The sequence below is a fragment of the Methylophilus sp. 'Pure River' genome, from assembly GCF_046765995.1.
In the GTDB taxonomy this organism is placed as follows: Bacteria; Pseudomonadota; Gammaproteobacteria; order Burkholderiales; family Methylophilaceae; genus Methylophilus.
The window spans coordinates 54,698-162,900 of record NZ_JBKOUE010000009.1 but is presented as its reverse complement, the minus strand read 5'-3'; the positions used below and the strand labels follow the sequence as shown (position 1 = coordinate 162,900).

Here is a 108,203-nt window from a genome sequence, read left to right as displayed (position 1 = left end):
CGTATGCGAAAGTAGGTCATCCCCAAGCTCCTATTCTAAAAAGGCCTCAGCACCATGTGTTGAGGCCTTTTTTATTGGCTGTCTCCACCATTCTCAATTCTTTATTTCTTTATCGCTGAGCAGAAAAAAACCCGGTGCAAGCACCGGGTTGTCAATGTCTATTAAGATAGAATCAAAATAGACTGCCATGAAATCTGTACTGCGACTGCTCATTATTTGCACCGCTAGAGCGGTTGTTGATTGGTGTCTTCTCCCTCGTTTTATGCATAGTAAAAGAGTCACATGCTGCTGTCATTGACCCAAGTGGGCTATTAAGAAATGCGGCTGAATGGCTGCTAATTTGCAGATGGTTTGCTGTGCTATGTTGACTGCGGGGTATCGTATCTGCAGCTTTGAATTTAAACGGAAATTTGGTATAATCGAAATGATAGATGGGCGTTACGCCCATTTTTTGTTTTCGGACGTAACGTTTTGAATTAAGGGTGCGTATGCAAAATTTGCATTCGGTGGTTGAAAAGACGGTTACCCAGTTGGGGTATGAGTTGGTTGATTTTGAAACCTCCAATCGTGGTAAGTTGCTGCGCGTGTTTATCGACAAGCTCACGCCGAAAGACAATAAAGACAGCGTGACGATTGATGATTGTGTGTTGGTGAGCAATCAGCTTGGCAATGTGCTCACGGTTGAGCTGGACATTGATTATGACCGTCTTGAAGTATCGTCTGCCGGTTTGGATCGTGTGCTGAGTAAAGAAGCAGATTTTGTGCGCTTTGCCGGTGAGCGTGCGCAAATTAAATTGCGCGTCGGCATTCAGGATGATGGCCCTAAAGCGACTAAAACCAGCCTGCCAAGGAAGACTTTCTTGGGGCTGTTGCAAGGGGTTGAAGCAGGTAAAGTAGTAGTTGAGTGCGATGGCTGGGTTTATAGATTGTCGCTGGATAATATTGATAAGGCTCGTTTGAGCCCTGTCTTTGATTAATTTGTTATAGCTAATCCGTACGGTGAGTTGGAGATTACGATGAGTCGTGAATTATTGTTGTTGGTTGATGCCCTGGCCCACGAAAAAAATGTGGATAAAGAGGTGATTTTTACTGCCTTGGAACTGGCATTGGCTTCTGCAACGAAAAAGAACCATGAAGAAGGTGCCGATATTCGCGTGGAGATTGACCGCGAAACAGGTGACTATAAAACCTTCAGACGTTGGCAATATGTGGAATACGACCTGCTGGAAAGCTCTGCTTACCAATTCGATGAAGAAGACGAGCGTGCTGCTAGCAGACAAATTGGTGATTATGCCGAAGAGCCTTTAGAGTCTATCTCCTTTGGCCGTATCGGCGCACAGGCTGCCAAACAAGTCATTTTGCAAAAAGTGCGCGAAGCTGAGCGTGAGCAAATGATTCAGGATTTCCTGGCCCGCGGCGAGAGCCTGGTCACTGGCGTGATCAAGCGTATGGAAAAAGGCAACGCGATTATTGAAGTCGGTCGTATCGAGTGTCTGTTGCCACGCGAAGCCATGATCCAGAAGGAAAACCTGCGCGTGGGTGACCGCGTGCGTGCATACCTATCCCGTGTTGACCGTGGTGGCCGTGGCCCACAGCTGATTCTGTCACGTGTGGCGCCAGACTTCCTCAAACGTTTGTTTGAGTTGGAAGTGCCCGAAATTGAAGAAGGTTTATTAGAGATTCGCTCTGCGGCGCGTGATCCAGGTTTGCGTTCTAAAATTGCAGTGAAAACCAATGACCAGCGCCTAGACCCAGTGGGTACTTGCGTGGGTATGCGTGGTTCACGTGTACAGGCGGTAACGTCTGAACTCGGTGGCGAGCGTGTGGACATCGTTTTGTGGAGCATGGATCCAGCACAGTTTGTGATTAATGCGCTGGCGCCTGCTGAAGTAAGCTCTATCGTTGTCGATGAAGATGCGCACAGCATGGACGTGGTGGTGAGCGAAGAGCAATTGGCAGTCGCGATTGGCCGTAACGGTCAAAACGTGCGCCTGGCATCGGAGCTGACTGGTTGGAACTTGAATATTCTGACCGAAGAAGCCGCTGCACAGAAGAGCCAGGACGAATACGCCAAAATCAGCCAGCTGTTTATTGAGAAGCTGGATGTGGATGAAGAAGTGGCAGACATCCTGGTGCAAGAAGGCTTTAGCACCCTGGAAGAAATCGCTTATGTACCTTTGGCTGAAATGGCTGAAATCGAAGCCTTTGATGAAGACACCATCAATGAGCTGCGCTCACGTGCGCGTGCTGCGTTGCTGACAGAGGCGATTGCCAAAGAAGAGAAGGTCGAAGAAGACACCAACGATTTGATGACACTGGAAGGCATGGACGCAGATACGGCGCATAAGCTGGCTGCGAGCGAAATCCATACCAGTGAAGATCTGGCTGAGCTGGCCGTCGATGAGTTGGTCGAATTGACAGGAATAGATGAAGAGCGTGCCAAGTCGTTAATTATGACCGCGCGTGCACCTTGGTTTAAGTAACCTATGCGGTTAAGACATCATGCATACATCTTAATTAAAAAATAAAGTAATTGAACTGGAGCAGTACATGGCACTTTCAACCGTCGCACAATTTGCCGCAGAGCTGGGTCTTCCAACGACTCTGCTCATCGAGCAACTGAAAAGCGCAGGCGTTAACAAAACGTCTGTGGATGATTTTTTGGAAGAAGGTGACAAAGCTGCCTTGCTGGATTACTTGCGTAAAGAGCATGGTGCGGCAAATGCCCCCAAGAACAAAATCACCTTAACTCGCAAACAAAACACCGAGATCAAAAAACTCGATAGTTCAGGTAAAGCACGTACAATTCAGGTAGAGGTGCGCAAAAAACGCGTGCTGGAGCGCCCGGAAATTGGCTATGAGCAGCCAGCCGATGCGGCCTACGATGAAGCTGAAAGTGCCTTGCCTGAGGTGTTGGAAGAGTTGCCCGTAGAGGTTGAAGAAGTCATTGCTGAAGCACCTGTGGTTGAAGAGGTGGCTGAAGTATTGCCTGAGCCAGAACCTGAACCCGTTGAGGCACCGGCTGCAGAGCCTGCGCCTGCCCCTGTGGTTGAGGCCCCTGTTGTCGCGAAAAAAGCGGCTGTGCTTTCTGCACAGGAAATTGCTTTGCGTGAGCATGAAGCAGTACGCGCAGCTAAATTGGCAGCTCTGCAGGCTGAAGATGTGAAACGTAAGCAGGCATTAACTCAGCGTCGTGCTGAGGAAGAGGCAAAACGCCAGGCTGAGGCCGAAGCGGCTAAAAACAAGCCGGCTGCGACCAAGTTGTCTGAAGGTACATTGCACAAACCAGCCAACAAAGTGGCTGACAAACCTGAAAGCAAAGACAAAAAAGCCAAGACCGATAACCGTGACTGGACAGATAACGAAAACAAAAAACGCGGTATTAAAACTCGCGGTGATGCCCCTGCTGGTGGCGCCCAAGGCTGGCGTACACCGAAAGGTAAACACCACAAATCAAGCAAAGATGAGCAACATGCATTCAATGCGCCGACTGAGCCCTTGATCAAAGAAGTCATGGTGCCTGAAACCATTTCTGTGGCTGACCTGGCACATAAGATGTCAGTCAAGGCGGCGGAAGTGATTAAGGCCTTGATGAAAATGGGCATGATGGTGACCATCAACCAGGTTCTGGATCAAGATACAGCGATCATTCTGGTCGAAGAAATGGGCCATAAAGCGCAAGCTGCCGCGGCTAACGACCCGGAAAGCTTCCTGGAAGAGACCGAAACGGTTGAAGCCGTGATGGAAGCACGTCCACCAGTGGTGACGGTGATGGGTCACGTTGACCATGGTAAAACATCCTTGCTGGATTACATCCGCCGCAGCCGTGTGGCTTCAGGCGAAGCCGGTGGCATTACGCAGCATATCGGTGCTTACCACGTAGAAACACCGCGCGGTATGGTGACTTTCCTCGACACCCCTGGCCACGAGGCGTTTACCGCCATGCGTGCACGCGGTGCCAAGGCTACGGATATTGTTATTCTGGTGGTGTCTGCTGATGACGGCGTGATGCCACAAACCATTGAAGCGATTCACCACGCCAAGGCCGGTAACGTGCCTATCGTGGTGGCGATCAACAAGATTGATAAGCCGGAAGCACAGCCAGAGCGCGTTAAAAACGAATTGATTACACATGAAGTGGTGCCGGAAGAGTACGGCGGTGACACCATGTTCCGTGAAGTGTCTGCCAAAACTGGTAAAGGCATTGACGAACTGCTGGAAGCCGTGCTGTTGCAGGCGGAAGTGCTGGAGCTGACTTCTCCACAAAATACCCCGGCCAAAGGCCTGGTGATTGAAGGTCGCCTGGATAAAGGCCGTGGCCCGGTGTCTACCGTGTTGGTGCAATCCGGTGTACTGCGCCGTGGTGACATGTTGCTGGCAGGCACTGCTTATGGCCGTGTACGTGCCATGCTGGACGAAAACGGTAATGACATTAAAGAAGCCGGTCCTTCGATTCCGGTAGAAGTCTTGGGCTTGTCTGACGTGCCTAGCGCCGGTGAAGAAACCATTGTGCTGAATGATGAGCGCAAGGCACGTGAAATCGCCCTGTTCCGTCAAGGCAAGTTCCGTGATGTGAAACTGGCTAAACAACAAGCCGCTAAACTGGAAAACATGTTTGAGCAAATGGCTGAAGGCGAAGTGCAGACACTGAACCTGATTATCAAGTCAGATGTTCAGGGTTCTTTCGAAGCCTTGACCACCAGCTTGCAGAAACTGTCTACCAGCGAAGTGCGCGTCAATATCATTCACACGGCAGTGGGTGCGATCAGCGAGTCTGATGTCAACCTGGCTGCGGCGTCTAAAGCGGTGTTGATCGGCTTTAACGTGCGTGCTGACGCCGGTGCCCGTAAACTAGTCGAAAACCTGGATGTAGACTTGCGCTACTACAACATCATTTACGAAGCGGTTGATGAAATCAAGGCGGCTTTGGGTGGCATGTTGGCACCAGAGCAAAAAGAACAAATGATTGGTACCGTTGAGATTCGCGAAGTTTACCGTATCTCTAAAGTCGGCGCTGTGGCTGGTTGTTACGTACAGGATGGTGTGGTTAAACGCAACTCCAAAGTACGCGTACTGCGCAACAATGTGATTATTCACACCGGCGAACTGGACTCCTTGAAGCGCTTCAAAGATGACGTTAAAGAAGTTAAAAATAACTTCGAATGCGGCCTGTCACTCAAGAACTACAATGAGATTGAAGTGGGCGATATCCTGGAAGTCTATGAAGTCGTGGAAGTGGCACGTACACTCTAATGGCTAAAGCATTTTCAAGAAACGACCGTGTCTCAGAGCAAATGCGCCGTGAACTGGCGGATTTGCTCATGTTCGAGGTCAAAGACCCGCGTGTGCAGATGGTGACCTTGACTGGTGTTGAGGTCGCTGGTGATATGGCACACGCCAAGGTGTTTTATACGGCGCAAAAAAACAGCAAGGGCTTGCAGGCCGGGCTGGAAAAAGCGGCTGGTTTTCTGCGTTCGCAATTGGGCAAGCGCATGATGATCCGTACTGTGCCACAATTGCATTTCGTCTATGATGAATCCATAGACCGCGGCATGCATATGGACAGGCTGATCAATCAGGCTTTGTCCGATACCCCTCCGCAAGACTAATTTTTATCTTCTTTCGCCATGCAAACCAAACGCATTAAACGCGCTGTGAGCGGCGTGTTATTGCTCGATAAGCCGTATGGCTTCTCCTCCAACCAGGCCCTGCAAAAGGTTAAATGGTTATATCAGGCGCAAAAGGCCGGGCATACCGGCACGCTGGACCCATTGGCGACAGGCGTGTTGCCAATCTGTTTGGGCGAAGCCACCAAGTTTGCCCAGCATCTCACCGACGAAAATAAAACTTATGTCGCCACAGTTAAGTTTGGTGTCACGACGACGACTGGCGATAAAGAAGGCGATGTGATCAGCCAGGTCGATTGCCATATTACGCGTGAAAGTATTGAAGCCGTGTTGCCGCAGTTTATGGGTGAAATTACGCAGGTGCCGCCCATGTATTCTGCGCTCAAGGTCAATGGCAAGCCTTTGTATGAATACGCACGCGATGGCGTAGAACTGGAGCGTCAGCCACGCCAGGTGACTATTTATGCGTTGCGAGTGTTGGGCTGTACGGATAACAGTGCAGAGATTGAAGTCACCTGTAGCAAAGGCACTTACATCCGCACCCTGGGCGAGGATATCGGTAAAGCCTTGCAGGCTGGCGCGCATTTAACCGCGTTACGCCGCACGGCGACTGCCACTTACCAGATTGCGCATACGGTGACTATTGAAGCACTGGAGCAGATGACCATCGAACAGCGTGATGCCTTGTTGCTGCCAGTCGATACCGCGATCACCGCATTACCTAAAATCTTGTTGCAAGAAGATGCTGCCTATTATTTCAAACAGGGCAATCCGGTATGGGTGTCAGGCAGTATTCCGGCAGGCGAACTGCGTATTTATAGTGAGGTCGGCCTGTTTCTGGGCGTCGGTTTTCAGCAGCGTGATGGCCGCATCGCGCCCAAACGCGTCGTCAACCTGTAAGCTGGCTATTCAGCCGCTTGACTTGCCACTGCAAGTTTCTACAATCCTTGGATCATCCTATTTAATAGGGTATCCATGAAACGATACTTTTCTCCCATTGTGTTGAGTCTGTTACTGCCATGCATGCCTGAGGCTGCTGCGCAGGATGGCGCTACCGCCATCTCTGGCAAGACACCAATCACTATGCTCTACGACACACGCTTTGAAGCGCACGATCCCGGGCCTGAGCATCCGGAGCAAGCGCGTCGCGTCAGTGCGATTGTGGAGCGATTGCAGCATCATGAGTCCTTGCAGCCGTTTTTACGGTGGCCGACTTTTGCTGCGGCTACGCGCGCAGATTTATTGCGCGTACACAGCGCCGCCTATCTGGATTTGCTGAATGCCGAGCAAGCACGCGTGCCTGCTGGCACACACAGACCACTCAGTACCGGCGACACCGTGATTTCGCAGCACTCGCTGGCCGTGGCGACACTGGCTTCCGGCGCCGGGATGGCGGGCATCGATGCGGTGATGTCTCAGCCATCACCGCTGGCATTTGCCTTGGTGCGCCCACCCGGCCATCACGCCACCCGCGATCGCGGGATGGGGTTTTGCCTGACCAACCATATCGCCGTTGCTGCGCGTTATGCCCAGCAGCGTTATGCCATTCAACGCATTTTAATTGTCGATATCGACGTGCATCATGGCAATGGCACGCAAGAGATTTTTGAGGCAGATAACAGCGTCTTTTATTTTAGTGCGCATCAGCACCCGCTATATCCCGGCAGTGGCCGTCCTTCTGAGCAGGGTGTTGGTGCCGGGCTCGGCTACACGATGAATGTGGACGTACCCCCAGGCAGCAACGAGCAGGTGCTTTTGCACGCATTAGACCAGCAGCTGGTGCCTGCCATGCAGCAATTCCGTCCGCAACTTATCCTGGTATCGGCTGGGCTGGATGCACATGCAGGTGATCGTTTGGGGGCATTACAATATTCTGATGCGGGCTATGGCAACATCGCTATCCGCATAAAGCAGCTGGCGGATGCTTATGCGCAAGGACGTATGCTGTGGATGCTGGAAGGGGGCTATGTGCCCGTGCAAAATGCCAATGCCGTGGAAGCGATTCTTACGGCTTTGTTGCGTTAGCGGTGGCAATTCATTCGATTGTCATAAATATATGTTAATATATTCAATATGTTAAAGCGTTTTTATGTCTATTTCCTGTTGTCGGTGCTGTTTGCCATTGCGCAAACTGGCATTGCCACGCACGAAATCAGCCATATCAAAGAGCTGACGCAGCAGTCCCAACCCGACAAAAAACAAGGCAATGAACCTTGTACCTTGTGTATCAGCCTGGCGCATGCCGCAGGTGCGCTGACACAAGCGCCGAAGTGGAGTTTGCCTCCGCTTAACGCATTTACTCCTCCAATCGCCGCAGTGTTCGCGGTTATTACCAGTTGCGTCGCCGTTTATTCTGCGCGCGCCCCGCCTTTCATTATTTCCGCCTGATATTAATCGCGCTCCTGGATTGGCATTAGCCATCTCTGGCGCTTATTTATTCTGAGTACAGTGCAACGCGCACTGTCTCTATCGTATCTGGAAATAACAATGAATATGATCAAAAGCATGGCGCCACATTCCTGGCGTCACAAACCGCTATGGCTGGCGATGATGGCTGCATTAACTAACCCTGTATTCGCTGCGGATAACGCTGCCAACATCGACCTTGATCAAGTGCCGGTAACGGGTAATCCTTTGGGGGTAGCCTCGGATGATATGGTCGTTCCGGTGTCCGTGCTTGGTGGCCGCGAATTAAGCCTGCGCCGCCAGGGCACGCTGGGTGAAACACTGAATGGTATTCCTGGGGTCACTGCGACGCAGTTCGGCCCCAATGCCTCGCGCCCGATTATCCGCGGCATGGATGGTGAGCGTGTACGCATCATGCAAAACGGCGTCGGTGTGCTGGATGCGTCTTCCCTCAGTTTTGACCATGCCGTTGGCATAGACCCACTGATTATTGAACAAATTGATGTGGTGCGTGGACCTGCGGCCTTGCTATATGGCGGCAGTGCCATGGGTGGCGTAGTGAATGCGATTGACCACCGTATCCCCAAAGAGTCTTTGGATGGTTATACCGGCCGGGCAGAAGCGCGTTTTGGCGGACCGGATAATACGCGTAACGGCGCAGCGGTGATGGATGTCGGTAACGGCACATTTGCATTACATGCCGATGTCTATAGCCGTGAAACCAGCAACCTGGAGATTCCAGGCTATGCTGTGTCCAAGCGTAAAAGCAGGGCTGATGGTACGCCGCGCGACAGCAAGGGCAATGGTAAGTTGAATAATAGCGATGCGCTGGCGAATGGCGGTGCGTTGGGCGCTGCCTGGACCTTTGATACCGGATACCTGGGTGTGTCTTATGCGGACTCCAATAATAACTATGGCACAGTGGCCGAAGACAGTGTGCGCATCGACATGCAAAACAAACGCCTGGAGCTGGCGGGTGAAGTGCGCGATTTAAAGGGGCCGTTGCAAAAACTCAAATTGCGCATGGCCCATACGGATTATCAGCACGTTGAGCTGGAAGATGGTGTGGTTGGAACGACATTTAAAAATCGCGGTGTTCAGGGGAGCCTGGAAGCGACGCACGCGCCGATTGCCGGTATTAATGGGGTGTTAGGTTACCAGTTCCAGAATACGCGTTTCCAGGCCTTGGGCGAAGAGGCCTTTGTGCCGAGTGTGACCACGCAAGATCAGTCCGTGTATGTGTATGAAGAGTATGCGATTAACCAGCACAAGCTCACGTTTGGTGGCCGCACGGGTCAAACCACGGTTAATTCCGCCGACAGTACCAATTTCGGTGCCGGGCAAAACAACAGCTTTAACCCGAATAGCTTCGCCCTGGGTGGGTTGTATGCGATCAATGACAACTGGAACGCGACATTTAACTTGTCACACAATGAGCGTGCGCCAAGTTATTTTGAGTTATATGCCAACGGTGCGCACATTGCGACAGGTCAATATGAGGTCGGCAGTACACAGCTGAAAAAAGAGCGTTCGAATGGTATCGATGCGCAATTGAAGTGGAAGTCCGGTGGCAATAGCGTCACTTTGGGGGCTTATGCTACCAGGTTTAAAAACTTTATTGGCTTGTTCAACACGGGCAACGATGTGCTGGTCGATGGCGAGTTGTTGCCTGAAGCTGAGTTCAGAGCTGTCCCTGCCCTATTTAAAGGCGTGGAGCTGGAAGGTAAGTTTGCCTTGAATGATGAGTGGGCGCTGAAGTTACGTGGGGACTATGTACATGCCAAAGACACGCGCAATAATGACTATCTTCCGCGTATCTCACCTTTGCGCCTAGGCGGTGGCCTGGATTACCATCTGGGCGGCTGGAATGCACGTGTAGATGTGTTGCATGCCTTTAAGCAAAACGATGTGGCTGAGAACGAGTTGAAAACCAACGGTTACACCAACCTGAGTGCCCTGGTTGCGTACAAGTTGCCTGTGAAATATCACGTCGAGTTATTTGCCAAGGCCAATAACCTGCTTAATGATGAAATTCGCGAACACGCGTCTTTCCTCAAGGATATTTCGCCAGCAGGGGCGCGGTCTATTTTGGTCGGTGCACGGGCTGATTTCTAAAGATGTTTGAGTAATAAAAAAGGTTGGCATTGCCAACCTTTTTTATTGGTGCAACTGGTGATATTAACCCAGCAGGATCAAGCCCCAAACGACTGCTAGGTTAATCAATGCTAGCAACACGGCGGCGCTACCAATATCTTTCGCGCGTTTGGCTAATGCGTGGCGCTCAATAGACACGCGGTCAACCACGGCCTCTACGGCTGAGTTCAGTAACTCGACAATCATCACCAACAGCACGCTGCCGACCATCAGGATGCGGTGCAAGGCTTCTGCTTCGAGATAAAACGCCAATGGAATCAATACCAGCGACAGCCAGACCTCCTGGCGGAAGGCATCTTCATGTTGGTAGGCGGCTTTAAAGCCATCCATGGAGTAGCCAAAAGCATTGATTAAGCGACGAAGACCAGTTTTGCCTTTAAACGGGCTTTCCTGGTGGCTGGATGATTGATTGTTTTGCATGGATTATCTCTAAAATGCGACATCAGATTTTAACATGCGCTATGATAGCGCTTTTAGCAGTGTAGTGAGGAACGAACATGGCAAGATTGGTGCAATGTGTGAAACTGGGCAAAGAGCTTGAGGGCATGGATTTCCCGCCTTACCCGGGCGAGTTGGGCAAAAAGATTTATATGCACGTGTCCAAAGAGGCCTGGGCAGGCTGGTTGAAGCAGCAAACCATGCTGGTTAACGAAAACCGTTTGAGCCTGGCTGATGCCAGTGCCAGAAAATATCTGGCCGAGCAGACTGAAAAATATTTCTTTGGCGATGGTGCTGATGTCGCAAGTGGTTACGTGCCGCCCAGCGCTTAATGCATCAGCTTGATGGCCGCGATTAAAAAAAGCACTCCTGGGAGTGCTTTTTTGTTTTACAACCATCTTAAGATTGCGTTTCGCGCTGAATGTCTTCCAAGCTGGTGTGGCGCACATCTTTGCCTTTCACCATATAGACGACGTATTCAGAAATATTTTTGGCATGGTCGCCGATACGCTCAATCGCTTTCGCCACAAACAGCACTTCCAGTGACATGGAAATGGTGCGTGGATCTTCCAGCATAAATGTAATCAGTTGACGCATGGCGGCGCGGAACTGCTCGTCCACTTGCTCATCTTGCTTGGCTACTTCTACTGTCTGGCTCACGTCCAGGCGGGCGAAAGAGTCTAATGAGGTACGTAGCATTTCACGCACAATCCCAACCATGGTTTTAATCTCGTTAAAACGGGGTTTGTACATGCGGTCTTGTTCATAGATGCGCTGTGCTGTACGGGCAATTTTGGTGGCCTCGTCGCCAATACGCTCAAGGTCGGTGATGGTTTTTACCATCATCATGATCATGCGCAAATCACGTGCAGCAGGTTGTCTGCGGGCGATGATGTGGCTGCAATCTTCGTCGACTTGTACTTCGAGTGCATTGACGCGTGTGTCACGCTCCATCACATCCTTGGCCAGATTCACGTCGGCACTGGTGAGTGCCTCCAGCGCATTCACAATCTGCTGCTCAACCAGTCCCCCCATTTCCAGAACCTTGGCACGTACTGATTCCAGTTCAACATCATATTGCTTAGAGGTATGTTCAAATTGCATGACAAATTTTCCTAATTATTGTGCCGGTGCAGGTTACCAGCACAATATGACAACTTCGTGATAATTTTGCAATTACTTTGTCAGGGTTTTGACGCCGTTTGGTGTAGCTAGCAATAAGACGTTAGCCGGACGCGCCGCAAACAGGCCGTTGGTGACGACGCCAACGATGGCGTTGATTTTGGCTTCCAGTGTGATCGGGTCGCTAATGGTCAGGCCGTGTACGTCCAGGATCAGGTTGCCGTTATCGGTGGTGAAATCACGCAGTTTTGGCTGGCCACCCAGTTTCACCAGTTCACGTGCGACATGGCTACGTGCCATTGGCAACACTTCTACCGGCAGCGGGAATTTGCCCAATACTGGTACGAATTTGCTTTCGTCACAGATACAGATAAAGGATTTGGCCACGGCTGCCACGATTTTTTCACGCGTTAATGCACCGCCACCGCCTTTAAGCATGTGCATGTGCTCTGTGATTTCGTCTGCGCCATCCACATAAATATCCAGGCTGTCGACACTGTTCAAGTCAAACACTTCAATGCCGTGACCACGCAGGCGTTCTGCTGTGGCTTCTGAGCTGGCCACCGCGCCGGTGATTTTGTGTTTTACTTTGGCCAGTTCATCAATAAAAAAGTTGGCGGTTGAGCCGGTGCCCACGCCGATAATGCCGTCTTTAACATAGGTGACCGCGGCCTTCGCAACTTCCAGTTTCAGTGCGTCTTGTTGTGCTTTATCCATTGCCATTTGCTTCAATCCTTGATTAATTCTTTATAATACAAACAATTCTCTATCATACACTGCAACCCTGCGGTTTTAAAATCTTAACGCCTTTCATGACCATCAATTACCGCGAAAAAATCGAACACTCCCAAGTCTATGCTGTAGCCAGACACACACCTTTGGATGAGATGCCTAACCTGTCTGCGCGCTTTAAAAATCGTGTGTTATTGAAGCGTGAAGATATGCAGCCGGTGTTTTCATTCAAGCTGCGTGGTGCTTATAACAAAATGGCCAATTTACCGCCCGATGCACTGGCACGTGGTGTGATTTGTGCCAGTGCCGGCAACCATGCGCAAGGTGTGGCGCTCAGTGCGCAAAAAATGGGCTGCCGAGCCGTGATTGTGATGCCCACAACAACACCTGCGATCAAGGTCAATGCCGTGCGCTCGCGCGGGGCCGAGGTGGTGCTGTTTGGCGATAGCTATTCCGACGCCTATGCGCATGCCCTTAAAGTCGAGCAAACTGAAGGCCTGACCTTTGTGCACCCTTATGATGACCCGGACGTGATTGCCGGCCAGGGCACGATTGCGCTGGAAATTGTGCAGGATCATCCAGAGCCGATAGAGGCGATTTTCTGCTGCGTTGGCGGCGGCGGCTTGCTGGCAGGCATTGCCGCGTACATCAAAGCCGTGCGCCCAGAAATCAAAGTGATTGGTGTCGAGGCGCAAGATGCCGAAGCCATGACGGAGTCAGTGAAGCTTGGTCAGCGCGTGATGCTGGAGCAAGTGGGCTTGTTCGCAGATGGTGCTGCGGTGAAGCAGGTGGGCGAGCATACCTTTGCTTTGGTGCAGCAGTATGTGGATGAAATGATTGTCGTCGATAACGATGAAGTGTGTGCCGCGATTAAAGATGTATTTGAAGACACGCGCAGCATTCTCGAACCTGCAGGCGCCCTGGCGTTAGCCGGCTTGAAAGCCTACAGTGAAAAACACCAGTTGCAAGGCAAAACCATGATTGCGGTTGCCTCTGGCGCCAATATGAACTTTGACCGCCTGCGCTTTATTGCCGAACGGGCCGAGTTGGGTGAACACCGCGAAGCCGTGTTTGCGGTGACGATTCCGGAAACGCCGGGCGCTTTCAAAGCCTTTTGCCGTCAATTGGGTAACCGGAATATCACGGAATTTAATTACCGTTTTTCTGATGCCAAGCAGGCGCATATTTTTGTCGGCCTGGCCGTGCACAATCCGGCTGAAGCGGCGGAGATTGCCAACACGCTTGAAGCTGCAGGCTTGCCAACCTTGAATCTCAGCGATAATGAAATGGCCAAATTGCACCTACGCCATCTGGTGGGTGGTCACGCGCCACAAGCGCAAAACGAGGTGGTTTATCGCTTTGAGTTCCCGGAAAAACCTGGCGCTTTAATGAACTTTCTCGAATCCATGGGTCACAACTGGAACATCAGCTTGTTTCACTACCGTAATCATGGCGCCGATTTTGGCCGTGTGCTGGTGGGGATGCAGGTGCCGCCAGAGGATAAAGTGGCATTTGAGCAGTTTCTGCAGCAACTGGGTTACCCTTGCTGGGATGAAAGCCAGAACCCTGCCTATCGCTTGTTTTTAGGGTAGTTGGTTATAAATAGCCAATATGGTGGCTGTTTGCAGCCTACATTGGCGGTGATGATGTGAAAAGTAGTCGTGGGCCGCGGTTTGTCGGCGAGTATGATTCTTGCTGCAACCATAAGCTTTAATAAAAAAATCAGGAGATAAATGCAATGTTGAATTCATCATTCGCGCGTCGTACGCGCATGAGCTTGCTGTTGTTGGCTTTGGTTGCCAGCGTGGCGGCCTGTAACAAGCAGGAAGAGCCAGCCGCCGAAGCAGCTGCGCCCGCCACTGAGGCGGCAGGTGGTGTCGCTTATGTGTCTACGCAAGATGCTGGCGTGAACGTGATTGACCTGGCAACCATGCAAGTCACCAAGCAGTTGGATGTCAAAGCACAAGGCCCGCGTGGCCTGGCAGTGACCGATGATGGTAAGCAATTGGTAGTAGCTACACGTGAAAACGGCAGTGTTTCCGTCATTGATACCGCCACGGGTGAGGTCGTTAAGCAAATTGAGGTCGGTAAAAATCCTGAGTTTGTGCGTGTGAGTGGCAACTTTGCGTTTGTGTCGTCTGAGCCTAGCGCCAAGGCTGGCCCACCACCCAAGCCAGGTGAGAAACCTGCGGAAGATGACGATGACGACGATGAGGAAAAAATTCCGGCCAAAATCGCAGTGATTGATTTGACCAAGGGTGAGAAGATTCGTGAAATTACCGGTGGCCCGGAAACTGAAGGCCTGGAGTTCTCTGCGGATGGCAAGCAATTGGTGATCACCAATGAAGCGGATAACACGGTCACTGTGCATAACATTGAGACCGGTGAGCTGGTGAAAACCATCCCTACGCACGAATATGGCGATAGACCGCGCGGCATTAAAGTGTCACCTGATGGTAATACTTATTTGGCGACATTGGAGTTTGGTAACAAGATCCTGGTGCTGGATAAAGACTTTAATGTAGTACGCACGGTGGATACGGCTGAAACGCCGTATGGCGTTGCTTATGACAGCAAAGGCGAGCGCATCTTTGTGGCAACCAACAAAGCTAAATTGCTGCAAGTGTTTGATGCCAAATCCTTTGAAAAGCTGAAAGAAGTGCCGACGGCTAACCGTTGCTGGCATTTCAGCTTTACCCCGGACAACAAGAATATCTTGCTGGCCTGTGGTAAGTCTGATGCTGTGCTGGTGATTGATGCCGACAAGCTGGAAGTGACCAGCCAGGTGGAAGTGAAAAACATGCCTTGGGGCGTGGTCACCTTCCCGAAAGCCATGGGTAGTCTGGAACGTGCCAAATAAGCTATTCTTAGCAAATAAAAAAGCCCGCAGTTGCGGGCTTTTTTATTTGAATGTGTGCAATTTATGCGCTGCGTTTGCGGATCCAGAAGGTGAACACGCCTTCGGCTTCCTGCATGTCCAGTAAAGTGTGGCCGGTTTGGCGGCAAAAGGCGTCAAAGTCCTTTTTTGAGCCGGGGTCTGTGGCGCTGATTTTCAGTACTTGCTCGGCCGTCAGCTCATTCAGTGCTTTTTTGCAGCGCAGGATAGGCAGTGGGCAGTTCAAGTTGCGGGCATCAAGGTCTTTATCACTGTGCATGAGCGTTTCCTGAATTAAGGGTTCAAGCGGCGTTGATAGGCAGTCCGGCACTTGCCCAGGCCAGGATGCCGCCTGCCAGATGCGAGACGTCTGTGCGGCCTTGTGACAGTGCAAATTCACCTGCCGCCACCGAGCGCACGCCGCTACGGCAATAAAACACAATTTTTTTGTCTTGTGGAAACTGGTCAAAGACGGCGGTCAGATTGCCTAAGGGCACATGCAGTGCGCCGGGTAAAATGCCGGAAACAAGTTCGTGATCATTGCGGATATCAACAAGCAGCAATGATGGATCATTCAGTAATGGGTGTAATTCATCCGGTGTTAAGTGTTTTAATGACATCAACAAACCCAGAAAAAGAAGTGTGCCGAAAGGCAGGTAAGGAAGTGGTGGCCAGAGGCAGAATCGAACTGCCGACACGAGGATTTTCAATCCTCTGCTCTACCGACTGAGCTATCTGGCCATCAGCAATTTGGGCATGTCCCGAATTGCAAGACGCGCATTATAGCAAAGAACGCAAAGAATGCACACAAAAGATAAAAAAAATCCTGATATGCTGCACATGCGTTATTTTATAACGGTTGAGGAGTGGTCATTTGCGGGTGCGTGAGGCCGGTTTGCCGGGACGCGGAAACAATCTGCGTTTGGGTGAGTCACAAAAGTGAGAGGTTTTTAATGGTGTGGGATGGTGTGGAAAATAGGATGAAGCGTATGTCGAATACCATCATGATTCTGGGTGAGGTGCTGGGGGATGTGTTTCCCGAGCGTACCATCATAGGCGGTGCGCCTTATAATGTGGCCAGGCATTGCCATGCCTTTGGGCTGGATGTGCACTTGCTCACGGCGGTGGGCAATGATGCGCTCGGTGAGCGTATTGTCGCCGAGATGCAGTCATGCGGCCTGTCGATTGCAGGTGTACAGCGGTCTGATACCTTGCCCAGCGGGCAGGTTATGGTGCATTTGGAGGCGCACGGCCACCGTTTTGAAATCCTGGATCAGCAAGCCTACGACGATATGCGATGGCCGCCAGTAGAGGCTTTAACGGCTCAGCATCCGCCGCGCCTGGTGTATCTCGGTTCGCTGGCACTGCGGCATGCGCCCATGCAAGCGCTGGCCGGGCAGTGGTTGAAAATGTGTACGGCGACGGTGTTTTGCGATATTAATCTGCGTGCACCGTGGTATGACGCGCATAGCTTGCGCCAGGTGTTGCAGGCGGCGGATATCCTGAAGATCAACCATGAAGAGTTGCCCGAAGTGTGCAAGTTGCTGGGCCTGCCGGGCTCGCCTGACATCAATGAATTGGCGCGGCAGCTGTTGATGGTGTTTGGGCTGAGTGAAATGTTTGTTACTTGTGGCGAGCAAGGCAGCTTTTGGCTGGATGCCTATGGCAACGGTTTTCGTGCGCCGCCAATGAAGTTGCAGGCGCCTTTTGTGGATAGTGTGGGCGCGGGTGATGCTTATACGGCGGTGGTGATTCGCGGCTTGCTGGCCGGGTGGTCGCGGCAGGCCATGCTGACGCGCGCCGCCTGGTTTGCCGCTTCTATTTGCGGTATTCGTGGTGCGGTGCCTGCACAAGCAGATTTTTATGATGATTTTTTATAATGCGCTGTAAATTAATTCATAAAAACAGAAACTTAATGGCATAAAAGTCTATGCAAGGTATGGACTTGCCGATATAATGCGCGGTTCGTGTAAATTGAATGTCGGCGTGGTAAGGCAAATAAGTTGTCTGGCTGCCGCGACATTGACGCTAACTCAAAGGAAAAAAGATGGCTGTTACCGCAGAACAATCCGCAAAAATCATTAAAGAATACCAACGCAGTGAAGGTGATACAGCAAGCCCAGAAGTACAAGTGGCTTTGTTGACTAACCGTATCACTTACCTGACTGAGCACTTCAAATCCAACAAAAAAGACAACCACTCACGCCGTGGTCTGTTGGCTCTGGTTAGCCAACGTCGTCGTTTGCTGGACTACCTGAAGGGTAAAGATGTTAGCCGCTATCAAACGCTGATCGAGCGCTTGAACCTGCGTAAATAATTTGGTTTAAAGTGTGACACTTAATCCTGTTCACTTTTAACGAAATAAAAGCCGATGGCATGGTGATTGCCTCGGCTTTTTTGCTTTAAAAAATCGCCAAAAACGCGGTGGCTTCTGTGAGTGCGTTGCAACTGGATAAACAGGCGCAGCGTGTTGATGGAAGTCACCACAAATCGGGAAATACAGCCGTCGCGCGTCGGGCAACCCAATGCGTAGCGCCCAAACGCAGTAAGCGAATGCTGTATTTTCATTATTGAGATTGGCTATTAGGTAGTGAATAGCCATGGTAGAGAAAAGGAAAAATATGTTTGAAATTACTAAAAGAAGCATCCCGTTTGGTGCGCATACCCTGACATTGGAAACAGGTGAAATTGCACGCCAATCTGATGCCGCAGTGATCGTCAGCTACGGGGATACCGTTGTGCTGGTGGCTGTGACTGCCAAGCGTGAAGTCAAAGAAGGCCAGGATTTCTTCCCATTAACCGTGGATTACCAAGAAAAAACCTATGCTGCTGGCCGTATTCCAGGTGGTTTCTTCAAGCGTGAAGGCCGTCCTAGCGAAAAAGAAACACTGACTGCCCGTTTGATCGATCGTCCATTGCGCCCGCTGTTCCCAGATGCGTTCTACAACGAAGTGCAGGTCGTGGCCACTGTATTGTCACTGGATCCGGAAATTGATTCCGATATCCCAGCGGTGATTGGTGCCTCTGCTGCATTGGCATTGTCTGGTATTCCATTCTACGGCCCATTAGGTGCGGCACGCGTGGGTTATATCAATGGCGAATACGTATTGAACCCAGATGTTTCATTGCTGAAAGACTCCGCACTCGACTTGGTGGTTGGTGCAACTGAATCTGCGGTGATGATGGTTGAATCTGAAGCCAAAGAGCTGTCTGAAGAAGTGATGCTGGGTGCCGTAGTGTTTGGTCACGAGCAAATGCAACCAGTGATCAAGGCCATTAACGAAATGGCTGCCGAAGCCGGTAAAGATGCCTGGGACTGGACACCACCAGAGCCAGACACTGCTTTGATCGACAAAGTCGCTGCGATTGCGGCAGATGACATCAATGCTGCGTTTAAAATCAAATCTAAAGGTGAGCGCTCTTCCAAGCTGGACGAAATTAAGTCCCGCGTGATGAGCACATTGATCACTGAAGAAACGTCTACGCTGGAAGCCAACAAGATTAAAGACGAGTTCTTTAAACTGGAAGCTAAAACCGTGCGTAGCCAGATTTTGAACGGTGAGCCACGTATCGATGGCCGCGACACACGCACTGTGCGCCCGATCACCATCCGCTCAGGCGTATTGCCACGTACACACGGCTCTGCCCTGTTTACACGCGGTGAAACGCAAGCGTTGGTAGTTGCGACATTGGGCACTGGCCGTGATGAGCAAATCATTGACGCACTGTCTGGTGAATACACAGACCGCTTTATGTTGCACTACAACATGCCTCCGTATGCAACTGGTGAAACTGGCCGTGTGGGTACGCCTAAGCGCCGCGAAATCGGCCACGGTAACCTGGCAAAACGTGCTTTGAAAGCAGTGCTGCCTAAAAAAGAAGACTTTGACTACACCATGCGTGTGGTGTCAGAGATCACTGAGTCTAACGGTTCTAGCTCCATGGCGTCTGTCTGTGGCGGTTGCTTGTCACTGCTGGATGCTGGTGTGCCATTGACTGCACACGTTGCTGGCGTGGCGATGGGCCTGATCAAAGAAGGTAACCGCGTGGCTGTACTGACCGACATTCTGGGTGACGAAGACCACCTGGGTGATATGGACTTTAAAGTGGCGGGTACCGACAAAGGTGTGACCGCTCTGCAAATGGACATCAAAATCACCGGTATCACAGCACAAATCATGCAAGTGGCACTGGCACAAGCCAAAGAGGGCCGCGCGCACATCCTGGGCTTGATGAAACAAGCCGTGTCTGGTGTGAACACTGAAATGTCACAGTTTGCCCCACGTATCATCACCATGAAGATCAATCCGGACAAGATCCGTGACGTGATTGGTAAAGGTGGCGCAGTGATTCAGGCACTGACTAAAGAAACCAACACCAGCATCGACATCGAAGATGACGGTACCGTGAAAATTGCATGTACCAATGCGGATGAAGGTGCTGAAGCCCAACGTCGTATTGCACAGATCACGGCTGAAGTTGAAGTCGGCCAGATCTACGAAGGCCCAGTGGTCAAGATTCTGGACTTCGGTGCTGTCGTGACTTTATTGCCAGGTAAAGATGGCCTGGTACACATTTCACAAATCGCCCACGAACGCGTCAAAGCGGTGAGCGATTACCTCAAAGAAGGTGATATCGTGAAAGTGAAAGTGGTTGAGTTGGATGACAAAGGTAAAGTGCGTTTGAGCATGAAAGCCTTGATCGATCCACCTGCAAAAGAAGAAGCACCAGCGGCTGAGTAAGTCGTATGTTGTAAAAAAAGCCCGCGTCAGCGGGCTTTTTTGTGCCTGTCTGACATGCCATCGCGGATAAAAATATGTTTGCGTCAATATACGTATAGGTGAACACTTCTCATTCCGTCATAATGCCATCGTATGAACAATTATAAAAAAATCATACATAGTGCCGCTTCGGTTTATGTACAGACGGCTGTATTGGTCACACTCTCTGCACAAGCCAGTGAGTCCATAGACCTGGAAGAAATCCAGGTGCGCGCACATTATGACAATGCGATAGGTACCTCAGATGCGGTCAGTGAAGGTAAGGTCAATGCCAGCCTGATTAAAAACCGTCCTATTGCGCGCATCGGCGAGATACTTGAGTTCGTGCCTGGCATGATCGTGACCCAGCACAGCGGTAGCGGCAAAGCCAACCAGTTTTACCTGCGCGGCTTTAACCTCGACCATGGCACTGACTTTGCCACTTATGTGGACGGGATGCCGGTCAATATGCGCACCCACGCGCATGGCCAGGGCTACACTGATTTAAATTTTTTGATCCCGGAGCTGGTAAGTCATATCCACTACAAAAAAGGGCCCTATTCGGCCGAAGAGGGGGATTTCTCCTCTGCGGGTGCGGCAAGATTACATCTGTTGAATCAGTTGCCACAAGGCATCGTCAGCCTGACCGTGGGGAGCTACGATTACCAGCGCATGCTGCTGGCTAACTCGGTGGCTTTGCAGCAAGGCCATTTACTCTATGCGCTGGATGTCAATCACTATGATGGCCCCTGGCAGGTGGCAGAAGGCGTCAGGAAATACAATGGTTTGCTGCGTTACAGCGAAGGTGATGCACGCGATGGCATGACGCTGACTGCAATGGCGTATCAAAATCGCTGGAATTCGACCGACCAGATTCCATTGCGTGCTGTACGCAGCGGTCAAATCGGGCGTTTTGATGCGATTGACCCGAGTGATGGCGGCGACTCGTCACGTTACAGCCTGTCGTTTGCCAAGCACCACCGTGATCAGCATGGTGGCTGGCAAATCAATGCGTATGCCGTCCGCTCCAAGCTCGACTTATTCGGTAACTTTACCTATTTTCTAAATGATCCCGTCAATGGTGACCAGACTGACCAAAGTGAACAGCGTACCATGCTGGGCCTCAACCTCAGCAAGTCGTGGCTAGGTGAAATTGCCGGCATGGCGATGGACAATAAACTGGGCTTGCAAACACGGTATGACAAGTTGTCACCAGTGGCGCTCTACAAGACGGTGCAAACGCAGCGTTTGTCACAAATACGGTCAGATAAGGTAGAGGAAAGCAGCGCCGGTGTTTATGCTGAAAACACGCTATGGTGGCATGAGAAGTTACGCACGGTGGCAGGCTTACGTTATGATCGCTACCAGTTCGATGTCAAAAGTAGCCTGGCAGGTAACGCCGGTCATGTCGACGATGGCATTACCTCACCCAAGTTTTCGGTCATTTTCGGGCCGTGGGCGAATACAGAATTTTTCTACAATCTTGGCAAAGGCTTTCATAGCAACGATGCACGCGCTGCCACGCAAACCCGCCTGCTAGATGGTTCTGCTGCCTTGCCTGTTACCCCTTTGGTGAGCACTCGCGGCAGCGAGATCGGTGTCAGAAGCGAGTGGGTGCCTGGCCTGCAAAGCTCGTTGGCCATCTGGCAATTGGATATGGACTCTGAGCTGTTATTTGTTGGCGATGCCGGAGAAACTGAACCCAGCCGCGCCAGCCGCCGTTATGGTGTGGAGTGGAATAACCACTACGTCGTCAACGACTGGCTATTGCTTGATATGGATATTGCACTCTCCAAAGCCCGCTTTAGAGACCACGACCTGGCAGGACAATACATCCCTGGCGCAATCAACAAAGTGGCCTCTCTGGGGGCAACGGTGACAAACTGGGGCAACTGGTTTGGCAGCATGCAATTACGCTACTTTGGCCCCAGGGCGCTGGTAGAAGATAATTCTGTGCGTTCAAATGGCACATTCCTTACCTATGCCCGCATCGGCTACCGGTATAATCAACGCACCAGCCTGACGCTGGATGTGTTTAACCTGTTTGACCGCAAGGCCAGCGATATCGACTATTACTATGAGTCGCAACTCAAAGGCGAGGCTGCACCGGTCAACGATATTCACTTTCACCCGGTAGAACCCAGAGCTGCACGACTCACATTGACCTATCAGTTTTAGCGAGGACTTAGCCCATGCGACGCATCACGATTTCTGTTGAGGACGACCTGGCCGACGCCTTTGACCAGCTGGTGGCCGTCAAAGCCTACGTGAATCGCTCAGAAGCCTTTCGTGACCTCGTGCGAAAGGCGCTTGATGAGGCAGTTATGGAAAATGCCGATCACGCACAGGCCGAGTGCGTTGCCTCGCTCAGTTATGTTTATGATCATCACGAACGCCAGCTCGCCAGCCGGGTAAATCAACTACAACACGACCATCATGACGTGATTATCACTGCCCAACATGTGCATTTGGATCATGATAATTGTATGGAAACGGTGATATTGAAAGGCAAAATTGCCGAGGTAGAAGCGTGTGTGAATGCAATCTCGTCACAGACGGGCGTTATGCATGCGAAGGTGCATATTATTCCTAGATAGTTGAGATCGTCACTTATTGAATTAATCGAGTCTCATCCCCTATCGACTCCTGTATAGCTGGGTTGTTTAGGAGGTTGAATATAGTTTGCAGTTAGAATAGTAAAAGATGATCTATACAGGGTTTAAATAATGAATGAGCTCAATTTAGAGCAGGCTGAAGCTAGGGTGGCAAACTTACTAAGAGCGAGTGAGAGTAAAACCCTGGAATTCAAGCGCGTGTCTGGTCAAATGGTCAACAAAACATTAATTGCAATCAGCGCCTTTGCAAACACAGATGGCGGGATTCTCGTTTTGGGAGTCGCGGATGCACGTCAAGAGGTTGGTCAAAAAAGGCTATATGGTGTTGAAGAAAATCCAGAGTCAGTAGATGACTTAAGAAGAAAACTGAGCACACAAATTACACCAGTTATTGGGCATTTAAAGTTTTTTAGATGGGCTTGTAAACTTCGTGATCAGTCAATTGGGCATATTGTGCTGATTCAAGTTGGCAAAAGCGATAAAGTACACTCTGTCGCGGACAACGGCACGTTTAAACGCATGGACGCAAGCAGTAGGCAAATGAATGCTGAAGAAATTACTGAGTTGTCGTATCAGCGCGGCATCCGATCTGCTGAAACTGAGATAATCGATGTTGAGTTTGATTTGCTGGAAACAGATACTTGGCGGGCCTTTTTAGCGGGGCGTGGGCTTAAATCGGGTACTTTTCCTGAGCAGCTTAATCGCATAGGTTTGGCGTCGAAAGTTGGGAATAAACTTATGCCCACCCGAGCGACTGTGTTACTTTTTGCAGATGAGCCAGGGAGTTTGCTTGCCTCTTTCGGTACTCGAGCTGACGTTCGAATTATGGTCTATGATGGCAAGCAGGCTGTCGCAGGGGCTACACCAAACTTAAGAAAAGCGCCTAAAACAATACGTGGTCCACTGGTGGAGTTAATTGATAAAGCAGTCGCTGAAGTATTAGATGAGCTTGCAAAAGGTTTGACGCTTAGTGGTAGCGGCTTTAAAACAAAACATTTGTATCCTGAGCGTGTTGTTAAAGAGGCTATAGTTAATGCAGTCATACACCGTGACTATCCTTTAAATCGCGATATTTTTATAAAAATTTTTGATGACCGCATTGAAGTGGAAAGTCCTGGCATTTTCCCTGGCAATATTACGCCATCAAATATTGATAAAGCGGGTTCAAAAGCTAGGAATCCACTTATTGCACAAAACTTAAGAGAGTTTCCTATACCCCCTAATATTGATGCAGGGGAAGGTGTGAAAATGATGTTTGCAGAAATGGCCAGCGCTAAGCTTTTTCCACCGCAATACTCTCAAAACACGACAGCAGCAGTTGAAAGCGTTACTGTGACACTCAGAAACTTGGAGCGCCCAACAATATGGGACGAGGTCAGTCATTGGATTGACACCAAGGGTGAAATTGCTAATGCCGATTTATGCAAGATTGCAAAAATAGAAACTTTGGCATCGTCGCGAATGCTAAAAAATTGGGTTGAACAAGGTGTTTTAATTCAATTGCCAGATAGGGGTAAGCGTAACATGGCTTATACAAAGCCAACACTTCCAGAAGAACAAACTTTATTATCTGAAGATGAAGATAACAAAATAAGTAATCACTATTAATCTTTATTTATCAATTGCTTAGGTTGTTGTTCATTTTCAAAAAGTATAACAATTAAAGTAGCTCCAATTTCTTAATATGAGCCTAATTTAAATGCACGAAATCATCTGCCCCCATTGCAGCAAAGCCTTCAAGATTGATGAGGCGGGCTATGCTGACATCCTCAAACAAGTCCGCGATAGCGACTTTGAGCATCAACTTCATGAACGTCTTGAGTTGGCTGAAAAAGAAAAGCAAAGTGCAATTGAGTTAGCCACCACCAAAGTGGCCAGTGATTTACAGCAAGCTGCCGCGGCCAAAGATAGTGAGATTAAAGAGCTTAAGTCTAAGCTAGAGTCTGAGGCCGTGGCTAGGCAGTTGGCTGTAACTCAGGCGTTGAGTCAGGTTGAAAAAGAACGCGATGCTTTGGTGAACCAACTTGCTCAAGCAAAACAAGAGGTTGCTAATGTGGCTAATTTGGCAGAAGCAAAGCTCTCGCATGAGATTCAAAAAACAGCTTCGACGAAAGACAGTGAAATCCAAGGCTTAAAAGCAAAGTTGGACGCCATTGAAACCGAAAAGAAACTGGCGATTAATCAAGCGGTGGGCCAGGTGGAAAAAGAGCGTGATGAACTCAAGGGTAACTTGGTACGCGCGGCTCTCGAGAAAGAGTTGGCTGAGAAGTCGCTTAAAGATAAATACGAAACGCAGATTAAAGACCGCGATGATGCTATTGAGCGTTTGAAGGACTTGAAGGCCAAGCTTTCGACAAAGATGATCGGCGAAACGCTAGAGCAGCATTGCGAAACCGAGTTTAACCGTATTCGTGCCACTGCATTCCCTAAAGCATATTTTGAGAAAGACAACGATGCACGCTCGGGCAGTAAAGGCGACTATATCTTTAAAGACCAGGATGACGGTGGCACTGAAATCGTCTCAATTATGTTTGAGATGAAAAACGAAAATGACACTACTGCTACTAAAAGCAAAAATGAGGACTTTTTAAAAGAGCTGGATAAAGACCGCAATGAAAAGGGTTGCGAGTATGCGGTGCTGGTTTCACTATTAGAGCCTGAGAGTGAGCTTTATAACACTGGCATCGTCGATGTGTTCCACCGCTACCCCAAAATGTATGTGGTACGCCCGCAGTTTTTTATCCCTATGATTACGCTGCTGCGTAATGCAGCTTTAAACTCGATGAAATATAAAACTGAGTTGGCTACCGTAAGAGCACAAAATATAGATATTACGAATTTTGAGAGCGAGCTAGATGCCTTTAAAAACGCGTTTTCACGTAACTATGAACTCGCCTCGAATCACTTTCAAAAAGCAATTGATGAGATTGATAAGTCTATCGATCATCTGCAAAAAACCAAAGATGCATTGCTCAGTACCAGCCGCAACCTTCGTTTAGCCAATGACAAGGCACAAGATGTGACTATTAAGAAGCTGACTAAGGGTAATCCGACGATGGCTGATAAGTTTGAAGAGCTAAAGCGATAATGAACAGTCGTTTTAACTCGATGGATTATATTAATTTCTAATCGGTGAGTATTTAGAGTAGTTTTGTACCAAGTGGTACTTCATGCTCGGGTACACACAGGGTGACGCGCCCTTCTGCATCGTGAAACCCAGTGACCAGGCACTCTGACATAAACGGCCCGATTTGTTTAGGCGGAAAATTCACCACGGCGACCACTTGTTTGCCGATTAAACTTTCCGGACTGTAAAGCGCTGTGATTTGAGCACTGGATTTGCGTACGCCAATCTCTGGGCCAAAGTCGATCTGCAGTTTGTAAGCGGGTTTGCGAGCCTCGGCAAATACTTCGGCCGCAATCACTCGCCCAACGCGCAACTCCACTTTGGTGAAGTCGTTCCATTCGATTTGAGTCATATCACCATATTCTTAAAGATCATCTGGCGATGATCTCCGAAGTTTTAAATCAACGTTAATGATCATACTCTGCAAGTATTTATCAAAGGTCAGGGCAATAGCGCGCAGAGTGCTAAAAGAGGTGTCTATCATTACCGCATTTTTTGCGGTGATTGAAAGGGCTTATTACCGCACGTTGAAGCATTTAGTAATCAATGGCGCGCATTAACGAATCAGCGCAGAGAGCGCTTTGAATTGTGCATGTGTGGCGGCCTGCATGGGTTCAAACAGCATGGATTCGGTATTGGTGATGATGCAACCGGCCGCGCGCAGGCGTTCGATGGCATTGTGGCGATTGGCAATATCGCGCGAAATAACGGCGTCTTCAACAATAAAGACTTGTTTGCCCGCAGCCAGGGCATCGAGTGCGGTTTGTAATACACAGATGTGCGCCTCCAGCCCAAATAGCACTACTTGCGGCGCAACGCTGATGGAAGAAGCTTGTAGTGTCGGCTCTTGCCAGGCGGAAAAGGCGAGTTTAGCTGTGCGCGGGGTGTATTCAGGCAGTAATGATTGCAGCTCTGGCAAGGTCTCGCCCAGTTTTTCCGGGTATTGCTCGGTGACCCACAGCGGAATATTGAGTAATTGCGCTGCTTGCAGCAAGCGTTGAATATTCTTGATCACCGTTGCCATGGCAGCTTCTGGCATCACGGGGCATAGTCGCGTTTGTACATCAATCAACATCCAAACAGCATCTGTGCTGGCTATGGCAGATTTCATGGCTATCTCTTGGTGAGTTGCTGGTCTATGTCCTGCAGGTCGGCTTCGTTGATAATGCCGCTGGCCGTTTTGAGGCGGATGATGCTGACCAGGTAGTTGTAGCGGGCCTGTAGTAAATCGCGTTTGGCGCTAAAGTGTTGTTGTCTGGCATTAAGCAGGTCTACGCTGGTGCGGATGCCGACTTCATAGCCGAGCTTGGTGGCGTCTAGCTGGCTTTGGCTGCTTTGCAAGGCCTGTTCCAGTGCCTTGATTTGTGCAATGCTGCTACTCAATCCCAGGTAAGCACGTTGTGTTTCCAACATGGTCTGTCGGTGGACGTTTTCGAGATCATCTTGTGCCTTCTGCTTGTTATACGACGCCTGTCTGATGCGAGAGTCTACCGCGCCACCCAGATAAATCGGCACGTTGAGTTCTACGCCTATCACCGCATTTTGCAGGTCTGTCCCAAAGCGGTTCTGGCTACCGTTGTAGTGGCTATCGGTGTAGCTGGCGACCGCATCCAGGGTCGGATAGTGTCCGGATTGGGCGATGCTGATATTGCGGTCACTGATTTCAATCTGTGCCTGCTGGATCTGGATATTCAGGTTGCTGGCGGCAGTCACAGTTTGCCAGTCTTGCATGGGTTTGAGGGCAGGTGCGATTTGCAGGTCGTCACGCACTTTTGCCAGCGTTTGTGGCGGGTTGCCTATGATGGCTTGCAGGCTATGCTGCGCCACGGCTTGCTCATTTTCTGCCGCAATTTCCTGGGCCACGATCAGGTCGTAGCGCGCCTGCGCTTCGTGTAGGTCAGTGACGGTCGTGATCCCGGCCTCAAAGCTGGCTTTGGCCTGTTGCAGCTGTTGCTGGATGGCCTGTTTTTGCGCGGCCAGCAATTCGATGCGATCTTGTGCCTGCAGCACATCAAAATAGGCCTGTGTGGTGCGCAGCATCAGTTGTTGCTGGGTCAGGTGTAGCTGCTTGTCGGTGACGCTGACCTGCACCTTGCTTAAGTCTATGCGCTCAAGATTTTCTTTGCGGTAGATGGGCTGTCGCGCTTCCACTTTGGCGGCATAGCCTTCAAAGCGGTTGACGCCTGCTGGCAGCGGTACATTGGCGGTGTTGTACTTAAGGTCGGTGTGATTGGCCGTGGTGCTGGCACTGAGCGCCACGTTGGGGCGGTAGCCTGCCTTGGCTTGCTCAATCAGCTCTTGTGCCGCCAGGTTGCCATGACCAGCCGCAGCCAGTTGCGGGTCGTTTTGCTTGGCTTGCAGATAAACATCAAACAGGCTTTGCGGCGCGGCTTCTGCCCATGGCCCCAGCCAAAGGCTGCTTAGGAGCAATATCCAGTGAGTAGGGCGGCTGAAGGTCATCGGCGTCTTGGGTGTAATGGCTGAGAGGTTTAAAAGCTGAATGCCTGTGCCTGAGGGGCATTTTGCATTTCTACCAGGCTGGTTTCAAACAGCACATCCTGTTTGTAACTATGCTCTGCCAGGCGCTGAATCAGGGTGGCTTGCATCACTGGTGCCTGGCCCAGCACGATCAGCAGGCGTCCGCCGATGCTGAGCTGGTAGCGCACCCCTTCTGGCTCTACTGGGCTGGAAGCAGTAAACACAATCGCGTCATAAGGGGCTTGTGATTCGTAGCCGTTGTGGCCGTCTAACTCAATCACCTGCACGTTTTGAATGCCTTGTTTGGTCAGCGATTGCGTCGCTTGTGCGCATAACTCGGGGAAGATTTCCAATGCAGTCACTTGTGCGCAATGCTGCGCCATCAGGGCTGCCAGGTAGCCACTGCCGGCGCCTACCAGCAACACTTTATCTTTGGCTTGCAGTTGCAGCGCCTGCAAAAAGCGGCCTTCCACTTTAGGGCTGAGCATTTGCTGACCATGTGCCAATGGGATCTCGATATCGGCAAACGCCAGTCCGCGATAGGCTTCCGGGACAAAGGCTTCGCGTGGCATATTGTTTAACGTCGCCAGTACTTGCGGGTCCAGCACCTCCCAGGTGCGAATCTGTTGCTCAATCATGTTAAAACGTGCGGTTGCCTGATCTGTCATGTCTTGAATCCCAATGTCGATTATTGATGCTCGTATTATAGTTTATTGCGCCGTGATTGCATGGTTCTTGCCGTGAATCCGGCCCAGAATGTATACAGCGCGGGCACAAACAAAATGGTCAGGATGGTTGCTGCTGCCAGCCCGCCCATAATCGCTACCGCCATCGGGCCAAAAAATACGCTGCGTGTGAGCGGAATCATGGCCAGGATGGCCGCGGCGGCCGTGAGTACAATCGGCCGGAAGCGACGCACGGTGGATTGCACCACCGCTTGCTCCAGCGAGGCGCCTTCGGCGATATCCTGCTTGATCTGGTCGACCAGGATCACCGAGTTACGCATGATCATGCCGGATAGCGCAATGCTGCCCAGCATGGCGACAAAGCCGAATGGCATGTTAAAAATGAGCAGGGCAAAGGTAATGCCTATCATGCCTAGCGGCGCAGTGAGCACTACCAGAATGACGTTGGAAATACTGCGTAACTGCAACATGAGCAGGGTAAACACCACGGCCAAAAACAGCGGTGCGCCTTTGGCCACCGATGTGGCGCCCTTGGCCGCCTCTTCAATGGCACCACCAGTTTCAACCGTGACCCCGGGAGGAAGCTTTTCCAAAATGGGCGCAATCGCTTGTTGAATTTGAGTAGACACCACCGGCGCCTGCATATTGCCGCGTAAATGCGCGCGTACGGTGAGCGAGGGCACACGGTTGCGTCGCCAGATCACGCCCTCTTCAAAACCGTGGTGGATATTGGCCACTTGCGCCAGCGGTACGCGCTCGCCACGCTGGCTTAACACCGTTAATTGCGCCAGTTGTGATAGCTGGGCATGCTGTTCATTGCTGCTGCGCATGACCAGGTCTATGCGCTCGTTGCCTTCCCTGAATTCGCTGACCACTTGCTCGAAGTATTGCGTATTCAGCAATTGCGCAATGTCTGTCGAATTCACACCTAGCAACCTGGCTTTGTGCTGGTCGATATCGACATGAATCACTTTGCTAGGTTCTTCCCAGCCCAGCTGCACGTTGCGCAAATGAGGGTTGGCGCGCATGGCATCGGCAATTTTGTGTGCAACCTCACGAATCGCTGGCAGGTTTTGCCCATCCACCCGGAACTGTACCGGGAAGCCCACTGGTGGACCGTTTTCCAGGCGCAGCACAGAGCCGCGTAATTGCGGGAAATCGTGTTCAAACAGTGCCAGCAGGTCGTTGCGCAGGGCTTCGCGCTGTGCCAGGTTATTGGTCAGAATCACCAGCTGAGCAAAGGCGCGATGTGGCAATTGCACATCCAGCGGCAGGTAGTAGCGTGGCGCACCCGAGCCGACATAAGACACCACGTTTTGCAGTGCGCCATGCTGTTTCTGCCAGTTTTGCAGCCATTGTTCCAGTTGGCTGACGGCAGCATCAGTAGACTGGTCGCTGGCGTTTTCGGCCAGGCGTAAATCAACCACAACCTCAAGCCGGGTGGAGTCCGGGAAGAACTGTTGCTGCACCTTGCCGAAACTCAACATGGCCACTACAAACAGGGCGATGGTCGCCAGGATAACGCTGCCCTTGTGCTGCACGCACCAGGTGACAATGCTTTGTAGTCGCAGGTAGAACCTTGTTTCATAGAGTGATGCCGGATGGTGAGCACTTGGTTCGCTGGTGGCATGCTTGGCTTTAGGGAGTAAGTGATAGCCTAAAAATGGGATCACAATCACCGCGGCGATCCACGAAAGTGTCAGTGAAATAGCCGAAACCTGGAAAATAGAACGCGTGTATTCGCCCGTTGACGATACGGCGGTGGCAATCGGCAAGAAGCCCGCCACCGTGACCAGTGTGCCGGTCAGCATGGGCATGGCCGTGGACGTGTAGGCAAACGATGCCGCTTGCATGCGGTCCCAGCCTTGCTCCATTTTGGCGGCCATCATTTCAACCGCAATAATCGCGTCATCCACCAGCAGGCCCAGCGCCAGAATCAGCGCGCCCAGCGAGATTTTGTGCAAGCCTATGTCCAGCCAATCCATGAGCAGGAAAGTGCCTGCCAGCACAATGGGAATCGCCACTGCGACCACAATGCCGGTACGCCATCCCAGTGAGAGCAGGCTGACAGTCAGCACGATAATCAGCGCTTCGCTGAGCGAGCGTACAAAGTCATGTACCGAGTGTTGCACGATATCTGGCTGCGAGGTGACCAGTTGCAATTGCACGCCGACAGGCAATTGCTTTTGTACGCTGGTGATGGTTTGCTGCATGGCTTTGCCCAGGGCGATGACGTCGCCGCCCTGTTGCATGCTGACGCCAATCAGTAAAGCAGCGGTGCCGTTAAAGTGGATGCGTTGTGCGGGCGGATTGGCATAACCATGCTTGATGGTGGCGATATCGCCCAGGGTTAGGTTCTGGTTGCCTGCCCGGATCGGGAATTTTCGCAGGTCTTCCAGGCTTTGTAAGCGGCCACTCACATCCAGCCGGATTCTTTCCGGGCCTGTATCGAAGGTGCCTGCGCCTGTGACTGCGTTTTGCTGTTGCAGCAGTTGCGCTAATTGCGCCGGGCTGATGCCGAGCGAAGTGAGTTTTTGGTTGGAAATTTCAATGATGATTTTTTGCTGTTGCTCGCCAAATAAATCCACTTTTTCCACATCGGGCAATTTGAGTAAACGGGCGCGCACCCACTCAGCCTGTCTTTTTAATTGTTGCGGCGTCAGGCCGTCCGCGGTGATGGCATACATGGTGCCGTAGACATCACTGAATTCGTCATTAAAGGTCAGGCTTTGCAGGTCGCTGGGAAAGGTATGGCGGATGTCGCCGATTTTCTTGCGTACCTGGTACCACAAGTCCGGAATTTTCTCCGAAAACGTATTGTCGCGAATAACGATAAACACCACTGATTCGCCGGGCCGGGAATAGCTACTTGTATAGTCGATAGACGGGATTTCTTGCAGCTTTTTCTCAATTTTGTCCGTGACTTGCTGCTCGACTTCCTGGGCTGATGCGCCAGGCCAGCTGCTGCGGATCAGCATCACTTTAAAGGTAAACGGCGGGTCTTCGGACTGGCCCAGATGTGTGTAGGCAAAGATGCCACCTAGCAATGTCAGCACAATAAAATACAGCACCAGTGCCTGGTTTTTGAGCGCCCAGGTCGACAGGTTGAAGCCTGGAGAGGCCTGTGCTTCTTCGCTGTGGTGTGGCGTGCTCATTAGCGCAATACCTCTTGGCCGGGCGTGACAGGTTGCACCAGCATGCCTTCGGTCAGCGTGTGTATGCCGATGGTGGCGATGGTCTCACCTGCCTGTAGGCCGCTGGTAATCTCGATGCCGTTTTCAGTGAGAGCGCCTGTGGTTACGGTGCGTGCGTGGGCTTGGTGTGTGTTGTCAATTACCCACACGCTGGCTTGTTCGCCGTGGCGGGTCACGGCTGTGCTTGGCACTATCAGTGTTTGTGCCGTTGTCGATGGCTCAAAGCTGACTTGTGCGGTCATGCCCAGTTTGATGCGCTGGTCGGCATTGAGTAGCTGGATGCGCAAATCAAAGGCGTGGGTTTGGCTATTGGCGGCCGGTGCGATTTCACGAATGCGCCCCTGGTAGGCTTGGCTGACATCGTTCAGGCTCACGCGTGCGGAGTCGCCTGTATGCAGGCTATCTATCAGTGCTTCTGGCACCGAGATTAAAATTTCCAGGGTTTGCAGGTCATAAATCTGGGCGATGGTTTGCCCAGCGGCCACGACCTGGCCTGGCTCGGCCTGTATCATGCCGATGACGCCCGCGCGGTCAGCCACCAGTTGCGTATAGCCCGTCTGGTGCTGGCTGACGGCGGCTTGTGATTTTGTTTGTGCCAGCCGTGCCTGGGCGGTTTTTACCTGAGTGTCGTAACTGTCTAGCGCCGATTTTGAAATAAATTTCTGGCTATATAACTGCTGGCGACGCGCCAGTTCTGCCTGCGCCAATGCCAGGTTGGCCTGTGCGGTTTGTACTTCGGCATCCGCCGCTTGTGCATTGAGACGGCTGTCGTTGGGGTCTAGCTGTGCGATCAACTGGCCTTTTTTTACCAACTCGCCTACATTCACGGCGCGGGAAATGATTTTGCCTGCAATGCGAAAGCCGATGTTTGACTCGTAGCGCGATTTGACTTCACCTGTGTAACTGGCGGTGCTATGCGCAGGGCTGTTACCGACTGACATCACCCATACTGGGCGCGGGGCAGCAGCCTCTTCGGTTTGCTGGTGGCAGCCGCTGGCGAGTAAAGCCAGGCATAGGCTGCTGATCATGATGAACGGCTTATTCATGTGGCGTTTCTTTCATTAATCCATACATGCACATTTCTACCATCGCCTGCACGCGGGCTTCGAGCGGGCGCCAGTTAATCCAGGCATCGTCTGCCAGGTTGATTTGCAGTGCGCACAGGCCGTGCATGGCTGCCCAGATGGTTTGTGCGATGAGTGCCGGGTCAGTCAGGGTGGGTTTGAACACGCCTGCATGCCAGGCGCTGGTGACCACGCCTATCAGTTGTGAATAGGCATCCTGCTCCGGGTTGTTTTGCTCAATGCTCGAAAACGCCGGGTCGCAGGGCGGATGCTGGGTCATAAACATCATGCGGTAATGGTTCGGGTTAGTGAGTGCGAATTGCACATAATGTTGCCCGAATTGTAAAAAACGCTGTAAGGGATCGCTGATATTTAAGGTGGATTTCAAGGCTTGCGCCAGTTTGATCACATCGGCATCCACCACGGCTCTGAGTAATTGTTCTTTGTCGCCAAAGTAAAGGTAGAGGCTGGTGGCCGAATAACCGACACGTTGCGCCACCGCGCGCATGGTCACGGCTTCTACGCCCTGGTGAATAAACAGCTCGCGCGCCGCATCCATGATGGCAGTGCGTACGGCCTGTTTTTCAGCGCTGGTTTTAACCTTGGGTGGCATGCAAATAAATGATTTATTAAATATAACGTCGTTAACTTAACATTGTTATTTTTAAATGTCAAATGTGCTGGTGTTTCTGCTTGGAATGGTGCAGAGTAACAAATGTGATAAATATTCGGGTGGCGTTAGCGCTAAACCGACATGCATCAACCGATGCCTGATTCGCTGACCGGGCGATGAGGCACGCGTTCAATAACGACAAGGAGCGATCAGTATGAATGTACGGCAGCGTTGGGTCAGTTTTTTGGGGCGTGTGTTGTTATCTTTAATTTTTATTATTAGCGGCATCGCCAAAATCATGGACCCGGCAGGGACCATTGCCTATATTGAAAGTGCCCACTTGCCTTTGGCGCAGGTGGCTTATGTGGTGGCGCTGGTGATTGAGCTAGGCCTTGGCATCGCCTTATTGGTCGGCTTTAAGGCGCAGTTGGCTGCTGCGGGCATCGCCGTGTTTACTTTTGTCACCGCCTTAATGTTTCACAGCAATATGGCCGACCCGATGCAGGTCATCATGTTTCTCAAAAATATCACCATCATAGGTGGCCTCTTGGTGATCATTGCCTTTGGCCCTGGCGGCTATAGCGTAGATCGCGGCAAGCGCGTCACGGTAATGGAATAGCGTGTGCATCAGGCGGCTGAGGGCTGAAACCATTGCCGCAAGTGCTCGATCAAGGCGAGTGCATTGGCCGACACCTGCTTGTGGTAAGGATACATGGCATAAATGCCCGCCTGCTGCATGCGATATTCAGCCAGCACTTCTACCAGACGGCCACGTTGCAAATCTTCCAGCACATAAAAAGCCGGTAGGCCGGTAATGCCCAATCCGGCCACGGCGGCATCGCGCAAGACCTCGCCGTGGTTAGATTTTAAGTGTGCGTGAATCGGGATGCGGTGTATCTGGTCATTCTCGGTAAATTGCCATTCGCTAGCCCTGTGGGTTAAGCAGGCATGCTTGGAGAGCGCTTGTGGCGAGGTGGGCACGCCGTAGCGGGCAATATAATCCGGGCTGCAACAATAGCGCATTGCTGCATCTTCCAGTTTGCGAGCCACCATGCCTTCTTCGGGGTGGTCGGTCACACGAATCACCATGTCATAGCCTTCGCTAATCATATCTACATGGCGGTTATCCGCATCTAGCCACACATCCACCAAGGGGTGTTGTTGCATAAAAACCGTGAGCGCAGGTGCCAGCCGCAGGTTGGCGTAAGACAATGGCACTGAAACTTTGAGCAGGCCACGCAACTCATCCGAACGGTTGCTGATCTCTAATTCAGCATCATGGATGGCTTGCAGGATTTGTTGCGCGCGCTGAAAAAACACTTTGCCGGTTTCTGTCGGCGACAGTTTGCGTGTGGTACGCAGCAATAGTCGCACGCCTAGCCGGGCCTCCAGCGCGATAATGCGGCGGCTGACCAGTTGCTTGGAGATACCCAGTGCATGGGCTGCGCTGGTGAAGTTGCCGTGTTTTACCACTTCGACAAAAAAATGCATTTCTTCTAATGAGGCCATAGATTGTCAACCTATATGAGACAGTTTTACTAATTTTAGTGGGATTATCATTTTTTTGTTTCAGGAATACAATGCCATTCATCAGCTAAACCAACGCAGTCACTATTTTCTCAGGGAAGTGTGTGATGTCCGGCTGATGATCACATCGCACAAACAACACAAAGGAGCACAACATGAACGCAATCCAATCCGCAGCCAGTGTGGCTGGCCGTATTTTGTTATCACAGATTTTTATTATCAGCGGCTTGAGTAAGGCGGCTAATCCTGCGGGCACCATCGGTTATATCCAGAGTGTGGGGGCGCCGTTGCCTGAAGTGGCTTATGCCATTGCCTTGTTTGTTGAGTTGGTGTTGGGTGTTGCTTTGCTGGTGGGCTACAAAACCCGTCTGGCCGCTACCGGGATTGCTATCTTTACCGTTGCAACTGCCTTTATGTTCCACAACAACCTGGCCGATCAGATGCAGCAGATCATGTTCCTGAAAAACCTGACCATTGTTGGTGGCTTGCTGATGGTGGTGGCGTTTGGCGCGGGCGCATTCAGTGTGGACAACCGTCGCCGCTAATCTAAACGGAGTAAATTGGTATGACGACGCTGTTTGTCTCGCATGGTGCGCCTACGCTGGCGATTGAGCCGGGTAAAACCGGCCAGTTGCTGGCAGAGATTGCCGCTGACCTACCGAGGCCGGAGGCCATTCTGGTGGTGTCTGCGCATTGGGATACGCGGGTACCCACCGTGAGCCTGGCCACGCAGCCGGAAACCATCCACGATTTTGCCGGGTTTCCACCTGCTTTGTATGCAAAGCAATACCCGGCACCAGGGGCAGCTGCGCTGGCGCAACAAGTGGCTACCTTATTGCAATCGCACGACATCGCTGTGCAAGCGCATCCCCAACGCGGGTTGGATCATGGCGCCTGGGTGCCGTTGATGCTGATGTATCCTGAAGCAGATATACCGGTCACCCAGTTGTCGATTCAGAGCCGCAGCACCCCCGCCCAGCAGTTTGCGTTGGGGCGTGTGTTACAAGCGCTGCATGCGCAAAATGTGTTGATACTGGCTTCTGGCGCCATCACACATAATTTATCGGATTTTTTTACCGGTGACAGGGAGGCGGCGCCTTTGCCCTACGTTGCACCGTTTGCCGACTGGATGGCTGAACGCATCGCGCAGCAGCAATGGCCAAGCATGCTCAATTACCGAGCCGAGTGCCCACAGGGCGTGGGTGCGCATCCGAGTGAGGATCATTTAATGCCTTTGTTTGTGGCAGCGGGCAGTGCAATAGGAGTTGCAAAACGGTTTACGCCAGAAAACACCTACGGCATTTTAGCGATGGATGCTTACCTCTGGGCTGAATCACGAGGGACGCAGTCAATGGGTCATTAACGCAAACCGTATTGGTTGAGTTTGTTCCACAGTGAGCGCTCACTAATTTCAAGCAGTTTGGCTGCCTTGGTTTTGTTACCTTGGCAGGCATCCAGCGCTTGCAAAATCAGGCGGCGCTCTATGGTCTCGGTTGCGCGCGGGATAGACAGGTCGCTGCCTTCATTGTTTGCCGTGCTGGGTTCGCTGCTGGCTGGTGCAAGTGATTGTGCAATATCGGCGGGCAGATGTTGCGGTTGTATGGTCTGGCCCCCGGCCAGAATGGCGGCGCGTTCCAGAATGTTCTCCAGTTCGCGCACATTGCCTGGCCAGCGATATTGCTGCAAGCATGCGCGGGCGCTTTCACTCAGCTTGCCCTGGCGTTTATGCAGAAAATAGTCTGCCAGCAAACCGACATCTTCGCCGCGCTCCCGCAATGGTGGCACTTGCAGTTGGATCACGTTCAGGCGGTAATACACATCCTCACGCAACTTGCCTTCTTTCACCGCTTGCAGCGGATCACGGTTAGTGGCTGCCACCACGCGCACATCCAGCGCAATCTGCCGGTTGCCGCCCAGCTTTTCCACCACGTTTTCCTGTAGCACGCGCAGCAGTTTTGATTGTAACTGGATAGGCATTTCGGTGATTTCATCCAGAAACAGCGTGCCACCATTGGCCAGTTCAAACTTGCCGACACGCTCTTTCACCGCGCCGGTAAAGGCGCCTTTTTCGTGTCCAAATAATTCGGATTCCAGAATATCGACCGGAATGGCGGCACAGTTGACGGCCACGAAGAGTTGCGATTTACGTGGCGAGGCATCGTGCAGTGCTTTTGCCACCAGCTCTTTGCCGGTGCCGGTTTCGCCCACAATAAACGCCGTTGCACGTTCTGGGGCCACTTGCTGGATCATTTGCTTGAGTGATTGCATGGGTGCGCTGTTGCCTATGAGTCCTGTCACCGCTGGCTGGCTGGATTCCTTGAAAAAAGCATTTTCCAGTTGGATACGGTTTACGGCCAGGGCTTTCTGAATGGCAATTTCCAGGGTCTCAAGTTCAAACGGGCGCAGAATATAATCGCTGGCACCCAGTTTCATGGCTTCGACAGCGGTTTTAATTTCGCCTTGCGCCGTCACCATGATAAATGGCAGTCGCTCATATTGTTTGCGTATGGCTTCCAGCAATTGCAAGCCATTCATGCCTGGCATGTGCAGATCACTCACCACCAGGTCAATTTGCTGCTGCTGTATCAGTTCTAGCGCTTCGCGGCCATTACCCGCAGACAAGGCGCGGTAGCCCGCCTGGCGCAAGCTGATTTCCAGCAGCCTGCGCATGTGCGGTTCATCATCGACAGCCAAAATAGTGTGTTGCGGGGTGGACATGGTTATGCGGTCGTTAATGGAAGTGATAAGTTAAATTGGGCGCCTTGCCAAGGGCTGGTGCTATAGCTGATTGTACCATCGTGCGCCTCAATGATTTGCTTGACGACGGCTAGCCCCAAGCCAACCCCGCCAGCACGCTGGGTGAAAAAGGCTTCAAATAAATGGTCTTGCTGTGCTGGCGGGACACCGGGGCCATCATCTGCCACCGTAATATGGGCACACTCTGCGTCCGCTGATAGTTGCAGCTGAATGTGCCCGTCCTCCGGCAAAATCTGAATCGCATTCATAAGTAAGTTGACCAGCACTTGTGTCATCTGGTCCTGGTCTGCCTCAATGATGACCGGCTGAGTGGCTTGTAGTGTGAGGGTAATTTGCTTTGCCTGCGCCGGTTTTTGCAGCATGGCGACGACATGCTGCAAGTGCGCTTGCAGGTCCAGCGGGATTTTATTCGGCAGCCGCGGGCGGGCAGCGTCAATCAGCGCACTGACCAGTTTATTCAGGCGTTCGGTTTCAGAAATAATAAACCCGAGTACTTCACGGCCGTCTTCACTGAGCTGCGGCTCCCTGAGTAAGACATCGGCCGAGGAGCGCATAATGCCCAGCGGTGTCCTCACCTCGTGGCTCATGGCGGCAGCCATTTCTCCCACCACGGCTAATTTGGCAGCACGGGTCAGTTGCTGTTCTGATTCAGCCAGGTCGGTGGCCATTTGGGTGAACGCCTGATGCAGTGATTGTACTTCGGCCGGACCGCTGGATGCGGGCGCAGTCACACCTGGCTGGCGAAAGCGTTGCACATAGCGCGTGAGCGCTTCGAGCGGGCGGCTGATGTTTTGGGCGAGGGGGCGCACCAGTAATAACGAGAACACCAGGATGGCGCTGAGCAAGGCAATAAAAATCATGCCTAGGCGGTGTACGGGCGCAACGGCTACATCGTGGTCTTTATTCAGGTGTATCTGCCAGCCATGGAGTGGCAAGCGGCTGGTTATCGCCGCTTTGGCATGCAGGCTGTGTTTCTGGTCTGACCACAGGCTGGATTGTGCGAGCATGTGTTGTTTATTGTCCAGCAGCGCCAGCGCTGTGCTGTGTCGCGCGGCATGGTTTAGCAAGTTTTCAATCACTTGCCAGTTAAAGGTGGCGATCAATTGACCCATGGGTTGCAGTGTATTTTGCGAAAAGATCGGCGCCGAAATCATGAGCTGGTGATTGCTGAGATGATAGATGGTAATGGTTTGGCGATTGTCACGAAACGTCATCCAGACCGGCGGCGTATGTAACACCTGACCTATGTTGGCGGGTCGGCTGGAAGCGACAATGTGTGCCTGTAAATCTGCGACATCCAGGTTGACATATTGCTCTGCGTAACTACGCCGGGTCTCGGCCAAAAAGATGGATAGCCGTTTATCAATGTCGCCAATCAACATGTCCTGCATGATGGCGAGCTGGCTCCAGCTACGCACATTCTGTACGCGTTCGTTCATGACACGGTCAACGTGCTCTGCCACCGCGTTACCCGTGGTTTGCAGGTCGTGCTGAATTTCAATCCGCAATGCCTGCCTGGCTTGGTAAAAGCTCAGCAGGCTCACTAAAAGCGCGGGCAACAGGCCAGCCAGCAAAAATGCAATTAAAAGCATTTTGCGGATAGTGAGGGGTGAATGAAAGCGCATGAGATGTGAGAAAATACGGGTTAAATGTTTTTTGCCGAAACGGTCATCCATTAGCCATGTCATCAATTAGCCATGTATAGATCAGCTATATTAAGCCGTCTGCTCAGGGTCACGCTCAGTGTAATCAGCCTGTGTATGCTATGCAAGTCAGTTGTGGCTGAAGAGGATAACTCCTTCTGGCGTGGTTTTCACGTCGGTGGTTACACCAGCATCGATGCACGTTTGCCGCGGACTGAAGCCGCACAACTCAAGCTGAATGAAGTGAGTATGATCGTGACCTGGGACCAAGGTACCCGCGTCAAGTTTTTCAGTGAGCTGGAACTTGAAAATCCGGTTGTTTATGACCACCATGAGGGCGTTAATACCAAGCAAAGCTATGTCGACCTGGAGCGATTTTACTTTGACTATAACCTCAATGAAAAAGCCAATGTTCGCCTGGGCCGCTTTCTGACCCCGGCCGGACGCTGGAATCAATTGCATGCGCCACCACTGGTGTGGACCGCCAGTCGGCCATTGGTCACTACCCGTCTATTTCCATCGAGTATTAATGGCGCCATGCTGTTTGGCAGTTTGCCGATCAGCCATATGGATATGGAGTATCAGGTATATGCTGAAGCACTGAAAGACCAGCGCCAGGATGGGGATGAAATATTGCATCGTGAGGTGAGAGGCGCGCGACTGGCATTCAATAATATTCTTGGCTTAAGCGGTAGCAATGCCGGGTTGAATACGCTGGGGCTGAATGTGATGAGCTACCAAAAAGATATTCATGGCTCACCAACCTACCACTTATATGGCCTCGACTTTTTGCTGGAGTTCAATCGCTGGGAGTTCAGCGGTGAGGTGTATGAGCGCAAAACCACGGGCGGTGATGATGGCGGCAGTGGCGCCTACTTGCAAAGTGCCTATTCGCTAGGGAGTGAATGGTACTGGATCACACGGCTGGAAACACTGCATGAAGTGGATAGCAAGAATGCAGACCGTTGGGTGCTGGGGATGACCAAGCGGGTGAAGCCAAACCAGTTGCTGAAGTTTGAGTTTATTGGCGGTAGTGGCGAATACGAAGATGTGCCGCGTGGTTTTGTCACCTCTTTTGCGGTGATGTTTTAATGCAGCGCAGTACGACATTTACTATGCGTCGCTGGCTGTATGCTGCCTGTGCAATCGGTCTGTTACTGGCGAAGCCAGTGGTGGCAGTTGAGGATAATCGCATTATTGCGGTGATTGTGCCTGCGCAAGCTGGGTTGGCGCCTGATATCCATGCCGATGAACTGGGGTTGATTTTTTGGCGGAAGAAACTCTATGCCTCACATGGACAGGCCTTGCACCCAGTGAATTTGCATAGTGAGCACCCGCTGCGCTTAAAGTTTTCACAGCAAGTATTGCACAGCACGCCGAGGTCGCAGGTGAGCTATTGGAACGGCTTGTATTTCCACGGTGTACAGCCCCCTTACACCGTGCAGTCAGAAGAAGCCATGATCCGCTACGTCGCTGAAACCGATGGCGCCATCGGCTATATTGATGCGTGCCATGTGGATGAACGCATCAAGCCATTGTTCTGGCTCATGCCAAGCAAACTGACCGCAGAAATGCCAACCCTGCGTTGCGACAGTGGCAATCAGTGAGTACCTACTTACCTTGGGAGTAAGTGTTTTCTCTGCTCTTCTTGTAGTTCTCTATTTTGTGCCAACCAGCCGAATTCGGCATGGCAGACTTCAGACTTTAATTCATAGGCTGTCAGCAGCGTGCAAAACACATCGTCATGGCTAAGCGGATAATTCGCGTACTGGGAAATTTGCGGCAGTTGATAGTCAAAGTGTTGACCTACCCACACAATTGCTGGCACGTGTGTCTGCTCTTGTGGGGCGATCATATATGGTGCTGCATGTAAGTATATGCCATGCTCACCGAGTGACTCACCATGGTCAGAGACATACAGCATCGCGGTTTCGCGGTGGTTGTCATACTTTTTCAGGAACTGAATCACCTCTGACAAGAAGTAGTCGGTATACAAAATAGCGTTGTCATAGGCGTTGTCAATTTCCTGTTGCGAGCATTCTGACAAGCGGCCGGTTTTGCAAATCGGCGTGAATTTTTTGAATTCGTCCGGATAGCGACGATAGTATTCCGGGCCATGATTGCCCATCTGGTGCAAGACGATCAGGATGTCATGGTCTTTGTTTTTTTCAACAAACTTGTCCAATCCGCTCAGCATGCCAATATCGCGGCATTCATTGTCGTCACACACCGGATTGTGCGCCGGGGATTTAAAATCCTCATAAGGGACACGTAAGGCGACCCCCTTGGAATCAGAGTTGTTATCTCGCCACAACACTTTGACGCCTTCGCGGTTGAGTACATCCAGTGCGTTCTCCATATGTAGGGCTTTTTCTTCATCGTAATGCTTTCTGCTCAGCATTGAAAACATGCATGGGACAGACACGCCGGTCGATGTGCCACAAGATGTTACTTGTTTGAAACTCACCACATTTTCTTTCGCCAATCTTGGATTGGTGAGGCGGGGATAACCATTCAATGAAAAGCGATCAAAACGTGCGGTTTCGCCAACCACCATAATAATCAGTTCATGATGCTGCTCTTTTTCAACATTGCGCACATCTAATGCTGTTTTTTGTAAGCCGGTGATGTGATGCGTGAATAGTTTTTGAGACGTCCATTTAATCAGCGAATAGTGAAAAAAGGTTGGATTTGCATACATACGCACCATTTTATGCTCGCGAATAAAGGTCGCGTAATCTGCAGAAAATGGCATGATCACCAGTAGCATGCTCAGCATGAGTAGGCCAATTTGTTTCAGTCTGACGCTGATGGCATCACGCTGAAAAAAGCGGTCCGGTGTTTTTTTGATTAAAATTAATGCAGGCATCACACCCAGCAACACCATTTTGATCACGAAGCCCCATGACAGCAGCCCCATCACTTCGCGCGTGTCAGTCTTGGCCGCGTTGTCCAGCATGATATGGTCAATAATCACGCCAAACTCATCCATATAGAAGGCCGCCCATGCCGCAGAAACCAGGATGGCAGTTAACACCCATCGTGCCGATTTTCCGTGACTTAACAGCATCAGCCATAGCGTAATGCTAAAAGTAAAAAACAGGCTAATGCTGACGATAAACCCTGCGTTATGCGCGTTCCATGGGTAAATGTTGAACAGATGTTCAAATAAGGCATGGTTGCTGGTGAGCATCAGCCAGAGACTGACCCCCCAAATCAGGCAGATTTGCGGAGTGAACATTGCGCGTAGCATGCGGGTGAGCATTGCGAAAATCTTCATTAAATACGACTCTTAGAGAAAGTGAATACCATTAATAACCAGCCGCACATAAGCCACAGCGAGGTCAGGGTGTGCGATAAAAAGTGGGCGCCGCGGATTTGCTGCGCCCAGCCCAGCGCGAAGCCGACCGCAAGTCCGGCAATGGCGACCAATAATGCCTTGCGTGGGGCCTGTGGCAACCACAGCAAGCAGAGGGCTGATAACCATACGCCACTGGTGGCATGCCCGGCCGGAAAGCAATGGCCTGCCTGCGTGGCAGGGTGGCTACTGAATGTTGGTACCCAAGTGGAGGCACCACCGTAGCGTGCGATGTCCCATGGGCATGCATGCGGCATTTGGTGCTTGAGGCACGAAATCACGACGGCATTCACTAAGGCGAGCACGGTGATCCAGCGCAACGCGTATATCGTGGATGCTGAAAAATGCACAGGTAATTTTTCAGATGGCACAACAGCAATCAGCAATAGCAATACCCAAAGGATAGTGAGTATGGTTTTTGCATAGGTATGCATGACCGTTTCCAGCAAGACATTGTGTTTGAGTGTAAATGCATGCTGATTGACATCGAAGGCGCTGTCCGCAAGCCGGATATCCAGTGATGTGCCATTTGCCAGCCACACAATGATGACTGCTGCACATAACCATAGCCACCACAGCCTGATTAATGTTCTGCCAGAGATCCAGGGTTCCATAAAGCTAACTTGTTTGCGTTAAATTGTTGTGTGCCTGGCAAAGGTTTCAATTTGCCAATAAATGGATCACCGACCAGAATGTTGTCTTGCAAGAAGGCCGTATTGACCAGGCTTTCATCGGCCTTGAAACCATCGAATGAAAGGCCAACCATGTCGGCAAACGTGTAAATAAAATCTGCGTTGTCATACTGGCGATGGCCTTGTATTTCGGCAAATACCGTATTGCGGTTAAACCAGTCGGTGGAGTGCCAGACCATGAAGGGAATGCTGTACATGGGCAGTGTAGGCGTGGCCTCATTTCTACCTTGAAAATTGTAGGGCGCACTGTCATACACATCTTCCCCGTGATCCGAGAAGTAGACTAGCAGGCTATGCTGACGCTTGGCTTTCAGGGTCGAAATTAACTGCGACAATATCCAGTCGTTGTAGCGGATTGCATTGTCATAACTGTTAATCTGATCCACCTGCTTGTCATCCATATGAGGGTTAGGCAGGCCCTGGTTAGACTTGAATATTGCAAAGGTTTTTGGGTAGCGATGGTCATACTTCATATGCGTACCTAGCAGATGCACCACGATCAATTTCTTCTGATGCGGATCCTCCAGGCTTTTGGCAAATGGGGTGAGCACCTTTTCATCAAAGCTGAACGCATTTTGCTGGCGTTCATTATTGAGGAAATATTGCCGATCTGCCTGCTTGGCGAAGGTTGTCAACATGGTGTTGCGACCGGTTAAACTTTGCTGGTTGGTGATCCAGATCGTGAAATAACCCGCCTGCTTCATCATGGCAATCAATGACGGTTTATTTTTATAGTCTTCAGGATGTAACTGATCTGCGAATGTCAGCACCTGCTGCAAACTTTCAATGGTGTTCGGCCGAGGTGAATAAACGTTGTCAAACAACGTCAGCTCATCTTTGATTTTGCTAAGCTCGGGATTGGTATTTCTCGGATAGCCATAAAGGCTCATATGCAAGCGAGAGGTCGATTCGCCTATGACCAGTACCAAGGTGGTCTGCTCTGGTTTGGCCTGTTCGCTAAGGTTTTTTAAGGGCGGTATCTTACGCATGCTCAGGAGAATATTCTCAACTTCAGCCAGTTGCTTTTGATAGTTGACGTAACCTAATATCAGCTGAAATGGCGCGGTTGCACCAAGGTGCCTGTCTATGCTTTTCGAGGCGAGATGCCAATGCCCATGGAGCGCGTGCTTTACCGGGGACGTCATTGCCAGCATGATGGCAATGATTGAATAGCTCAGTGCCTTGGTGCGACTAAGCTGGGCTGGTTGCAAGGTGCGCCAGATTTGGTAAGGCACCAACAGATACAACAGAAAAACAGCAGCAAACCACCACACAAAGTAGTTCTTGAGGTACTCCTGTGATTCTGTCTGGTTAGACTCAAACAAAATCATCATCAAGCTTTGTGTTAGTTCTTGGCGATAAACTAGAAAGTAGGCCAGCCCAGGTAAGGCCAGGCAGGCAATGCCGATGCCAATAAACGCGCTGAGTGAGCGCATTCGCGTCGGGTTCCACCATAAAGGGATCAGCCACAAGGTGGTGATCAGCGCCGCATCTTTAAACCCCTCGCCGGTCACGGCTCCGGATATCCACAGTAGCAACGGCGTGAGGCCGCTCAATATGAGGAACAGGCCGTAGGCTTTTAAAAATTGGTACATAACTTTCTGGACTCTTAGTTTATAAAACGGCTACGTTTTGAAAATATGGACGGACCAATGCAATTCATATGCCGTTTCTATAGTGAGCGAGAATGGTGATGACTAACTATCTGAATGTAATGGTGAAATTATTTTTGTGATGGGTTGGGCGGGCATTGTGAAGCGCTTCTCCGCTAACACATTATGCAAAAAATGCAGGCTTCATCATGTTGATAGCGTAAAGTCTCTGCAAAAAATGCAGGGGCGCACTGTGACTTTTTATGTAAGCATATGATTTTAATGTGAAATGTATTTGGCATGCTGTTTGCAATTAGCTGAGTAATATTGTTGTCAGCGAGAGAAATGACATGCTGCATTCAGAGTCAAATACATCGTTCTATCATGCGTCATCTGCTTATGAATTGAGAAACTTTGCCCAGGCGAAAAGGTATCAAGTGAATGAGATTACGGGTCATTTGGTTGAGCGAGGCGCGCCATGCCGCCAGGAGGTGGAGGCGTTTATTGCCGCGGTGTTCAAGCAGGTTTATGGCGCAGAGGTGAATCACTTTATGCCGCAATTAGTCGCGTTGCGGGATGCCAGCGGCATTTTGATGGCCGCGTTTGGCTTGCGTAATGCGGCGCAAGAGACATTGTTTCTTGAGCAATACCTGGATGAACCGATTGAGCAATTGATGTCGCGCCAACTCGATAGAAAGATAGGCCGTGAAGAAATTACCTGTATAGGCAATCTGGCGGTGGCAAATCCACGGAATGCCGGTGTGCTGATTGCGCATGTGATACAACACAGTTTGAGCATGAACTTGCCGTGGGGCGTGGCGACCGCGCATCACAGCCTGCAAAATGGCCTGATTAAAGGCGGTGTCGATCTGTTTCCGCTGGCCATGGCCCACCCTGAGCGATTAAGTGCTGAGGAGCGTGCAAAATGGGGCGGTTATTACAAGCATACGCCGCAGATTGTGGCGATTCGCGGTGTGGCTGATCCTTTATAACTGCCAATCACCATCATGCTATTACAACAGATTCAGGCGCAGGCAATACAAGCACCAACACGTGTCGCCCTCGAGGGACAATCTACACAACTGACTTATAGTGAGTTGGCGGCTGAAATTGCACGGGTGTCTGGCGCTTTGAAGGCGCTGACAAATCAGGCCAGTGTGGCATTGGCGCTGGATAATAGCCCAGCATGGATTGTGCTGGACCTGGCAGTCGTGGCGGCGGGTTGGAGCAACGTGCCAGTCCCGGCATTTTTTACTGCGGCGCAAAAACAGCATGCGATTGCGGACGCCGGTGTCAGCCTGGTATTAACAGAGATGCCCGCGGCCTGGCAACAGCTTTACCCAGACAGTACGCTGCTTGCTGAGTGGATAGTGGCGGGTCAAGCCGTGGCAGTCTTGCGTGTTCATACCCATGATCGCGTGGCGGCAGCCGATAAAATTACCTATACCTCTGGCACGACGGGCGCGCCCAAAGGCGTGTGTTTGTCAGCGCACACCATGTGGCAGGTCGCGAACTCTATTGCCACCCTGATACAGCCAGGCGCCGCTGATCGCCATTTTTGCGTGTTGCCGCTGGCCACGTTACTGGAAAACGTGGCGGGTGTTTATGCCAGCCTGATTTCAGGGGCGACGGTGGTTGTGTATCCATGTCAGGCGGTGGGTTTTACTGGTAGCCAGTTTGATATCAGCCGCTTGTATCAGGGCTTGCAAGGCAGCCGTGCGAGCACTGCGATTCTGATTCCTGAATTGCTACGTGCGCTGGTGATGTATGTGCAAGCCGGACAGGCCGCGCTGACGCAGTTGCGCTTTGTGGCCGTCGGTGGCGCCAAGGTGGTGCCAGAGTTGATCCTGCAGGCCCATGCGCTAGGATTACCTGTGTTTGAAGGCTATGGATTGTCAGAGTGTGCGTCTGTTGTGGCCCTCAATACACCACAGTCACACAAGCCGGGCAGCATAGGCAAGCCCTTGCCCCATGTGCAATTACGCGTGGATATGACCGGTGAGCTTTGGGTAAAGGGCGCTTTGTATCACGGCTACACCCAACCCGAAGGCGGTATTGTCGCGCCGGTGCTGGACGAAGAGGGCTATCTGGCCACGGGTGACCTGGCTTATCAGGATGAAGATGGGTACGTTTATCTGTCGGGCCGCAAGAAAAATATGTTTATTACCTCGTTTGGGCGCAATGTATCGCCTGAGTGGGTGGAGAGTACATTGATGCACCAGCCAGCATTGCTGCAGGTGTGTGTGTTTGGAGAAGCGAGGCCGTTTAATGTGGCAATTGTGGTACCACAGCCGCAATACAGCGCTGAGCAGGTGGCGCAGGCCATTGCGCAGGTGAATCAACAGCTGCCGGACTACGCGCAGGTGGGCGATGTGGTGTTTGCCAGGCAGCCATTCAGCCCGCATAACGGACAACTCACGGCCAATGGCCGTTTAAAACGCGATGTGATTGCAGCTGCTTATGTTGCTGAAATCAATGCGATCTACGAAGGAATATAAATGACTTTTTATCAGCAATTATTAAACGCGACCGAGCAGGAGCGTCAGACATTGATGAGCTTGCCGCTGATTGTGCAAGGCGCACAAGGCAATATCACTCTGGAGACATATCGGGCATTCCTTACCCAGGCGTATCACCACGTTAAGCATACGACGCCATTACTCATGGCATGCGGTGGCCGACTCAGTGGTGAATACGAATGGCTGCGTACGGCGATTGGTGAGTATATCGAAGAAGAAATGGGCCATCAGGAATGGGTGCTCAATGATATTGCCGCCTGCGGTGGTGATAAAGAATCCGTGCGCCATAGCACGACGGCGGCTGATGCGGCCTGCCATGAAACCGAAGTGATGGTGGCCTATGCTTTTGACATGATTAATCGCGTCAATCCCTTAGGTTTCTTTGGCATGGTCTTGGTGCTGGAAGGCACCAGCACGGCGGTGGCTACCCAGGCGGGTGAAAAAATCATGCAGGCGCTCAAATTGCCTAAAAAAGCCTTCAGCTACCTGTTTTCACACGGCTCGCTGGATCTCAGCCACGTGACCTTTTATGAGAGCTTGATGAATCAAGTGACCAAGCCAGAAGATCAGCAAATCATTATTCATGCCGCCAAGCGCTTTTACCGTCTGTATGGCGATATTTTCAAACATGTGGCGGCACAAGCGGCTAGCCAACCGCTGGTTGCAGCCGCTTAGGAGTCAGTCATGGAGTTACGTAACCTGCATGTGGTGTTAACAGGCGCAACCGGTGGCCTGGGTGCTAAGCTCGCCCTGGCGCTCGCTGCGCAAGGCGCCGTGGTCGGGCTGGTTGGTCGCGACCCGGTTAAGTTGCATGCGCTGCAAAAAAGGGTCGCTGCACAAGGGGGCAAGTCGCATATTATGGTCACCGATCTTGCGCAGCCCAGTATGGCCAGCCAGGTGTTAAAACAATCGCTGCGTGAGATGGGGCATGTAGACTTACTGATTAACAATGCCGGGATGATTGAATTCACCGAGTTTGCGCAGCAAACAGAAGTCAGCATTGATAATATGGTGCATACCAATGTCACGGCAACGCTGGTATTAAGCCGTGAATTTGTGGCTTATTTCTTGCAGCGTGGGCGAGGTCACCTGGCGTTTGTCGGCTCCATCTTTGGCTCACTAGGCTTTCCGCATTTTGCTACCTACTGCGCGAGCAAGTTTGCTATCCATGGCTTTAGCCAGGCCTTGCGCCGCGAATTAGTGGATACCAATATTGGCATCACCTATATTGCGCCACGTGCGATAGCCACCCCCATGAACGATGACCGCACCAACGCCATGTGGCAGGCCTCCGGCCAAACCGTGGATAACCCACAATATGTGGCAGATAAAATTGTGCAGGCATTGCAGAAAGATAAGCAGGAGTTGTTTATCGGCCAGCCACAAAGCCTGTTTGCCTGGCTTAATGGATTGGCGCCGAGACTGGTAAGTTTGGGCCTCAAACAGCAGGCTGCGCTGGCTAAGAAATACTTATAGCCGGATAGCTTATTCCCATTCCAGTTGCGGGTAGATCACATTCACATTGCGGCGGTTGGCAATGTCGAACAATTGCCATTTGTCATGCTCGGTGGCCGCCGCTGAGTCCATGGTTTGTTCCATGCTGATGCCTTTTTTAATGCTGTTGCGGACGTCCGCCAGTAGCAAGTTGAGGTAGCGTAGCTCATTACCAATGATAGTTGGCTGGTCTGCGCTTTCGAGACCATGCCCGGGGACGATGAGTGCGTAATGTGACTGGTTGATTTGTTCAAGTGCTGCGATCAGGCCTTTGAGATCCCCTTCCACTACCGGGGTGCGTTGCGCGAAGAGCAAGTCACCGGTAAATAATGTGTTGGTTTTAGTGTCGAGTACGGTCAGGTCAGTGTGTGTATGGGCAACGCTTTGCGCTTGCAGTTGCAAACTGCGGCCTCCTAAATCCAGCGTCAATTGATCGTGCACCATGGTATCAGGTGGAACGGTGGTGCTGGCTTTGCCTGCGTCACCGAGCAGTCGCGCATTAAGTTTTTCATACTGCTCCTTGCGTAACAGCATGGTATTCGCCAGTTTTTCATGGCCAACAAAGTGGGTGACGCCATTTTGGAAGGCCGCATTGCCATACGTGTGGTCAGGGTGCACATGCGTGTTGATCACATAGCGTATTGGTAACGGACTAATGGTTTTGATTGCCTGCAATAATTGCTCGCCAGTGTGTTTGCTGCCGCCGCTGTCAATCACGGCAATGGCGGCGTCTCCAACCACCACACCCAGGTTGCAAATATCACCCTGGTAGCCGTCGTCGATATCCAGGTGTTGGCCATGATGCACATACACGCCGTCAGCAACTTTCTTCAACTCGAAACTGTCTGCCTGTACATGACTACAAAACGTTACAAAACCGAATGTAACACCGGCACACAATAGCTTGATTTTTGATAACATGACGACTGCCCATGAATGTTTCATACATCATAATCAAATCATTCATGATGACAAAGTGACTGCTGTCACACGTAATTTCAAGGAGAAAACATGAGTTCCACGCAACGATATACCAAAGTTGCCGTTATTTTGCATTGGCTGATCGGGTTGGCGATCATTGCCATGTTTGCCCTTGGCTGGTACATGGGCGAATTGCCCAAGGATGGCCCAAAGCAAACCGCTTTTGACTTGTTCGACCTAGGGATTTACACCTGGCAGATGGACGAGCCTGCCAGCGCCAGAACCTTGTATTTCAATTTGCACAAGTCACTTGGATTTACCTTGTTGTGGCTGATCCTGTTCCGGGTCTACTGGCGCATCAGCCACACACCGCCTGCCATGCTGGCCAGCTATTCTGCACTGGAGCGTAAAGTGGCGACCGGTGCACATCATTTGCTGTACTTACTGATGGTTGCTTTGCCTTTAAGCGGCGTGCTGATGACGCTGTATAGCAAATTTGGCTTGAAGTGGTTTGGGCTGGAGGTGTTCGGTGGTCTGGATAATGCAGACTTGCGCGATGCGTTCAAAGAGTCTCACGAGCTATTTGCCAATATTCTGCTGGTTGTGTTTATCGTGCATGTAGTTGGCGCGCTTAAACATAAGTTTATTGATAAAGATGAGACCATGTCACGCATGTCTTTGAAGTGATTGGGCACGCTTTACCCAATAAAAACCCGCCACATGGCGGGTTTTTATTGGGGTGTTTATTGGTGATATTGCGGGCTGAGTTTGCGCAAGGTTTCCAGCATGCAAGCTGCATGCTCAGGCGGTGTCCACTGTGTGATGCCATGCCCCAGGTTGAAGACGTGACCATGACCATTGCCATAGCTGGCGAGGATGCGGGCGACTTCTTTTTCAATCGCGGCTGGTGAGCTCAGTAGAATGGCTGGATCCATATTGCCTTGTAGCGCAACCTGGTTACCAACGCGTTGGCGTGCTTGCGCGAGGTCGACGGTCCAGTCCAGGCCTAATGCGTCTGCACCAATCGCCGCTTGTTGTTCCAGCCACAAACCACCGCCTTTGGTGAAGACGATGCTGGGCACTGTTTTACCTTCCGCGGTTTTTGTCAGTCCAGCGACGATTTTCTGCATATAATTCAGCGAAAATTCGATATAAGCGTCATGCGACAATGCGCCGCCCCAGGAGTCAAAAATCATCACCGCCTGGGCGCCTGCAGCAATTTGCGCATTCAGGTATTGAATCACGGTTTGTGACGTGATTTCCAGAATGCGATGCAGCAACTCTGGTCTGGCGTAGCCCATTTTCTTGGTATTCAGAAAGTCGGTGCCGCCTTTGCCTTCGACCATATAGGTGGCCAGGGTCCACGGGCTGCCGGAAAAGCCGATCAATGGCACACGACCATTCAACGCTTTGCGGATGCTGCTGACCGCGTCAAACACATATTGCAGTTTGGCCATGTCAGGCACTTCCAGCTTGAGGATGTCTTCCTCAGCTTGCAAGGTACGCTCAAATTTCGGGCCTTCACCCTCTTCAAAATACAAGCCTAATCCCATGGCATCAGGCACGGTCAGAATGTCGCTAAACAGAATGGCCGCATCCAGTTGTGGATAACGATCCAGTGGCTGCAAGGTCACTTCTGTTGCAAAAGACGGGCTTTGGCACAGTTGCATAAAGCTACCTGCTGTTTTGCGGCTTTCGCGGTATTCTGGCAGGTAGCGCCCAGCCTGGCGCATCATCCAGACCGGGGTGTATTCAGTAGGTTGGCGCATGAGTGCGCGCAAAAAGGTGTCGTTTTGCAGTTGAGTCATTTGATTTAATGGTGATTGCCTAATGAGGCACTGGCAGGTCAACAAAATGTAAAAGCATGATTATAAAGGCCAAGCTGATGTTTCACCTGAAAGAATGTGGTTTTTTTGTGTTATGACAAATAAAAACGCCGATGAAGGTCATCGGCGTTTTTGGATTTGCCATTGGGCTGTATTAGCGTGGCAGGGTAGAACTACCCATCAGGAACGCATCTACTTCACGAGCGCACTGGCGGCCTTCACGGATTGCCCATACCACCAGGGATTGGCCGCGGCGGATATCGCCAGCAGCAAACACCTTGGCTTTGCTGGTTTTGTAGCAGCCTTCGCCATCAGTGGTGGCTTTGGCATTGCCGCGGTTGTCTTTCTCTACACCAAATGCATCCAGCACTTTTTGTATCGGTGAGACAAAGCCCATGGCCAAAAATACCAGGTCAGCCTTGATGGTGAATTCGGAATCTGGCACTTCGACCATTTTGCCGTCTTTCCACTCGACGCGTGCGCCTTTGAGCGCGGTCAGTTTGCCGTTCTCGCCGATCAGTTCTTTGGTGGTGATAGACCAGTCACGGTCTGCGCCTTCTTCATGTGAACTGGAAGTGCGCATTTTGAGTGGCCAGTTTGGCCATACCAGGGATTTGTTTTCTTTTTCTGGTGGCTGCGGCATCAACTCAAATTGGGTGACGCTAACTGCGCCATGACGGTTAGATGTACCAACGCAGTCAGAGCCGGTGTCACCGCCACCGATGACGACAACGTGTTTGCCTGTGGCTTTGATCTGGTTAGGCACAGTGTCACCGGCCACCATTTTGTTGTTTGGAGTCAAAAAGTCCATGGCGAAATGCACGCCATCGAGTTCACGGCCAGGCACTGGCAGGTCGCGTGGCAATTCCGCACCACCGGCCAGGATCACGGCATCGAAGTCGCGCTCAAGATCCGCTGCGCTGACGTTCTCACCGACGTATTGATTGACTTTGAAAGTCACGCCTTCGGCTTCCATTTGTGCAACGCGACGGTCAATGTTGGATTTATCCAGTTTGAAGTCAGGGATGCCGTAACGCAGCAAGCCGCCGATACGGTCATTTTTCTCGAATACAGTGACGCTGTGGCCCGCACGTGCCAACTGCTGTGCGGCTGCCAGGCCCGCGGGGCCTGAGCCGACCACGGCAATGTTTTTGCCGGTTTTGTTTGGGTTGATCTGCGGGGTGACCCAGCCGTTTTCCCAGGCTTTGTCGATAATGGCGTGCTCAATGGATTTGATACCTACGGCGTCATTGTTGATGTTCAAGGTACAGGCCGCTTCACACGGGGCCGGGCAAATACGGCCTGTGAAATCAGGGAAGTTGTTGGTGGAGTGCAATACATCAATCGCACTGCGCCAGTCCTGATGATAGACCAGATCATTCCAGTCTGGAATGATGTTGTTGATTGGACAGCCGGTGGTACAGAAAGGAATGCCGCAATCCATGCAGCGCGCGCCTTGCTGTTTGGCCTGGTCGTCTGTCAAATGCAGGACGAACTCTTTGTAGTTTTTGACGCGATCTTTGACCGGCAGATTTTCTTCTGACAGACGGTCAAATTCCATGAAACCTGTGACTTTACCCATGTGAAATCATCTCTTCCCTGTTGCTTGCTATGGACGCAACCTTGAATAAGGCCCCGCGCGAGGCGGGGCATTTAATTAACAAAAACGATTAAGCGGCTTGTTTGGCAGAAGCTGCTGCCATTTCGGTCAGTGCGCGTTTGTATTCATTCGGGAATACTTTAACGAATTTCGCACGTGAAGCAGGCCAGTCGGCCAGCAACTCTTTGGCGCGCGGGCTGCCTGTTAATGCCAGGTGCTGCTCAATCAGGCCCTTCAGAATCACTTCATCAGGTTGGCCCATGTGCTGCACTTTACCAACATCGGCTTCAGCAGCTTCCACTTTGTCCAGTGACACCATGCTCATGTTGCAACGTTGGGCAAATTTGCCGTCAATGTCGTAGACATAGGCAATCCCGCCGCTCATGCCCGCTGCAAAGTTCTGGCCAGTTGGGCCCAGTACCAGCACAGTACCGCCGGTCATGTATTCACAACCGTGGTTACCCACGCCTTCAACCACTGCAGTTGCACCAGAGTTACGTACGCAGAAACGTTCGCCTGCGACGCCGCTCAAGAAGCTCTGACCGGTGGTTGCGCCGTACATGACGGTGTTGCCGACAATAATGTTCTCGTAAGACAAACCGCGGAAGGTTGCTGGTGGTTTGATGATGATGCGACCACCACATAAACCTTTACCCACGTAGTCGTTTCCTTCGCCGGTCAGTTCAAACGTAATACCCTGTGCCAGGAACGCCGCAAAACTCTGGCCGGAGGTGCCGGTGAATTTGACGCTGATGGTGTCGTCAGGCAAGCCTGCATGACCATAACGGCTGGCGACTTCGTGTGACAGCATGGTGCCCACAGTGCGGTTGGTATTGACGATAGGCAACGCGATGCTGACTTTTTCGCCTTTTTCCAACGCTGGTTTTGCCAGTTCAATCAGTTGATTGTCCAGGGCTTTAACCAGGCCGTGATCTTGTACATCATTGTTTTTGCGTGACACGCTGGCTGGCATTTCTGGCAGGTGGAATACCTTGCTGAAGTCCAGGCCATTGATTTTCCAGTGCTCGATACCAGCTTTCATGTCCAGCAAGTCTGCACGACCGATCAGGTCATCAAACTTGGCAATACCAATGCTGGCCATCAATTCACGCACTTCTTCAGCAACGAAGAAGAAGTAATTGACGACGTGCTCTGGCTGGCCAGTAAATTTCTTGCGCAGTTCTGGGTCTTGTGTGGCCACGCCAACCGGACAGGTGTTCAAGTGACACTTACGCATCATGATACAGCCTTCGACAACCAGTGGTGCGGTGGCAAAGCCGAACTCATCTGCACCCAGCAGGGCGCCGATTAATACGTCACGGCCTGTTTTCATCTGACCATCGACTTGCAGCACGACACGGCCGCGCAACTGGTTCAATACCAGGGTCTGCTGGGTTTCGGCCAGGCCGAGTTCCCATGGCGTGCCGGCATGCTTGATCGATGAAATTGGCGAAGCGCCAGTACCACCGTCATGACCTGCGACCACAATGTGGTCGGACTTGGCTTTTGCCACGCCAGCAGCCACCGTGCCGATACCAGTTTCTGATACCAGTTTCACTGAAATAGACGCTTTTGGATTGGCGTTTTTCAGGTCATGAATCAACTGCGCCAAATCTTCAATCGAATAAATATCGTGGTGAGGTGGTGGTGAAATCAAGCCTACGCCAGGCACTGAGAAACGCAGTTTCGCAATGTATGGGGAAACTTTATGGCCTGGTAATTGGCCACCTTCACCTGGTTTAGCGCCTTGCGCCATCTTGATCTGAATCTGGTCGGCGCTGCTCAGGTACTCAGCCGTTACACCAAAGCGGCCGGACGCCACTTGCTTGATGCGTGAGCGCATAGAGTCGCCAGCCTTCAAGGCTACGTCGGCTTCAATCAGGTCAGAACCCAGCACTTTGGCAATGCTGGAATCCACTTGTACCGGAATAAAACGTTTAACGTCTTCACCACCTTCGCCGGTGTTGGACTTACCGCCAATACGGTTCATCGCAATCGCTAAAGTCGCGTGCGCTTCGGTAGAGATAGAGCCCAGTGACATGGCGCCAGTTGCAAAGCGCTTGACGATGTCTTTGGCAGACTCCACTTGATCCAGCGGAATCGCTTTGCCTGCTGATTTGATTTCGAACAGGCCGCGCAAGGTCATGTGACGGCGGGTCTGGTCGTTAATCAGAGCAGCATACTCTTTGTAAGTGTCATACTGGCCGGTGCGGGTGGCGTTCTGCAATTTGCTGATGGACTGTGGTGTCCACAAGTGCTCTTCACCGCGGACGCGGAAGGCGTATTCGCCGCCTGCTTCCAGTGCGTTGGACAATACCGGGTCAGTACCAAAGGCCTGGCTATGCAAGCGTACGGTTTCTTCTGCGACTTGTTCCAGACCGATACCTTCAATCTGGCTCACGGTGCCGGTGAAGTAGTCGTTAACGAACTGGCTGTTCAAGCCAATCGCTTCGAAAATCTGTGCGCCACAGTAAGACTGGTAGGTCGAGATGCCCATTTTGGACATGACTTTGTACAAGCCTTTGCCGATCGCTTTGACGAAGTTCTTACCTGCTTTTTCAACATCGCTGGCCATGGTCTTCATGGTTTCATACACCAACCATGGACAAACCGCTTCGGCGCCGTAACCTGCCAACAGGGCAAAGTGATGCACTTCACGTGCTGAGCCAGTGTCAATCACCAGGCCTGTGCTGGTGCGCAAGCCTGCTTTAACCAGGAACTCGTGTGTGGCCGAACAGGCCAGCAGCGCCGGAATCGCGATGCGGCTGGCAGACACGCTGCGGTCAGACAGAATTAATACGTTGTAACCGTCATGCACGGCTTTTTCGGCCTGGTCATGCAAGATGTCCAGGGCCTGTTTCATGCCTGCTTTACCTTGGGCAGCGTCGTAAGTCAGGTCCAGCACGATGGACTTGAACTGGCCTTTGGTCAGGGACTCAATTTGTTTGAGTTTTTCCAGGCCATCCAGGCTTAATACCGGTTGGCTGCTTTCCAGGCGCAATGGTGGGTTGGTTTCGTCAACCGCCAGCAGGTTAGGTTTAGGGCCAATAAACGTCACCAATGACATCACCAATTCTTCACGAATCGGGTCGATTGGCGGGTTGGTCACTTGTGCGAACAACTGCTTGAAGTAGTTGTACAACGTTTTGGCTTTGTTGGACAACACCGGCAATGCCGCGTCGTTACCCATGGAGCCGGAGCCTTCTTCGCCGTTGTCCAGCATAGGCTGCAACACAAACTTCAGGTCTTCCTGTGAGTAACCAAACGCCTGTTGTGTATCCAGCAAGTCAGCGTTCAGGCTGACTTCGCCGTTGCCAACATTTGGCAACTCGGTCAGGTGGAAGCGGGTTTGTTCAATCCATTGACGGTAAGGCTTGGCTTGGGCCAATTCTGTTTTTACTTCTTCGTCATCAATAATGCGGCCTTGCTCCATGTCGATGAGCAACATTTTGCCTGGCTGCAAGCGCCATTTTTTAACGATTTTTTCTTGTGGGAAGGTGATCACGCCCATTTCAGACGCCATCATCACGATGTCGTCTTCTGTGACCAGGTAGCGCGCAGGGCGCAAACCGTTACGGTCCAGAGTGGCGCCGATCATTTTGCCGTCGGTGAACGCAACCGCAGCGGGGCCATCCCATGGCTCCATCAATGCGGCGTGATACTCGTAGAACGCGCGGCGGTCTTCATCCATCAGTGGATTACCGGCCCAGGCTTCCGGGATCAGCATCATCATCGCGTGCGGCAGGCTGTAACCACCCGCCACCAGCAGTTCCAGGCAGTTGTCAAAACAGGCAGAGTCAGACTGGCCTTCGGCGATCAATGGCCACAGTTTTTCCAGGTCTTCGCCCAAGACGGCAGACTTCATGGTTTCGTGACGTGCGGCCATCCAGTTAACGTTGCCTTGTACGGTGTTGATTTCACCGTTGTGCGCAATCATGCGGAATGGGTGGGCCAGATCCCAGGCTGGGAAGGTGTTGGTAGAAAAACGCTGGTGCACCAGGGCTAATGCCGAGACCACGCGTGCATCTTTCAGATCTGTGTAGTAAATGCCTACTTCGTTTGCCAGCAACATGCCTTTGTAGACAATGGTGCGGGAGGAGAATGAAGGCATGTAGAACTGTGCTTTGTCTTGCAGGTTGAGCGCGCGAATCGCATGCTCAATACGCTTGCGAATCACAAAGCATTTGCGCTCAAAGACAGTGCTGTCAGTGGCTGTGCTGGCAATAAATACCTGGCGCATAACCGGCTCAACGGCACGCGCGGCATCAGCAATGTTGCTGTTGTCGACAGGCACATCGCGCCAGCCCAGCAAGGTCTGGTTTTCTTCAGCGATGATTTGCGCAAAAATGGCTTCGCATTTGGCGCGGTTATCTGCATTTTGTGGCAGGAAAGCCTGGCCCACGGCGTATTGGCCTGCGGCAGGTAAAGTCATGCCCAGCTTGGCAGCTTCTTCGCGCATGAAGGTGTCAGGCATTTGCATCAGCAAGCCAGCGCCGTCACCCAGTTTAGGGTCGTAACCGGTCGCACCACGGTGCGTCAGGTTGTCCAGCAGTTGTAGGCCCTTGGCGACGATATCGTGGCTTTTCTGGCCTTTGATATGGGCCACAAAGCCCACGCCACAGCTATCCTTTTCGTGGCGTCTGTCGTATAAACCCTGAGATTGGGGAGCTAAACCAAACTGGTCGTCCAGAGCGGTTGCGGTATCTTGAGAAGCACTCATCACGTTGTTGTCAGACTGCATGTCCATTGCCAGATTCTTCACTTACAAAACATTTGGAGGAACCTTCAATGATACCGTTAAAGTTTAGCAATTTCAATTGTTTAGCCTGCGTTAAATAACGGATAAATCTATTTTTTCATTTCAATTGAGAATGGTTTTTATTTACCTGTTAAAAATGGCAGCCGAGACCGAAGTTTGGCGGTTTTTACGGCGACAGTTGTGCTCGTTGTGTACGAGATGTGCGCTGTTTTAATTGAGGAAAGTGGGTTTTTGCGGATTGATGCCTTGAAATAAGGCGCGCATTTGAATTGTCTTATTTAAGCGCCCAATGTGGGGCTTGTTCTTTTATGTGGTCCGTTGGCTTTATTTGCATCATGCGGCACACCAGCGGATGGGCGTGCCGCATGATCATGAGGGATTACAGGCTTGCGAAAGCGATCGCTGCCGCCTGTACTGTTTGCGTAATATCTGCATCGGTATGCGCTGCTGAAACAAAACCTGCTTCAAAGGCGGATGGGCCGAGGTAAATGCCGCTGTCCAGCATGCTGTGAAAGAATTTGTTAAAGGCATTTTTGTCTGCCTGCATCATCTCTGCATAGCTGCTTGGGTGGCTGGCACTGAAGTACAGGCCAAACATGCCGCCTACGCTCTGTGCGCTAAATGTCACGCCTGCGGCTTTGGCGGCTTGTGTCAGGCCGTCTGTCAGCTTGGCAGTTTGTGCTGTCAGTTTTTCATAAAAGCCTGGTGTTTGCACCAACTTCAAGGTGGTCAGGCCTGCTGTGACCGCCACCGGGTTGCCTGAGAGCGTACCCGCTTGGTAGACCGGGCCTAATGGCGCTAATACGCCCATAATGTCTTTGCGGCCACCAAACGCACCGACTGGTAAGCCGCCGCCGATGACTTTGCCCAATGTCGTCATGTCAGGTGTGATGCCATACAAGGCTTGTGCGCCGCCCAGGGCCACGCGGAAACCGGTCATCACTTCGTCAAAAATCAGTACGGTGCCGTGTTGGGTACATAGTTCGCGCAGGGTTTGCAAGAATTCCTGATGCGGCACGATCAGGTTCATGTTGCCAACGACGGGCTCCAGAATCACGCAGGCGATTTCATCGCCGATGCTGGCAAAGGTATCTTTGAGCATTTGCGTGTTGTTGTAGTCCAGCGTCAAGGTGTGAGCAGCCACTTCTGCAGGCACACCAGCCGAGCTTGGCTCGCCAAAAGTCAGCAAGCCGGAGCCAGCTTTGACTAATAAAGCATCGGCGTGGCCGTGGTAACAGCCTTCAAATTTGATGATTTTGCTGCGCTTGGTAAAGCCGCGCGCAACGCGGATGGCGCTCATGGTGGCTTCGGTGCCACTGCTCACCAGGCGTACTTGTTCCATGCTAGGCACTAGCGCGTTAAGCAGCTCGGCCATTTCCAGCTCAAGGCCGGTGGGTGCGCCGAAGCTCAGGCTGTTGGCAGCGGCCTGTTGTACGGCAGCGATAACCTCTGGATGTGCATGCCCCAGGATCATCGGCCCCCAGGAGTTGATGTAGTCGATATATTCTTTGCCATCGACATCCCACAGTTTGGAGCCCAGGCCTTTTTTAAAGAAGATGGGCGTGCCGCCCACGCTGCGAAACGCGCGCACTGGCGAGTTGACGCCGCCTGGAATCAGTTGCTGGGATTTTTCAAACAATTGCTGGTTGCGAGAGGTCATGGATATGTAATCTGCTAAACATCAAAAAACGTATTCTATCAGAGCGGGCGCGCTTGATCATGCTACTGCAGTTGTTGCAGGCGCTGTTGAATGTCCGGCCAGGCCTGGCTGTCTAGTTGCTGGATATGTTGCTCGGCATTGCTCAGCAAGGTGGGCTGTTGCGTTTGTTGCGCCAGGATAGCCAGACCGCGCCAGGCGTCAATATGGGCGGGCTGCAGATTGACTGCGCGTTCGTAGGCTTGTTGCGCCGGGCCAGCTTGCCCTTGGCCATGTAGCGCGCTGCCCAGGTAAAAATTGGCCTCCGCCGATTGCGGCTCTTGCGTAAGCCATGCGCGTGCAATGCTTTCTAACGCCTGCCAATCCCCCGTTTGATAAGGCTGCACCACTTGCATCCAATACGGGCGTGCATCCGCAGGCAAATCCCAAAAGGCGGTGGCATCGGGCGTGGTGGTGGTTGCGGCGCTATGTTGCATCAGGTTTTGTATCCACTCCACGGGCACGCTGTAAAAATAAGCATCTTTGCCCGGGCTTTTGAACGTGCTCAGAGATACCAGCTCGCCCGCCTGGTTGAATGTCGGGCTACCACTGGAGCCCATGATAAAGGCAGCATCCGAGCGTACAATCAGGCTGCCGTCGTAAGGGTATAAGGCACGCACCTTGCCTGCGATGGTCTGTGGTTTGGGCGGGCCGCCCGGAAAGCCAATCGAAAATACCTCATCGCCATAATGCAGTGAAGCGGCTGAAGCGAGTTTGACCGCTGGTAATTCAAGATATTTGAATTTCAGCAGGCAGATATCATGTCGCCAGTCGGCAATCATCTCGACCGGGCTCATGCTGTCGCCAAACTTGGAAATGCTGATACCGTTGCTATTCGCGACCACATGGCAGTTGGTGGCAACCGTATCTTTATCGACGACGACACCGCTACCGACACCGTGGCCGCCGCTGTTGGTTAAGGCGTGCACTTTGACTACCGAGGCTTTGAGGTGGTAAACCAGGTCCAGGTCGGGCTGGGCATGTGCCGCCTGTGTCAGCAGCCCGTAAGCCAGTAATGTGAAGATATAGGGCAATAAGCGCATATGAACTCCGGCGATAGGATGACAAGCTGTCATTGCAATCTGTTTTTGACTCAAAAATGCAAAAAATTCTCATTCCGGCCCACAATAACCCGTGAAAAGCCATGCAAACAGCGCTAGAATAGCCGATATTTTTGATTGTCTTAAGGATTTACCATGCTGATTACAAGCGAAATCGTCGATTTAAACACTCCAACCGGAGTGATGCGTACTTATGTTCATCGTCCAAAACACGATGGCAAAGTACCTGCGGTTTTGTTTTATTCCGAAATCTTTCAGCAAACAGGCCCAATTGAACGTGCTGCACGCTTTTTAGCGGGTCATGGCTATGCTGTGCTGGTGCCGGAAGTGTTTCATGAATTAAACCCGATTGGCACCGTATTAGGCTATGACGACGCTGGTCGCGACAAAGGCAATGCCGACAAAATGGCCAAAGACGTGCAAGCGTATGACACCGACAACCGTGCCATGATTGATTACCTGAACGCACAAGCCTGGTATGACGGCAATTTGGGTGCTGCTGGTTTCTGTATCGGTGGCCACCTGGCTTTCCGTGCGGCTTTGCAGCCGGAAGTGAAAGCAACTGCCTGTTTCTACGCCACTGATTTGCATACCAATATTATTCCTAACAAACCAGGCCAGCACAGCATGGAGCGCGTCAACGAAATCAAGGGCGAGCTGCTGATGATCTGGGGCAAGCAGGATCCACACATTCCGGGCGACAAGCGCGCCGAACTCTATAACCGCTTTGCGGCCTTGCCTGGTTTGCATTACACCTGGCATGAATTTAATGGCCAACATGCCTTTATGCGCGATGAAGGGGAACGTTACGATGCGCAACTGGTCAACCTCGGGTATCAATTGACCTTGCAAATGTTCGGAAACGTACTCAAGTAAGTGATTGTTAGCAAACTTGAGTGAAAGAAAACTACGGTGCTGAATATAGTATGCCAGTTGCGAATTTCAACACAACGAGCATGCAATATTCAATACATACCCTAGTCCAAGCACAGGCCAAAAGCCTGTGCTTTTTTTACAACTAAATTAACCATTTATTAGAGATAACTATGACTACAAAAAATGCGGATATTGGATTGGTGGGATTGGCAGTGATGGGCCAAAACCTGGCACTTAACATTGCGGATCACGGCTATACCATTGCGGTCTATAACCGTGACCCAAAAAAAATGCTGAACTTCATCGAGGAATGCAAAAAGAATGAGCCTTCACACGAGCGCGTGGTAGGTCATGCCGACTTGGCTTCTTTTGTATTGAGCATCAAACGTCCTCGTAAAATCGTACTGCTGGTGAAAGCTGGGAGTGCCACTGACGTGACAATTAACGCTTTGCTGCCATTTTTGGAGCAGGGCGACATTATTATTGATGGTGGCAATGCCTTGTGGACGGACACCATCCGCCGTGAAAAAGAGCTGGCTGCCAAAGGCATCGAGTTTATTGGCTCTGGTGTGTCTGGTGGTGAAACCGGTGCGCGTTTTGGCCCTTCATTGATGCCATCCGGCACTCGCAAGGCATGGTCTAGCCTGGAACCGATCTGGCGTGATATCGCCGCCAAGGTTGACCCTGTGACCGGCGCACCTTTAGAAGGTGGCACACCAGGCAAACCGGTGGAAGGTGGTTTCTCTTGTGCTGAATATATCGGCCCTGACGGTGCTGGCCATTATGTGAAAATGGTGCACAACGGCATTGAATACATTGATATGCAGTTGATTTGCGAAGCCTACTGGCTGATGAAAAACCTGCTGGGCATGCCTGCGGATGAAATCGGTAAAGTGTTTGCCGAGTGGAACAAAGGTGAGTTGTCCAGCTTCCTGATCGAAATTACCGCTGACATCCTGCAGCAAAAAGACCCTGCGGGCAAAGGCTTCCTGGTTGACCAGATCCTGGATACCGCTGGCCAAAAAGGCACTGGCCAATGGACTGCTGCCAACGCGCTCGAACTGGGTGCGCCAGCAAATGCGATTGCTGCGGCAGTGTATGCCCGTGCGTTGTCCAGCCTGAAAGAAGAGCGCGTAGAAGCGAGCAAAATTCTTAAAGGTCCGGCGATTGTGCAAGAGAAAGACAAGGCTGCCATTATTGAAGCGATTAAGAATGCCTTGTATTGCTCCAAAATCTGCGCTTACGCACAAGGCTTCCAACTGATCGACAAAGCACAAGTGGCTTATAACTGGAAACTCAACTTCGGTGAGATTGCCCAAATCTGGCGTGGCGGTTGTATCATCCGCGCGCGTTTCCTGCAAAAAATCACCGATGCTTATGCATTGAATTCACGTCTGAAAAACCTGATGCTGGATCCATACTTCACCAATGCTATGAACGATGGTCAGGCGGGCTGGCGTAAGGTGATTGCACTGGCAGTGACCAATGGTATCCCGGCGCAAGGCTTTGCTGCGGCGTTGGCATATTACGATGGTTACAGAAGTGCAGATTTGCCTGCAAACCTGTTGCAAGGACAGCGTGATTATTTTGGCGCACATACCTATGAGCGTAAAGACCAACCACGTGGTCAGTTCTTCCACCTGGATTGGCCAGAAGCTGGTCGTCCGCAACTGGCGATTGAGTAATGGTTTTGTCGGGCACCGGCAATGGTGCCCGCGAGATGCATAAATAAAAAAGATGGCGCTAGTCGCCATCTTTTTTCTGAAATGATCAGAAAGTCCTGTTTTAGGGGAAGCAAAGCCAGCTACAGGCTGAGTTCAGATCAGTGTATCGAGACTCAACGCAGTGTCTGCATTGAGTAAAAATCGTGACCCGAAACCGGGTCTTGTGCCAGCGAATGCTGCGTGATTAAACGCAGTCGCAGCTGGACTCTAGAAAGCGGTGTAACTCGTTAATGGCTTTCGTGTGTTGCTGTGCTTCAATGGCTGCCTTGGCATCCGCCAGGTTGGCGGCAGAAGGGTTCAGGCTTGGTGCATAGATTTCGTCCACTAAAAAAACCTTGGACGGAGTGGCTTGGTGTGACTGAGCGGTTTGCATTTCAATATTCCTTTTGGGATTTCCAATATTCGGGGCACAAAACGACGAATTGTGTTCGTCGTGCATGTGGCGCCAAAATTAACAAAAAGTTCCTTGTACAGCAATGTGAACTCTGCCGTGATGACCAAACTTGTCAATTTCTTACGACATATTTGTATTGCTACAACATACAAGCAAACATGGTGCCATGTTTCCCCACCTTAACGCATGTCCATCCGGTTCGGATGACAGGCTTTAAGCACGCTTGTGCTTGCACCACACATGAAAAAAGACCGCGCACGAAAAACTGAAAGCCAAATGCGCTGATTTTTCGTAAAATATCGGCTTGATTAATCAAAAATGAAGAGCGGCATGCAAATTTTTGTCAACGGTAAAGCCACGGTACTGCCCGCTGAGGCCATGAGCGTGCTGGCGCTGGTTGAGCATATGCAGCTCACCGGCAAGCGCATTGCCATTGAGCGCAATGGCGACATTGTGCCGCGCAGCCAATTTGCCGATGTGCAGTTGCAGGCGGATGATAAGCTGGAAATCGTGGGCGCTGTTGGTGGCGGCTAATGGCTAGCAGACCGTTTTGAAAAGCATTGAATAGAGAGTTTTGAATATGAATGACGCTTTGGTAATCGCTGGTAAGTCTTATCAGTCCCGCTTGTTGGTGGGCACCGGCAAATACAAGGATTTTACGCAGACACGTGCCGCCATTGATGCCAGTGGCGCAGAAATTGTCACCGTGGCCATCCGCCGGACCAATATTGGCCAGAATGCCAGTGAACCTTCTTTGCTGGATTATTTGCCACCCAGTGAGTTTACCTATTTGCCAAATACGGCTGGCTGTTACAGTGCGGATGATGCGGTACGCACCTTGCGCCTGGCGCGTGAGTTGCTTGATGACCATAAGCTGGTCAAGCTGGAGGTGCTGGGTGACCCTAACACTTTATACCCGAATGTGACTGAGACCATTGCCGCGGCCAAAACGCTGGTAAAAGAGGGGTTTGAGGTGATGGTGTATACCTCGGATGACCCGATTATTGCCAAGCAACTGGAAGACATCGGCTGTGTCGCCGTGATGCCGCTGGCCTCGTTGATTGGTTCCGGCATGGGCATTTTAAATCCGTGGAACCTGCAGATTATTATTGAAAGTGCCAAGATCCCGGTGCTGGTTGATGCGGGTGTGGGCTGTGCCTCTGATGCGGCGATTGCTATGGAGCTCGGCTGTGCCGGGGTGCTGATGAACACGGCGATTGCTGCGGCGCGTGACCCGGTGCTAATGGCTAGCGCGATGAAAAAAGCGGTTGAAGCGGGTCGCGAGTCATTCCTGGCCGGGCGCATGGCGAAGAAGCTGTATTCTGCCAGCCCAAGCTCCCCAACCACAGGCATGATAGGCTAATCGTGACGGATACTGGCTTATATGCATGCGAGGTGTCGGTTGCTACCGAGTATTTGGCCGCGCAATCGTCACCCGAGGCGGGGCAATATGTGTATGCCTACACCATTACCATCCGCAATACCGGTAAGACGCCGGTGCAACTCATCAGCCGTCATTGGGTCATTACTGATGCCATGCAGCAAGTGCGCGAGGTGAAAGGCCTGGGCGTGGTGGGTGACCAGCCGCTGCTGGCGCCTGAGGCTGAATATCGCTATACCAGTAGCGTCATGTTCAGCACGCCAAGTGGTGAAATGTTTGGCACGTATCAAATGGTTGCGGTGGATGGTCACTGGTTTGAGGTGGACATCCCGACCTTTTGGTTACATCAGGCTGCTGGTTTGCACTAAGCGTGTTGATGTGGCTGACTTAATCCGGCGTATGCATACGCCAAATATCGACATTGCAAAAAACAACACAGTGATAGCCAACCATATGCTCAAATTCTGCCAGGCGATTGTGCTGGCCTCCATGTGCTTGCTGGCGGGTTGCCAAAGCGTGCCGCCCGCTACCAAGCCCCCCGTCACCAAACCAACCACACCAGCCAAGCCGCCTGTGGCACCGGCGCCTGAAAAACCAGCGGCGAGCAATGTGCCGACGCAGCCTTATGCCCTGTTAAAGCCAGCCAGTTGGGCAGAATTGCCTGGACTGGCAAAAGAGGACTGGGTTACAAGCTGGCGCGCGTGGATGCAGGGCTGCCAGGGACTCAAAAACAAGCCTGACTGGCAAGCCGTCTGTGCTGTGGCTTTGCTGGTCAAGGCCGATGATGCCGTCGCTATCCAGGCTTATTGGCAGCAATATTTTAATGTGTATCAGACACAGCAGCCAGAAGGTGCGCCGCAAGGTTTGATGACCGGCTATTACCAGCCGGTATTAAAAGGTGCGCGCACTGCCAGCGCCCGCTACCCGGTGCCACTTTATAAAACACCTGCTGACCTGATTACAGTGAACTTGTCCGGGCTGTTTCCTGAGCTCAAATACAAGCGCGTGCGAGGCCGCTTGCAAGGGCAGTCACTCATCCCTTATTACACACGTGCAGATATTGAGCAAACGCAATCGCCACTGGCTGGCAATGAACTGTTATGGGTCAATGATGCTGTTGAAGCGTTTTTCCTGCAGGTGCAAGGTTCAGGCATTGTTGAGCTTGAAAATGGCGAGCGATTGCCGGTGGGGTATGCTGATCAAAACGGGCATCCATACCAGTCTATCGGTAAGCTGTTAGTCGAGCGTGGCGAAATGGTGGCGAGTGAAGCCTCCATGCAAGGCATTAAAACCTGGGGCCAGCAACATCCGGATCAATTGCGCGCCTTGCTGGATGCGAATCCTAGCTACGTATTTTTTAAATTTTTACCTTCAGGGTTGTCCGGCCCGCTAGGGGCGTTGGGTGTGCCATTAACCGCTGCGCGCAGTATTGCGGTCGACCCGTTTTATATTCCATTGGGTGCGCCCGTGTACCTGGCGACGACGTACCCAAATTCAGACGCACCCTTGCAGCAGCTGATGCAGGCACAAGATACTGGTGGTGCCATTAAAGGCGGTGTACGGGCGGATGTTTATTGGGGTGAGGGTGAGCCTGCAGGCAAGCTGGCAGGCGCAATGCGCCAGCAAGGGCAGCTGTGGGTGTGGTTGCCTAAAACATTCCCCTTGCCGCGCTAGCTGCCATGCACCGCATTCATGACAGGCAGGATTCCGGCTGGCAAGCGCATGTTGTTGGCCAGTTGCCTTTGCGGCCATGGTTGCAGGAGCGTGGCTCGTTAACTGCGCGCTTAAAACGTCAATATCCGGATTTCGCTGTGCAAGTCTTATCTCAAGGTTGGCGCAAGCCGAATGTCGATGAACAGGGATTGTTGAGATTACCAGCGGCTACCCATGCCTGGGTGCGTGAGGTGATGCTCATGGGCGAGGGGCAGCCGCAGGTGTTTGCGCACAGCGTCATTGCCCGCAAGGATCTGCGAGGGGCATGGTGTCAGTTGCGCAAGATCGGGCGTGTGCCATTGGGTGCAGCACTGTTTGCCAATGCCAGCGTGCAGCGTGGCCGGTTACACTACCGCAAGCTGTCACCTGCGCACCCGCTGCACCAGGCTTTTTGCCGTCATGCCTCCGTGCAAATGTCACAGAGGCTATGGGCCAGGCGCTCATTGTTTTGTCTGCGGCATTATCGCTTGCTGGTCACTGAAGTGTTTTTGCCGACTTGCGTCCGGCCACCTGTTCGTTAATCCTTATCAGGAATCCTTTTTTATGCGATCACTCGCCCAATGGCATGCTTATTACCAGCTGACACGGCTGGATAAGCCTATCGGCATCTGGCTGCTGTTATGGCCGACCCTGTGGGGTCTGCTGATTGCCGGACAGGGGCGGCCGCAATGGTGGGTGGTGTGCGTGTTTGTGCCGGGTACGATACTGATGCGCTCAGCCGGATGTGCGTTGAATGATATTGCTGACCGGCATTGGGACGGCGCCGTGGCGCGCACCCATCAGCGGCCGTTGGCGACAGGGGAAATCTCTGTCAAGGAAGCCTACCTGGTTGCAGCGGGATTATCGTTGCTGGCATTTGTGCTGGTGTGTACGCTGGGCTGGCAGGTCGTGTTATGGTCTGTGCCCGCGCTGTTTCTTGCCGTCAGTTATCCTTACACCAAGCGCTTTTTTGCCATTCCACAAGCCTATCTGGGCATTGCCTTTGGCTTTGGCATCCCGATGACCTTTGTTGCCTTGCAGGGGCAGGTGCCTGCGGTTGCCTGGTGGCTATTGCTGGCCAACGTCTGCTGGTCGGTCGCTTATGACACGGCTTATGCCATGGTCGACCGCGAAGATGACCTCAAAATTGGCATCCGCTCTTCGGCCATCACCTTCGGCCGTTTTGATGTGCTGGCGATTATGGCGTGCTTTGTCGCCATGCTGCTGATATTGGCCTATGTTGCGCATATACTCGCACTGGGCTGGGCATTCTGGCTGGGTTGGGCTGCGGCGGCTGTGCAGTTATGGCGGCAATATACGCTGATTCGTTACCGGCAACCCGGCGATTGTTTCAAGGCGTTTCTGGAAAATGTTTGGATTGGTGCGGCATTGACCGCCGGGCTGGCAGCCAGCTACGGTTTAGGCGGACTTGCGTAATGTTGAAGGTTCGTCCAACTCAAAGGTAAAGTCTGTCCAGTATTGGAACGGTGTGTGTTCAACCGGCGCCAAAATATAAAGATCTTCTGACAGTTGCTGCAATTCGCGCAAATTGCCATTGATCGGTTCTTCATGGTCAGCCGTTTTTGGCGCTGGCGGCACGGCAGGCAGGTTTTGTGTCTGGCAGGCAATTTCCTTCAGTAGCATCAGGTCTTCAAACACGCTGCGCTCAAAGCCCATGCGTGGTACCAGTCGCGTGTTGTAAACAAGGTCATCAATCAAGGCAATCACCTGCGGGGTGCCCCAAGCCTGCTGTAAAGCCTTCATCACGCGCGGGAACGATTCAATGCCTTGCTGTTTCAAGTCCGGCGCGTGTTCGACGTTGAGGTTGAAATGCTTGCGGCATTCGCCAGCCACAATATCAAACTCTTGCTGCTTGCCTTCTTTGGATAGCAAATCCAGTAAATACAACCACATCCAGGGCGAGGATTTCGGGTGTTTGGCCAAATGCTGTTGCAAATGATCAATCGCCTGATTCACCCGGCCATGTGTAAACAGGCGTGAGGCATCCTGCATCACTGTCTGGGTGCTTTGCTGTGAGCTCACTTTCTGCGGTACGCCGTGTGGCATCACCGCATCATCGTTGGCATGCATAGGCACCGATTTTAACCGGCTGCTTGTTTTGGTGGGTGTTGGCGGTTGTGTCGGCAGATTCAGGCTCTTGGCGTCACCCGTTTGCTGCGTTGGCAATACAGTGGCGGAAAAAGGTTTGCCGCTTAATGGGCGCGTCGCCGGGCCGGATGCACCCTCGGTCGGTATGGATGGCGCTTCACTTTGCTTGGACGCGCGGCGCGACTTCATCACTTTGGGCACGGCGGCGTGGCGGCGTAACCAGTCAGCAAAGAAAAAGCCGCTGGCAATCAGCGCCAGGCCCAAGGCGATGACCAAGGTGCGTAATAAATGGTTTTCGTTTTGCAGGCGGGTCAGCTGGGTTTTCAGCGTTGCCAGGATGTCCGCCTGCGCCAGGTTGCTGGCATACAACACATCAGACTTGGTTTGCAGTTGTTTGAAGTTTTGCTGCAGATCATTGATTTGCGCTTGCAGTGCGGTATAGGCCTCCACCGGGATGGCTGGTGGCGCGGGCGGTAACTCTAGGGCTTCTGGTTGAGTGGCAACCGGCTCAGGCGTTGTGTTGCTGACAGGAGGCAGCACAGCTGCCATGGCGATGGCGACGGTATTATCGGGGTGAATAGTGACAGTTTGTCGCGAGTGCTGGCAGCGATCCGTGAGTGTCAGCGTCAGTGGGTTGGCAATGGCGGCATCAGACCACAGCATTAAAACGCCCTGTTGGCTACCCAGGGTGGTGTACTCCAGGTGGACAGGATTGGAGTCTGCTGAGGCTTGTTTGGAAGATTGGTTCAGGCTGAAGCAACTGATGTCAGTGTTGGTCTGCACATGATTCAGTGGCAGTTGTGCCAGCAGTGGCTGGCCCGGCACAGACTCAATGGACAGTGCACCGAACTCTGCAGCTTGCAGCAAGGGCGTCAACGCAAACAGCAGGGAAGCACAAAGCCCTCGCCAACTGGCGGCGTGAATATATTGTTTAGCTTTGTATATGCCCGAAAGTATCAAAATTATTTTTAGAGTCGGTGCTGCTGTTTAGTTAAATGGCGATGGCTTAAATCAATTCAGTCGCAACAAGTAAACGGGTGCAGAAAGTCAAAACTTGAGCTAATATAGCACCCAGTTGCAATTATCCTTGAAAAAACAAGGCTTGTTTGTGATAAAAGCACGTTTTATGTCAGGTAATTTGCATAATTGATGGCAAAAAAGCCACAAAATTGCTTGCCTTAGTCAGCAACCTGATGCCGTCAGGCTAGTTCCGATTATTTTAGAATAATTCGTTGACAACCTTTCTCAAGCTGACTTATAATCCGCCCTCTTAATTTATACGCTATAACTCGGTAGTTATAAAATGAAAACTTTTTCAGCAAAATCGCATGAAGTACAACGTGACTGGTTCGTGATCGACGCCACTGACTTGGTATTGGGTCGTTTGGCCAGCGCAATCGCTCATCGCCTGCGTGGTAAGCATAAAGCTATTTACACACCACACGTGGATACTGGCGACTACATCATCGTAGTCAATGCGGACAAAATTAAAGTAACCGGTAACAAGGCTGGCGACAAGTTGTACCACCGTCACTCCGGTTACCCAGGCGGTATCACTACAACTTCATTCTCAAAAATGCAAGATCGTTTCCCAGGTCGTGCGTTGGAGAAAGCTGTGAAAGGCATGTTGCCAAAAGGTCCTTTGGGCTATGCCATGATCAAGAAAATGAAAGTGTATGCGGGCGACAAGCACGAGCACATTGCGCAACAACCGCAACCATTAACCATCTAATTTAAGACGATTAGGATAAAACATGATCGGTAAATACAACTACGGCACCGGCCGCCGCAAAAGTTCAGTGGCACGTGTGTTCCTGAAGTCCGGCAGTGGCAACATCGTGGTCAACGACAAGCCAGTTGACGTTTACTTCTCACGCGAGACTTCTCGCATGATTTTGCGTCAACCACTGGAATTGACTAACAACACAGCCAGCTTTGATATTCTGGTGAATGTGCATGGTGGTGGTGAATCCGGTCAAGCGGGTGCAGTGCGTCATGGCATTACCCGTGCGTTGATTGACTACGATGCAGCTTTGAAGAGCGCATTGTCTCACGCTGGTTTCGTCACACGTGATGCACGTGAAGTTGAACGTAAGAAAGTCGGCCTGCGTAAAGCGCGTCGTCGTAAACAGTTCTCCAAACGTTAATTTCCAACGTTTGTTACAAACCTGTTGTGCAAAAAGGTCGCATTGGCGGCCTTTTTCATTTATATTGTTTTACTTTTTATGCATGGGTCGTTGTTGAACGCGCATCTGGTTTAAAGATATGGAAAAAATCAAAGTTGGCATTGTAGGTGGAACCGGTTATACCGGAGTTGAGTTGCTGCGTTTGCTGGCAAGGCATCCTGATGTGCAATTGCAAGTGATTACCTCCAGGGGCGAGGCTGGATTGCCGGTCGCCGATATGTTTCCCAGCTTGCGTGGTGTTGTGGACTTAAAGTTCAGCGATCCCGCTACGGTCGATTTAACCCAATGCAACGTGGTCTTTTTTGCCACACCACATGGGGTTGCGATGGCACAAACGCCTGCGCTGGTGGCGGCAGGCGTGAAAGTGATTGATTTGGCGGCTGATTTCCGCCTGCAAGATGCCGTTGAGTTCGAAAAGTGGTACAAGTTGCCGCATAGCTGTACGGACGTGCTGAAAGAAGCCGTGTATGGTTTGCCGGAGTTATATGCCGCTGACGTGCAGCAGGCACAAGTGATTGGTAATCCTGGGTGCTACCCGACCACGGTATTGCTAGGCCTGGCTCCGTTGTTGGAGCAGGGATGGATTGATTTCTCTGTGCCTATTATTGCCGATGCCAAATCTGGCGTCTCCGGTGCTGGTAGAAAAGCCGAAGTGGGCACCTTGTTCTCTGAGTCCAGCGATAACCTGAAAGCTTACGGCGTGGCTGGGCACCGGCACCATCCCGAAATTCTGGCCCAGTTAAAGAAACTGTCCGGTAGCGAAGCGGTCAACCTCATATTCGTTCCGCATTTGATTCCGATGATTCGTGGCATGCTGACCACTTTACATGTCAAACTTAACGCACAGGGCAAGCAACAAGTGTTGCAGCAAGTCTATGAGCAGCGTTACCAGGGCGCCACTTTTGTGGATGTGATGCCTGCAGGCTCACTGCCGGAAACACGCTCAGTCCGCGGTGCCAACGTTTTGCGGATGGCGCTATACCCACAAGCGGGCGATTATGTCACAATCGTTGTCGTGCAGGACAACCTGGTCAAAGGCGCTTCTGGCCAAGCTGTACAGAATATGAATTTGATGTTTAACCTGGCGCCGGATGCCGGTTTGCAAGTGCTGCCGTTGTTGCCATAATGATCCGGCCGATACGCAGAAGACTGAGAAACCATTTTGGCCTAACCGCCAAGCAGGTGGCAGTACGCTCGCACAGGCCCTGGTATTTTCAAAGCATGCTGGCGGTTTCTTATGTCCTGATTGGTTTTGCATTGGCCTACTGGGTGGTGCATGATGATGATGGTGAGCATATACGCCAGCGTTTGCGTCAAGTGACCACCGAAAATATTGAATTACAGAAAAAACTGATTGCCTCGCAGCGTGAGCTGCAAGTGGAGCTGGCCACCAGTAACAACCTGGCCAAGACGCTCACAGCGCAGCAGGATGAAAGCATCAAACTGAAAGAAGAATTGGTGTTTTACAAGAATATGACCAAGCGTTAGCAGGCTGCATGATATGGCTGATGCTTAATGGGCATCGCCATTTAAGATAATTCTGAACAGGAAGTAGCATGTTTTTCAAAAAAAGCGTTCAAATCGATAGCCACATTGATACCCTGATTGGCCATGAGACACAAATCAATGGCAATATGCAGTTTGCCGGTGGCTTGAGAGTCGATGGTTTGATCGCCGGCAATGTGATTGAAAAACGTGAACACCCCAGCACTTTGATCATTAGTGAAAACGGGGCGGTGACAGGGGCGGTAGAAGCTTCTAAAATAGTCTTGAATGGCATGATACGCGGCCCGGTCAGATCCTCTGTGTTTATTGAATTGCAAAGCAAGGCACGGATTGTGGGTGACTTGTATTACAAGTCGCTGGAAATGCATACGGGCGCCGTGATTGAAGGAAAACTGATTTACCTGGGCGAGCAGGCAGAAACTGCCGAACCAGAGACGACTTGAAATTAAATTTTTCGTCACCATATTGTTATTGAGAATTTGACAGGAGTCTATGATGACCGCAGAAGCTACCCTAGAAATGCCAGTACCGCTGGTATTCACCGACAACGCCGCCAAAAAAGTCAAAGAGCTGATTGACGAAGAAGGCACCCCTGACCTGAAACTGCGCGTATTTGTGAGCGGCGGTGGTTGCTCAGGTTTCCAGTACGGGTTTACTTTTGAAGAAGAAGTGAACGACGATGATACGCAAGTGGATAAAGACGGCGTGACGTTGCTGATCGACCCGATGAGCTTGCAATACCTGGCCGGTGCCGAAATTGATTACACCGACAGCCTGCAAGGTTCACAGTTCGTGATTCGTAACCCGAATGCGACCACCACTTGTGGTTGTGGTAGCTCGTTCTCGGTTTAACGACTGCATTCAGTCATGCGTTTTATGATTGAGAAAAGCCAAGCGTGTGCTTGGCTTTTTTTATGTCGGCTGATACTTGTCATGAGTATGGCTGTTATCGGCCAGGGCTGTACCAAGCATGCAGCGGAGGTGCAGGCTATCCCTGCTGGCGCGACCGTACTTGTGCTGGGCGATAGCATTAGCTACGGTACAGGCGCCGAGCATGGTACGCAGGATTATCCGACACTGCTGGCACGCAAGACCGGCTGGCAGGTCATCAATGCCGGTATTGCTGGAGATGTTTCCAGCGGTGGTTTGTCACGCTTACCTGGCTTATTGGCACAGCATAGACCTCGATTGGTCATTGTTGAGTTGGGCGGCAATGATTTCTTGCGGCAAATGGCGCCAGCGCGTGTCGAGGAGAACCTGAAAAGTATCGTACATCTAGTACAGCAGACGGATGCGGTCGCTATATTGATTGCTATGCCGGAAGTGAGTCTGGCTGGTCCGCTCAGTGATCATCCGCTCTATGCACGCGCGGCCGAGGCAACGGGCGCATTATTAGTGCCCAACGCGGTGTCTGCTGTCTTGTCAGATGGCCGACTGCGTGCTGATCAAGTGCATCCGAATGCAGAAGGTTATCGTCAGCTGGCGGATGCACTGACAAAACAATTTCATGATCTTGGTGTGTTGCGTTAGCGGAGGCGATAGGTATTGGAGAAAATAAAAAGCCCGACAATCTGCTGATATCGGGCTTTTTATTTTTGCTGATGCAGCCAGTGGCTAGCGTTGGTGCAGCGGTACAAACTCCCTGCGCTCTGAACCGACATACAACTGGCGCGGACGGCCAATTTTTTGGTCGGGGTCTGCGTTCATTTCGCACCATTGTGAAATCCAGCCTGCGGTGCGCGCCAGGGCAAAAATGGCGGTAAACATGGAGTTGGGGATGCCCATCGCGCGCATGACGATGCCACTGTAGAAATCTACATTGGGGTACAGTTTGCGCGAAACGAAGTATTCATCTTCGAGTGCGATTTTTTCCAGCTCCATAGCCAGTTTGAACATTGGGTCGTCATGCAGTCCGAGTTCGTTAAGCACTTCGTGGCAGGTCTTGCGCATGATAGAGGCGCGTGGATCCATATTGCGGTAAACACGGTGGCCAAAGCCCATGAGGCGGAAGCTGTCGGTTTTGTCTTTGGCGCGCTTGATGAACTCACCAATGCGGCTGACATCGCCAATTTCTTCCAGCATGTTCAGTGTGGCCTCGTTGGCGCCACCATGTGACGGACCCCACAATGAAGCGATCCCGGCCGCGATACAGGCAAACGGGTTGGCACCGCTGGAGCCTACCAGGCGCACAGTCGAGGTTGAGGCGTTTTGTTCGTGATCCGCATGCAGGATCAGGATGCGTTCAAACGCACGGGCCAGGATAGGGTTGGGCACGTATTCTTCGCATGGCGTGGCGAACATCATGTGCATGAAGTTTTCAGCGTAACCCAATTTGTTTTTTGGGTACATGAATGGCTCACCGATATTGTATTTATAGCTCCAGGCGGCGATTGTTGGCACTTTGGCTAGCAGGCGCATGGCGGCTACTTTACGCGATTCCGGGTCTGCCACGTTGTTATTGTCGGGGTAAAACGCTGCCATGGCGCCGACGACGGCAATCATGACGGCCATCGGGTGGGCATCACGGCGGAAACCGCGGAATACATTGCTCATCTGGTCGTGCAGCATGGTGTGCTGGCGGATGGTGCCGACAAACTCTTCACGCTGTTGCAGGTCTGGCAATTCGCCATTGAGCAGCAGATATGAGACTTCGAGGAAGTCACAGTTTTCTGCCAGTTGCTCGATCGGGTAGCCGCGGTAATACAGCAGGCCTTGTTCACCATCGATAAAAGTGATGCCCGAGTTACACGAGGCGGTAGACATAAAGCCGGGGTCAAAGGTGAAGTAGCCGTGTTTGCCCAGGCTGCGGATGTCGATCACATCTGTGCCCAAAGAGCCTTTTAAGACGGGTAATTCAATTGCAGCACTGTCGTTGTCAAATGTAATGGTCGCTTTGGTAGCCATAACGTACTCTGTCTTTAAGTCTAGGTTGTCTAAATTATACGCAATCGTTTTTGAATATGGGTGCTTGTGCAGAAATGAGCATGGAAAAGTTAAAAAATCGTCTTCAATCCTGCACCAGTTTAAATCAAACGTTGAGTGCATTCGCACTGCTTTAGGGTGTCTTTGGTTTAATTTGGGTAAATCGCACCTAACACTCGTGGCCCTGCTGCGCCGGTGACGGCAGGCAGGTTGCCGGGTTGATGATCCAGGCAGCGTTGCGCCAGCCAGGCAAAGGCAACGGCTTCCACCCAGTCGACCCCAATGCCGAGTACGTCGGTGCGTTGTACCGGTAGTCCGCATAGCGTTTGCAGCCGGTCTATTAGGGCAAGATTATGTGCACCGCCGCCACAGGCATAAATCTCGGTGGCACCGCTGCAATGTTGCTTTAAAGCCTGAGCAATCGTCACAGCGGTCAATTCCAGCAGCGTGCGGGCGACATTCTGAGGTGTATCCGCATGGGTTTGCAGGTGTGCGTTGAGCCAGGTTTGGTTAAACAGGTCGCGCCCGGTACTTTTAGGGATGGGGAGCGCAAAATACGGCTCAGCGAGCAATGCGTCCAGCAACGCTTGATTGACGCTGCCGCGCACTGCCCAGGCACCTCCGGCATCATACGTCTGGCCGGTGTGTTGCAGGGTCCAGGCATCCATGAGCAAGTTGCCGGGGCCGGAATCAAACCCGGTCACGCTGCCACTTATAGGTAAATCACTCAGGTTGGCAATGCCGCCAATATTCAAGATCACGCGATGGGTATCAGCTGCCGCAAAGATGGCCTGGTGAAAGGCGGGCACCAAAGGCGCACCTTGTCCGCCAGCGGCAATATCGCGGCTGCGGAAATCGCCAACCACGGTGATGCCTGTGCGTTCTGCCAGACGTGCATGGTTGCCCAATTGCAAGGTGTAGGCCTGGCCGTTGGCCAGGTCTGGGCAGTGGCGTATGGTTTGCCCATGGCAGCCAATGGCGGTGACAGCTGCGGCAGAGATATTTGCTGTTTGCAATAAGCCTTGAACTGCCGCTGCGTACAGGTCGGCCAGCTGGTTGGACACTATAGCGGCAGTATGTAATTCGTTGACGGCTGGGGTGTGCAGATCCAACAGGATTTGTCTGATATCCGCAGGATAAGGCAGAAAAAACTGGCTTTGTTGCTGCAGATGACCGTCTTGTTGTGCGACCAGCACTGCATCCACCCCATCCAGACTGGTACCAGACATCAGGCCAATAAACAGGCGTGTTTGAGTGGGCGGGGCAGAAAAATTCATAAGGCATAAGTGTAACACTGCTCATGCCTTGCTTACAGAAATGCCTGGGATTACGTTAAAATACCTGTTTTACTTTCGTGACGAAGCGTGCGCAACGCGCGCCTCAAAAAAAGAATCTTTATGACAGACGTAAACCAAGCCTCAACGGCGGCTGAAGCCCTGAGTCCAGACATTGTAAACGCCCTGGCGATTATCAAACGCGGTGCCGATGAGTTATTAATTGAGCAGGAGCTGATTGAAAAGCTGAAAACCGGCAAGCCTTTACGTGTGAAAGCCGGGTTTGACCCGACCGCACCAGACTTGCATTTGGGTCACACCGTGCTGATTAACAAATTGCGCCAGTTGCAGGATCTGGGGCACCAGATTTTGTTCCTGATCGGAGATTTTACCGGCATGATCGGTGACCCGACGGGTAAAAGTACCACGCGTCCGCCGTTAACGGTTGAGCAGGTGAAGGCGAATGCCGATACCTATTCCGAACAGGTATTCAAGATTCTGGATCCGGCCAAAACCGAGATTGTGTTTAACTCCAAATGGTTAAGCGACCTCGGGGCGGCGGGCATGATCAAGCTGGCAGCCAGCCACACGGTGGCCCGTATGCTGGAGCGTGATGATTTCTCCAAACGCTTCAAAGGCAACCAGCCGATTGCGATTCATGAGTTCTTGTATCCATTGTTGCAAGGCTATGACTCTGTCGCGTTGCAGGCAGATTTGGAACTGGGTGGCACAGACCAGAAATTTAACCTGCTCATGGGCCGTGAGTTGCAAAAGCAGGCTGGCCAGTCACAGCAGTGTGTGCTGATGATGCCGCTGCTGGAAGGCCTGGACGGCGTCAACAAGATGTCCAAGTCTTTGGGTAATTACATTGGTATCAGCGAAGCGCCAGAGACGATTTTTGCCAAGATAATGTCTATTTCTGATGACCTGATGTGGCGTTACATTGACCTGCTGTCGTTTGCTACCCTGGAAACGATTGCCGAGTGGAAGGCGCAAGTAGCTGCTGGTGACAATCCGCGCAATATCAAGGTTGGATTTGCACAAGAAATCGTCGCCCGCTTTCACGGCCAGGCCGCGGCTGAAAAAGCCCTGCAGGACTTCCAGACACGTGCCAAAGGCGGTATTCCTGATGATGTGCCTGAGGTGGAAGTGGTGATTGATGGCGACAGCATAGGCATCAGCCAGTTACTGAAGCAGGCGGGCTTGGTGGAAAGCACCAGTGAAGCCATGCGTGCCGTGCAGCAAGGTGGGGTGAAACTGGATAGTGTGAAGGTCGACGACAAGAACTTGCCGCTGGCTAAAGGCGTGACTGTGGTGGCACAAGTGGGTAAACGCAAGTTTGCCAAAATCACCATTAAATAAAAAGCCTGTTAAACAAAAAGGCCGCAATTGCGGCCTTTTTGTTTTATAGCGATTTGCGTAAATTGGCTGGTGGAATATTCAGTGATTCGCGGTATTTGGCGATGGTGCGGCGTGCAACGACAATGCCTTGCTGCGCCAGAGTGTCCGTAATCTGGTTATCCGACAGTGGTTTTTTCGGATTCTCTTCGGCCACCATTTGCTTGATCAGGGCGCGAATCGCAGTGGCTGAGCAAGAGCCGCCTGCATCGGTCGCTACCGAGCTACCGAAGAAGTATTTCAACTCAAACACACCGCGCGGTGTAAGCATGTACTTATGCGTGGTGACCCGTGAAACCGTACTTTCGTGCAAGTCCAGCTCTTCGGCGATTTCGCGCAATACCAAAGGGCGCATGGCAATTTCGCCATGCTCAAAGAAGTTGCGTTGCCTGTCTACAATCGCCTGTGAGACGCGCAGGATGGTCGAAAAGCGCTGCTGGATATTCTTAATCATCCATTTCGCTTCCTGCATCTGGCTTTGCAGGTATTGGCCAGAGCTTTCACGGTTGCGCTTGAGAATATCCGCATAGAGCTGGTTGATGCGCAGCTTGGGAATCACGCCGTCATTGAGCGAGGCCATCCAGATGCCTTTGATTTTTTTGACCACCACATCGTGCTGAATAAAGTGGTCATGGCTAAAGCTGGCAAACTCGTTACCGGGTTTCGGGTTTTGCTGGCGAATCAGTTGCTGCGCACCTTTGAGCGCAGCTTCGTCGCAAGTGAGTACCTTGCGCAGTTTGACAAAGTCTTTGTTGGCCAGCAATGCCAGGTGGTCTTTGGCAATCGCCATTGCAATGCGCAGATAAGGCGTTTCAGGCGGCAGTACCTGCAGCTGTAGCAGGATGCATTCACGCAGGTCGCGTGCACCGACACCAATCGGATCCAAGTTCTGGATCAATTTCAGTGCCGTTTCCAGCTCCAGTAACTCGATTTCCAATTCTGGCGGCAACAGGTCGACAATCTCCTGTAAATCCTGCTCTAAATAACCATCATCGTTAATGCTGTCGAGCAAGAACTTCACCAGATCCATGTCCCGCTTAGACAGGTGTGCCAGTTGCATCTGGTTGATCAGGTGTTCGCGCAGGCTGATGTTGCTAGCATCCTGGCGGGAGAAGTCGCTATCTTCATCATCGAGGTTGTTGCGGCCTGCTTCATCCCAGTTGCTGGTGCTGCCAAACTCTTCATAGTCGTCCTCAAACTCGGGCGGTGAAAACTCTTCACTCAGATTGGCCTGCTCGCCTTCGTTGCCACCGAGCTCCTCGTGCAACTCTTCGCGCAAGGTCTCTGCTGGCGCGGTAATTTCTGTTTGCGTCGCGACATCAAACGAACTTGCATCGGGTAGCTCAGATTCTGCTGCCCCGGTTGCGGTGGGGGCGTTATCTTCAAATTCGCCCTCTTCACCATCGGCCATTTCCAGCAGCGGGTTTTCCTGCAGGATGGTTTCCAGCTCCTGGCTTAACTCCAGCGTCGACAACTGCAACAGCCGGATAGACTGCTGCAACTGCGGTGTGAGCGCCAGGTTTTGTGAGATGCGTAATTGCAGGTTTTGCTTCATAACTGGTTACAGCCTAAAATTCTTGCCCAGATAGACTTCACGTACGCCTTCGTTCTGAATGATCTCGTCTGGCGTGCCAGCGGCAAACACTGCGCCTTCATTGACGATATATGCCCGGTCACAAATGTCCAGGGTTTCACGCACGTTGTGGTCTGTAATCAAAATGCCGATATTCTGGCTGCTCAAGTAGCGGATAATTTTCTGGATCTCAATCACCGCAATTGGGTCAATCCCGGCAAACGGCTCATCCAGCAGGATGAACTTCGGATCGGTGGCCAGGCAGCGCGCAATCTCTACTCGGCGGCGCTCACCGCCCGACAGGCTCACGGCCTGGCTATGGCGGATATGCTGGATATGTAGTTGATCCAGTAAGGACTCCAGCCGCGCTTCGCGTTCTTCTTCTGTATAAGGGCGGGTTTCCAGAATCGATAAAATATTATCGGTCACTGTCATTTTGCGAAAAATGGACGCTTCTTGTGGCAGGTAAGCCAGTCCCATGCGCGCGCGCTCGTGCATGGGGGAATGGCTCACATCTGCGCCATTGAGTGTAATGCTGCCATCGTCCAGTGCGACCAGGCCAACAATCATATAAAAACTGGTGGTTTTACCCGCGCCATTGGGGCCGAGCAGACCAATCACTTCGCCGCTGTGTAGCTCTAGCGTGGTGTTTTTGACCACGGTGCGGCCCTGGTAAGCCTTTTTCAGGTGGCTGACACGTAAATGGTTATGATCTGGTGAAGCTGTTGTCTGCATAAGGCCGTTCTTTAAGGTTGCACTTTCGCGGGCTCATTATTGGCGTCGGCAGGTGCCGGTTCCACTTTGATTTGCAGTGAGCGGTTCATGCGCAGCCCTTGTTGCGAGGTTGGCTTGTTATCAATCACAGGCGGCGTGGTTTTGTTTTTGGGCTGAATGGTTGCTTTGACGCGGCTGCCAGCAGTGCCGTTTGGGTTGGCTTTGGTGCCACCAATCACTTCGGCGTACTCTGCATTGGCGTCATAACTGATGTAGTCGCCGGTGACGACGTCTTCACCACGTTTGACCCAGGCGTTGGTATATAGCTGTACCTTGTCCATGCGTGCGTTGTATTCAATACGCTGTCCACTGCCTTGCATCCATTCATCTTTGCCAGTGCGTTTTTGCTTGAATGTGGTCGGGTTGCCGGTACAGGTGCTGTGCTGAAAACCATCCTGGTCTTCACGCACAATCATTTTGTCGGCCTTGATTTGCAGGGTGCCCTGGTTGAGGATCACATTGCCCGTGTAAATGCTGATTTTTTTGGCATCATTCACCGTCACGGTGTCCGCTTCCAGCTCAATTGGCTGGTCACGGTCTGACTCTTCAGCCAGCACGCTGGTTGACCACTGCAGCAGTGCCCATAAGGTCAAGCAGGTGGCATAAAATAATGGCTTGTGCGTGTTCAACTCATTTCTCCAGAATCAACGACCCTTGTGATTGCCTTTTTTCGCCTTCGCTGCCGGGCTTGCAGTTTTGGCGACGACGGGTGGGCGTACATAATGTACATGTACCCGGTTAAATAATTGCATGGTGCCAGCTTTGTTATCAAAGCGCATGCCGGTGCCTGTAATCACGGTCGCCGGTAGCTGGCGGATGGTGACCGGTAAATCGGTATATGCCAGGTCTGTATCCGGCTCCAGTGTTAAATGCTCGGTCTGCAACTGCATTTCAGGTTTGGCCAGTGTGCCCTGGCGAACCACTTTGACCTGCTTGCTAAACTCGACCAGTTTACCATTGGCCGAGACTTTGCCATGCTGGCCATGAATTTGGGTGTAAGGTTTATCCTGCCCAAACTGGGTGAAGCGCGGGCGTTGTAACTCAGTGTAGTCGTTATCCGGAAAGTGGCGCATCTCTGCGGCGGCTAACACGTATTTGGTATTGCCAGTGGCGTCGGTACGCGTGCTGACAAAGTTATAAAGCATGTAGTCCGGATCGTGGCGGCTTAAGCGGCTCAGGCTCAGTGCCTGCTCCTGCACGGTCTGGTTAATCCAGAACGTCAGCAGCGCTAAAAACAGCATGAGCGCAATCGGCAATAAGATGGGGTGTTTAAGCATGTGGGAGTTCCAGAGCGCCAATCAACCTAAACGATTTTTGCCTTGAGTAAATCATGCATATTAAATGCGCCCACTAACTGCTGTTGCTCGTTCACTGCCATAAACCCGTTAATTTTATATTGCTCCATCAGGTTGACTGCTTCAACCGCCATTTGTTGCATGCCTAGCAAACGTGGCTGCGTATTCATCACGGTTTTGATCGATTGTTGCGTATCGGTGGCACCTTGCATAAACAGGCGGCGTAAATCGCCGTCGGTGAATACGCCGATCGGGTGTTGCGCGCTATCCACAATCGCTGTAAATCCCATGCCTTTGCTCGAAATCTGCGCAATGGCCTCCTGTACGGTGCCATCTTCGCTGATAGAGGGGATCGCATCCCCAGTACGCATGACATCTTTAATTCGTACCAGCAGCCGTCTGCCCAGGCTGCCACCTGGGTGTGACCGCGCAAAGTCCTCGGCAGTGAATTCGCGCAAGTCGAGCACGCAGAGCGCCAACGCATCGCCCAATGCCAGTGCAGCCGTCGTGCTGGCTGTGGGCGCCAGTCCTAGCGGGCAGGCCTCGTGGCTGACGGCAGCGCTTAAATGCACGTCTGACTCGCGCGACAGGGTGGAGTCTTCGCTACCGGTAATGCTCAGGATACGCGCGCCGATACGGCGAATGGCGGGCAAGATATTGATGATTTCATCACTCTCGCCGGAATTGGATAACGCAATCACCACATCTTCAGCCGTGATCATGCCCAGGTCGCCATGACTGGCTTCCGCTGGATGCATGAAGAAGGCCGGGGTGCCGGTGCTTGCCAGGGTGGCCGCAATTTTACCGCCGATATGGCCGGATTTACCCATGCCGGTGACGACGATGCGGCCGCGGCAGGCAAGAATCATGCTGACAGCCGCTTCAAACTCGCTGCCGATACGGTCGGCCAGTTGGCGGATTTCATCTGCCTCGTGCAGCAGTATGCCTCGTGCACGCGTCACGATGTCTGGACTTTTTACGAGGTGGACACCTGATTTTGCTGTGTTCATGGCGGGTTAGTATAGCAAGTGACGCCCCCGGCAAGAAAGCGAAACGCAGCTTTTTTACGGATTTTTTATTAGCGGGCACATTTTTTGCATAAAATAGTGTTTTATGGCAGGATGCATCATCCTGAAACACAACTGTTTCAGAATATATCACTGACGATGCGTCTTAATATATTGTTCGCTGGCTGGTACTACGTCTGCACGGCCTGACATTAATGCTTTAGAATTTTTGCATGTTTGATTCCCTGATCCACTTATTATTATTGCTTACCAGCTCGGTCTTCGCCGTCGGCTTATTCCGCATCCTGGGTTTGCCCGCGATGCTGGCTTACTTCATGATTGGCATTGTGCTCGGCCCGTACGCGCTTGGCTTGCTGGAGGACGAAGAGACTGGCCGCCAGGTGGCCGAGTTCGGTATTGTGTTCCTGATGTTTAGCATCGGCCTCGAGTTTAGCCTGCCTAAACTCTATGCCATGCGCAAAACCCTATTCGGTTTGGGTGGCGGCCAGGTTGTTTTAACGCTGTTGGCCAGCCTGGTACTGGGTAAGCTGGCCGGGCTGAGCCTGACTTCTGCGTTCATTATTGGTGCCGCCATCACCATGTCCTCGACCGCCATCGTTTCCAAAATCCTGATGGAACGGGTTGATTTAAACTCCAGGCATGGCCGTTTGAGTATCGGCGTGCTGCTGTTCCAGGACCTGGCGGTGATCCCGATTCTGGTGCTGATCCAGACCTTAGGCTCGCACAGCGATAACTGGCTCGATGTGCTGGGTCTGACCTTGTTCAAGTCCTCAATTCTGCTGTTCCTGCTGTTCAAGTTTGGTAAAAATATCCTCAACTTCTGGTTTGAACTGGTGGCCAAGCAGCGCTCACGTGAGCTGTTTGTACTGAATGTATTGATGGTGACTTTGTTGATGGCAGCCGCTACCAACTTTGTCGGCTTGTCATATGCCCTGGGCGCATTTGTGGCCGGGATGCTGATTTCAGAAACCAAATACCGCTACCAGGTGGAATCTGATATTGCGCCTTTCCGTGATATTTTGCTGGGGCTATTCTTTATCAGTGTCGGCATGTTGCTCAACGTGTCTGTGCTGGTTGAGCACATCGGGTTGATTGTGGTGCTGCTCGCCCTGTTCCTGTTATTCAAGATCGGCCTCATCGCACTGTTAACCAAGTTCTACGGTTTTGAAATGGGCGTAGGCGTGCGTACCGGGATCATTCTCGGTCAGGCGGGTGAGTTCAGCTTTGTGGTGCTGGCGCTGGGGTTGCAGACCAACCTGATTGATGGCGACTCCTTGCAACTAGTATTGTCTGTTGCTGTGTTATCCATGCTGGTCGCGCCGTTTATTATTCAAAAAAACGGGCGTATTGCGCGTGCACTGGTCAAGAGTTATAGCCGCAACAGCATCAAGGTGGTGGATACCATCCAGGAGCATAGTCAGGACCTGCGCGACCATGTGATCATTTGCGGCTATGGTCGTAGCGGCCAGTATCTGGGACGTTTTTTGCGCGAGGAAAATATCCCTTATGTCGCACTGGATATGGATGCCAGCCGTGTGCAAGAAGCGGCCTCAGCCGGTGAAAATGTGATTTATGGGGATGCCGGGCGGCGCTCTGTGTTGGAGGCTGCTGGCTTGGCCAGGGCCAAGGCTGTGATCATCAGTTACGCTGAAACACGCGGCACCATGAAGGTGTTGCATGTGATTCAAGAGCGCAACCCCAATCTGCCCGTGATTGTGCGTACGCACGATGACAGTGAAATGGATGCATTGAGAGATGCTGGTGCAGCCGAAGTGGTGCCGGAAATCCTGGAAGGCAGCCTGATGCTGGCTTCGCATGCACTGGTGACCTTAGGCGTCCCTCTTAACCGTGTCGTCAAACGCATTCGTCTGTTCCGTGAAGAACGTTACAAGATGTTCAAGGGCTACTTCCGTGGTGTCAGCGATGCCGACACAGCTACGGCTTCGTTACCGCAGTTGCACTCGGTGGAAGTGTATAAAAACTTCTATGCACACGGCCTGCGGCTGGATCATATCCCGTTTGGTGATTTTGCCGTCGAGGTCAAGCAGTTACGTCGCCCGAATATGCCTGAGCCAATCGCGCCCAGGGATGATATCGTGTTGAATGAAGGCGATATCCTGGTCTTGCTAGGCAGTAACGCCGCCCTGATTGCGATGGAAGTCTATCTGATTTCCGGCCGCAAACCATAAGGCATACACACCATTGGCTAAGCGTTCAGTTGTGGTCGTCGGCGGTGGCATCGTCGGATGCCTGACCGCCATGCAATTACGCAAGCAAGGCCATGCGGTCACGCTGGTTGAGCGCAACATCATTGCCGCACAAACCTCGGGCGAATCCTCATGGGCCGGGGCAGGCATTGCTTTCCCTTTGCTGCCGTGGTTTTACCAGGATGTGGTCAATGAGCTGGCATTGGCAGGCGCGCGCGCCTATCCGGCCGTGAGTGCTGAGTTATATGCCGAAACTGGCATAGACCCCGAATGTAGCCAGAGCGGGATGTTGATTCAACCGCCGTTTGACCAGCAGCAAGCCATAGACTGGTGTACGCGCTTTGGCCTTGAATACGCGCTACAAGGTGGCAACCTGCTTATTCCCGAAGTCGTGCAGATCCGCAACCCACGCCTGTTGCAATCACTCAAGGCCTGGCTGATCAAGCATGGCGTCATCTTGCGTGAGCAAACGCAATTGATGCCGCTGCAAGAGGGGGGCGCACCAATCACCCGCTGGCAAACCACCACTGGTGATACCTTGTCTGCCGATGTGTTTGTTGTCACCTCTGGCGCCTGGAGTTTTGAGCTGCTTAAACAAACGGCCTCCAGCCTCGATATCAAACCCATGCGTGGGCAAATGTTGTTGTATCACATGACGCCTGGCCTGTTGCCGCATATTCTTTATCGAGACGGGTTCTATATGCTGCAACGCCGTGATGGGCACTTGCTGGCAGGTAGCAGCCTGGAGGATGTCGGTTTTGATACAGGCGTCACCGACAGTATGCGGCAGGAAATGTTGCAAAAGGCTGAGGCTATCTTACCTGCCTTGAAGGGGCAGGCGATTATCAAACACTGGAGCGGTTTGCGGCCGGGGACACCACACAATATTCCTAGTATTGGGCGGCATCCGCAGATTGAGAATTTGTACCTGAATACAGGACATTTCCGTTATGGAGTGACCATGGCGCCGGAATGCGCGCGGCGGATTGCGGCGTTGTTGGGTTAGGCTGGGAAAGTCATTCTTTAATGGGAGTGTTGATACATAGCTTTTCGCCTTTTCGGCGAGTTACTTTTCTTTGCTTGCACAAAGAATAAGTAACCAAAAGAAAGTGCACCCCAGCTTCCGCTTGTATCCTGTGCTACTCGGCTTGTCGGGCGGCAATCAAAAACTCGCTCCTACGGAGCTCAAACAGTTGCTTGCCGACAACTCCCGTCAACCCTGCGTTGCTCGGCGCGGCAGATGGGGACCCAGAACACCTGGCGAATGCCACCATTTGTGCTTTTAACAAACCAATCTGTTTTTTAACCGTTCAAACTTCTACTATGTGAGTTTGGCGAGATAAATCCCATTCCATCACGCTGAGTAGCGGAAACAAAATAAGAGAGAAGGGAGCGACTGTTTGAGCACCGCGGCAGCTTGCGTAGTGTGCAAGCTGCTAGGGCGAGTTTCGTGACCGCTTGTTTTGTTGAGCAACGCAAGGAAGCCGAAGGCCGTGATGGCTGGGTGCCCTCTTCTTTGGTTACTTTCTGAGGGGCAAGCATCAGAAAGTGACTCGCCTAGAGGCGAAAGAAATGCCTCGATACGGTCAGTGTCGCTTTAAAACGTAATTCTTTTGTCATTACTTGGATAGGCTTTCGTTACTTAAACGGCTACCCAATCCCCACTTTTCCCGCCATGCTTCTCCAGCACTCTCACCCCTTGTATCGTCATGCCTCTATCAATCGCCTTGCACATATCATAAATCGTTAGCAGCCCCACTTGCACAGCAGTCAATGCTTCCATTTCGACCCCTGTCTGCCCGGTAGTTTCACATTGCACACGGCAGCTAATGCTGTGTTGTGTTTCATCCGCCATAAAACTGACATCTACCCGGCTTAGGCTAAGCGGGTGGCAGAGTGGGATCAAATCACTGGTTTTTTTGCTGGCCTGGATCGCTGCAATACGGGCGATACCGAGCACGTCGCCTTTTTTGGCATTGCCTTGCAGGATGGTTTGCAAAGTAGCGGCTTGCATGGTGATGTGACCTTCGGCAATGGCGATACGTTTGGTGTGGGCTTTATCGCCGATATCCACCATGTGGGCATGGCCTTGGGCATTGAAATGGGTGAGTCCTGAGGTTGATTTTGTCATGGGTTTACGCGTGTGAAAAAGGATGAACTCAAGCGATGAAGTCGTTATCATAACAAGTTTGGGTAGTTGGCACAGGCTTGTGATCAGGTTGTGCCATTTCAAGCGCTAGGATTCATGACTTTTAAAAACCTTCAATATGCTTATCAACAGAGTAGCCGCCACGTGGTACGTGGCTTGCTGTTGTGCGGCCTGTTGCTGGTGCCGGGCGCGGCCTTGCAGGCCAATTATGCGACAGGTGTATTTTCGGGCAAGCCGTATGAGCCGGATGACCTTGATTTAAGTTTACCGTCCGATTCGTCTAATCAGCTGCCAGAGCTGGGCGATGCTTCGCAAACTGTATTGTCATTGCGCGACGAGGAAAAAATTGCGCACCAGATTCTCAAACAGGTGGCGACCAGTGAAGATGTGCTGGATGATGCTGAAGTGACGGATTATTTGCAGGCGCTGGGGACGCGTCTGGGGGAAAGCAGCCCGGACCGGCAGCAGAAGTTTTATTTTTTTGTGGTGCAGGACAAGACCATTAATGCCTTTGCCATGCCAGGCGGCGTGATCGGTGTGCATACCGGCTTGTTTATGGCCGCCAATAGTGAGTCAGAACTGGCCAGTGTGTTAGGGCATGAAATCGGTCACGTCACCCAGCATCACCTGGCGCGCATGCTGGCGTCACAAAAGTACGATATGTTTAAGAATATCGCGGCGACGGCACTGGCCTTGTTGATTGCGCGTTCTAATCCGCAGGTGGGGATGGGGGCGATGACGGCTGCCTCTGCCGCCGGCATCCAAAAGCAACTGGATTACACGCGTGAGCATGAGCGCGAGGCTGATCGGGTTGGCCTGACCATTTTGCAAGATGCCGGGTTTGATGTGCGCGCCATGCCCGCTTTTTTTACTACCATGCAGCGCGCGACACGTTTTGCTGATGGTGGCAGTATGCCCAGCTATTTGCGTACGCACCCGCTGACCAGTGAGCGGATTGCCGACATTGGTAATCGCGTACAAAACCTGCCTTACAAGCAGGTGAATGAAAGCCTGACTTTTTTCTTGATGCGGGCAAAAATTCGTGCTTTTGAGGGCGCCCCGCAACAAATGGTAGAAGAGTTCCAGAACAATATTAATGAAGGGCGTTTTCAGAACGAAGTGGCGGAACATTACGGCCTGGCCTATGCCTGGCTGCGGGCTAATCAACCCAGGAATGCGCAAGTGGAAGTCAACTGGTTGGTGCAGCATGGCATGAGTAACCCTTACCTGGTTACCCTCAAAGGTGTCACCTTGGCCAAACTGGGACAAGTGGCGCAAGCGCAGGCGCTGTTTGTGCAGGGCTTGCAGCAATATCCCAAGCACAGAATTCTGGCACAAGGGGAGGCTGAGTCACTGGTCCGCGGTAATCAGTGGGTGCAAGCGGTGACATTTATTCAAAAACAGCTGGATACTTTTCCGGATGACCCCAAGTTATATGACTGGCTGGCGGCGGCTTACCAGGGGCAGGGCAAGCAGATGTTGCGGCACCAGGCATTGGGTGAGAGCTATGTGCGTAAATATGATTTGCCACGTGCGATTGACCAGTTTGAAATTGCCAGTAAAACCAAAGATGGCGATTTTTATCTGCAATCCAAAGTGGAAGCGCGGTTGAAAACACTCCGGCAGCAGCTCAAGCTTGAGCAAGGCGATGATAAAAACGGATGATAGGGGACGCGATGCAGAGACGGGCGTGGTTAAAGGCGGGCCTGGCATTGGTTGCCATGCCATTCTGGCTGGTAGCGCGCAAACTGGAGGCGGCCACCTGGTTTACGCAAGCTTTTGAGGCTAAGCAAACAGCGGACGTTATGGCTGCGCTTAAGGCGATAGCAGTGCCTGTGTCGCCTGATTTACAGATTGATGCACCACAAAAAGCTGAAAACGGTGCCGTGGTGCAAGTGGAGCTCACGAGTAAGCAGGCCGCGGGCAATGTGAGTAGCTTGCGCTTGCTGGCCGATGCCAATCCGACGCCACTGATTGCCAGTTTTGAATTCGGTAAGCAGGTGTTGCCCAAGCTGGTGACGCGCATCAAGCTGGCACAGTCGGGCGAAGTCATCGCCCTGGCGCAGCAGGCCAACGGTCAGTTCCAGCAACAGCGGCGCCAGGTGATTGTGCTGGAAGATGGCTGTGCCGGTAGTGAGCGTGAAGAGCCGTTTGCCAGCAGCATGAAAATGCGTGCACGGTTGATGGATGAGCGTTCGCCAGGCAAGCCAGTCACTGAACTAAAGATTATTATTTTGCATCCCATGCGTACCGGCCGCAGCAAAAACGATGACGGCCAGCTACTGTCTGCGCATTTTATGCAACTGATGCAGGTGGTGCTGAATGGACAAGTGATTATTGATGTGCAAGCCGGCACTGGTATTTCGCGTAACCCTTACTTTACCTTTTATCTACAAGACGCCAAGGTGGGGGATGTGATTGCGGTAAACTGGCAAGATAACCTGGGTTATGAAGGCCATGGTCAGGTGGCTGTTTCAAGTTAGATTTTATTGATTAAATATATTTATCATTGAAATTAATATAATCAATTTTACATATAATGTATGTGTGCTTAAAATGCATCCATTCGCTGTTGAAATGCAGCAAATCTTTAATTAACCCGTGTTCTAAATTATATAAAAGGAGAACTACATGTCATTGATTAACACACAAGTACAACCATTCAAGGCGCAAGCATTCCACAACGGTAAATTTATCGAAGTGACTGAAGAGTCTTTGAAAGGCAAATGGTCTGTGTTGATTTTTATGCCAGCAGCGTTCACTTTCAACTGCCCAACAGAAGTTGAAGATGCGGCTGACAACTACGCAGAATTCCAGAAGGCTGGTGCTGAAGTGTACATCGTGACCACCGATACGCATTTCTCCCACAAGGTTTGGCACGAGACTTCACCAGCAGTGGGCAAAGCAAAATTTCCATTGGTTGGTGACCCGACACACCAATTGACACGTGCATTTGACGTGCATATTGATGAAGAAGGTCTGGCATTGCGCGGTACATTCGTGATCAACGCTGATGGCGTAATCAAAACAGCTGAAGTGCATAGCAACGAAATCGCCCGTGATGTAAAAGAAACCTTGCGTAAGTTGAAAGCAGCACAATACACCGCTGCTCACCCAGGCCAGGTTTGCCCAGCCAAATGGAACGACGGTGCTGCAACATTGACACCATCTTTGGACTTGGTAGGTAAGATCTAAATCTCTTTGAGATGACTTGAGCAAAGCCCTGCGCAAGCAGGGCGCTCAGGTAAAGTCACTCAAATGGTGGTTTTACCTGAGCGAGCTTCCCCCCAACCATGTTTGATTGCCATACGATATGGCCACGGCTTGTTGTTGCCGCAAGGTTTAGACGAGTACGTGAATTTGGAGAGTAAAAATGTTAGACGATACCTTAAAGACACAACTGCAAACCTACCTGGGCATGCTGCGTCAGCCTATCCGTCTGATTGCATCCCTGGATAACAGCGACAATGCGGCCAAAATGCGCGAGTTGTTGCAAGAGATTGCTGCGTTGTCAGACAAAGTCAGCCTGGACGAAACTGGTGATGATGCCCGTAAACCTTCTTTCGTGATTGCCAAAGAGGGCGAGACCCGTGGCGTGCGTTTTGCGGCGATTCCATTAGGCCATGAGTTCACTTCGCTGGTGCTGGCCCTGTTATGGACTGGCGGCCATCCGCCCAAAGTGGAGCAGGATGTGCTTGACCAGATCAAGGCGCTCGACAGCGATTTGAACTTTGAAGTCTATATGAGCTTGTCTTGCCATAACTGCCCGGACGTGGTGCAGGCAACCACCTTGATGACGGTGTTTAACCCGCGCATTAATGTGACGGTGATTGACGGTGGTTTGTATCAGGACGAAGTGAATGCGCGCAACGTGATGGCGGTGCCGGCCACTTTCTTGAATGGCGAGATGTTTGCCTCTGGCCGTATGCTGGTGGAAGAGTTTCTGGCCAAAGTTGATACTGGTGCAGTTGCAAAAGAAGCCGAGAAAATCAGCGCCAGAGAACCATTTGATGTACTGGTGGTTGGCGGCGGCCCAGCGGGTGCTTCAGCTGCGATTTATGCCGCCCGTAAAGGCATTCGTACCGGCATCGTCGCTGACCGTTTTGGTGGTCAGGTCAATGACACGCTGGCGATTGAAAACTTTATTTCAGTCAAGGAAACCGAAGGGCCAAAACTGGTGGCAGCACTTGAAGAACACGTGAAAACCTATGACGTGGATATCATGCCGTTGCAACGTGCGGTTGGCCTGAGTGAGCCACAAAAGGATAACAAACATGCTGGCCTGATTGAAGTGAAGCTGGAAAGTGGCGCGACCCTGCGTAGCAAGTCTGTGATTCTGGCCACAGGCGCCCGTTGGAAAAACCTCAACGTGCCTGGTGAAGTGGAATACAAAAACAAGGGTGTGGCGTATTGCCCGCACTGCGATGGCCCTTTGTTTAAAGGCAAGCACGTATCGGTAGTCGGTGGCGGTAACTCTGGTGTTGAGGCAGCGATTGACCTGGCCGGTGTGGTGGGTCATGTGACTTTGCTGCAATTTGACACCGAGCTCAAAGCCGATGCCGTGTTGCAACGCAAGTTGCGCTCACTGCAAAACGTGACGATTTTAACCAGCGCGCAAACCACCGAAATCACCGGTGACGGTACACGTGTCAATGGCCTGACTTACCTGGATCGCGTCAGTGGTGAGAGCAAGCATGTTGCACTGGAAGGTGTGTTTATCCAGATTGGCCTGGTGCCTAATAGTGACTGGTTGAAAGGTACTTTGGACCTAAGCAAGTATGGTGAAATTGAGATCAACAACCATAATGCCACTTCATTGCCTGGTGTATTTGCGGCAGGGGATGTGACCACGATCCCTTACAAGCAAATCGTCATTGCCATGGGGGAAGGCTCTAATGCAGCGCTGGGTGCATTTGATTACCTGATTCGCCAGTAAGTGTAGTAGCAATAAAAAAACCTGCTTCGGCAGGTTTTTTTTATTTTGGGTGACTTGGAACGCGGATCAGGAAACTAAAGACAATGAAACCGCTTCGGCGACTTTAATCCCATCCACTGCAGCAGACAAAATACCGCCTGCGTAACCAGCGCCTTCGCCACATGGAAACAAACCTTTGGTATTAATACTTTGCAATGTGTCGTCGTCTCGTTTGATACGGATAGGGCTAGACGTACGTGTTTCCACGCCCGTCAAAATGCCATCTTTCAGATCAAAGTTTGGAATCTGTTTAGCAAAGGCTGGGATTGCTTCGCGAATGGCTTCAATGGCGAAAGTGGGCAACGCAGACTCAAGGTTGGTGAGATGTACGCCAGGTGTGTAAGACGGCGTCACTTCACCAAATTCAGTGGATGGTTTATTCGCCAGGAAGTCACCAATCAATTGCCCGGGTGCGGAATAGTTGCTGCCGCCCAGCACAAACGCCTGACTTTCCAGTTGGCGCTGTAATTCAATGCCGGCCAATGGATGATCGGGATAATCCACTTCCGGGGTGATGCCGACCACAATGCCGGCATTCGCGTTGCGCTCGTTACGGCTGTATTGACTCATGCCGTTAGTCACGACGCGATTAGGTTCGGACGTGGCCGCGACGACGGTGCCGCCAGGGCACATGCAAAAACTGTACACGCTACGTCCATTTTTTGCGTGGTGTACCAGTTTGTAGTCTGCGGCGCCCAGTTTTTGCAGAATATCGTCGCTATAGCTTTTGCCGTAGCGCGCACGGTCAATCAGGCTTTGCGGATGTTCGATACGGAAACCAATTGAGAACGGTTTGGCTTCGATATAAATGCCTTTTTCATGCACCATTTCAAAGGTGTCACGGGCGCTGTGACCAACGGCTAGTACCAGGTGGTTGGTCGGCAGGTATTCACCGGTATGCACGGTGACGCCCTGTACCTGTTGGTCTTTGACATCGATATCGGTTACGCGCTGGCTAAAGCGGATCTCGCCGCCCAGGCTGATGATCGTGCTACGCATTTCCTCCACCATGCTTACCAGCTTGAAGGTGCCGATATGTGGATGGCTGATATAGAGAATTTCTTCCGGTGCGCCAGCTTTAACAAACTCCTGCAGCACTTTGCGGCCGTAATGTTTGCTGTCTTTAATCTGGCTATAGAGTTTGCCATCAGAGAATGTACCGGCGCCACCTTCACCAAACTGCACGTTGGATTCTGGGTTCAATTCGCGTTTGCGCCATAATCCCCAAGTGTCTTTGGTGCGTTGGCGGACTTCTTTGCCACGTTCCAGCACAATCGGTTTGAAGCCCGCCTGGGCGAGAATCAGCGCAGCAAAAATCCCGGCGGGACCAAAGCCAACCACTACCGGTCTAAGCGTGTTTTCTACAGCCTTTTCGGGCGCGGTCGTGACAAATTGATAAGTAGTATCCGGCGCGGGTTTGATATGCGGATCTTTTTTAAACTTGGCTAAAATTTTCGCCTCGTTTTTGACTTCGGCATCTATGTTATACACATACAAGATCGCATGCGATTTTCGCGCATCTACACCGCGTTTAAAAATCTCAAAACGGATTAATTCACTTTCAGGAATTTCCAGTCGTTTGAGGATCGCCGCTTTGATCTGGTCGTCCTGATGTTTGAGGGTTTCGGCTTGTACCAGCGGCAGTTTGATTTCGGTAATGCGTAACATAAAGGTCTCGTGGATAGTGGTTATCTATCAAAACTCTATTTTATTATAATCAGACTAGTCGTATCATAGATTTTATTCGGCTTCGATTTAATCTGCGCAAAAAAATGACGATATAAACATCGTATGTTTAATTACAAGCGACGAATACTTATCCCGTTAATCATTGCTGCTGCACTGTTGTGCATTTCAATGATATGGCTGTTTATTGCCATGTATCAGCTTGTCTATTATTCAGAACAAAAAGACCTGGTCGACCGCCAGCGCTATGACATCGTTGCGTTGGGCAAGGCGATCACTAATGCCGAAAGCGGCCAGCGTGGCTACTTGCTCACAGGCCATACCTTGTTTCTGGATACCTTGGAGCAGGGGCGTATCGAGACCAAGCAAGTCATGGCAAAGCTGGATAAGCAATCGTTGGATTTTACCGAGATACGGCCTGGGCTGGAAACAATCAAGCAACTGGTACACCAAAAATTTGACGTCATGGATCAGAGCATTCAGGTGCAATTACATGCTGGTGAATTTGCATCGCATTTGTCACTCAGTAAAGATAAAAGCCGTGAATTGATGAAGCTGATTGATGATCAGCTCGACGAGATTGACAGTAAGTTACAACGGCTCAGGGAAGGGTTTGAACAAGACATCCGCAAGCGTATGTTTGCCTCTGTGATTGGAGCTATTTTGCTGGGTGTGCTGATTATTGGCGTGTTGCTGTTTTCTTATCGCAGCACAACGGATTTGCTGGAGCAGGTGCTGGAAAACCAGGCCGTCGCCAAACAGGCCAGTCATCAGGCTGATCACGATTTATTAACTGGCTTGCCTAACCGTCGCAGTGTCGATGTGCATCTGGCCAATACCTATCAATTGGCCAGGCATACCTCCAAGCAGTTTGCGATTCTGTTTATGGACCTTGACGGCTTCAAGCTGGTAAATGATAAATATGGCCATGGCGTAGGTGATGCGTTGCTGATAGAAGTGGCTGATATGTTTAAAAAAGTGCTCAGGCAGTCGGATTTTCTGGCGCGCCAAGGCGGGGACGAGTTTGTGCTGGTGGTGGGCAGTTATTTATATCGCCACGAATTGACACAGTTGGCAGAGCGCCTGATTCGGTTGTTTGCGCAGCCGGTGGTGGTGCGCGGTATCCCGCTGGAGATTGGTGTCAGTATCGGCATTGCCGAATATCCGCACCATGGCAAGCATGTCAAACAACTGCTGCATGTGGCGGATAAAGCCATGTATGACTCGAAGAAAAACGGTAAAAACCGCTACAGTTTTGGGTCAGAATAAAGGCGCTTAGAGCGCGTCTTGCAACATTTTTTTCAGTGACTGCACGGTGACCGCTTTTTTAGCCGTCAGTGACCATTCATCTAATGCCTCCAGCACCGCCATCAAGGTTGGTAAGTCGCGGCGCAGATGGCGCAAGCAGTAAGCAATCACTTCGTCTGGCAGTTTCATGCCGCGATCACGGGCATGCGCACGCAGGGCATCAGCTTTTTCATCGTCACTGAGCGGATGTAATTGATAGACCAGTCCCCAGGCCAAACGCGTGGCCAGGTCGTCACGCAAACCCATTTGGGTGGGGGCATAATTGCCAGCGGTGACTAACACGCCGCCTTCGGCTTTAATCTGGTTGTAGGTATCAAACAACACGATTTGTGACTCTTCATCCAGCAGGTGCACGCCGTCTGCAATGTGCGCGCCCATGTCTTGCGCTGCGAGCAGTAAATGGCTTTTACCACTGCCGGATTCTCCCCACAGGTAAATAAAGCGGGTGGTGGCCTGGCCAGCCAGTACGGCATGCACACTGGCAAGCGCCTCCTGGTTTTGGCCAACGATATAGTTATCAAAACGCGGCGCAGCCGGTGGTTGAATATTGAGCAACAGTTGTTTCACAGCAGTCGTTTCAGGTGTCTGGAATCACTCGTCCAGGGTTTGAATAATTTGCGGTTGGCTGCTCAAATAAGCTTCGCTACGCAAATAACTTTGTTTGGTGTGGCGTACCCCCACAGCAATGGCGGCGCTGACAGGTAAGGCCAGCAATACGCCCGCAAAGCCAAATAATTGGCCGCCTGCCATCAAGGCCAGAATCACAATCACCGGATGCAGGCCGATACGGTCACCGACCAGAATCGGCGTGAGGATAAAGCTTTCTACCAATTGTCCGACGCCAAATACCAGTAACACCGGCACGACTTCTGGCAACGAGGCAAACTGCAATAAGGCCAGCACCACCGCCAGCACAAACGCCAGCGCAAACCCCAGGTAGGGTACAAAGCTGAGTAAACCGGCAATCATGCCGATCGAAAGTGCCATATCCAGGCCCGCTAACCATAAGCTGACACTGTAAAACACGCACAGTGACAGCATGACCGACAATTGGCCGCGTAAGAATTCGGCAACGACACGGTCGATTTCAACAGACATGCTTTTGGCCCTGCCAATCCAGTCGCGCGGAATCAATTCGCCGATCTCCGCCACCATGTCATCCCAGTCGCGTAAAAAGTAAAACAGTACCACTGGTAGCAAACAGATATTGGCGAAAATGCCAATCAGGCTCAGGCTTTTCTGGCCAGCGTTGAGCAGGAATGCGCCTATCATGCTGCCCGCAGTTTGCCAGTGTTCGGTGATGAGCTTTTGCACATCGGTATGATTGAAATCAAGATGGATACCAAAGCGTTGTAGCAGCCAGGGTTCCACTTGCTGGTGAAAGTGGTCGAGTAGCAGCGGCAATCGCTGTGCAATCAGCAGTGACTGCTGTTGCAGCAATGGGATGATAATGAGCAACAGGCCGGTGACGACCAGGATCACGCCCAGCATCACTAGCAGCGTTGCCAGGGTACGGCCAATTTGCCAGCCACGTATGCCGGTTTCACTCAGGCGGTCTACCAGCGGATCTAGCATGTAGGCAATCACCGCCGCAGCCAGAAACGGGGTCAGGATAGGTTCCAACAGGTAAAACAGGTAGATAAAAACCGCCGTCACAATCCACCAGCGGTGATCGCTGACAAACTGGGTGGCGACAGATTTCTGATGATCCTGGTCTGACATGGGCGTGTGTGACACATCCGCACAATCCGGCATAGGTCGAAGCGGCAAGATGCGTTAAAATAATGATTATTTTAAAATTATACTGAATTTCAACGCTGTATCGCGCTTTGTTGTAAACATCTGCGCTGCTTACAGTGGTTCACCTGATTAATCGCATTGAAAGAAACGAGAGCATCTTGACGACTTCTTCTGATAAAACATCACTCACTTACCGCGATGCCGGTGTCGACATGGAGGCCGGTGATGCCCTGGTCGAGCAAATCAAGCCGTTTGCCAAGCGCACCATGCGCCCGGAAGTGATGGGTGGTATTGGTGGTTTTGGATCACTGTTTGCCATGCCGAAAAAATTCAAGGAGCCAGTACTGGTCTCTGGCACCGATGGTGTAGGGACCAAGCTGAAACTGGCTTTCCAGCTGGATAAGCATGATACCGTGGGTATCGACCTGGTGGCCATGAGTGTGAACGATATTCTGGTGCAAGGCGCTGAGCCGCTGTTTTTCCTCGATTATTTTGCCTGTGGCAAACTGGAAGTTGGCACCGCTGCCGCCGTGATTAAAGGCATTGCCCAAGGCTGTGAAGAGTCTGGTTGTGCGCTGGTGGGCGGTGAAACGGCCGAAATGCCGGGCATGTATCCTGCCGGTGAATATGACCTGGCGGGCTTTGCTGTTGGTTGCGTGGACAAAGCCAATATCATTGATGGCTCTACTATCAAAGCCGGTGATGTGGTGTTGGGCCTGGCTTCCAGTGGTGCGCACTCCAATGGTTATTCACTGATCCGCAAGCTGATTGAAAAATCCGGTATTGATATGGAATCCGATTTTCATGGCCGCCGCTTTAAAGACGTGGTCATGGCACCGACCAAATTGTATGTGAAGTCTATCCTCAAGTTACTGGACACCCTGCCAGTGAAAGGCATGGCACATATCACGGGTGGTGGTATCACTGAAAATATTCCACGCGTGTTGCCTGAAGGCTTGACGGCAGAAGTGCAGAAATCCAGCTGGACCTTGCCACCGTTGTTCCAGTGGTTGCAGGCACAAGGCAACATTGAACCGATTGAAATGTACCGCACATTCAACTGCGGTATCGGCATGACAGTGATCGTGGCGGCTGAGCATGCAGAGCAGGCACAAGCTGTGCTGGCAGGTGCGGGCGAGACGGTGTACCGCATTGGCCAGATTCGTGCGCAACAGGCAGGTGAAGCGCCAACCGTGGTCGTGTAATGCGTGATGGTGTAATGCTGCGTTTCAGCCATCACCCGCGCTGCGTGGCCAGTCTGCTGGCCACGATGTTGCTGTTGGGGGCGCCTGTATTGTCAGCCGCGCCCAAGCAACTGACGCTCAAATATGATTTGCTGCAACAGGGCATCACCATTGGCACGGTCAAAGACCAGTTGAGTGTAACCGGCAACCGTTATCAAATCGCATCGCTGGCTGAGGGTAAAGGAATCTATAAGCTCATGGGTGAGCGCACACTCTCCAGTCAGGGCCAGGTGGTTGCCAATGCCTTGCGCCCAAATCGTTTTGAGTCTCGTCAGTCCAAGCACCCAGATAAAGCACTGATCAGTGATTTTGACTGGTCAAAGAAAGTGCTCAAAATGCAGATTAAAGATGAGCAAGCGACAGATAAGTTATCCAAGGGCACACAGGATTTATTAAGTGTGATGTATTGCTGGATGTGGCAACCGCCTAAGGACAAGCAGGTGAGTTTTGCCGTCGCCAACGGTAAAAAACTGGCACCGCATACGTTTGTGGTGACTGAGGAAACTACGCTATTGCAGACTGAAGCAGGGGCATTTAATGTGATTAAACTGACAGATGCGGATGGTGAGAAAACCCTGTATCTAGCCAAGGATAAGAATTACTTGCCAGTGAAGTTGGTGATTCAGGATGATGGTAAACGTATGGAACAGGTGATCACCAGTATCACCGGTCAGTAACCGGTTCTGCAGCGAGAGAAAGCGCGTGATGCAAGCATCAGGTCTGCGACACTGGATTCAACAGCATGTTTCATGGCCATTGGCACTGGCGCTCTGTTTTTCCTTATTACTGCATGTGTTTGCGTTTAGCGAAATGGATTGGCGCCACTGGTTTGCCGATGAAGCGTCAGCGCCCCCGGTATTGCAAGCGCGTTTATTGCCTCCGCCTAAGCCGCCTGCGGTCGCTGCATTGCCCAAACCAGCACAGGCAGCGCCAGCCAAGCCCAGGTCGGTGCAGCCAAAACCTGCCTCACCCGTGGCGCAGGCGCCAGCAGCTGAGGCAGCTGGCGTGAGTGCGGAAGAACAAGCCTCGCCTGCGCTCGATGAGCAGCCGGTCAGTGGTGAAGAAAACGAGCAAGCCAGGCTGGCAGAAATCAACGCCTGGCATGAAATGGACCAGCCCGAAGCGGTGCCGGATGATGCGCGGTTACCGCCTTACCAGCATGTGAAGACTGACTTTGTTGTGTTTGTGAATGGCGAAGAGCGGCCCGCGGGCAGTGCAGAAATTGAGTATGTACGCGATACACCGGAAACTTATCGTTTGCGCTGGCTGGTTGAAGGGCGTGGCCTGTTAAAATTGCTGTATCCTTCGCTGGAACAGCAAAGCACTGGCGAAGTGGGGCCAAGCGGCTTGAAGCCGCATTTGTATCGCTATGCTTTTGGTAGCCGTGCCAGTAAAACCTATGAAGCCACGTTTGACTGGGAAACCAATGTGATTACCCTGAAAACAGCCAAAGGCGAGCAGCAGCGGGATTTACGCGTGAATACGCAAGATATCCTCAGCTTTATGTACCAGTTTATGTTTGTGCCACCGTTGCAAGAGATGCATGTGACACTGACCAATGGTCGTCGCGTGGGTGAATATGAATATAGTTTTGAAGGTGAAGATAGTCTGGTGATTGCTGACCACGCTATTCAAACAGTGCACATCGTGCATACACGGGGTGACACTGACGAAAAAGTAGAGCTCTGGCTGGCCAGCGATTATCGCTATGTGCCGGTCAAAATCAAAAAACTGGAGAAAAACGGCATGGTGATTGAGCAAGTTGCCACGCGGTTGATCGCCGAGTAATGTAAGTATTTGAAAGATTCTGATGAACCAATCCCTGATGCGCCAGACGGCGATGTTGTTAAACGACATGCTGAAATTTGAAAGTCCGGCTGACGCCAAGCTGAGCGAGTTTTTTCGCCAACACCGTGAGCTGGGTACCAAAGACCGTGCCTGGGTGGCCGAGACTGCTTATGGCGTGTTACGCCGTTATCGTTACCTGCGCGAAGTTTCCGTCAGCGAGACAGACGAGCAGGAAGATACGCGTAAACTGATTATCGCCTGGTTGCTTAAGATTGAAGGCAAAAGCATCCGCGATCTGGATGAGTTGCTGGATGAGCGCCAAAAAGAATGGGCGGTGACGATTAAAAGCAAAAACAGCGAAGGCTTTGCACCTGCCGTGCTGGCCGATGTGCGCGACTGGTTCTGGAACAAGCTGGTTGAGCAATATGGCGAGGCTGAGGCCATGACCATTTGCCGTAGCATGTTTGAACAAGCCAGTCTTGATTTGCGCGTCAATACCATCAAGTCCAGCCGTGAAGAAGTGTTGTCACGCATGCTGGCAGAAAACACGGTCAAAGATAACGTCATCACGCCAACGCCATATTCCCCTGTTGGTATCCGCATGGGCGCCCGCTTGAATATCGGCAAACACATCCTGTTCACCGAAGGCAAAATTGAAGTGCAGGATGAAGGTAGCCAGTTATTGAGCTACCTGGTTGCGCCTAAGCGCGGCCAGATGGTGGCAGACTTGTGCGCGGGTGCCGGTGGTAAAACCCTGGCGATGGGCGCACTCATGAAAAACACCGGTCGTTTATATGCGTTTGATGTGTCTGAAAAACGCCTGAATAACCTAGGTCAACGCCTGAAGCGTAGCGGCTTGTCTAACCTGCAAGCGCAGTTGATTAATAACGAAAACGACTTAAAACTCAAACGTCTTAACGGCAAGTTCGACCGCGTTTTGGTCGATGCACCATGCAGCGGTTTAGGGACTTTGCGCCGTAATCCAGACCTGAAATGGCGTCAGGCGGAAGAGGATGTTGCCGAGTTAAATGTCAAGCAAACCAATATCCTCGCCCGTGCCGCCAAGCTGTGTAAAGCCGGTGGCCGTGTGGTCTATGCCACATGCAGTTTGTTACGTGACGAAAACGAAGCCATTGCCGAAGCCTTTTTACAAGCGCATCCTGAGTTTAAATTGGTGCCTGCCAATGAAGTGCTGGCACAACAGAATATCGTGCTGGACACAGGCGATTACCTGAAACTGCTGCCACATTTGCATGGCACGGACGGCTTCTTTGCTGCGGTATTTGAGAAAACCGCTTAAGATTAAGATAGAGGCAGCCTAGGCTGCCTTTTTTTCATTCAATTTAGCTCATTGGGTCATCTCGAAGGTTGTTACATACATGAAAAAGCTCGGGCTTAATGGACAAATCTTTTTCGCCGCCACGGCTGCCGTGGCACTCGGTGTCTTTGCCCATGGCAGGCAGGTTGAAGAAGCTTTATACGCAGCTAACCTGGTCGGTACCTTGTTTATCGATTTGCTCAAAATGGTGATGATCCCGCTGGTATTTTGCGCCATTGTCACTGGTATCGCTAATCTACGTAAACATAGCCAGATCGACGTGGTCTGGAAAACCACACTATTGTTTTTTGCCACGACTACCATCATCGCAGTCGTTATCGGCTTGGGTGCCAGCCATCTTTTCCAGCCAGGGGCAGGTTTGCACCTCAATATGTTTGCTGATGCCATGCAGCAGTTTGAGGCCAAGCAACTCAGCTTGCCGGAGTTCTTCACGCAATTTCTGCATGGCGTGTTTATGAACCCGTTTAAAGCGCTGGCTGAAGGTAATATTCTGGCCATTGTAGCGTTTGCCTTGTTATTAGGCATTGCGCTGGTCATGTCCGCCGAGCGCTATCCACACTTGCTAGCCGTGTTTGAAGAAGGCATGGCGGTGGCGATGCAGATGATCAACTGGATGATGCGCCTGGCGCCGTTCGGCATTGCCGCTTTACTGTTCAAACTGGTCGCCACGCAGGATGTGAGTCTGTTTGCCAGTTTGACCAAGTTTATGCTGGTGGTGACAGGGACGACCTTGCTGCATGGCCTGGTGGTGTTGCCGCTATTGTTATTTCTGCTCACGGGCAAACGTCCATGGTGGTTTTTGCGGCAGGCGCGTGAGTCCCTGCTCACGGCGTTTGCCACCAGTTCTAGTAATGCCACCATGCCGGTGACCATGCGTTGTGCGACAGAAAATATGCAGGTGAAACCTGAAATCGCGGGCTTTGTGGTGCCGCTGGGTGCCACCGTGAATATGGATGGGACCGCATTGTACGAAGCTGCGGCTGCCTTGTTTGTCGCGCAACTGGCTGGTATTGATTTGTCACTCGGGCAGCAACTGGTGGTGTGTTTTACCACCATGATCGCCGCCATGGGCGCACCTGGTATTCCGAGTGCGGGTATGGTCACCATGGTCATGGTATTGCAAAGCGTGGGTTTGCCCGCAGAAGCGATTGCCATTTTATTACCGATAGACCGTCTGCTGGATACTGTGCGCACTGCGGTGAATGTCGAAGGTGACATGATAGGCAGCCTGGTAGTGCAACACAGAATCGAAAAATTAGCACAATAAATTCCCATGACTGAATTAATCATCAAACCTGCCCAAGTGCAGGATGCCGATGCCATTTCGGCGCTAGTCAATCGCGCTTATCGCGGCGAAAGCAGCCGGGCAGGCTGGACCACAGAGGCTGATTTGCTGGATGGTAAACGCACCACGACCGGCGATGTACTGGCATTGTTAAATCGTCATGATGCCGTGATCCTGACTGGCTGGGTCGCCGAAACGCTGATGGTCACGCTTTGTGCAGAATGGCATGCGGACGAACAAGTCGCGCATCTGGGCATGATTGCCGTGGAGCCAACGGCACAGAATCGTGGCTATGGTAAAAAAATGATTCTGGCAGCTGAGCAGTTAGCGGTTACACGCTGGCGCGCGCGTGCCAGTCAAATGTCTGTCGTCAGTGTGAGGCAAACGTTGATTGCGTTTTACCAGCGGCTTGGGTACCAGGCAACGGGGGAATTGAAACCTTTTCCTTATCTGCCGGAGATGTGGCAGGCGAAGGTGGAGAATATGCAGTTGATGACGTTGCAAAAGGACTTGGTTATTTAACGCTACTTACATGCAGAGATTTGTGGGGTTGCTTGGTTAGATTGGGAAGGTCATTCTTTATTGAGAGCCGTAGGGTGAGCATGGATGCCCACGCTGTTGTGGTTGTTTGTTAGGTTGCTTTTCGCCTTTTCGGCGAGTTACTTTTCTTTGCTTGCCCAAAGAATAAGTAACCAAAAGAAAGTGCACCCCAGCTTCCGCTTTTTCCTTGCGCTACTCGGCTTGCCGGGCGTCCATCGAAACTCGCCCTGACAAGCCACAAAAAACGTGGCTTGTTGCGGAGCTCGGACAGCCGATGGCCGAAGACTCCCGTCAACCCTGCGTTGCTCGGCGCGGCAGATGGGGGCCCCGAAAACCAAGTGAGTGCCAACGGTAGTAGTTGTTATCAATAAAGCAAAAGAATTATGCTTTCCTTAAATCTTCACTAATGGTCGTTTGGCGAGATCAATCCCATTCCATCACGCTGAGTAGCGGAGACAAAATAAGAGTAGAGGGAGTGACTGTTTGAATCCCGCAGCAGCTCACGTTTTGTGTGAGCTGCCAGGTTGAGTTTCGTGACCGGCTTATGCTAAGTCCAGCAAAGCATCGGACGAAAGTCCTAAGCTGAGCAACGCAAGGGAGCCGTTAGGCCGTGATGGCTGGGTGCCCTCCTCTTTGGTCACTTTCTGAGGGGCAAGCATCAGAAAGTGACTCGCCGAGAGGCGAAAAAGAGTGTTTGCTTAATCGAGCACACATAACGCCCTTGACCATTCTCCCAAACCCACGTAAATTCGATAACCTTATGAACAAGCAATTCCTCCAATCTACTGTTGTGGTGATGAACCGAAAGGCATTGTGGCTAGTCGCCACATCATGCTGCGGTTGCTGCTTGTCGTAATTTTTATGCAACCGCGGGCTCTCCGCGGTTGATCTTGTAGTCCCTCTCCCGGTGAGCCCCATTGATTCAGGGCTCATATGAAAGACTCTTCCCATCCTTATTACGGTGCCATGCTGGTGCTATTGTCGTCCGTGGCTTTTTCGTCTAAAGCGATTATGGTCAAGCTGGCGTACGTTTATCACATTGATACTGAGACCTTGATCGCTTTGCGTATGGCGTTCGCCATTCCGTTTTTTGCCGGGCTGGGCTGGTGGACGATGCATCAGGGTGTGCCTATGGATATGACTGGTAAAGACTGGGTGACATTGCTTTTGCTGGCGGTGGTCGGTGGTTATGGTTCGATGTGGCTGAACTTTGAAGGTTTGCGCTATGTGTCGGCCGGGTTGGAGCGGGTGATTCTGTTTCTCTACCCAACGCTGGTGGTAGCCATGAGCGCGGTATTTCTCAAACACGCTATTACGCGTCGCGAGTGGTTTGCCATGGTGACCAGTTATGCCGGTGTGGTGCTGGTGGTCTGCCATGATGTGGAGCTGGCCGGGCTGGATTCTGCTGACACGCTCTATGGTGCATGGCTGGTATTGCTGAGTGCAATTGTGTATGCAGCTTATTTACTGGTGAGCGGGCAATTGATTCCTAAATTGGGTGCCAGCCGGTTTACTGCGATGACCATGAGTTTGGCCGCGCTTGCCAGTGCTGTGCATTTTGGCACCAGTGGTTCATTTGACCATGTGGTGGCGCTGCCAAATGCCGTGTATGTGCTGGCTTTTTTGATGGCGCTGATTGCAACAGTATTGCCGTCGGTATTGATGAATATGGGCATACACCAGCTCGGTAGCCGCAAGGCGGCATTGATCAGTGCGATCGGGCCGGTGGCGACGATTGTGCTGGCTTACCTGTTTCTGGGAGAGTCATTGTCCTGGATACAGGGGATAGGCACGGCGCTGGTACTGGTCGGGGTGATGGCGGTGAGTCTGGAAAAGCAGCCGCGCGCGCATGAAGCAGTCGAGACCGACGCTTAATCTGTTGATCGTGAGATGCGTTGCCAATCAAAGAATGGGCCGGGGTCGGTTTTTCGCCCCGGTGCAATCTCTGAGTGGCCGACAATATGCTGGATGGCATAGCGTTGCCGCAAGGCATGGATCAGCGCCTGTAAGGTGACGTATTGCGCATCTTCAAAGGCTTCTATGTCACTGCCTTCCAATTCAATGCCGACTGAGAAGTCATTGCAGCGTTCGCGGCCCTGCCATTGGGAGAGTCCGGCATGCCAGGCGCGCTGGCTGCAAGGGACGAATTGTAATAACTCACCTGTGCGGCGAATCAAAAAATGTGATGATACCTTGAGGTGCGCAATCTCGGCATAATAGGGGTGTTCTTGTGGGTCTAGCTGGTTGGTAAACAGCTGCATAATGCCCTGGCCACCATACTGGTTGGGCGGCAGGCTGATATTGTGGATCACAATCATATCCACTTCGGCCGGTGGCGGTCGCTCATCCTGGTTGGGCGACAATAGCCATTGGGCTGGGCTGGCAAGGCCAGCAGTATCAATGTGGATAGCAGGGGCAGGAGTTTGCGACATACGAACATTGTAGGTGAATTTGGACGAATTGCGTTATGATTCCGCCCGCGTGTACACGTTTGTCATGCACATGCGGACCAGGCGGTGGCCGCATGCGAGATTGATTGCCGCCAGACAGGAACAGTCATGGTTTTTTTACAATTATTGCTAATGTTGCTGCTGATTTTGGTGGCAGCTGAGGTCTTCACCAATGCCCTGGAACATTTAGGCGAAAAGCTCGGTATTTCCGAAGGCGTCACCGGCTCTATTTTTGCTGCAGTGGGCACGGCCTTGCCGGAAACGCTGGTGCCATTACTGGCCATTTTCTCCTATACCTCATCGACCGGCGACAGCCATGCTGGACATGATATTGGTGTCGGTGCCATTTTAGGCGCACCGCTGATGCTGGCGACACTGTCTATCAGCTTGATGGCACTCTCAGTACTGAAGCGCCGTGGTGCGCATGGCCATATCCGTCCCGAGCGTACCGGCCTGATCCGCGACCTCAACTTCTTTATCCTGGCCTTTATTTTCGCCACCATCGCCATGTTTATCCCGCACACCGAGGCATTGGTGCGTTACGGTATCAGCATCCTGATGATTTTGACCTATTTTGTGTATGTGCTGATGACGATTAAAGCTTCCAAAGGCCTGGTGGAAGAAGGCCATGCGACCGAAGCTGAAGATGTCATGATGTTATCCAGACTCGGTTTGCCGACCAATATGGTGACAATCGTGCTGCAATTACTGATTGGTCTGGGGCTGTTGATTGCAGGTGCCAAAGGCTTTATTAACGAGGTGGAAACCGCGGCGGCGATTTTAGGCGTGTCTGCTTTGCTGCTGTCTTTACTGATTATCCCGATTGCGACTGAGCTGCCGGAAAAAGTGAACAGCATTTTGTGGATACGCAAAGGTAAAGATACTCTGGCGTTTGGCAATATCACAGGCGCCATGGTGTTTCAGGGCACACTGTTACCAGCCATTGGTATTATGCTGACTGACTGGGCCCCAAGGCAGGAAGTCGCTTTAGGCATATTGATTACCTTGCTGGCAGCCATTTGGGTACGTTACCGCATCGCCAAAGGCGGCTTACTGGTGTGGCATTTGCTGGTGAATGGCCTGTTTTACCTGGCGTATCTGGCGATTGTGTTGAGCTAGACCATAGGTGTTAAAAAGGGCGACTTGTAGTCGCCCTTTTTTATTGTCTGTCTTATTCGTCGTCACCTTCGGTGTCATCCAGATCAGTATCTTGTTCTTTGGATAAACCCAGTTTGGACAAGCGATAGCGCAGGGTACGGAAGCTGATGCCTAATAATTTAGCCGCCGCTGTTTTGTTGTTATTGGTTTTTTCCAGCGCCTGCAAAATGGTGCGTTTTTCAATATCTTCCAGATAGTCAGACAGGCTGATATCCATAGGCAGCATGGTGCCGCCGGGCGTTGCCTGGGCCGTTGGCTGGCTCTCGCGTGGTGGTGTGGCAGCGAGAATGGCTGGGATTGGTTGGCTGGGTTCTTCCAGACTGGGGGCATTCCATGGCAGCACTGGCTTGTCGCTCAGGCTGGCCGGAATCTCTTCCAGTGACAGGTCTTCTACCGTGATGCTGAGCCCGTCACATAATGCCAGTGCACGTTCCAGCATGTTTTCAAGTTCACGGACGTTGCCATGAAACGGGCGCTGTTGAATATACACCTTGGCTTCGTCTGCGATGCCAGGCACATTAATGCCTTGGGTCAGGCATAATTTGCCAAGCAAGCGTTCGGTCAGTTCTGGAATGTCTTCCGGCCGCTCGCGCAAGGCGGGCATTTTGAGCTGAATGACGTTCAGGCGGTAATACAAGTCCTGGCGGAATTCGCCTTTTTCCATCATGGCATTGAGGTTTTTGTGCGTGGCGGAGATGATGCGTACATCTACCGCTTCTTCACTGGTACTGCCGACCACGCGTACTTTTTTCTCCTGGATCGCACGCAACAGTTTTACCTGCATGGCCAGTGGTAAATCTGCGACTTCGTCGAGAAACAGCGTGCCGCCATTAGCCGCCTGGAACAGGCCTAGCGTATCCTGGATA

The 108,203-nt window shown here is 51.7% G+C and carries 99 protein-coding genes and 1 tRNA gene (1 of these 100 cut by a window edge); 59 read left to right on the top strand and 41 right to left on the bottom strand.

Annotated features, from left to right (window positions below; translation table 11 throughout):
- The first annotated feature begins 488 nt into the window (after positions 1–488).
- The 8 genes from rimP (at position 489) to ACIDE9_RS12055 (ending at position 10,148) form a co-directional block, all read left to right on the top strand.
- Entirely contained in the window at positions 489–977 is a 489-nt protein-coding gene (rimP, locus tag ACIDE9_RS12090; protein WP_194741150.1) for a ribosome maturation factor RimP, read from the top strand.
- A 39-nt stretch (positions 978–1,016) separates the two neighbouring features.
- Positions 1,017–2,483: a transcription termination factor NusA gene (gene nusA / locus ACIDE9_RS12085; RefSeq protein ID WP_194741151.1), complete on the top strand. Its 1,467-nt coding sequence runs from the start codon at positions 1,017–1,019 to the stop codon at positions 2,481–2,483.
- Between the two features lie 67 nt (positions 2,484–2,550).
- Positions 2,551–5,253 (top strand): translation initiation factor IF-2, encoded by a 2,703-nt coding sequence (gene infB, locus ACIDE9_RS12080; protein ID WP_411995000.1) that lies wholly within the window; start codon positions 2,551–2,553, stop codon positions 5,251–5,253.
- Positions 5,253–5,609 carry a 30S ribosome-binding factor RbfA gene (gene rbfA / locus ACIDE9_RS12075; protein ID WP_411994999.1) on the top strand — a complete coding sequence of 119 codons (357 nt, stop codon included), beginning with the start codon at positions 5,253–5,255 and terminating at the stop codon, positions 5,607–5,609. Before infB ends, rbfA begins: the two co-directional genes overlap by 1 nt.
- A gap of 18 nt (positions 5,610–5,627) precedes the next feature.
- Positions 5,628–6,527, top strand: a complete 900-nt coding sequence (gene truB / locus ACIDE9_RS12070) for a tRNA pseudouridine(55) synthase TruB (protein ID WP_411994998.1) — start codon at positions 5,628–5,630, stop codon at positions 6,525–6,527.
- A 75-nt stretch (positions 6,528–6,602) separates the two neighbouring features.
- Positions 6,603–7,652, top strand: a complete 1,050-nt coding sequence (locus tag ACIDE9_RS12065; protein ID WP_411994997.1) for a histone deacetylase — start codon at positions 6,603–6,605, stop codon at positions 7,650–7,652.
- Between the two features lie 48 nt (positions 7,653–7,700).
- On the top strand, positions 7,701–8,015 hold the full coding sequence (locus ACIDE9_RS12060) for a hypothetical protein (protein WP_194755043.1): 315 nt from the start codon (positions 7,701–7,703) through the stop codon (positions 8,013–8,015).
- Positions 8,016–8,114: 99 nt separating this feature from the next.
- Positions 8,115–10,148 carry a TonB-dependent receptor gene (locus tag ACIDE9_RS12055; RefSeq protein ID WP_411994996.1) on the top strand — a complete coding sequence of 678 codons (2,034 nt, stop codon included), beginning with the start codon at positions 8,115–8,117 and terminating at the stop codon, positions 10,146–10,148.
- 63 nt (positions 10,149–10,211) lie between these two features.
- Here the strand turns inward: ACIDE9_RS12055 and ACIDE9_RS12050 are convergent, their stop codons facing one another.
- Positions 10,212–10,607, bottom strand: coding sequence for a diacylglycerol kinase (locus ACIDE9_RS12050; RefSeq protein ID WP_194755041.1), 396 nt, complete (start codon positions 10,605–10,607; stop codon positions 10,212–10,214).
- Between the two features lie 77 nt (positions 10,608–10,684).
- Between ACIDE9_RS12050 and ACIDE9_RS12045 the strand changes: the two genes are divergently transcribed.
- The gene (locus ACIDE9_RS12045) at positions 10,685–10,957 is read left to right on the top strand and encodes an oxidative damage protection protein (RefSeq protein ID WP_194755040.1); all 273 of its coding nucleotides are present in this window, start codon (positions 10,685–10,687) and stop codon (positions 10,955–10,957) included.
- 67 nt (positions 10,958–11,024) lie between these two features.
- Here the strand turns inward: ACIDE9_RS12045 and phoU are convergent, their stop codons facing one another.
- On the bottom strand, positions 11,025–11,729 hold the full coding sequence (gene phoU / locus ACIDE9_RS12040; protein ID WP_019883784.1) for a phosphate signaling complex protein PhoU: 705 nt from the start codon (positions 11,727–11,729) through the stop codon (positions 11,025–11,027).
- 72 nt (positions 11,730–11,801) lie between these two features.
- Entirely contained in the window at positions 11,802–12,464 is a 663-nt protein-coding gene (gene rpiA / locus ACIDE9_RS12035; RefSeq protein WP_411995007.1) for a ribose-5-phosphate isomerase RpiA, read from the bottom strand.
- Between the two features lie 95 nt (positions 12,465–12,559).
- Between rpiA and ilvA the strand changes: the two genes are divergently transcribed.
- Together ilvA and ACIDE9_RS12025 are read left to right on the top strand one after the other, a co-directional pair.
- Entirely contained in the window at positions 12,560–14,071 is a 1,512-nt protein-coding gene (ilvA, locus tag ACIDE9_RS12030) for a threonine ammonia-lyase, biosynthetic (RefSeq protein WP_411994995.1), read from the top strand.
- 146 nt (positions 14,072–14,217) lie between these two features.
- Positions 14,218–15,339 carry a cytochrome D1 domain-containing protein gene (locus tag ACIDE9_RS12025; RefSeq protein ID WP_411994994.1) on the top strand — a complete coding sequence of 374 codons (1,122 nt, stop codon included), beginning with the start codon at positions 14,218–14,220 and terminating at the stop codon, positions 15,337–15,339.
- 61 nt (positions 15,340–15,400) lie between these two features.
- Here ACIDE9_RS12025 and ACIDE9_RS12020 read toward each other — a convergent pair whose 3' ends face one another.
- From ACIDE9_RS12020 to ACIDE9_RS12010, 3 genes are all read right to left on the bottom strand, one after another.
- Positions 15,401–15,634: a sulfurtransferase TusA family protein gene (locus tag ACIDE9_RS12020; protein ID WP_194755037.1), complete on the bottom strand. Its 234-nt coding sequence runs from the start codon at positions 15,632–15,634 to the stop codon at positions 15,401–15,403.
- Positions 15,635–15,656: 22 nt separating this feature from the next.
- A complete protein-coding gene (locus ACIDE9_RS12015) occupies positions 15,657–15,974 on the bottom strand; it encodes a rhodanese-like domain-containing protein (protein ID WP_194755036.1) in 318 nt (105 codons plus the stop codon).
- 45 nt (positions 15,975–16,019) lie between these two features.
- Positions 16,020–16,095: transfer RNA gene (locus ACIDE9_RS12010), tRNA-Phe, on the bottom strand.
- A gap of 248 nt (positions 16,096–16,343) precedes the next feature.
- Here ACIDE9_RS12010 and ACIDE9_RS12005 point away from each other — a divergent pair.
- Positions 16,344–17,234, top strand: coding sequence for a PfkB family carbohydrate kinase (locus ACIDE9_RS12005; RefSeq protein WP_411994993.1), 891 nt, complete (start codon positions 16,344–16,346; stop codon positions 17,232–17,234).
- Between the two features lie 167 nt (positions 17,235–17,401).
- A complete protein-coding gene (rpsO, locus tag ACIDE9_RS12000; protein ID WP_194741164.1) occupies positions 17,402–17,671 on the top strand; it encodes a 30S ribosomal protein S15 in 270 nt (89 codons plus the stop codon).
- A gap of 20 nt (positions 17,672–17,691) precedes the next feature.
- On the opposite strand, the gene ACIDE9_RS11995 is transcribed toward rpsO, so the two are convergent.
- The gene (locus ACIDE9_RS11995) at positions 17,692–17,922 is read right to left on the bottom strand and encodes a hypothetical protein (protein ID WP_411994992.1); all 231 of its coding nucleotides are present in this window, start codon (positions 17,920–17,922) and stop codon (positions 17,692–17,694) included.
- Between the two features lie 53 nt (positions 17,923–17,975).
- Between ACIDE9_RS11995 and pnp the strand changes: the two genes are divergently transcribed.
- From pnp to ACIDE9_RS11970, 5 genes are all read left to right on the top strand, one after another.
- Positions 17,976–20,096, top strand: coding sequence for a polyribonucleotide nucleotidyltransferase (gene pnp, locus ACIDE9_RS11990; protein ID WP_194755033.1), 2,121 nt, complete (start codon positions 17,976–17,978; stop codon positions 20,094–20,096).
- Positions 20,097–20,228: 132 nt separating this feature from the next.
- The gene (locus tag ACIDE9_RS11985) at positions 20,229–22,292 is read left to right on the top strand and encodes a TonB-dependent receptor (RefSeq protein WP_411994991.1); all 2,064 of its coding nucleotides are present in this window, start codon (positions 20,229–20,231) and stop codon (positions 22,290–22,292) included.
- 14 nt (positions 22,293–22,306) lie between these two features.
- Positions 22,307–22,711: a nickel-responsive transcriptional regulator NikR gene (gene nikR, locus ACIDE9_RS11980; RefSeq protein ID WP_411994990.1), complete on the top strand. Its 405-nt coding sequence runs from the start codon at positions 22,307–22,309 to the stop codon at positions 22,709–22,711.
- A 129-nt stretch (positions 22,712–22,840) separates the two neighbouring features.
- The gene (locus tag ACIDE9_RS11975; protein WP_411994989.1) at positions 22,841–24,337 is read left to right on the top strand and encodes an ATP-binding protein; all 1,497 of its coding nucleotides are present in this window, start codon (positions 22,841–22,843) and stop codon (positions 24,335–24,337) included.
- A gap of 91 nt (positions 24,338–24,428) precedes the next feature.
- Positions 24,429–25,817, top strand: a complete 1,389-nt coding sequence (locus ACIDE9_RS11970) for a DUF2130 domain-containing protein (RefSeq protein ID WP_411994988.1) — start codon at positions 24,429–24,431, stop codon at positions 25,815–25,817.
- A 52-nt stretch (positions 25,818–25,869) separates the two neighbouring features.
- On the opposite strand, the gene ACIDE9_RS11965 is transcribed toward ACIDE9_RS11970, so the two are convergent.
- The 7 genes from ACIDE9_RS11965 to ACIDE9_RS11935 all read right to left on the bottom strand — a co-directional run bounded on the left by ACIDE9_RS11965 (position 25,870) and on the right by ACIDE9_RS11935 (position 33,891).
- Entirely contained in the window at positions 25,870–26,208 is a 339-nt protein-coding gene (locus ACIDE9_RS11965; RefSeq protein ID WP_411994987.1) for a tRNA-binding protein, read from the bottom strand.
- 204 nt (positions 26,209–26,412) lie between these two features.
- Positions 26,413–26,967, bottom strand: a complete 555-nt coding sequence (locus tag ACIDE9_RS11960; protein ID WP_411994986.1) for an isochorismatase family protein — start codon at positions 26,965–26,967, stop codon at positions 26,413–26,415.
- 2 nt (positions 26,968–26,969) lie between these two features.
- Entirely contained in the window at positions 26,970–28,316 is a 1,347-nt protein-coding gene (locus ACIDE9_RS11955; protein WP_411994985.1) for a TolC family outer membrane protein, read from the bottom strand.
- A gap of 29 nt (positions 28,317–28,345) precedes the next feature.
- Complete coding sequence (locus ACIDE9_RS11950; protein ID WP_411994984.1) at positions 28,346–29,002, bottom strand: protein-L-isoaspartate O-methyltransferase family protein; 657 nt, start codon at positions 29,000–29,002, stop codon at positions 28,346–28,348.
- Positions 29,003–29,037: 35 nt separating this feature from the next.
- Positions 29,038–32,175: an efflux RND transporter permease subunit gene (locus tag ACIDE9_RS11945; protein ID WP_411994983.1), complete on the bottom strand. Its 3,138-nt coding sequence runs from the start codon at positions 32,173–32,175 to the stop codon at positions 29,038–29,040.
- Positions 32,175–33,260, bottom strand: a complete 1,086-nt coding sequence (locus tag ACIDE9_RS11940; RefSeq protein WP_411994982.1) for an efflux RND transporter periplasmic adaptor subunit — start codon at positions 33,258–33,260, stop codon at positions 32,175–32,177. Before ACIDE9_RS11940 ends, ACIDE9_RS11945 begins: the two co-directional genes overlap by 1 nt.
- Complete coding sequence (locus ACIDE9_RS11935) at positions 33,253–33,891, bottom strand: TetR/AcrR family transcriptional regulator (protein WP_411994981.1); 639 nt, start codon at positions 33,889–33,891, stop codon at positions 33,253–33,255. Before ACIDE9_RS11935 ends, ACIDE9_RS11940 begins: the two co-directional genes overlap by 8 nt.
- A gap of 214 nt (positions 33,892–34,105) precedes the next feature.
- Here ACIDE9_RS11935 and ACIDE9_RS11930 point away from each other — a divergent pair, with 214 nt between their 5' ends.
- A complete protein-coding gene (locus ACIDE9_RS11930) occupies positions 34,106–34,510 on the top strand; it encodes a DoxX family protein (RefSeq protein ID WP_411994980.1) in 405 nt (134 codons plus the stop codon).
- An 8-nt stretch (positions 34,511–34,518) separates the two neighbouring features.
- On the opposite strand, the gene ACIDE9_RS11925 is transcribed toward ACIDE9_RS11930, so the two are convergent.
- Positions 34,519–35,400 carry a LysR family transcriptional regulator gene (locus tag ACIDE9_RS11925; protein ID WP_411994979.1) on the bottom strand — a complete coding sequence of 294 codons (882 nt, stop codon included), beginning with the start codon at positions 35,398–35,400 and terminating at the stop codon, positions 34,519–34,521.
- 173 nt (positions 35,401–35,573) lie between these two features.
- Here ACIDE9_RS11925 and ACIDE9_RS11920 point away from each other — a divergent pair, with 173 nt between their 5' ends.
- Both ACIDE9_RS11920 and ACIDE9_RS11915 read left to right on the top strand, forming a co-directional pair.
- On the top strand, positions 35,574–35,963 hold the full coding sequence (locus ACIDE9_RS11920; RefSeq protein WP_411994978.1) for a DoxX family protein: 390 nt from the start codon (positions 35,574–35,576) through the stop codon (positions 35,961–35,963).
- A gap of 20 nt (positions 35,964–35,983) precedes the next feature.
- Positions 35,984–36,781 carry a DODA-type extradiol aromatic ring-opening family dioxygenase gene (locus ACIDE9_RS11915; RefSeq protein ID WP_411994977.1) on the top strand — a complete coding sequence of 266 codons (798 nt, stop codon included), beginning with the start codon at positions 35,984–35,986 and terminating at the stop codon, positions 36,779–36,781.
- Here ACIDE9_RS11915 and ACIDE9_RS11910 read toward each other — a convergent pair.
- Both ACIDE9_RS11910 and ACIDE9_RS11905 read right to left on the bottom strand, forming a co-directional pair.
- Positions 36,778–38,136 (bottom strand): sigma-54-dependent transcriptional regulator, encoded by a 1,359-nt coding sequence (locus ACIDE9_RS11910; protein ID WP_411994976.1) that lies wholly within the window; start codon positions 38,134–38,136, stop codon positions 36,778–36,780. The two genes, ACIDE9_RS11915 and ACIDE9_RS11910, sit on opposite strands and share 4 nt — an antisense overlap.
- Positions 38,137–38,138: 2 nt before the next feature.
- Complete coding sequence (locus ACIDE9_RS11905; protein WP_411994975.1) at positions 38,139–39,863, bottom strand: sensor histidine kinase; 1,725 nt, start codon at positions 39,861–39,863, stop codon at positions 38,139–38,141.
- Between the two features lie 72 nt (positions 39,864–39,935).
- Between ACIDE9_RS11905 and ACIDE9_RS11900 the strand changes: the two genes are divergently transcribed.
- Together ACIDE9_RS11900 and ACIDE9_RS11895 are read left to right on the top strand one after the other, a co-directional pair.
- Complete coding sequence (locus ACIDE9_RS11900) at positions 39,936–40,910, top strand: hypothetical protein (RefSeq protein ID WP_411994974.1); 975 nt, start codon at positions 39,936–39,938, stop codon at positions 40,908–40,910.
- Positions 40,910–41,425, top strand: a complete 516-nt coding sequence (locus ACIDE9_RS11895; protein WP_411994973.1) for a hypothetical protein — start codon at positions 40,910–40,912, stop codon at positions 41,423–41,425. The genes ACIDE9_RS11900 and ACIDE9_RS11895 overlap by 1 nt, the downstream gene beginning before the upstream one ends.
- Positions 41,426–41,433: 8 nt before the next feature.
- Here the strand turns inward: ACIDE9_RS11895 and ACIDE9_RS11890 are convergent, their stop codons facing one another.
- Genes ACIDE9_RS11890 through cptA form a run of 3 tightly spaced genes read right to left on the bottom strand, consistent with a single transcriptional unit; the run spans position 41,434 to position 45,463 of the window.
- The gene (locus tag ACIDE9_RS11890; RefSeq protein WP_411994972.1) at positions 41,434–43,098 is read right to left on the bottom strand and encodes a phosphoethanolamine transferase; all 1,665 of its coding nucleotides are present in this window, start codon (positions 43,096–43,098) and stop codon (positions 41,434–41,436) included.
- Entirely contained in the window at positions 43,098–43,790 is a 693-nt protein-coding gene (locus ACIDE9_RS11885; protein WP_411994971.1) for a phosphatase PAP2 family protein, read from the bottom strand. Before ACIDE9_RS11885 ends, ACIDE9_RS11890 begins: the two co-directional genes overlap by 1 nt.
- Positions 43,760–45,463: a phosphoethanolamine transferase CptA gene (cptA, locus tag ACIDE9_RS11880; protein WP_411994970.1), complete on the bottom strand. Its 1,704-nt coding sequence runs from the start codon at positions 45,461–45,463 to the stop codon at positions 43,760–43,762. Before cptA ends, ACIDE9_RS11885 begins: the two co-directional genes overlap by 31 nt.
- 434 nt (positions 45,464–45,897) lie before the next feature.
- On the opposite strand from cptA, the gene ACIDE9_RS11875 reads away from it, so the two are divergent.
- Genes ACIDE9_RS11875 through ACIDE9_RS11860 form a run of 4 tightly spaced genes read left to right on the top strand, consistent with a single transcriptional unit; the run spans position 45,898 to position 49,455 of the window.
- Positions 45,898–46,452 carry a thermostable hemolysin gene (locus tag ACIDE9_RS11875; RefSeq protein ID WP_411994969.1) on the top strand — a complete coding sequence of 185 codons (555 nt, stop codon included), beginning with the start codon at positions 45,898–45,900 and terminating at the stop codon, positions 46,450–46,452.
- A 15-nt stretch (positions 46,453–46,467) separates the two neighbouring features.
- The gene (locus ACIDE9_RS11870; RefSeq protein WP_411994968.1) at positions 46,468–47,958 is read left to right on the top strand and encodes an AMP-binding protein; all 1,491 of its coding nucleotides are present in this window, start codon (positions 46,468–46,470) and stop codon (positions 47,956–47,958) included.
- Positions 47,959–48,654: a TenA family transcriptional regulator gene (locus tag ACIDE9_RS11865; protein WP_411994967.1), complete on the top strand. Its 696-nt coding sequence runs from the start codon at positions 47,959–47,961 to the stop codon at positions 48,652–48,654.
- 9 nt (positions 48,655–48,663) lie between these two features.
- Positions 48,664–49,455 carry an SDR family oxidoreductase gene (locus tag ACIDE9_RS11860; protein ID WP_411994966.1) on the top strand — a complete coding sequence of 264 codons (792 nt, stop codon included), beginning with the start codon at positions 48,664–48,666 and terminating at the stop codon, positions 49,453–49,455.
- Between the two features lie 9 nt (positions 49,456–49,464).
- Here the strand turns inward: ACIDE9_RS11860 and ACIDE9_RS11855 are convergent, their stop codons facing one another.
- Positions 49,465–50,418, bottom strand: a complete 954-nt coding sequence (locus tag ACIDE9_RS11855; RefSeq protein WP_411994965.1) for a quinoprotein relay system zinc metallohydrolase 2 — start codon at positions 50,416–50,418, stop codon at positions 49,465–49,467.
- A gap of 66 nt (positions 50,419–50,484) precedes the next feature.
- On the opposite strand from ACIDE9_RS11855, the gene ACIDE9_RS11850 reads away from it, so the two are divergent.
- Complete coding sequence (locus ACIDE9_RS11850; protein WP_411994964.1) at positions 50,485–51,081, top strand: cytochrome b; 597 nt, start codon at positions 50,485–50,487, stop codon at positions 51,079–51,081.
- A gap of 56 nt (positions 51,082–51,137) precedes the next feature.
- Here ACIDE9_RS11850 and hemE read toward each other — a convergent pair whose 3' ends face one another.
- From hemE to ACIDE9_RS11825, 5 genes are all read right to left on the bottom strand, one after another.
- The gene (gene hemE / locus ACIDE9_RS11845; RefSeq protein WP_411994963.1) at positions 51,138–52,202 is read right to left on the bottom strand and encodes a uroporphyrinogen decarboxylase; all 1,065 of its coding nucleotides are present in this window, start codon (positions 52,200–52,202) and stop codon (positions 51,138–51,140) included.
- Between the two features lie 172 nt (positions 52,203–52,374).
- Positions 52,375–53,802, bottom strand: coding sequence for a glutamate synthase subunit beta (locus tag ACIDE9_RS11840; RefSeq protein ID WP_194755009.1), 1,428 nt, complete (start codon positions 53,800–53,802; stop codon positions 52,375–52,377).
- 88 nt (positions 53,803–53,890) lie between these two features.
- Entirely contained in the window at positions 53,891–58,540 is a 4,650-nt protein-coding gene (gltB, locus tag ACIDE9_RS11835) for a glutamate synthase large subunit (RefSeq protein WP_411995006.1), read from the bottom strand.
- A 418-nt stretch (positions 58,541–58,958) separates the two neighbouring features.
- Complete coding sequence (gene hemL / locus ACIDE9_RS11830) at positions 58,959–60,239, bottom strand: glutamate-1-semialdehyde 2,1-aminomutase (protein ID WP_411994962.1); 1,281 nt, start codon at positions 60,237–60,239, stop codon at positions 58,959–58,961.
- A 62-nt stretch (positions 60,240–60,301) separates the two neighbouring features.
- The gene (locus ACIDE9_RS11825) at positions 60,302–61,318 is read right to left on the bottom strand and encodes a trypsin-like peptidase domain-containing protein (protein ID WP_411994961.1); all 1,017 of its coding nucleotides are present in this window, start codon (positions 61,316–61,318) and stop codon (positions 60,302–60,304) included.
- A 153-nt stretch (positions 61,319–61,471) separates the two neighbouring features.
- Here ACIDE9_RS11825 and ACIDE9_RS11820 point away from each other — a divergent pair, with 153 nt between their 5' ends.
- Together ACIDE9_RS11820 and gndA are read left to right on the top strand one after the other, a co-directional pair.
- A complete protein-coding gene (locus ACIDE9_RS11820; RefSeq protein ID WP_019883731.1) occupies positions 61,472–62,212 on the top strand; it encodes a dienelactone hydrolase family protein in 741 nt (246 codons plus the stop codon).
- Between the two features lie 170 nt (positions 62,213–62,382).
- Positions 62,383–63,897 carry an NADP-dependent phosphogluconate dehydrogenase gene (gene gndA, locus ACIDE9_RS11815; protein ID WP_194741200.1) on the top strand — a complete coding sequence of 505 codons (1,515 nt, stop codon included), beginning with the start codon at positions 62,383–62,385 and terminating at the stop codon, positions 63,895–63,897.
- 223 nt (positions 63,898–64,120) lie between these two features.
- Here the strand turns inward: gndA and ACIDE9_RS11810 are convergent, their stop codons facing one another.
- A complete protein-coding gene (locus tag ACIDE9_RS11810; RefSeq protein ID WP_411994960.1) occupies positions 64,121–64,309 on the bottom strand; it encodes a hypothetical protein in 189 nt (62 codons plus the stop codon).
- A gap of 351 nt (positions 64,310–64,660) precedes the next feature.
- Between ACIDE9_RS11810 and thiS the strand changes: the two genes are divergently transcribed.
- From thiS to ubiA, 6 genes are all read left to right on the top strand, one after another.
- The gene (gene thiS, locus ACIDE9_RS11805; protein ID WP_194741202.1) at positions 64,661–64,864 is read left to right on the top strand and encodes a sulfur carrier protein ThiS; all 204 of its coding nucleotides are present in this window, start codon (positions 64,661–64,663) and stop codon (positions 64,862–64,864) included.
- Positions 64,865–64,910: 46 nt separating this feature from the next.
- Positions 64,911–65,693, top strand: a complete 783-nt coding sequence (locus tag ACIDE9_RS11800; RefSeq protein WP_194755006.1) for a thiazole synthase — start codon at positions 64,911–64,913, stop codon at positions 65,691–65,693.
- A gap of 2 nt (positions 65,694–65,695) precedes the next feature.
- Positions 65,696–66,079, top strand: a complete 384-nt coding sequence (gene apaG / locus ACIDE9_RS11795) for a Co2+/Mg2+ efflux protein ApaG (RefSeq protein ID WP_194755005.1) — start codon at positions 65,696–65,698, stop codon at positions 66,077–66,079.
- 85 nt (positions 66,080–66,164) lie between these two features.
- Positions 66,165–67,385 carry a murein transglycosylase A gene (locus ACIDE9_RS11790; RefSeq protein WP_411995005.1) on the top strand — a complete coding sequence of 407 codons (1,221 nt, stop codon included), beginning with the start codon at positions 66,165–66,167 and terminating at the stop codon, positions 67,383–67,385.
- Between the two features lie 5 nt (positions 67,386–67,390).
- Complete coding sequence (locus ACIDE9_RS11785) at positions 67,391–67,945, top strand: chorismate--pyruvate lyase family protein (protein ID WP_228520082.1); 555 nt, start codon at positions 67,391–67,393, stop codon at positions 67,943–67,945.
- A gap of 22 nt (positions 67,946–67,967) precedes the next feature.
- A complete protein-coding gene (gene ubiA / locus ACIDE9_RS11780; protein WP_411994959.1) occupies positions 67,968–68,840 on the top strand; it encodes a 4-hydroxybenzoate octaprenyltransferase in 873 nt (290 codons plus the stop codon).
- Here ubiA and ACIDE9_RS11775 read toward each other — a convergent pair.
- A complete protein-coding gene (locus ACIDE9_RS11775; protein ID WP_411994958.1) occupies positions 68,823–70,388 on the bottom strand; it encodes a FimV family protein in 1,566 nt (521 codons plus the stop codon). The two genes, ubiA and ACIDE9_RS11775, sit on opposite strands and share 18 nt — an antisense overlap.
- 427 nt (positions 70,389–70,815) lie before the next feature.
- On the opposite strand from ACIDE9_RS11775, the gene rplM reads away from it, so the two are divergent.
- The 7 genes from rplM to ACIDE9_RS11740 all read left to right on the top strand — a co-directional run bounded on the left by rplM (position 70,816) and on the right by ACIDE9_RS11740 (position 74,734).
- Positions 70,816–71,244, top strand: a complete 429-nt coding sequence (gene rplM / locus ACIDE9_RS11770) for a 50S ribosomal protein L13 (RefSeq protein ID WP_019883720.1) — start codon at positions 70,816–70,818, stop codon at positions 71,242–71,244.
- A gap of 22 nt (positions 71,245–71,266) precedes the next feature.
- Complete coding sequence (gene rpsI, locus ACIDE9_RS11765) at positions 71,267–71,659, top strand: 30S ribosomal protein S9 (protein ID WP_194741207.1); 393 nt, start codon at positions 71,267–71,269, stop codon at positions 71,657–71,659.
- A gap of 118 nt (positions 71,660–71,777) precedes the next feature.
- Complete coding sequence (argC, locus tag ACIDE9_RS11760; RefSeq protein WP_411994957.1) at positions 71,778–72,824, top strand: N-acetyl-gamma-glutamyl-phosphate reductase; 1,047 nt, start codon at positions 71,778–71,780, stop codon at positions 72,822–72,824.
- The gene (locus ACIDE9_RS11755) at positions 72,824–73,186 is read left to right on the top strand and encodes a hypothetical protein (RefSeq protein WP_194741209.1); all 363 of its coding nucleotides are present in this window, start codon (positions 72,824–72,826) and stop codon (positions 73,184–73,186) included. The genes argC and ACIDE9_RS11755 overlap by 1 nt, the downstream gene beginning before the upstream one ends.
- A gap of 68 nt (positions 73,187–73,254) precedes the next feature.
- Positions 73,255–73,647: a bactofilin family protein gene (locus ACIDE9_RS11750; RefSeq protein ID WP_194755002.1), complete on the top strand. Its 393-nt coding sequence runs from the start codon at positions 73,255–73,257 to the stop codon at positions 73,645–73,647.
- 52 nt (positions 73,648–73,699) lie between these two features.
- Positions 73,700–74,056, top strand: a complete 357-nt coding sequence (gene erpA / locus ACIDE9_RS11745; RefSeq protein WP_019883715.1) for an iron-sulfur cluster insertion protein ErpA — start codon at positions 73,700–73,702, stop codon at positions 74,054–74,056.
- A gap of 81 nt (positions 74,057–74,137) precedes the next feature.
- On the top strand, positions 74,138–74,734 hold the full coding sequence (locus ACIDE9_RS11740; protein WP_411994956.1) for a GDSL-type esterase/lipase family protein: 597 nt from the start codon (positions 74,138–74,140) through the stop codon (positions 74,732–74,734).
- Positions 74,735–74,818: 84 nt separating this feature from the next.
- Here ACIDE9_RS11740 and gltA read toward each other — a convergent pair whose 3' ends face one another.
- Positions 74,819–76,108 carry a citrate synthase gene (gltA, locus tag ACIDE9_RS11735; RefSeq protein WP_194741216.1) on the bottom strand — a complete coding sequence of 430 codons (1,290 nt, stop codon included), beginning with the start codon at positions 76,106–76,108 and terminating at the stop codon, positions 74,819–74,821.
- Positions 76,109–76,275: 167 nt separating this feature from the next.
- A complete protein-coding gene (locus tag ACIDE9_RS11730) occupies positions 76,276–77,403 on the bottom strand; it encodes an anhydro-N-acetylmuramic acid kinase (RefSeq protein ID WP_411994955.1) in 1,128 nt (375 codons plus the stop codon).
- Positions 77,404–77,523: 120 nt separating this feature from the next.
- Between ACIDE9_RS11730 and tyrS the strand changes: the two genes are divergently transcribed.
- The gene (gene tyrS / locus ACIDE9_RS11725; RefSeq protein ID WP_411994954.1) at positions 77,524–78,762 is read left to right on the top strand and encodes a tyrosine--tRNA ligase; all 1,239 of its coding nucleotides are present in this window, start codon (positions 77,524–77,526) and stop codon (positions 78,760–78,762) included.
- A 43-nt stretch (positions 78,763–78,805) separates the two neighbouring features.
- On the opposite strand, the gene ACIDE9_RS11720 is transcribed toward tyrS, so the two are convergent.
- The 5 genes from ACIDE9_RS11720 to ACIDE9_RS11700 are packed head-to-tail and all read right to left on the bottom strand — an operon-like array spanning position 78,806 to position 83,450.
- Positions 78,806–80,353 carry an RNA polymerase factor sigma-54 gene (locus tag ACIDE9_RS11720; protein WP_411994953.1) on the bottom strand — a complete coding sequence of 516 codons (1,548 nt, stop codon included), beginning with the start codon at positions 80,351–80,353 and terminating at the stop codon, positions 78,806–78,808.
- Positions 80,354–80,359: 6 nt separating this feature from the next.
- On the bottom strand, positions 80,360–81,106 hold the full coding sequence (gene lptB / locus ACIDE9_RS11715; RefSeq protein WP_411994952.1) for an LPS export ABC transporter ATP-binding protein: 747 nt from the start codon (positions 81,104–81,106) through the stop codon (positions 80,360–80,362).
- An 11-nt stretch (positions 81,107–81,117) separates the two neighbouring features.
- Positions 81,118–81,774 (bottom strand): lipopolysaccharide transport periplasmic protein LptA, encoded by a 657-nt coding sequence (lptA, locus tag ACIDE9_RS11710; protein ID WP_411994951.1) that lies wholly within the window; start codon positions 81,772–81,774, stop codon positions 81,118–81,120.
- Between the two features lie 15 nt (positions 81,775–81,789).
- Positions 81,790–82,422 (bottom strand): LPS export ABC transporter periplasmic protein LptC, encoded by a 633-nt coding sequence (lptC, locus tag ACIDE9_RS11705; protein WP_411994950.1) that lies wholly within the window; start codon positions 82,420–82,422, stop codon positions 81,790–81,792.
- Positions 82,423–82,448: 26 nt separating this feature from the next.
- Positions 82,449–83,450 (bottom strand): KpsF/GutQ family sugar-phosphate isomerase, encoded by a 1,002-nt coding sequence (locus ACIDE9_RS11700; protein ID WP_194754994.1) that lies wholly within the window; start codon positions 83,448–83,450, stop codon positions 82,449–82,451.
- 230 nt (positions 83,451–83,680) lie between these two features.
- Between ACIDE9_RS11700 and ACIDE9_RS11695 the strand changes: the two genes are divergently transcribed.
- On the top strand, positions 83,681–85,657 hold the full coding sequence (locus tag ACIDE9_RS11695) for a cation:proton antiporter (RefSeq protein ID WP_411994949.1): 1,977 nt from the start codon (positions 83,681–83,683) through the stop codon (positions 85,655–85,657).
- Positions 85,658–85,670: 13 nt separating this feature from the next.
- The gene (locus tag ACIDE9_RS11690; RefSeq protein ID WP_411994948.1) at positions 85,671–86,681 is read left to right on the top strand and encodes an NAD(P)/FAD-dependent oxidoreductase; all 1,011 of its coding nucleotides are present in this window, start codon (positions 85,671–85,673) and stop codon (positions 86,679–86,681) included.
- 636 nt (positions 86,682–87,317) lie between these two features.
- Here the strand turns inward: ACIDE9_RS11690 and moaC are convergent.
- A complete protein-coding gene (moaC, locus tag ACIDE9_RS11685) occupies positions 87,318–87,806 on the bottom strand; it encodes a cyclic pyranopterin monophosphate synthase MoaC (RefSeq protein WP_411994947.1) in 489 nt (162 codons plus the stop codon).
- 114 nt (positions 87,807–87,920) lie between these two features.
- Here moaC and ACIDE9_RS11680 point away from each other — a divergent pair, with 114 nt between their 5' ends.
- The 4 genes from ACIDE9_RS11680 to ahpF all read left to right on the top strand — a co-directional run bounded on the left by ACIDE9_RS11680 (position 87,921) and on the right by ahpF (position 92,760).
- Positions 87,921–89,489 carry a M48 family metalloprotease gene (locus tag ACIDE9_RS11680; RefSeq protein WP_411994946.1) on the top strand — a complete coding sequence of 523 codons (1,569 nt, stop codon included), beginning with the start codon at positions 87,921–87,923 and terminating at the stop codon, positions 89,487–89,489.
- A gap of 11 nt (positions 89,490–89,500) precedes the next feature.
- A complete protein-coding gene (soxZ, locus tag ACIDE9_RS11675) occupies positions 89,501–90,307 on the top strand; it encodes a thiosulfate oxidation carrier complex protein SoxZ (protein ID WP_411994945.1) in 807 nt (268 codons plus the stop codon).
- Between the two features lie 148 nt (positions 90,308–90,455).
- Positions 90,456–91,019: an alkyl hydroperoxide reductase subunit C gene (ahpC, locus tag ACIDE9_RS11670; RefSeq protein ID WP_019883695.1), complete on the top strand. Its 564-nt coding sequence runs from the start codon at positions 90,456–90,458 to the stop codon at positions 91,017–91,019.
- A gap of 178 nt (positions 91,020–91,197) precedes the next feature.
- Complete coding sequence (gene ahpF, locus ACIDE9_RS11665; RefSeq protein ID WP_411994944.1) at positions 91,198–92,760, top strand: alkyl hydroperoxide reductase subunit F; 1,563 nt, start codon at positions 91,198–91,200, stop codon at positions 92,758–92,760.
- A 66-nt stretch (positions 92,761–92,826) separates the two neighbouring features.
- Here the strand turns inward: ahpF and ACIDE9_RS11660 are convergent, their stop codons facing one another.
- Positions 92,827–94,467, bottom strand: a complete 1,641-nt coding sequence (locus tag ACIDE9_RS11660) for an NAD(P)/FAD-dependent oxidoreductase (protein ID WP_411994943.1) — start codon at positions 94,465–94,467, stop codon at positions 92,827–92,829.
- Positions 94,468–94,656: 189 nt separating this feature from the next.
- On the opposite strand from ACIDE9_RS11660, the gene ACIDE9_RS11655 reads away from it, so the two are divergent.
- A complete protein-coding gene (locus tag ACIDE9_RS11655) occupies positions 94,657–95,754 on the top strand; it encodes a diguanylate cyclase domain-containing protein (RefSeq protein ID WP_411994942.1) in 1,098 nt (365 codons plus the stop codon).
- A gap of 6 nt (positions 95,755–95,760) precedes the next feature.
- Here the strand turns inward: ACIDE9_RS11655 and ACIDE9_RS11650 are convergent, their stop codons facing one another.
- Complete coding sequence (locus ACIDE9_RS11650; RefSeq protein WP_411994941.1) at positions 95,761–96,360, bottom strand: HdaA/DnaA family protein; 600 nt, start codon at positions 96,358–96,360, stop codon at positions 95,761–95,763.
- A gap of 24 nt (positions 96,361–96,384) precedes the next feature.
- On the bottom strand, positions 96,385–97,515 hold the full coding sequence (locus ACIDE9_RS11645) for an AI-2E family transporter (protein WP_411995004.1): 1,131 nt from the start codon (positions 97,513–97,515) through the stop codon (positions 96,385–96,387).
- A gap of 176 nt (positions 97,516–97,691) precedes the next feature.
- Between ACIDE9_RS11645 and purM the strand changes: the two genes are divergently transcribed.
- The 7 genes from purM (at position 97,692) to ACIDE9_RS11610 (ending at position 105,604) form a co-directional block, all read left to right on the top strand.
- The gene (gene purM, locus ACIDE9_RS11640; protein WP_411994940.1) at positions 97,692–98,738 is read left to right on the top strand and encodes a phosphoribosylformylglycinamidine cyclo-ligase; all 1,047 of its coding nucleotides are present in this window, start codon (positions 97,692–97,694) and stop codon (positions 98,736–98,738) included.
- Positions 98,738–99,454: a DUF3108 domain-containing protein gene (locus ACIDE9_RS11635; RefSeq protein WP_411994939.1), complete on the top strand. Its 717-nt coding sequence runs from the start codon at positions 98,738–98,740 to the stop codon at positions 99,452–99,454. Before purM ends, ACIDE9_RS11635 begins: the two co-directional genes overlap by 1 nt.
- A gap of 28 nt (positions 99,455–99,482) precedes the next feature.
- Positions 99,483–100,565, top strand: a complete 1,083-nt coding sequence (locus ACIDE9_RS11630; RefSeq protein WP_411995003.1) for a DUF3108 domain-containing protein — start codon at positions 99,483–99,485, stop codon at positions 100,563–100,565.
- A 22-nt stretch (positions 100,566–100,587) separates the two neighbouring features.
- Positions 100,588–101,865, top strand: coding sequence for an RsmB/NOP family class I SAM-dependent RNA methyltransferase (locus ACIDE9_RS11625; RefSeq protein WP_411994938.1), 1,278 nt, complete (start codon positions 100,588–100,590; stop codon positions 101,863–101,865).
- A 79-nt stretch (positions 101,866–101,944) separates the two neighbouring features.
- Positions 101,945–103,171 (top strand): dicarboxylate/amino acid:cation symporter, encoded by a 1,227-nt coding sequence (locus ACIDE9_RS11620; RefSeq protein WP_411994937.1) that lies wholly within the window; start codon positions 101,945–101,947, stop codon positions 103,169–103,171.
- Between the two features lie 6 nt (positions 103,172–103,177).
- Complete coding sequence (locus ACIDE9_RS11615) at positions 103,178–103,711, top strand: GNAT family N-acetyltransferase (protein ID WP_411994936.1); 534 nt, start codon at positions 103,178–103,180, stop codon at positions 103,709–103,711.
- 951 nt (positions 103,712–104,662) lie between these two features.
- On the top strand, positions 104,663–105,604 hold the full coding sequence (locus ACIDE9_RS11610; RefSeq protein WP_411994935.1) for a DMT family transporter: 942 nt from the start codon (positions 104,663–104,665) through the stop codon (positions 105,602–105,604).
- Here the strand turns inward: ACIDE9_RS11610 and ampD are convergent.
- Entirely contained in the window at positions 105,601–106,161 is a 561-nt protein-coding gene (gene ampD / locus ACIDE9_RS11605; protein WP_194754979.1) for a 1,6-anhydro-N-acetylmuramyl-L-alanine amidase AmpD, read from the bottom strand. The genes ACIDE9_RS11610 and ampD overlap by 4 nt on opposite strands.
- Before the next feature lie 126 nt (positions 106,162–106,287).
- Between ampD and ACIDE9_RS11600 the strand changes: the two genes are divergently transcribed.
- Entirely contained in the window at positions 106,288–107,298 is a 1,011-nt protein-coding gene (locus ACIDE9_RS11600) for a sodium:calcium antiporter (protein WP_411994934.1), read from the top strand.
- 52 nt (positions 107,299–107,350) lie between these two features.
- Here ACIDE9_RS11600 and ACIDE9_RS11595 read toward each other — a convergent pair whose 3' ends face one another.
- Positions 107,351–108,203 carry the 3' portion of a sigma-54-dependent transcriptional regulator gene (locus ACIDE9_RS11595; RefSeq protein WP_194754977.1) on the bottom strand. It continues 647 nt past the right edge of the window, so the window shows 853 of its 1,500 coding nt (coding positions 648–1,500); its start codon lies off the right edge, out of view; the stop codon is at positions 107,351–107,353.

What these genes read in the sequence shown, in the direction of transcription:
- rpiA (WP_411995007.1), bottom strand. Translation starts at nt 12,464, where the DNA reads ATGGATAAAGCACAACAAGACGCACTGAAACTGGAAGTTGCGAAGGCC.
- ACIDE9_RS11945 (WP_411994983.1), bottom strand. Translation starts at nt 32,175, where the DNA reads ATGAGCACGCCACACCACAGCGAAGAAGCACAGGCCTCTCCAGGCTTC.
- ACIDE9_RS11625 (WP_411994938.1), top strand. Translation starts at nt 100,588, where the DNA reads ATGAACCAATCCCTGATGCGCCAGACGGCGATGTTGTTAAACGACATG.
- ACIDE9_RS12015 (WP_194755036.1), bottom strand. Translation starts at nt 15,974, where the DNA reads ATGTCATTAAAACACTTAACACCGGATGAATTACACCCATTACTGAAT.
- thiS (WP_194741202.1), top strand. Translation starts at nt 64,661, where the DNA reads ATGCAAATTTTTGTCAACGGTAAAGCCACGGTACTGCCCGCTGAGGCC.
- ACIDE9_RS11905 (WP_411994975.1), bottom strand. Translation starts at nt 39,863, where the DNA reads ATGACATGGCTAATGGATGACCGTTTCGGCAAAAAACATTTAACCCGT.
- ACIDE9_RS11660 (WP_411994943.1), bottom strand. Translation starts at nt 94,467, where the DNA reads ATGTTACGCATTACCGAAATCAAACTGCCGCTGGTACAAGCCGAAACC.
- ACIDE9_RS11865 (WP_411994967.1), top strand. Translation starts at nt 47,959, where the DNA reads ATGACTTTTTATCAGCAATTATTAAACGCGACCGAGCAGGAGCGTCAG.
- ACIDE9_RS12025 (WP_411994994.1), top strand. Translation starts at nt 14,218, where the DNA reads ATGTTGAATTCATCATTCGCGCGTCGTACGCGCATGAGCTTGCTGTTG.
- ACIDE9_RS11635 (WP_411994939.1), top strand. Translation starts at nt 98,738, where the DNA reads ATGCGTGATGGTGTAATGCTGCGTTTCAGCCATCACCCGCGCTGCGTG.
- ACIDE9_RS11840 (WP_194755009.1), bottom strand. Translation starts at nt 53,802, where the DNA reads ATGGGTAAAGTCACAGGTTTCATGGAATTTGACCGTCTGTCAGAAGAA.
- ACIDE9_RS12045 (WP_194755040.1), top strand. Translation starts at nt 10,685, where the DNA reads ATGGCAAGATTGGTGCAATGTGTGAAACTGGGCAAAGAGCTTGAGGGC.
- ACIDE9_RS11850 (WP_411994964.1), top strand. Translation starts at nt 50,485, where the DNA reads ATGAGTTCCACGCAACGATATACCAAAGTTGCCGTTATTTTGCATTGG.
- ahpC (WP_019883695.1), top strand. Translation starts at nt 90,456, where the DNA reads ATGTCATTGATTAACACACAAGTACAACCATTCAAGGCGCAAGCATTC.
- nikR (WP_411994990.1), top strand. Translation starts at nt 22,307, where the DNA reads ATGCGACGCATCACGATTTCTGTTGAGGACGACCTGGCCGACGCCTTT.
- ACIDE9_RS11800 (WP_194755006.1), top strand. Translation starts at nt 64,911, where the DNA reads ATGAATGACGCTTTGGTAATCGCTGGTAAGTCTTATCAGTCCCGCTTG.
- nusA (WP_194741151.1), top strand. Translation starts at nt 1,017, where the DNA reads ATGAGTCGTGAATTATTGTTGTTGGTTGATGCCCTGGCCCACGAAAAA.
- ACIDE9_RS12050 (WP_194755041.1), bottom strand. Translation starts at nt 10,607, where the DNA reads ATGCAAAACAATCAATCATCCAGCCACCAGGAAAGCCCGTTTAAAGGC.
- ACIDE9_RS11975 (WP_411994989.1), top strand. Translation starts at nt 22,841, where the DNA reads ATGAATGAGCTCAATTTAGAGCAGGCTGAAGCTAGGGTGGCAAACTTA.
- ACIDE9_RS11915 (WP_411994977.1), top strand. Translation starts at nt 35,984, where the DNA reads ATGACGACGCTGTTTGTCTCGCATGGTGCGCCTACGCTGGCGATTGAG.
- rpsO (WP_194741164.1), top strand. Translation starts at nt 17,402, where the DNA reads ATGGCTGTTACCGCAGAACAATCCGCAAAAATCATTAAAGAATACCAA.
- ACIDE9_RS11645 (WP_411995004.1), bottom strand. Translation starts at nt 97,515, where the DNA reads ATGTCAGACCAGGATCATCAGAAATCTGTCGCCACCCAGTTTGTCAGC.
- ACIDE9_RS12055 (WP_411994996.1), top strand. Translation starts at nt 8,115, where the DNA reads ATGAATATGATCAAAAGCATGGCGCCACATTCCTGGCGTCACAAACCG.
- soxZ (WP_411994945.1), top strand. Translation starts at nt 89,501, where the DNA reads ATGCAGAGACGGGCGTGGTTAAAGGCGGGCCTGGCATTGGTTGCCATG.
- cptA (WP_411994970.1), bottom strand. Translation starts at nt 45,463, where the DNA reads ATGTACCAATTTTTAAAAGCCTACGGCCTGTTCCTCATATTGAGCGGC.
- ACIDE9_RS11620 (WP_411994937.1), top strand. Translation starts at nt 101,945, where the DNA reads ATGAAAAAGCTCGGGCTTAATGGACAAATCTTTTTCGCCGCCACGGCT.
- ACIDE9_RS11920 (WP_411994978.1), top strand. Translation starts at nt 35,574, where the DNA reads ATGAACGCAATCCAATCCGCAGCCAGTGTGGCTGGCCGTATTTTGTTA.
- ACIDE9_RS11940 (WP_411994982.1), bottom strand. Translation starts at nt 33,260, where the DNA reads ATGAATAAGCCGTTCATCATGATCAGCAGCCTATGCCTGGCTTTACTC.
- phoU (WP_019883784.1), bottom strand. Translation starts at nt 11,729, where the DNA reads ATGCAATTTGAACATACCTCTAAGCAATATGATGTTGAACTGGAATCA.
- ACIDE9_RS11730 (WP_411994955.1), bottom strand. Translation starts at nt 77,403, where the DNA reads ATGAATTTTTCTGCCCCGCCCACTCAAACACGCCTGTTTATTGGCCTG.
- ACIDE9_RS11630 (WP_411995003.1), top strand. Translation starts at nt 99,483, where the DNA reads ATGCAAGCATCAGGTCTGCGACACTGGATTCAACAGCATGTTTCATGG.
- hemL (WP_411994962.1), bottom strand. Translation starts at nt 60,239, where the DNA reads ATGACCTCTCGCAACCAGCAATTGTTTGAAAAATCCCAGCAACTGATT.
- ACIDE9_RS11960 (WP_411994986.1), bottom strand. Translation starts at nt 26,967, where the DNA reads ATGAAATCTGCCATAGCCAGCACAGATGCTGTTTGGATGTTGATTGAT.
- ampD (WP_194754979.1), bottom strand. Translation starts at nt 106,161, where the DNA reads ATGTCGCAAACTCCTGCCCCTGCTATCCACATTGATACTGCTGGCCTT.
- ACIDE9_RS11790 (WP_411995005.1), top strand. Translation starts at nt 66,165, where the DNA reads ATGCTCAAATTCTGCCAGGCGATTGTGCTGGCCTCCATGTGCTTGCTG.
- hemE (WP_411994963.1), bottom strand. Translation starts at nt 52,202, where the DNA reads ATGACTCAACTGCAAAACGACACCTTTTTGCGCGCACTCATGCGCCAA.
- ilvA (WP_411994995.1), top strand. Translation starts at nt 12,560, where the DNA reads ATGACCATCAATTACCGCGAAAAAATCGAACACTCCCAAGTCTATGCT.
- ACIDE9_RS11870 (WP_411994968.1), top strand. Translation starts at nt 46,468, where the DNA reads ATGCTATTACAACAGATTCAGGCGCAGGCAATACAAGCACCAACACGT.
- argC (WP_411994957.1), top strand. Translation starts at nt 71,778, where the DNA reads ATGGAAAAAATCAAAGTTGGCATTGTAGGTGGAACCGGTTATACCGGA.
- lptC (WP_411994950.1), bottom strand. Translation starts at nt 82,422, where the DNA reads ATGCTTAAACACCCCATCTTATTGCCGATTGCGCTCATGCTGTTTTTA.
- ACIDE9_RS11965 (WP_411994987.1), bottom strand. Translation starts at nt 26,208, where the DNA reads ATGACTCAAATCGAATGGAACGACTTCACCAAAGTGGAGTTGCGCGTT.
- gltA (WP_194741216.1), bottom strand. Translation starts at nt 76,108, where the DNA reads ATGGCTACCAAAGCGACCATTACATTTGACAACGACAGTGCTGCAATT.
- ACIDE9_RS11935 (WP_411994981.1), bottom strand. Translation starts at nt 33,891, where the DNA reads ATGCCACCCAAGGTTAAAACCAGCGCTGAAAAACAGGCCGTACGCACT.
- infB (WP_411995000.1), top strand. Translation starts at nt 2,551, where the DNA reads ATGGCACTTTCAACCGTCGCACAATTTGCCGCAGAGCTGGGTCTTCCA.
- ACIDE9_RS11985 (WP_411994991.1), top strand. Translation starts at nt 20,229, where the DNA reads ATGAACAATTATAAAAAAATCATACATAGTGCCGCTTCGGTTTATGTA.
- ACIDE9_RS11970 (WP_411994988.1), top strand. Translation starts at nt 24,429, where the DNA reads ATGCACGAAATCATCTGCCCCCATTGCAGCAAAGCCTTCAAGATTGAT.
- ACIDE9_RS11855 (WP_411994965.1), bottom strand. Translation starts at nt 50,418, where the DNA reads ATGAAACATTCATGGGCAGTCGTCATGTTATCAAAAATCAAGCTATTG.
- ubiA (WP_411994959.1), top strand. Translation starts at nt 67,968, where the DNA reads ATGCGATCACTCGCCCAATGGCATGCTTATTACCAGCTGACACGGCTG.
- ACIDE9_RS11930 (WP_411994980.1), top strand. Translation starts at nt 34,106, where the DNA reads ATGAATGTACGGCAGCGTTGGGTCAGTTTTTTGGGGCGTGTGTTGTTA.
- rplM (WP_019883720.1), top strand. Translation starts at nt 70,816, where the DNA reads ATGAAAACTTTTTCAGCAAAATCGCATGAAGTACAACGTGACTGGTTC.
- ACIDE9_RS11720 (WP_411994953.1), bottom strand. Translation starts at nt 80,353, where the DNA reads ATGAAGCAAAACCTGCAATTACGCATCTCACAAAACCTGGCGCTCACA.
- ahpF (WP_411994944.1), top strand. Translation starts at nt 91,198, where the DNA reads ATGTTAGACGATACCTTAAAGACACAACTGCAAACCTACCTGGGCATG.
- rimP (WP_194741150.1), top strand. Translation starts at nt 489, where the DNA reads ATGCAAAATTTGCATTCGGTGGTTGAAAAGACGGTTACCCAGTTGGGG.
- ACIDE9_RS11925 (WP_411994979.1), bottom strand. Translation starts at nt 35,400, where the DNA reads ATGGCCTCATTAGAAGAAATGCATTTTTTTGTCGAAGTGGTAAAACAC.
- ACIDE9_RS11910 (WP_411994976.1), bottom strand. Translation starts at nt 38,136, where the DNA reads ATGTCCACCCCGCAACACACTATTTTGGCTGTCGATGATGAACCGCAC.
- ACIDE9_RS11860 (WP_411994966.1), top strand. Translation starts at nt 48,664, where the DNA reads ATGGAGTTACGTAACCTGCATGTGGTGTTAACAGGCGCAACCGGTGGC.
- ACIDE9_RS11610 (WP_411994935.1), top strand. Translation starts at nt 104,663, where the DNA reads ATGAAAGACTCTTCCCATCCTTATTACGGTGCCATGCTGGTGCTATTG.
- ACIDE9_RS11995 (WP_411994992.1), bottom strand. Translation starts at nt 17,922, where the DNA reads ATGAAAATACAGCATTCGCTTACTGCGTTTGGGCGCTACGCATTGGGT.
- ACIDE9_RS11900 (WP_411994974.1), top strand. Translation starts at nt 39,936, where the DNA reads ATGCTATGCAAGTCAGTTGTGGCTGAAGAGGATAACTCCTTCTGGCGT.
- rpsI (WP_194741207.1), top strand. Translation starts at nt 71,267, where the DNA reads ATGATCGGTAAATACAACTACGGCACCGGCCGCCGCAAAAGTTCAGTG.
- ACIDE9_RS11820 (WP_019883731.1), top strand. Translation starts at nt 61,472, where the DNA reads ATGCTGATTACAAGCGAAATCGTCGATTTAAACACTCCAACCGGAGTG.
- ACIDE9_RS11700 (WP_194754994.1), bottom strand. Translation starts at nt 83,450, where the DNA reads ATGAACACAGCAAAATCAGGTGTCCACCTCGTAAAAAGTCCAGACATC.
- erpA (WP_019883715.1), top strand. Translation starts at nt 73,700, where the DNA reads ATGACCGCAGAAGCTACCCTAGAAATGCCAGTACCGCTGGTATTCACC.
- ACIDE9_RS11950 (WP_411994984.1), bottom strand. Translation starts at nt 29,002, where the DNA reads ATGACAGATCAGGCAACCGCACGTTTTAACATGATTGAGCAACAGATT.
- ACIDE9_RS11755 (WP_194741209.1), top strand. Translation starts at nt 72,824, where the DNA reads ATGATCCGGCCGATACGCAGAAGACTGAGAAACCATTTTGGCCTAACC.
- ACIDE9_RS12020 (WP_194755037.1), bottom strand. Translation starts at nt 15,634, where the DNA reads ATGCACAGTGATAAAGACCTTGATGCCCGCAACTTGAACTGCCCACTG.
- ACIDE9_RS12065 (WP_411994997.1), top strand. Translation starts at nt 6,603, where the DNA reads ATGAAACGATACTTTTCTCCCATTGTGTTGAGTCTGTTACTGCCATGC.
- rbfA (WP_411994999.1), top strand. Translation starts at nt 5,253, where the DNA reads ATGGCTAAAGCATTTTCAAGAAACGACCGTGTCTCAGAGCAAATGCGC.
- lptB (WP_411994952.1), bottom strand. Translation starts at nt 81,106, where the DNA reads ATGCAGACAACAGCTTCACCAGATCATAACCATTTACGTGTCAGCCAC.
- ACIDE9_RS11615 (WP_411994936.1), top strand. Translation starts at nt 103,178, where the DNA reads ATGACTGAATTAATCATCAAACCTGCCCAAGTGCAGGATGCCGATGCC.
- ACIDE9_RS11740 (WP_411994956.1), top strand. Translation starts at nt 74,138, where the DNA reads ATGAGTATGGCTGTTATCGGCCAGGGCTGTACCAAGCATGCAGCGGAG.
- pnp (WP_194755033.1), top strand. Translation starts at nt 17,976, where the DNA reads ATGTTTGAAATTACTAAAAGAAGCATCCCGTTTGGTGCGCATACCCTG.
- ACIDE9_RS12005 (WP_411994993.1), top strand. Translation starts at nt 16,344, where the DNA reads ATGTCGAATACCATCATGATTCTGGGTGAGGTGCTGGGGGATGTGTTT.
- ACIDE9_RS11600 (WP_411994934.1), top strand. Translation starts at nt 106,288, where the DNA reads ATGGTTTTTTTACAATTATTGCTAATGTTGCTGCTGATTTTGGTGGCA.
- gndA (WP_194741200.1), top strand. Translation starts at nt 62,383, where the DNA reads ATGACTACAAAAAATGCGGATATTGGATTGGTGGGATTGGCAGTGATG.
- ACIDE9_RS11885 (WP_411994971.1), bottom strand. Translation starts at nt 43,790, where the DNA reads ATGGAACCCTGGATCTCTGGCAGAACATTAATCAGGCTGTGGTGGCTA.
- ACIDE9_RS11810 (WP_411994960.1), bottom strand. Translation starts at nt 64,309, where the DNA reads ATGCAAACCGCTCAGTCACACCAAGCCACTCCGTCCAAGGTTTTTTTA.
- ACIDE9_RS11785 (WP_228520082.1), top strand. Translation starts at nt 67,391, where the DNA reads ATGCACCGCATTCATGACAGGCAGGATTCCGGCTGGCAAGCGCATGTT.
- ACIDE9_RS11750 (WP_194755002.1), top strand. Translation starts at nt 73,255, where the DNA reads ATGTTTTTCAAAAAAAGCGTTCAAATCGATAGCCACATTGATACCCTG.
- ACIDE9_RS11680 (WP_411994946.1), top strand. Translation starts at nt 87,921, where the DNA reads ATGACTTTTAAAAACCTTCAATATGCTTATCAACAGAGTAGCCGCCAC.
- ACIDE9_RS11895 (WP_411994973.1), top strand. Translation starts at nt 40,910, where the DNA reads ATGCAGCGCAGTACGACATTTACTATGCGTCGCTGGCTGTATGCTGCC.
- ACIDE9_RS12060 (WP_194755043.1), top strand. Translation starts at nt 7,701, where the DNA reads ATGTTAAAGCGTTTTTATGTCTATTTCCTGTTGTCGGTGCTGTTTGCC.
- ACIDE9_RS11955 (WP_411994985.1), bottom strand. Translation starts at nt 28,316, where the DNA reads ATGACCTTCAGCCGCCCTACTCACTGGATATTGCTCCTAAGCAGCCTT.
- ACIDE9_RS11655 (WP_411994942.1), top strand. Translation starts at nt 94,657, where the DNA reads ATGATATGGCTGTTTATTGCCATGTATCAGCTTGTCTATTATTCAGAA.
- ACIDE9_RS11890 (WP_411994972.1), bottom strand. Translation starts at nt 43,098, where the DNA reads ATGAAGATTTTCGCAATGCTCACCCGCATGCTACGCGCAATGTTCACT.
- gltB (WP_411995006.1), bottom strand. Translation starts at nt 58,540, where the DNA reads ATGAGTGCTTCTCAAGATACCGCAACCGCTCTGGACGACCAGTTTGGT.
- ACIDE9_RS11695 (WP_411994949.1), top strand. Translation starts at nt 83,681, where the DNA reads ATGTTTGATTCCCTGATCCACTTATTATTATTGCTTACCAGCTCGGTC.
- moaC (WP_411994947.1), bottom strand. Translation starts at nt 87,806, where the DNA reads ATGACAAAATCAACCTCAGGACTCACCCATTTCAATGCCCAAGGCCAT.
- truB (WP_411994998.1), top strand. Translation starts at nt 5,628, where the DNA reads ATGCAAACCAAACGCATTAAACGCGCTGTGAGCGGCGTGTTATTGCTC.
- ACIDE9_RS11825 (WP_411994961.1), bottom strand. Translation starts at nt 61,318, where the DNA reads ATGCGCTTATTGCCCTATATCTTCACATTACTGGCTTACGGGCTGCTG.
- tyrS (WP_411994954.1), top strand. Translation starts at nt 77,524, where the DNA reads ATGACAGACGTAAACCAAGCCTCAACGGCGGCTGAAGCCCTGAGTCCA.